General features: G+C 44.0%; 112 protein-coding genes, 1 pseudogene and 3 riboswitches (1 of these 116 running past the window's edge). Of the genes and pseudogenes, 64 read left to right on the forward strand and 49 right to left on the reverse strand.

What is annotated here, in order from left to right; translation table 11 throughout:
• Window positions 1-139 precede the first annotated feature (139 nt).
• The 4 genes from ACFQPF_RS08310 to ACFQPF_RS08325 all read right to left on the reverse strand — a co-directional run bounded on the left by ACFQPF_RS08310 (window position 140) and on the right by ACFQPF_RS08325 (window position 2891).
• Complete coding sequence (locus ACFQPF_RS08310; RefSeq protein ID WP_379748499.1) at window positions 140-901, reverse strand: hypothetical protein; 762 nt, start codon at window positions 899-901, stop codon at window positions 140-142.
• Window positions 901-1188 (reverse strand): hypothetical protein, encoded by a 288-nt coding sequence (locus tag ACFQPF_RS08315; protein WP_379748501.1) that lies wholly within the window; start codon window positions 1186-1188, stop codon window positions 901-903. The genes ACFQPF_RS08310 and ACFQPF_RS08315 overlap by 1 nt, the downstream gene beginning before the upstream one ends.
• Before the next feature lie 154 nt (window positions 1189-1342).
• Entirely contained in the window at window positions 1343-2098 is a 756-nt protein-coding gene (locus tag ACFQPF_RS08320) for an IucA/IucC family C-terminal-domain containing protein (protein ID WP_379748503.1), read from the reverse strand.
• Window positions 2070-2891: an ABC transporter ATP-binding protein gene (locus ACFQPF_RS08325; RefSeq protein WP_379748505.1), complete on the reverse strand. Its 822-nt coding sequence runs from the start codon at window positions 2889-2891 to the stop codon at window positions 2070-2072. Before ACFQPF_RS08325 ends, ACFQPF_RS08320 begins: the two co-directional genes overlap by 29 nt.
• A gap of 352 nt (window positions 2892-3243) precedes the next feature.
• On the opposite strand from ACFQPF_RS08325, the gene ACFQPF_RS08330 reads away from it, so the two are divergent.
• From ACFQPF_RS08330 to ACFQPF_RS08340, 3 genes are all read left to right on the forward strand, one after another.
• Window positions 3244-3618 carry a cupin domain-containing protein gene (locus ACFQPF_RS08330; RefSeq protein ID WP_379748507.1) on the forward strand — a complete coding sequence of 125 codons (375 nt, stop codon included), beginning with the start codon at window positions 3244-3246 and terminating at the stop codon, window positions 3616-3618.
• A gap of 132 nt (window positions 3619-3750) precedes the next feature.
• Window positions 3751-4683, forward strand: a complete 933-nt coding sequence (locus ACFQPF_RS08335) for a magnesium transporter CorA family protein (RefSeq protein ID WP_379748509.1) — start codon at window positions 3751-3753, stop codon at window positions 4681-4683.
• An 80-nt stretch (window positions 4684-4763) separates the two neighbouring features.
• Entirely contained in the window at window positions 4764-5084 is a 321-nt protein-coding gene (locus ACFQPF_RS08340; RefSeq protein ID WP_379748511.1) for a hypothetical protein, read from the forward strand.
• Between the two features lie 29 nt (window positions 5085-5113).
• Here ACFQPF_RS08340 and ACFQPF_RS08345 read toward each other — a convergent pair whose 3' ends face one another.
• Both ACFQPF_RS08345 and ACFQPF_RS08350 read right to left on the reverse strand, forming a co-directional pair.
• On the reverse strand, window positions 5114-5332 hold the full coding sequence (locus ACFQPF_RS08345) for a hypothetical protein (RefSeq protein WP_379748513.1): 219 nt from the start codon (window positions 5330-5332) through the stop codon (window positions 5114-5116).
• A 146-nt stretch (window positions 5333-5478) separates the two neighbouring features.
• The gene (locus ACFQPF_RS08350; RefSeq protein WP_379748825.1) at window positions 5479-6111 is read right to left on the reverse strand and encodes a deoxynucleoside kinase; all 633 of its coding nucleotides are present in this window, start codon (window positions 6109-6111) and stop codon (window positions 5479-5481) included.
• A 504-nt stretch (window positions 6112-6615) separates the two neighbouring features.
• Between ACFQPF_RS08350 and ACFQPF_RS08355 the strand changes: the two genes are divergently transcribed.
• A complete protein-coding gene (locus ACFQPF_RS08355) occupies window positions 6616-7854 on the forward strand; it encodes an MDR family MFS transporter (RefSeq protein WP_379748515.1) in 1239 nt (412 codons plus the stop codon).
• Window positions 7854-8231 carry a VOC family protein gene (locus ACFQPF_RS08360; protein WP_379748517.1) on the forward strand — a complete coding sequence of 126 codons (378 nt, stop codon included), beginning with the start codon at window positions 7854-7856 and terminating at the stop codon, window positions 8229-8231. Before ACFQPF_RS08355 ends, ACFQPF_RS08360 begins: the two co-directional genes overlap by 1 nt.
• A 28-nt stretch (window positions 8232-8259) precedes the next feature.
• Here ACFQPF_RS08360 and ACFQPF_RS08365 read toward each other — a convergent pair whose 3' ends face one another.
• Entirely contained in the window at window positions 8260-8601 is a 342-nt protein-coding gene (locus ACFQPF_RS08365) for a ribonuclease M5 (protein WP_379748519.1), read from the reverse strand.
• 120 nt (window positions 8602-8721) lie between these two features.
• Here ACFQPF_RS08365 and ACFQPF_RS08370 point away from each other — a divergent pair, with 120 nt between their 5' ends.
• The 3 genes from ACFQPF_RS08370 to ACFQPF_RS08380 all read left to right on the forward strand — a co-directional run bounded on the left by ACFQPF_RS08370 (window position 8722) and on the right by ACFQPF_RS08380 (window position 10972).
• Complete coding sequence (locus ACFQPF_RS08370; RefSeq protein WP_379748521.1) at window positions 8722-9834, forward strand: hypothetical protein; 1113 nt, start codon at window positions 8722-8724, stop codon at window positions 9832-9834.
• A gap of 341 nt (window positions 9835-10175) precedes the next feature.
• On the forward strand, window positions 10176-10574 hold the full coding sequence (locus ACFQPF_RS08375; RefSeq protein ID WP_379748523.1) for a transporter: 399 nt from the start codon (window positions 10176-10178) through the stop codon (window positions 10572-10574).
• A 269-nt stretch (window positions 10575-10843) separates the two neighbouring features.
• On the forward strand, window positions 10844-10972 hold the full coding sequence (locus ACFQPF_RS08380; protein WP_379748525.1) for a hypothetical protein: 129 nt from the start codon (window positions 10844-10846) through the stop codon (window positions 10970-10972).
• A gap of 149 nt (window positions 10973-11121) precedes the next feature.
• On the opposite strand, the gene cspD is transcribed toward ACFQPF_RS08380, so the two are convergent.
• The gene (gene cspD, locus ACFQPF_RS08385) at window positions 11122-11322 is read right to left on the reverse strand and encodes a cold-shock protein CspD (protein WP_094251125.1); all 201 of its coding nucleotides are present in this window, start codon (window positions 11320-11322) and stop codon (window positions 11122-11124) included.
• Window positions 11323-11507: 185 nt separating this feature from the next.
• Window positions 11508-11789: a late competence development ComFB family protein gene (locus ACFQPF_RS08390; RefSeq protein WP_379748527.1), complete on the reverse strand. Its 282-nt coding sequence runs from the start codon at window positions 11787-11789 to the stop codon at window positions 11508-11510.
• A gap of 179 nt (window positions 11790-11968) precedes the next feature.
• Here ACFQPF_RS08390 and ACFQPF_RS08395 point away from each other — a divergent pair, with 179 nt between their 5' ends.
• The 11 genes from ACFQPF_RS08395 (at window position 11969) to ACFQPF_RS08445 (ending at window position 22264) form a co-directional block, all read left to right on the forward strand.
• Complete coding sequence (locus ACFQPF_RS08395) at window positions 11969-12619, forward strand: GntR family transcriptional regulator (protein ID WP_379748529.1); 651 nt, start codon at window positions 11969-11971, stop codon at window positions 12617-12619.
• Window positions 12620-12664: 45 nt separating this feature from the next.
• A complete protein-coding gene (gene hpaI / locus ACFQPF_RS08400; RefSeq protein ID WP_379748531.1) occupies window positions 12665-13594 on the forward strand; it encodes a 2,4-dihydroxyhept-2-ene-1,7-dioic acid aldolase in 930 nt (309 codons plus the stop codon).
• A complete protein-coding gene (locus ACFQPF_RS08405) occupies window positions 13591-14385 on the forward strand; it encodes a fumarylacetoacetate hydrolase family protein (RefSeq protein ID WP_379748533.1) in 795 nt (264 codons plus the stop codon). Before hpaI ends, ACFQPF_RS08405 begins: the two co-directional genes overlap by 4 nt.
• Window positions 14366-15874: a 5-carboxymethyl-2-hydroxymuconate semialdehyde dehydrogenase gene (hpaE, locus tag ACFQPF_RS08410; protein ID WP_379748535.1), complete on the forward strand. Its 1509-nt coding sequence runs from the start codon at window positions 14366-14368 to the stop codon at window positions 15872-15874. The genes ACFQPF_RS08405 and hpaE overlap by 20 nt, the downstream gene beginning before the upstream one ends.
• A gap of 12 nt (window positions 15875-15886) precedes the next feature.
• Window positions 15887-17362, forward strand: a complete 1476-nt coding sequence (hpaB, locus tag ACFQPF_RS08415; protein WP_379748537.1) for a 4-hydroxyphenylacetate 3-monooxygenase, oxygenase component — start codon at window positions 15887-15889, stop codon at window positions 17360-17362.
• Window positions 17363-17374: 12 nt separating this feature from the next.
• Window positions 17375-18358, forward strand: coding sequence for a 3,4-dihydroxyphenylacetate 2,3-dioxygenase (gene hpaD / locus ACFQPF_RS08420; RefSeq protein ID WP_379748539.1), 984 nt, complete (start codon window positions 17375-17377; stop codon window positions 18356-18358).
• 397 nt (window positions 18359-18755) lie between these two features.
• On the forward strand, window positions 18756-19928 hold the full coding sequence (iadA, locus tag ACFQPF_RS08425; protein ID WP_379748541.1) for a beta-aspartyl-peptidase: 1173 nt from the start codon (window positions 18756-18758) through the stop codon (window positions 19926-19928).
• 77 nt (window positions 19929-20005) lie between these two features.
• Complete coding sequence (locus ACFQPF_RS08430) at window positions 20006-20461, forward strand: pyridoxamine 5'-phosphate oxidase family protein (RefSeq protein WP_379748543.1); 456 nt, start codon at window positions 20006-20008, stop codon at window positions 20459-20461.
• 187 nt (window positions 20462-20648) lie between these two features.
• A complete protein-coding gene (locus tag ACFQPF_RS08435; RefSeq protein ID WP_379748545.1) occupies window positions 20649-21026 on the forward strand; it encodes a hypothetical protein in 378 nt (125 codons plus the stop codon).
• Window positions 21027-21140: 114 nt separating this feature from the next.
• Window positions 21141-21743: a TVP38/TMEM64 family protein gene (locus tag ACFQPF_RS08440; RefSeq protein WP_379748547.1), complete on the forward strand. Its 603-nt coding sequence runs from the start codon at window positions 21141-21143 to the stop codon at window positions 21741-21743.
• 122 nt (window positions 21744-21865) lie between these two features.
• The gene (locus tag ACFQPF_RS08445) at window positions 21866-22264 is read left to right on the forward strand and encodes a DoxX family protein (protein WP_379748549.1); all 399 of its coding nucleotides are present in this window, start codon (window positions 21866-21868) and stop codon (window positions 22262-22264) included.
• A 112-nt stretch (window positions 22265-22376) separates the two neighbouring features.
• Here ACFQPF_RS08445 and ACFQPF_RS08450 read toward each other — a convergent pair whose 3' ends face one another.
• Complete coding sequence (locus ACFQPF_RS08450) at window positions 22377-23114, reverse strand: glycosyltransferase family 2 protein (protein ID WP_379748551.1); 738 nt, start codon at window positions 23112-23114, stop codon at window positions 22377-22379.
• A gap of 197 nt (window positions 23115-23311) precedes the next feature.
• Between ACFQPF_RS08450 and mgtE the strand changes: the two genes are divergently transcribed.
• Window positions 23312-24670: a magnesium transporter gene (mgtE, locus tag ACFQPF_RS08455; RefSeq protein WP_379748553.1), complete on the forward strand. Its 1359-nt coding sequence runs from the start codon at window positions 23312-23314 to the stop codon at window positions 24668-24670.
• A 49-nt stretch (window positions 24671-24719) separates the two neighbouring features.
• Here mgtE and ACFQPF_RS08460 read toward each other — a convergent pair whose 3' ends face one another.
• The 6 genes from ACFQPF_RS08460 to ACFQPF_RS08485 all read right to left on the reverse strand — a co-directional run bounded on the left by ACFQPF_RS08460 (window position 24720) and on the right by ACFQPF_RS08485 (window position 30133).
• Window positions 24720-25169: a hypothetical protein gene (locus tag ACFQPF_RS08460; RefSeq protein ID WP_379748555.1), complete on the reverse strand. Its 450-nt coding sequence runs from the start codon at window positions 25167-25169 to the stop codon at window positions 24720-24722.
• A 73-nt stretch (window positions 25170-25242) separates the two neighbouring features.
• Window positions 25243-26445, reverse strand: a complete 1203-nt coding sequence (locus ACFQPF_RS08465) for a glycosyltransferase family 4 protein (RefSeq protein WP_379748557.1) — start codon at window positions 26443-26445, stop codon at window positions 25243-25245.
• 30 nt (window positions 26446-26475) lie between these two features.
• Window positions 26476-27696: a glycosyltransferase family 4 protein gene (locus tag ACFQPF_RS08470; protein ID WP_379748559.1), complete on the reverse strand. Its 1221-nt coding sequence runs from the start codon at window positions 27694-27696 to the stop codon at window positions 26476-26478.
• A gap of 35 nt (window positions 27697-27731) precedes the next feature.
• Complete coding sequence (locus ACFQPF_RS08475) at window positions 27732-28658, reverse strand: NAD-dependent epimerase/dehydratase family protein (RefSeq protein ID WP_379748561.1); 927 nt, start codon at window positions 28656-28658, stop codon at window positions 27732-27734.
• A gap of 32 nt (window positions 28659-28690) precedes the next feature.
• Complete coding sequence (locus ACFQPF_RS08480) at window positions 28691-28885, reverse strand: hypothetical protein (RefSeq protein WP_379748563.1); 195 nt, start codon at window positions 28883-28885, stop codon at window positions 28691-28693.
• Window positions 28886-28903: 18 nt separating this feature from the next.
• On the reverse strand, window positions 28904-30133 hold the full coding sequence (locus ACFQPF_RS08485; protein WP_379748565.1) for a glycosyltransferase family 4 protein: 1230 nt from the start codon (window positions 30131-30133) through the stop codon (window positions 28904-28906).
• 187 nt (window positions 30134-30320) lie between these two features.
• Here ACFQPF_RS08485 and ACFQPF_RS08490 point away from each other — a divergent pair, with 187 nt between their 5' ends.
• The 4 genes from ACFQPF_RS08490 to ACFQPF_RS08505 all read left to right on the forward strand — a co-directional run bounded on the left by ACFQPF_RS08490 (window position 30321) and on the right by ACFQPF_RS08505 (window position 34390).
• The gene (locus ACFQPF_RS08490) at window positions 30321-30671 is read left to right on the forward strand and encodes a hypothetical protein (RefSeq protein ID WP_379748567.1); all 351 of its coding nucleotides are present in this window, start codon (window positions 30321-30323) and stop codon (window positions 30669-30671) included.
• Window positions 30672-30676: 5 nt separating this feature from the next.
• On the forward strand, window positions 30677-31633 hold the full coding sequence (locus tag ACFQPF_RS08495; protein ID WP_379748569.1) for a hypothetical protein: 957 nt from the start codon (window positions 30677-30679) through the stop codon (window positions 31631-31633).
• Between the two features lie 292 nt (window positions 31634-31925).
• Window positions 31926-33752, forward strand: a complete 1827-nt coding sequence (locus ACFQPF_RS08500; RefSeq protein WP_379748571.1) for a GAF domain-containing sensor histidine kinase — start codon at window positions 31926-31928, stop codon at window positions 33750-33752.
• Window positions 33749-34390 (forward strand): response regulator, encoded by a 642-nt coding sequence (locus ACFQPF_RS08505; protein ID WP_379748573.1) that lies wholly within the window; start codon window positions 33749-33751, stop codon window positions 34388-34390. Before ACFQPF_RS08500 ends, ACFQPF_RS08505 begins: the two co-directional genes overlap by 4 nt.
• A gap of 84 nt (window positions 34391-34474) precedes the next feature.
• On the opposite strand, the pseudogene ACFQPF_RS08510 reads toward ACFQPF_RS08505, so the two are convergent.
• Both ACFQPF_RS08510 and ACFQPF_RS08515 read right to left on the reverse strand, forming a co-directional pair.
• Window positions 34475-36082: pseudogene (locus ACFQPF_RS08510) on the reverse strand (MDR family MFS transporter).
• A 66-nt stretch (window positions 36083-36148) separates the two neighbouring features.
• Window positions 36149-36610, reverse strand: a complete 462-nt coding sequence (locus ACFQPF_RS08515; RefSeq protein WP_379748575.1) for a MarR family winged helix-turn-helix transcriptional regulator — start codon at window positions 36608-36610, stop codon at window positions 36149-36151.
• 214 nt (window positions 36611-36824) lie between these two features.
• Here ACFQPF_RS08515 and chrA point away from each other — a divergent pair, with 214 nt between their 5' ends.
• Window positions 36825-37982: a chromate efflux transporter gene (gene chrA / locus ACFQPF_RS08520; protein ID WP_379748577.1), complete on the forward strand. Its 1158-nt coding sequence runs from the start codon at window positions 36825-36827 to the stop codon at window positions 37980-37982.
• Between the two features lie 235 nt (window positions 37983-38217).
• The gene (locus ACFQPF_RS08525; protein ID WP_379748579.1) at window positions 38218-39348 is read left to right on the forward strand and encodes a peptidoglycan-binding protein; all 1131 of its coding nucleotides are present in this window, start codon (window positions 38218-38220) and stop codon (window positions 39346-39348) included.
• Here the strand turns inward: ACFQPF_RS08525 and ACFQPF_RS08530 are convergent.
• Window positions 39317-39679, reverse strand: coding sequence for a DUF2243 domain-containing protein (locus ACFQPF_RS08530; protein WP_379748581.1), 363 nt, complete (start codon window positions 39677-39679; stop codon window positions 39317-39319). The two genes, ACFQPF_RS08525 and ACFQPF_RS08530, sit on opposite strands and share 32 nt — an antisense overlap.
• Window positions 39680-39812: 133 nt before the next feature.
• Here ACFQPF_RS08530 and ACFQPF_RS08535 point away from each other — a divergent pair, with 133 nt between their 5' ends.
• The 8 genes from ACFQPF_RS08535 (at window position 39813) to ACFQPF_RS08570 (ending at window position 55310) form a co-directional block, all read left to right on the forward strand.
• A complete protein-coding gene (locus tag ACFQPF_RS08535; protein ID WP_379748583.1) occupies window positions 39813-40631 on the forward strand; it encodes an STAS domain-containing protein in 819 nt (272 codons plus the stop codon).
• 279 nt (window positions 40632-40910) lie between these two features.
• Window positions 40911-41276, forward strand: coding sequence for a YhjD family protein (locus ACFQPF_RS08540; protein ID WP_379748585.1), 366 nt, complete (start codon window positions 40911-40913; stop codon window positions 41274-41276).
• 106 nt (window positions 41277-41382) lie between these two features.
• Window positions 41383-42051 carry a serine/threonine protein kinase gene (locus ACFQPF_RS08545; protein ID WP_379748587.1) on the forward strand — a complete coding sequence of 223 codons (669 nt, stop codon included), beginning with the start codon at window positions 41383-41385 and terminating at the stop codon, window positions 42049-42051.
• Window positions 42052-42113: 62 nt separating this feature from the next.
• A riboswitch (cyclic di-GMP riboswitch) is annotated at window positions 42114-42201 on the forward strand.
• Between the two features lie 110 nt (window positions 42202-42311).
• Window positions 42312-43244, forward strand: a complete 933-nt coding sequence (locus ACFQPF_RS08550) for a GGDEF domain-containing protein (protein WP_379748589.1) — start codon at window positions 42312-42314, stop codon at window positions 43242-43244.
• A gap of 237 nt (window positions 43245-43481) precedes the next feature.
• A complete protein-coding gene (gene addB / locus ACFQPF_RS08555; RefSeq protein WP_379748591.1) occupies window positions 43482-46976 on the forward strand; it encodes a helicase-exonuclease AddAB subunit AddB in 3495 nt (1164 codons plus the stop codon).
• 5 nt (window positions 46977-46981) lie between these two features.
• Window positions 46982-50710 (forward strand): helicase-exonuclease AddAB subunit AddA, encoded by a 3729-nt coding sequence (gene addA / locus ACFQPF_RS08560; RefSeq protein ID WP_379748827.1) that lies wholly within the window; start codon window positions 46982-46984, stop codon window positions 50708-50710.
• A 14-nt stretch (window positions 50711-50724) separates the two neighbouring features.
• Window positions 50725-51906 carry an exonuclease SbcCD subunit D gene (locus ACFQPF_RS08565; protein ID WP_379748829.1) on the forward strand — a complete coding sequence of 394 codons (1182 nt, stop codon included), beginning with the start codon at window positions 50725-50727 and terminating at the stop codon, window positions 51904-51906.
• Entirely contained in the window at window positions 51903-55310 is a 3408-nt protein-coding gene (locus ACFQPF_RS08570; protein ID WP_379748593.1) for an SbcC/MukB-like Walker B domain-containing protein, read from the forward strand. Before ACFQPF_RS08565 ends, ACFQPF_RS08570 begins: the two co-directional genes overlap by 4 nt.
• Before the next feature lie 47 nt (window positions 55311-55357).
• On the opposite strand, the gene ACFQPF_RS08575 is transcribed toward ACFQPF_RS08570, so the two are convergent.
• The 3 genes from ACFQPF_RS08575 to ACFQPF_RS08585 are packed head-to-tail and all read right to left on the reverse strand — an operon-like array spanning window position 55358 to window position 59142.
• Complete coding sequence (locus ACFQPF_RS08575) at window positions 55358-56488, reverse strand: Ger(x)C family spore germination protein (RefSeq protein ID WP_379748595.1); 1131 nt, start codon at window positions 56486-56488, stop codon at window positions 55358-55360.
• The gene (locus ACFQPF_RS08580) at window positions 56481-57572 is read right to left on the reverse strand and encodes a GerAB/ArcD/ProY family transporter (protein ID WP_379748597.1); all 1092 of its coding nucleotides are present in this window, start codon (window positions 57570-57572) and stop codon (window positions 56481-56483) included. The genes ACFQPF_RS08575 and ACFQPF_RS08580 overlap by 8 nt, the downstream gene beginning before the upstream one ends.
• On the reverse strand, window positions 57565-59142 hold the full coding sequence (locus tag ACFQPF_RS08585; protein ID WP_379748599.1) for a spore germination protein: 1578 nt from the start codon (window positions 59140-59142) through the stop codon (window positions 57565-57567). The genes ACFQPF_RS08580 and ACFQPF_RS08585 overlap by 8 nt, the downstream gene beginning before the upstream one ends.
• Window positions 59143-59292: 150 nt before the next feature.
• Between ACFQPF_RS08585 and ACFQPF_RS08590 the strand changes: the two genes are divergently transcribed.
• Entirely contained in the window at window positions 59293-59961 is a 669-nt protein-coding gene (locus ACFQPF_RS08590; protein ID WP_379748601.1) for a hypothetical protein, read from the forward strand.
• A gap of 9 nt (window positions 59962-59970) precedes the next feature.
• A complete protein-coding gene (locus ACFQPF_RS08595; RefSeq protein ID WP_379748603.1) occupies window positions 59971-61098 on the forward strand; it encodes an efflux RND transporter periplasmic adaptor subunit in 1128 nt (375 codons plus the stop codon).
• A 38-nt stretch (window positions 61099-61136) separates the two neighbouring features.
• Here ACFQPF_RS08595 and ACFQPF_RS08600 read toward each other — a convergent pair whose 3' ends face one another.
• Window positions 61137-62894, reverse strand: coding sequence for a B12-binding domain-containing radical SAM protein (locus ACFQPF_RS08600; protein ID WP_379748605.1), 1758 nt, complete (start codon window positions 62892-62894; stop codon window positions 61137-61139).
• 160 nt (window positions 62895-63054) lie between these two features.
• Here ACFQPF_RS08600 and ACFQPF_RS08605 point away from each other — a divergent pair, with 160 nt between their 5' ends.
• The 3 genes from ACFQPF_RS08605 to ACFQPF_RS08615 are packed head-to-tail and all read left to right on the forward strand — an operon-like array spanning window position 63055 to window position 66217.
• A complete protein-coding gene (locus ACFQPF_RS08605) occupies window positions 63055-63954 on the forward strand; it encodes a fumarylacetoacetate hydrolase family protein (RefSeq protein ID WP_379748607.1) in 900 nt (299 codons plus the stop codon).
• A 28-nt stretch (window positions 63955-63982) separates the two neighbouring features.
• Window positions 63983-65407, forward strand: a complete 1425-nt coding sequence (locus ACFQPF_RS08610; RefSeq protein ID WP_379748610.1) for an NAD-dependent succinate-semialdehyde dehydrogenase — start codon at window positions 63983-63985, stop codon at window positions 65405-65407.
• Between the two features lie 21 nt (window positions 65408-65428).
• Window positions 65429-66217, forward strand: coding sequence for an SDR family oxidoreductase (locus ACFQPF_RS08615; protein ID WP_379748612.1), 789 nt, complete (start codon window positions 65429-65431; stop codon window positions 66215-66217).
• 49 nt (window positions 66218-66266) lie between these two features.
• On the opposite strand, the gene ACFQPF_RS08620 is transcribed toward ACFQPF_RS08615, so the two are convergent.
• Window positions 66267-67460 (reverse strand): ornithine--oxo-acid transaminase, encoded by a 1194-nt coding sequence (locus ACFQPF_RS08620; RefSeq protein ID WP_379748614.1) that lies wholly within the window; start codon window positions 67458-67460, stop codon window positions 66267-66269.
• Window positions 67461-67607: 147 nt separating this feature from the next.
• On the opposite strand from ACFQPF_RS08620, the gene ACFQPF_RS08625 reads away from it, so the two are divergent.
• On the forward strand, window positions 67608-67961 hold the full coding sequence (locus ACFQPF_RS08625) for a YisL family protein (RefSeq protein ID WP_379748616.1): 354 nt from the start codon (window positions 67608-67610) through the stop codon (window positions 67959-67961).
• A gap of 258 nt (window positions 67962-68219) precedes the next feature.
• Window positions 68220-70028 carry a putative bifunctional diguanylate cyclase/phosphodiesterase gene (locus ACFQPF_RS08630; RefSeq protein WP_379748618.1) on the forward strand — a complete coding sequence of 603 codons (1809 nt, stop codon included), beginning with the start codon at window positions 68220-68222 and terminating at the stop codon, window positions 70026-70028.
• Window positions 70029-70078: 50 nt separating this feature from the next.
• On the opposite strand, the gene ACFQPF_RS08635 is transcribed toward ACFQPF_RS08630, so the two are convergent.
• The gene (locus tag ACFQPF_RS08635) at window positions 70079-70327 is read right to left on the reverse strand and encodes a hypothetical protein (RefSeq protein WP_379748620.1); all 249 of its coding nucleotides are present in this window, start codon (window positions 70325-70327) and stop codon (window positions 70079-70081) included.
• A 128-nt stretch (window positions 70328-70455) separates the two neighbouring features.
• On the opposite strand from ACFQPF_RS08635, the gene ACFQPF_RS08640 reads away from it, so the two are divergent.
• A complete protein-coding gene (locus tag ACFQPF_RS08640) occupies window positions 70456-71079 on the forward strand; it encodes a LysE family transporter (protein WP_379748622.1) in 624 nt (207 codons plus the stop codon).
• On the opposite strand, the gene ACFQPF_RS08645 is transcribed toward ACFQPF_RS08640, so the two are convergent.
• From ACFQPF_RS08645 to ACFQPF_RS08675, 7 genes are all read right to left on the reverse strand, one after another.
• Window positions 71076-72419 carry an amino acid permease gene (locus ACFQPF_RS08645; protein WP_379748624.1) on the reverse strand — a complete coding sequence of 448 codons (1344 nt, stop codon included), beginning with the start codon at window positions 72417-72419 and terminating at the stop codon, window positions 71076-71078. The two genes, ACFQPF_RS08640 and ACFQPF_RS08645, sit on opposite strands and share 4 nt — an antisense overlap.
• A 470-nt stretch (window positions 72420-72889) precedes the next feature.
• The gene (locus tag ACFQPF_RS08650; protein WP_379748626.1) at window positions 72890-73921 is read right to left on the reverse strand and encodes an ABC transporter permease; all 1032 of its coding nucleotides are present in this window, start codon (window positions 73919-73921) and stop codon (window positions 72890-72892) included.
• A complete protein-coding gene (locus ACFQPF_RS08655; RefSeq protein ID WP_379748628.1) occupies window positions 73899-75404 on the reverse strand; it encodes a sugar ABC transporter ATP-binding protein in 1506 nt (501 codons plus the stop codon). Before ACFQPF_RS08655 ends, ACFQPF_RS08650 begins: the two co-directional genes overlap by 23 nt.
• A complete protein-coding gene (locus tag ACFQPF_RS08660; protein ID WP_379748630.1) occupies window positions 75401-76540 on the reverse strand; it encodes a sugar ABC transporter substrate-binding protein in 1140 nt (379 codons plus the stop codon). Before ACFQPF_RS08660 ends, ACFQPF_RS08655 begins: the two co-directional genes overlap by 4 nt.
• Window positions 76537-77598: an S-methyl-5-thioribose-1-phosphate isomerase gene (mtnA, locus tag ACFQPF_RS08665; protein ID WP_379748632.1), complete on the reverse strand. Its 1062-nt coding sequence runs from the start codon at window positions 77596-77598 to the stop codon at window positions 76537-76539. The genes ACFQPF_RS08660 and mtnA overlap by 4 nt, the downstream gene beginning before the upstream one ends.
• A 3-nt stretch (window positions 77599-77601) precedes the next feature.
• Window positions 77602-78804 (reverse strand): S-methyl-5-thioribose kinase, encoded by a 1203-nt coding sequence (gene mtnK, locus ACFQPF_RS08670; RefSeq protein WP_379748634.1) that lies wholly within the window; start codon window positions 78802-78804, stop codon window positions 77602-77604.
• 118 nt (window positions 78805-78922) lie between these two features.
• Window positions 78923-79080: riboswitch (SAM riboswitch) on the reverse strand.
• Between the two features lie 86 nt (window positions 79081-79166).
• Entirely contained in the window at window positions 79167-79946 is a 780-nt protein-coding gene (locus tag ACFQPF_RS08675) for a carbon-nitrogen family hydrolase (protein WP_379748636.1), read from the reverse strand.
• A gap of 255 nt (window positions 79947-80201) precedes the next feature.
• Here ACFQPF_RS08675 and ACFQPF_RS08680 point away from each other — a divergent pair, with 255 nt between their 5' ends.
• The 5 genes from ACFQPF_RS08680 (at window position 80202) to ACFQPF_RS08700 (ending at window position 84777) form a co-directional block, all read left to right on the forward strand.
• The gene (locus ACFQPF_RS08680; protein WP_379748638.1) at window positions 80202-81377 is read left to right on the forward strand and encodes a pyridoxal phosphate-dependent aminotransferase; all 1176 of its coding nucleotides are present in this window, start codon (window positions 80202-80204) and stop codon (window positions 81375-81377) included.
• A gap of 67 nt (window positions 81378-81444) precedes the next feature.
• Window positions 81445-81554: riboswitch (SAM riboswitch) on the forward strand.
• A gap of 117 nt (window positions 81555-81671) precedes the next feature.
• Complete coding sequence (locus ACFQPF_RS08685; RefSeq protein WP_379748640.1) at window positions 81672-82913, forward strand: 2,3-diketo-5-methylthiopentyl-1-phosphate enolase; 1242 nt, start codon at window positions 81672-81674, stop codon at window positions 82911-82913.
• Window positions 82910-83575 carry a 2-hydroxy-3-keto-5-methylthiopentenyl-1-phosphate phosphatase gene (locus ACFQPF_RS08690; RefSeq protein WP_379748642.1) on the forward strand — a complete coding sequence of 222 codons (666 nt, stop codon included), beginning with the start codon at window positions 82910-82912 and terminating at the stop codon, window positions 83573-83575. The genes ACFQPF_RS08685 and ACFQPF_RS08690 overlap by 4 nt, the downstream gene beginning before the upstream one ends.
• On the forward strand, window positions 83572-84228 hold the full coding sequence (locus ACFQPF_RS08695; RefSeq protein WP_379748644.1) for a methylthioribulose 1-phosphate dehydratase: 657 nt from the start codon (window positions 83572-83574) through the stop codon (window positions 84226-84228). The genes ACFQPF_RS08690 and ACFQPF_RS08695 overlap by 4 nt, the downstream gene beginning before the upstream one ends.
• Window positions 84229-84240: 12 nt before the next feature.
• On the forward strand, window positions 84241-84777 hold the full coding sequence (locus tag ACFQPF_RS08700; RefSeq protein ID WP_379748646.1) for a 1,2-dihydroxy-3-keto-5-methylthiopentene dioxygenase: 537 nt from the start codon (window positions 84241-84243) through the stop codon (window positions 84775-84777).
• A gap of 279 nt (window positions 84778-85056) precedes the next feature.
• Here the strand turns inward: ACFQPF_RS08700 and ACFQPF_RS08705 are convergent, their stop codons facing one another.
• Window positions 85057-86151, reverse strand: a complete 1095-nt coding sequence (locus tag ACFQPF_RS08705; RefSeq protein WP_379748648.1) for an AI-2E family transporter — start codon at window positions 86149-86151, stop codon at window positions 85057-85059.
• A 177-nt stretch (window positions 86152-86328) separates the two neighbouring features.
• Here ACFQPF_RS08705 and asnB point away from each other — a divergent pair, with 177 nt between their 5' ends.
• A complete protein-coding gene (gene asnB, locus ACFQPF_RS08710; protein ID WP_379748650.1) occupies window positions 86329-88176 on the forward strand; it encodes an asparagine synthase (glutamine-hydrolyzing) in 1848 nt (615 codons plus the stop codon).
• Window positions 88177-88244: 68 nt separating this feature from the next.
• Here the strand turns inward: asnB and ACFQPF_RS08715 are convergent, their stop codons facing one another.
• Window positions 88245-89597, reverse strand: coding sequence for an MATE family efflux transporter (locus tag ACFQPF_RS08715; protein WP_379748652.1), 1353 nt, complete (start codon window positions 89595-89597; stop codon window positions 88245-88247).
• 101 nt (window positions 89598-89698) lie between these two features.
• Complete coding sequence (locus ACFQPF_RS08720; protein ID WP_379748831.1) at window positions 89699-91447, reverse strand: alpha-glycosidase; 1749 nt, start codon at window positions 91445-91447, stop codon at window positions 89699-89701.
• Between the two features lie 495 nt (window positions 91448-91942).
• Here ACFQPF_RS08720 and ACFQPF_RS08725 point away from each other — a divergent pair, with 495 nt between their 5' ends.
• The 5 genes from ACFQPF_RS08725 to ACFQPF_RS08745 all read left to right on the forward strand — a co-directional run bounded on the left by ACFQPF_RS08725 (window position 91943) and on the right by ACFQPF_RS08745 (window position 98136).
• Window positions 91943-93193 (forward strand): extracellular solute-binding protein, encoded by a 1251-nt coding sequence (locus tag ACFQPF_RS08725; protein WP_379748654.1) that lies wholly within the window; start codon window positions 91943-91945, stop codon window positions 93191-93193.
• 146 nt (window positions 93194-93339) lie between these two features.
• A complete protein-coding gene (locus ACFQPF_RS08730) occupies window positions 93340-94602 on the forward strand; it encodes a carbohydrate ABC transporter permease (RefSeq protein WP_379748656.1) in 1263 nt (420 codons plus the stop codon).
• 1 nt (window position 94603) lies between these two features.
• A complete protein-coding gene (locus tag ACFQPF_RS08735) occupies window positions 94604-95440 on the forward strand; it encodes a sugar ABC transporter permease (protein ID WP_379748658.1) in 837 nt (278 codons plus the stop codon).
• Window positions 95440-96996: an alpha-amylase family glycosyl hydrolase gene (locus tag ACFQPF_RS08740; RefSeq protein WP_379748660.1), complete on the forward strand. Its 1557-nt coding sequence runs from the start codon at window positions 95440-95442 to the stop codon at window positions 96994-96996. The genes ACFQPF_RS08735 and ACFQPF_RS08740 overlap by 1 nt, the downstream gene beginning before the upstream one ends.
• 93 nt (window positions 96997-97089) lie before the next feature.
• Window positions 97090-98136, forward strand: coding sequence for a LacI family DNA-binding transcriptional regulator (locus tag ACFQPF_RS08745; RefSeq protein ID WP_379748662.1), 1047 nt, complete (start codon window positions 97090-97092; stop codon window positions 98134-98136).
• A gap of 79 nt (window positions 98137-98215) precedes the next feature.
• Here ACFQPF_RS08745 and ligD read toward each other — a convergent pair whose 3' ends face one another.
• The 4 genes from ligD to ACFQPF_RS08765 all read right to left on the reverse strand — a co-directional run bounded on the left by ligD (window position 98216) and on the right by ACFQPF_RS08765 (window position 101950).
• Complete coding sequence (gene ligD, locus ACFQPF_RS08750; protein ID WP_379748664.1) at window positions 98216-99142, reverse strand: non-homologous end-joining DNA ligase; 927 nt, start codon at window positions 99140-99142, stop codon at window positions 98216-98218.
• Window positions 99103-100008, reverse strand: a complete 906-nt coding sequence (locus ACFQPF_RS08755) for an ATP-dependent DNA ligase (protein WP_379748666.1) — start codon at window positions 100006-100008, stop codon at window positions 99103-99105. The genes ligD and ACFQPF_RS08755 overlap by 40 nt, the downstream gene beginning before the upstream one ends.
• 68 nt (window positions 100009-100076) lie before the next feature.
• Window positions 100077-100934 (reverse strand): non-homologous end joining protein Ku, encoded by an 858-nt coding sequence (ku, locus tag ACFQPF_RS08760; protein ID WP_379748668.1) that lies wholly within the window; start codon window positions 100932-100934, stop codon window positions 100077-100079.
• A 146-nt stretch (window positions 100935-101080) separates the two neighbouring features.
• Complete coding sequence (locus ACFQPF_RS08765) at window positions 101081-101950, reverse strand: SDR family oxidoreductase (protein ID WP_379748670.1); 870 nt, start codon at window positions 101948-101950, stop codon at window positions 101081-101083.
• A gap of 133 nt (window positions 101951-102083) precedes the next feature.
• Here ACFQPF_RS08765 and ACFQPF_RS08770 point away from each other — a divergent pair, with 133 nt between their 5' ends.
• Window positions 102084-103235 (forward strand): histidine kinase N-terminal domain-containing protein, encoded by a 1152-nt coding sequence (locus ACFQPF_RS08770; protein ID WP_379748673.1) that lies wholly within the window; start codon window positions 102084-102086, stop codon window positions 103233-103235.
• A gap of 195 nt (window positions 103236-103430) precedes the next feature.
• On the opposite strand, the gene ACFQPF_RS08775 is transcribed toward ACFQPF_RS08770, so the two are convergent.
• Together ACFQPF_RS08775 and ACFQPF_RS08780 are read right to left on the reverse strand one after the other, a co-directional pair.
• Entirely contained in the window at window positions 103431-103568 is a 138-nt protein-coding gene (locus tag ACFQPF_RS08775; protein ID WP_379748675.1) for a hypothetical protein, read from the reverse strand.
• Window positions 103569-103622: 54 nt separating this feature from the next.
• Entirely contained in the window at window positions 103623-104489 is an 867-nt protein-coding gene (locus ACFQPF_RS08780; protein ID WP_379748677.1) for a DegV family protein, read from the reverse strand.
• A 164-nt stretch (window positions 104490-104653) separates the two neighbouring features.
• On the opposite strand from ACFQPF_RS08780, the gene ACFQPF_RS08785 reads away from it, so the two are divergent.
• Entirely contained in the window at window positions 104654-105502 is an 849-nt protein-coding gene (locus ACFQPF_RS08785) for a YitT family protein (RefSeq protein WP_379748833.1), read from the forward strand.
• Window positions 105503-105547: 45 nt separating this feature from the next.
• On the opposite strand, the gene ACFQPF_RS08790 is transcribed toward ACFQPF_RS08785, so the two are convergent.
• Both ACFQPF_RS08790 and ACFQPF_RS08795 read right to left on the reverse strand, forming a co-directional pair.
• Window positions 105548-105805, reverse strand: coding sequence for a NifU N-terminal domain-containing protein (locus ACFQPF_RS08790; RefSeq protein ID WP_379748679.1), 258 nt, complete (start codon window positions 105803-105805; stop codon window positions 105548-105550).
• Between the two features lie 18 nt (window positions 105806-105823).
• Window positions 105824-106276 carry a GNAT family N-acetyltransferase gene (locus ACFQPF_RS08795; protein WP_379748681.1) on the reverse strand — a complete coding sequence of 151 codons (453 nt, stop codon included), beginning with the start codon at window positions 106274-106276 and terminating at the stop codon, window positions 105824-105826.
• Window positions 106277-106382: 106 nt separating this feature from the next.
• On the opposite strand from ACFQPF_RS08795, the gene ACFQPF_RS08800 reads away from it, so the two are divergent.
• The gene (locus tag ACFQPF_RS08800; protein WP_379748683.1) at window positions 106383-106949 is read left to right on the forward strand and encodes a GDSL-type esterase/lipase family protein; all 567 of its coding nucleotides are present in this window, start codon (window positions 106383-106385) and stop codon (window positions 106947-106949) included.
• 45 nt (window positions 106950-106994) lie between these two features.
• On the opposite strand, the gene ACFQPF_RS08805 is transcribed toward ACFQPF_RS08800, so the two are convergent.
• From ACFQPF_RS08805 to ACFQPF_RS08815, 3 genes are all read right to left on the reverse strand, one after another.
• Window positions 106995-107225, reverse strand: coding sequence for a DUF3813 domain-containing protein (locus ACFQPF_RS08805; protein ID WP_379748685.1), 231 nt, complete (start codon window positions 107223-107225; stop codon window positions 106995-106997).
• A gap of 1 nt (window position 107226) precedes the next feature.
• On the reverse strand, window positions 107227-107367 hold the full coding sequence (locus tag ACFQPF_RS08810; RefSeq protein ID WP_379748687.1) for a hypothetical protein: 141 nt from the start codon (window positions 107365-107367) through the stop codon (window positions 107227-107229).
• A gap of 104 nt (window positions 107368-107471) precedes the next feature.
• Complete coding sequence (locus ACFQPF_RS08815; protein WP_379748689.1) at window positions 107472-108281, reverse strand: Cof-type HAD-IIB family hydrolase; 810 nt, start codon at window positions 108279-108281, stop codon at window positions 107472-107474.
• Between the two features lie 119 nt (window positions 108282-108400).
• Here ACFQPF_RS08815 and ACFQPF_RS08820 point away from each other — a divergent pair, with 119 nt between their 5' ends.
• From ACFQPF_RS08820 to ACFQPF_RS08830, 3 genes are all read left to right on the forward strand, one after another.
• The gene (locus ACFQPF_RS08820) at window positions 108401-109162 is read left to right on the forward strand and encodes an alpha/beta fold hydrolase (protein ID WP_379748691.1); all 762 of its coding nucleotides are present in this window, start codon (window positions 108401-108403) and stop codon (window positions 109160-109162) included.
• A 74-nt stretch (window positions 109163-109236) separates the two neighbouring features.
• Entirely contained in the window at window positions 109237-109563 is a 327-nt protein-coding gene (locus ACFQPF_RS08825; protein WP_379748694.1) for a hypothetical protein, read from the forward strand.
• Window positions 109564-109780: 217 nt separating this feature from the next.
• A complete protein-coding gene (locus tag ACFQPF_RS08830; RefSeq protein ID WP_379748696.1) occupies window positions 109781-109960 on the forward strand; it encodes a YjzC family protein in 180 nt (59 codons plus the stop codon).
• 152 nt (window positions 109961-110112) lie between these two features.
• Here ACFQPF_RS08830 and ACFQPF_RS08835 read toward each other — a convergent pair whose 3' ends face one another.
• Together ACFQPF_RS08835 and ACFQPF_RS08840 are read right to left on the reverse strand one after the other, a co-directional pair.
• The gene (locus ACFQPF_RS08835) at window positions 110113-110295 is read right to left on the reverse strand and encodes a YjzD family protein (RefSeq protein WP_379748698.1); all 183 of its coding nucleotides are present in this window, start codon (window positions 110293-110295) and stop codon (window positions 110113-110115) included.
• 75 nt (window positions 110296-110370) lie between these two features.
• Window positions 110371-110835: a TspO/MBR family protein gene (locus ACFQPF_RS08840; RefSeq protein WP_379748700.1), complete on the reverse strand. Its 465-nt coding sequence runs from the start codon at window positions 110833-110835 to the stop codon at window positions 110371-110373.
• Between the two features lie 156 nt (window positions 110836-110991).
• On the opposite strand from ACFQPF_RS08840, the gene ACFQPF_RS08845 reads away from it, so the two are divergent.
• The 4 genes from ACFQPF_RS08845 (at window position 110992) to ACFQPF_RS08860 (ending at window position 114063) form a co-directional block, all read left to right on the forward strand.
• Window positions 110992-111732: an alpha/beta fold hydrolase gene (locus ACFQPF_RS08845; RefSeq protein WP_379748702.1), complete on the forward strand. Its 741-nt coding sequence runs from the start codon at window positions 110992-110994 to the stop codon at window positions 111730-111732.
• A gap of 90 nt (window positions 111733-111822) precedes the next feature.
• Complete coding sequence (locus tag ACFQPF_RS08850; RefSeq protein ID WP_379748835.1) at window positions 111823-112713, forward strand: NAD-dependent epimerase/dehydratase family protein; 891 nt, start codon at window positions 111823-111825, stop codon at window positions 112711-112713.
• 187 nt (window positions 112714-112900) lie between these two features.
• The gene (locus tag ACFQPF_RS08855) at window positions 112901-113863 is read left to right on the forward strand and encodes a BMP family ABC transporter substrate-binding protein (protein ID WP_379748704.1); all 963 of its coding nucleotides are present in this window, start codon (window positions 112901-112903) and stop codon (window positions 113861-113863) included.
• 14 nt (window positions 113864-113877) lie between these two features.
• Window positions 113878-114063: a ComZ family protein gene (locus tag ACFQPF_RS08860; RefSeq protein ID WP_379748706.1), complete on the forward strand. Its 186-nt coding sequence runs from the start codon at window positions 113878-113880 to the stop codon at window positions 114061-114063.
• A 32-nt stretch (window positions 114064-114095) separates the two neighbouring features.
• On the opposite strand, the gene ACFQPF_RS08865 is transcribed toward ACFQPF_RS08860, so the two are convergent.
• Entirely contained in the window at window positions 114096-114404 is a 309-nt protein-coding gene (locus ACFQPF_RS08865; protein WP_379748709.1) for a YppG family protein, read from the reverse strand.
• Window positions 114405-114629: 225 nt separating this feature from the next.
• Here ACFQPF_RS08865 and ACFQPF_RS08870 point away from each other — a divergent pair, with 225 nt between their 5' ends.
• Window positions 114630-115343: the 5' portion of a beta-ketoacyl-ACP synthase III gene (locus ACFQPF_RS08870; protein WP_379748711.1), read on the forward strand. Its footprint extends 219 nt past the window's final position; only the first 714 of its 933 coding nucleotides appear in the window; it begins with the start codon at window positions 114630-114632; its stop codon lies beyond the right edge, outside the window.

Below are 115343 nucleotides of genomic sequence, written 5' to 3' on the forward strand. Positions count from 1 at the left end.
TCGTTTGTTTTGGTCGTACTTAACAAATTCGAGTTTTTGGGGAGGTACTCCTTTTTTCGTGTTCTGAAAACCCTGGTACTCTAGGGTCGGGAATTATGAAATTCACTCAAGTAATAAAGAAAGAGGCACACCTTTTCCATTAAAGGGTTGCCTCTTTTTGATTTGTATTCAAGGGGATCCGTTGAAACAGCAGGGGGTTATAGCTTGCCGGTGTAAAGGCAGAACTAGACGATTTCCACAGATTTCCGAGTAATCGGGGCATCATCTGTTTGGAAGGCACTTCACCATAATGCAGCCAGTAAGTGTAATACAAAAGGTATAGCTTTCCGCTTACAGGGACTAAGATCGTATCGTAAAAAGATTTGTTTTCTGTGATGGAGGCAAAAGAATTAGATTCCCATCCTGGGACAAACCTCGCTCTTTTCCCATCATATGTTGTTTCAATAAAATGCAGCGCATGAGAAACTTGGGGATCATCTTCTCCGTCGCAATGTGCCAGTCTTGACTGACGGATGACCTCCCATTCTTCCAACGTATCGGCCAGTACCGTAACATGAGCGTAAGCTTTGTCGAAATAAGGCTGAGAAGGTTTGTATCCCTTTTCCTCTAAACGGTGCACTAGCTTTAACTCATTTTCTTTTTCCTCCTCATCCCAGTAGGGCGGTTTGAAAATCTGCCGCGCATACTTTACCTCCGTCAGCGACTTGCAGGCAAAAGCTGTGTAATAGTACCACTGTCCCATATCGTCCAAAAAGATAGAATCGTCTCCATCGCAATATTCAATAAAACAGTTCGACCGGTCAAACTCGTATAACGGCAGTTCTCTGGTTTCACTTCGATCGAGGTCGGATGGCTGCTGAACAGGAACGATCATATGCAAAAGAAAAGAGCTTTTTCCCATTAGGAATGCTCTCCTCTGCGCTTAAATAGCATCTTGGTGCCTTTGACAGCTTCTTTCACTTTAAGGAAACTGTTTTTTTTCTGACGGATATCCCAGCGAATGTACTCTTTTTTCTCGTTTAACAGTGTCTGCTGATTTTTTATATCATTCATTTGTGCCTGAATGCTGTCACTTGTGTGCTTCATGTGCTGCAATGTTTTCAATGATTCTTTAACAGGCTTCATGGTTCTCCACGCGATGAACCCAACAGCAGCAAGGGTCATAACAATTACGGCAGTGATAAACATGTTTCTGCACCTCCTAATGTAGTCAATATACCCTTGTCAAACAAGAAAAAAACAGAGATATGATTAAAATTTCATTTTCCATGGAACCCGCAGACTTCTGAAGGAAAATAAAAAAGCTTCCTTAACAGCAAGTCTTGCTGGTTAGAAGAAGCTTTTATTTATTGGGACATGTTTTGCAGCATGTGCCGCCCTCTGTTCTGTAATAGAGGCAGCATGTCTGCCTAATTTTATTCCCATTTAAGTCACCTGCTGTCCGCAGTCTCATGAAAGGATGTTTTCTTGTGCCAAAAAGGGATGGCGGTGAGTTCAGTGAGATAAATTGGTAATCTGATATAATTTGCTGCTTTATAGCAGCAGGGTGTTCTTCTGACAGCCATTTTTCATACAGCCATCGAATGTAGATCCAGCAGTTCTCCCAGAGCATGGCTTTTGATACCTTAGCTGTTGACGCAACGTGGTTAAGCATGACCGCGATGTTTTCCTTGAAAATCATTTCTAAAACAAAGGAACGCCAGTCTTCACGATTGCGGTCCAGTGCGATGCAGTCCGCGTTTGTCAATGTGAAGGAAGGAAGCCACATCTCTTTGGCTTCGTGGTCAACGAGCTGAACGTTAGAGATGGAGGTGTTGAATGATTTATTCAGCATCGTCATCGCATAAAGAGCGGCTGTCAAACTGCAGAATGCATAGCGCTTAAAGAATAGAGAGGCGCTGACTTTTCTGTGCTGTGAGCCAATCTTAGGTCCTATGTCGTCTAAAAAGGCAAGAAGCCGTTTGCCGTCTAACAAATCCTCCGCTGGAATAACGTGCTCTTCTGAAGAGGGGCGAAATGAAAAGCGATAATGACTGCTTATAAAATCTTGTTCATCCTTCGTCCAGCCTTTAGCCGAAGGAACGTTGAGGAATGCCATGTTGTATGAATCGCCCCTTTCCGTATGGTATACAAAGCGGTGTTCCGAATATAGGATCTCGGCTGATTTTGCAGCGCATGTGAAACACATCATTTACGAGCTCTTCGGTTACGATAATTTCGGGCGGCCCCTCATTATAAACAGAGCGGTCATTTACCGCGATGAGATGATGGGCATAACGGCACGCAAGGTTCAAATCATGCAGAACCATCACAATCGTCCGCTTCTCTTTTTGATTAAGCTCAAACAGTAGATCCAATATTTCTATTTGGTGTGATACATCAAGGTATGTAGTCGGCTCATCCAAAAGAATCGTTTCTGTTTCCTGTGCGAGCGTCATGGCGATCCATGCGCGCTGCCGCTGTCCGCCAGAAAGTGAGTCGACCGGAACATGTCGTTTATCAAGCAAATCCACAGATTCCAAGGCTCTATGCACAGCATCATCATCTTGTTCAGACCATTGCTTCAGCCAAGACAGATGAGGGAACCGGCCTTGTTTGACAAGCTGCAGGACCGTTAATCCTTCAGGGGCCGAGGGGCCTTGTGGAAGAATGGCTAATTGCCGAGCTACATTTTTAGTTGGCTGTTTTGCGATATCCTTACCGTTTAGTAGAACAGATCCTTTTTCTGGCTGAAGGAGACGAGCCATCGAGCGCAATAATGTCGATTTTCCGCAGCCATTACTGCCGATCAGAACGGTAATCTTACCTTTAGGTATTTCCAGATTCAGCTGGTCAATAATGGGCCCGTTTCCGTAGCTTAATGTCAGGCTTTTTGTTTCTAGGACCGTCATATGCTGATCTCTCCTCACGCAAGCTCGAAGCTTTATATCATCTATGGTTTATTGTTGGCATGACACTCTGATTGATATTCATTTTCAATTACCATTTTAGAAGAGAGAGAACGTATTGTCAATGAATTTGAAAATCATTATCATTTAAAATGTGTGTTGTTTTATCTTTTCAATGAGTGATGGGATTTATTTAGCTCGCCTTCTATACTAGATAGGTAACCGAAACAAATACTAAAACAATCCTTAACATTTCGTAGATAGTTAATGGCAGGCACTTGAGTGGTAACTGCGAATGTGTATAAAGAAAACACAAAAATTTCAAGAAGAAAAAAAGAGAACAAGTGGAGGAAATATGACAGTCATTAACAAAAAGAACGCTCCTCATTATCATTGGGGTGAGATATGCGAAGCATGGAAGCTTCTAAATGGTAAAAGCATGAGCATCATGCAGGAGAGAATGCCGCCCTGCTCTTCTGAAACAAGGCACTATCATGTTCATGCCTCCCAGTTTTTCTTTATGCTAGAAGGAGTGGCCGTGATGGAGGCGGATGGTGTGGATTATGTGCTGCAAAAGCATGAGGGGATTGAAATCTCATCTGGTGTGGCGCATTGTATTCGGAATATTTCTTCTGAAGATGCAGAATTCCTTGTGATCTCTCAGCCAGGCACAAAGGATGACCGGATTGTGTTAAAAAAGGTGAAAACCATCTCGGCCGTAACTCTTTAAACAATGAAATGGTTAAATGGTAAATGGGGTCCGGTACCATCTAGGCGTTATTTGCGCCATGGTCGGAAGTGTGATGAATGGTACCGGACCCTTGTTGGAAACACTATAGCCTAACAAAGGCGGTGTTGAAAATTGCTGAGAGACAATAACAGCGAGGACCAGATGAATGAGGGAAAATGGCAAGAGGGAAGCCGGAATGCAGGGGTTAAGGTTATCTTTTTCGAATCTCTTGAAGAAGCGGATGAGAGCCACATCTATGATTCGCTTCCATTGCATGAACTGGCACATGGACGAATGAAGAAGTTCTCCAAACGGCCTTCTCTCAGCGTTTACGATAATCATGTGGTTCTCTCAACGTTTCTTATAACTGAAAGCTTCAGCCTGCTAGCTGTTAATATCCTTGCATCTCCACAATGTGTTGTGTGTGTTTGTGAGCAGCCTCACGAGTTCAGGGAGAAGCTGGAAAGTGATTTCTCAATAAACCCGCACCACACGGGGAGTCCAGCTGCTGCGCTTTACCGCATACTTAACGAAGTGATCAGCTCATATCTGCATGCTATTGATCTGATTTCAGGCCAGCTGCTTAAAATTGAAAAAGAAGTTTTTATTAAACCGTTCAGCAATGACACAGGTCATCGTGTATTTCGATGGAAGGAAAAGCTGACGAATATTAGACAGATCGTGGAATCACAAGACGCCTTTTTAATGAAGCTTGCGCATAAGGATTTCATACTGGCAACCGATGACTCAAGCGTTTACTTTGAAGATTTAATGGAGACGTTTAAAAGGGTGCCTGATGCTCTTGATTCCTTTAAGGATAATCTGCAAGGTATTTTTGATTTGCAAATTTCCCTTAAGTCCGATCATATGAACAAGATTATGAAGACGCTGACTCTCGTGAGTGTCGTTTTTGTTCCGCTCACTTTTTTGGCAGGTCTTTACGGTATGAATTTTGAATACATGCCCGAGCTCCGCTGGCAGTATGGCTACTTTACTGTGCTTGGCCTGTGTGCCGTTCTCGCCGTCTCTATCCTCCTACTTTTCAAAAGAAAAGGCTGGTGGTAGACGTACATAATCTATTTTGGATTAGCCTATTCTAAGAAATGACGGGAAATGTAAATCAAAAGCTAAAGGTGGAAATGGTGATGGAAAAACAGCCATACTATGTAAATGTCGAAAGTGGAGAGATTCATTCAGATAAATCAGCAGCATCCTTTCAATTCGAAATAAGCGCGACCGCTGATGAAGTACGAAAACTGGCTAAAATGTTTGAAGAAGTGGATGTTGCTGCAACAGATACCTTCCTTCGATCCCACGTGCCTTATGTTCAGTATCACGATGATGAAGACAACGACAGGTATGACCATAAGCTCCGGGAAGTGTACCAAATGATTCATGACTTAGGGCAGCCTGTCACGCGGAGCCATATTGAAAGCATGAACATATTGGAGAACCGTGATAAGTAGCAAAAACGCCCCGTGCTTCGGGACGTTCTTCATGAAAGGATATCAGCTGCCAAGATCATGATCCAAACAATGACAGCGAAAAGTACCAGTGCTAGGAAGATGGGGTTCAGTACGACAGTATGGCGGCTGATTGCAGGGGCTATCTTGTTATCGGCAGGCTGCTTTTGTGTCTTGCCAAGCTGGTAAGTCCATATGAGTCCAACAGCTAAAATGATGGCTGCGAGGCCTAAGAGAATTAATGTAAGCATCTTACCACTCCTTAAACATCATTAGGGATTTATCCGCCAAAGCGGGCTGACATACTTAGTGTTCAGCGATTTCAACAAGAATATGCAGATCACACGCAGATCGTAAAAAAAAGAAAAAGAGCATATACGCTCTTTTTCTTCATTCATTAAACGGCTGTCATTTGCAGCTCGCGAAGCTTGTTTTGTACAAGTGTAAGAACAGCTGTTCGATCGTTTGCGTTATAAATGTCGTATTTGTTGCTTTCTAAAACGAGGACCGGCGTTTTATCATAGTCGCGGATCCATTCTTTGTACTTGTTGTGAAGCGTCTCGTAGTAGTTGAGCAGTTCTGGATGATTTTCAATTTGCTCGTATGAGCGGCCGCGCTGCTGGATGCGGCTAAGAACGGTGTCAAGATCGCTATCCAGATAAATGAGAAGGTCTGGGCGCTGTTTTGGCATTTTATCAATCTCATTCATCATCGTCTCTAGCAAATCAGCGTACGTTTCAAACTCTAAAGAAGTCATATTCTCAGCTTCATGGTTGAGCTTTGCAAAGATCAAATCCTCGTAAAGACTTCGGTCGAGCACATTGTCGTGATTTTGCCTTGCTTTTCGAATCGTTTTAAAGCGGGTGTTCAAGAAATAAATCTGAAGAGGGAACGCCCACCTTTTTGGATTTTCATAATAATCGGGTAAAATCGGGTTATCGACGACGCTTTCGTAAAACACTTCGCTGTCGAGCGCTTCGCTTATGATTTCGGCGTAAGTCGTCTTTCCCGTGCCGATCATGCCTGCCATTACTATCACGTAAATGTGCCTCCTGTGTATCTGTCAATATGGTGTATGTAAATATTCCGATTGCTACATATGGTATGCTTTAAGTTTCAGCACTTCTACAAATATACCATAACTAGTAAGATTCGTGGAAGGGCTGGATATAAAACTCATAAACTTCAGGCAAAAAGAAGAAAAGGCTGTGCCGGCGGGCACAGCCTTTTATCATCATTTACAATGAAAAAGGGGGTTGTTGATAGGGATGTCTATACTATATCAACAGCGATTCCTTTAGATTGGAATATGTGATTTTTTTGATACATTTATGACAAACACGTCATTTTGTGTTAAGGCTGCAAAACAAAAAGCCTCCGCTAATAAGGGAGGCTTTTTGCCAGGGGTAAGGGTACATTTAATTAGACGAGCCTTCTGGCACGAAAGTTTCAAGAAAAGAAGAATTTTTCAAAAAACGTATCTCGTTTATGATAAAGTAATGAGTTAGAAAGAAAGAATGGGGGCTTAAAGGGCATGCGGAACATGAGGGACTCGTTAAATCGCATTCATCCCATTGTTACGACAATCGTAGCCGGAACGTTGTTTACGAGGGCTGCTTTTTTTATGACAATGCCATTTTTGGCGATTTACTTATACGAAGTTATGGGAATAGCTCCAGGTATGATCGGACTTGTCATTGGGTTCAGTGCGTTGACAGGAACGTTCGGAGGCTTTTTTGGAGGATATCTGTCTGACAAGATCGGACGTTTTCCTGTGATGATCGGGGCGGTTCTTGTTTGGAGTGCTGTGTTCGCTGGCTTTGCTTTTGCGCAGGAATTATGGCATTTTTTCGTGCTCAACGCCTTGAATGGTTTGTGCCGTTCGTGGTTCGAGCCAATATCTCGAGCCCTCCTGGCAGATGTGACGACGAAGGAAAACAGGCAGTCTGTCTTTAGTGCTCGATATTTTGCCATCAATGTTGGTGCTGCTATAGGACCGGTTATCGGCACTTCCCTTGGAACGTCTTCATCGACGTCAGGCTTCCTTATTACATCGGCATTTTACGCGGCTTACGCATGTGCGGTGGTCCTTCTTATGCAAAGGTACAAGGAAGCAGGCCAGTCGCAGGCTGAACAGAAGTACTCTATACAAGACGCCTTCACTGTGCTGGCCGCAGACCGTGTTCTGCTTTTCTTTTTGCTAGGCAACATTGTGGTGATGATGGGGCAGGCACAAATGGATTCGACGCTGGCACAATACCTTGGCAGTGCACCAGCATTTAAGGACGGGGTGAAATTATTTTCATATCTTATCCTGGTGAATGCCATTACGGTACTGATTCTGCAATATCCTGTCACAAACTACATAAGGCGGTTTGATACGATGTATGCCTTAAGGATTGGAAGCTTTGCTTTCAGTCTGGCTTTGCTCGGGTTTGGCTTGTCCACGAAATGGTATGTTCTTGTGGCGAGTATGGTAGTTCTGACCGTAGGTGAGATCATCGTGTTTGTGATGAGTGACGTGCTCATCGACGATCTGGCCCCTGATCATATGAGGGGGACGTATTTCGGTGCCATGTCACTAAGATCGATTGGTTTCAGTGCTGGCCCGTGGATTGGCGGCTTGCTTCTGGAAGCCTATGGATTTACAAACGGACTTTATATATTTGGAACGCTGGCGCTTCTCTCTTTATCAGGGCTTCCTATGTTCCAAATCGGACAGCGTGTGATGAAACAAAATAAACAAATAGAAACTCAGCGAGGTGTAATGTGATGATTAAAGGAATAGAACATACAGGAATTATGGTCAGTGACTTGGAAAGCTCTCTTGAATTTTATTGTGGCATATTGGGGCTTGAGCTTATAGACCGTTATATGCATCCAAGTGCAGGGGTGGAACTCGCCTTTTTAGGCCTTGAAGGAAAGGTGCTCGTGGAATTAATCGGAGGGTATCCGCCAGAAGTGTATACAGAAGGGAAAGTTCACCATGTAGCGTTTTTGGTTGATCATATTGGTGAAAAGCTCGACACATTGCGGACGAAAGGTGTCAAACTAAAGGATGAGCAGCCAATCGAGCTGCCGACAGGATATTATTTCTTTTTCTATGGACCAGATGGAGAATATCTGGAGTTTTTCGAAAGAAAGCAATAAGGTACAGAATAAGGGAAACACTGCGGGCTTACATCGCGCCGGGCAGTGTTTCCCTTAAATATTGATCCGAGCAGTATTCCACGCCATAGCGGCATCTTGATTCTCGCGCATTTTTAGCCCGGGTCGGATCAATTTTGATTCTTGTGATGCAGGGGTACGTATCCATGATTTTCTTAGCGATTTTATCACCGGCTTCGTCAGGGTCGGTAAGAACAAACACTTCTTGGCAAATAAGAATGGCCTCTTCGATCGCACGGCGTTCTTTTTGGCGGAACGATACACCGTTTAGGATAACAAAGTGAGCATCAGGCACAACGTTCATGACTTTCTCGCAGTCACTCTTTCCTTCTACAATATATCCTTTCATCATTCCCTCCTCTAAAAAAGGATTCTTTAACACTGTATGGAAAAGGGAAGGAAAATAGTACAGGTTGTCAGCTGATAGGCGTATAGTAAGGTAACGGGTCTGGAAGGGGAGGAGGTCAAAGCTGTGGATTTTTTCATTCAGACGGTAAAAGCAATTGTTGTTCTGCTCCTGGCCATTCTTCTTATTTTTCTTTCTTTTTTGTTGCTTGACGGTAAACAGGGGCTCTTTGCAGCAGCACTCTTGCTGACGGCTATGTTTGGACTGCTGATATTCTTCATTCAGGTGTTCATAATTGATTCGAGCATAAGAAAGGATCCTTTACGCCTTCTATCGTGTATTTGCTGTTTACTTATTTCTGGAGCCGTGGTAACAGCTGTTGCTGTTACCAATGAATCGCTGTATACGGTGCTTCCTCATTCCAATCTGAAGCCTGTGGATAAGATCTATTTTTATAAAGAGGCGCTATTGTATAGAAGCGAAAGGAAACAGACGAGGTTAAAGTATCTTCAATCATTGAAAAGCTATAGAAGAGACGGCTTCACCCTTTATTACTCAGAAAAAGACGAGTCGCTCGCTAAGAAAATGGTTCATCACAGCCCTAAGGTGAAGAAAATAATGAATGCACTGACAGGAGGGTTTCTGCTAAAGCCCGTGAATGTCATCCTTTACAGCAACCCATTCATCTTCCAGGACCATGTACCGAAACACCGGTTCGATAGGCTGAAAGGCATGTACGTGCCCAGCGAAAATACGATTCATTTGTTTATTGGAGATCATGACCGGACGAACGAAGAGGCTCTCCTAAAAAGGTTTGCCCATGAATATGGCCATCATTTCATTGTTTCATTCCTTGAGTCTCACGGCTTAAATAACCGTCACCTTCCGAGATGGTTTGAAGAAGGAACAGCTGAATATGCTGCGGAAAAAAGTATTCGGCTGCGAACGCCATTTCGCCCACTAAACATTATTCCGTTCAAGCGGCTTCATACAAAGCAGCAATGGGAGGAGGCAAACCGAAAAAGCTCACCTCATCATCCATACAAGCAAAGCTTTCACGCTGTTGACGAGCTGATCCGGATAGCCGGACCTTCGGAAGTAGGCAAGTTAATGTTATTGAGTTCGGACGGTAACTTTTATGGATGGCTGGAGAAGATATCAGCCATGTCATTGGAGGAGTTTCAAGTCTCGTTCCTTGCGGAGGAAATGGAGATATATAAGGACCTAAGGAGAAATTAGTAAAAGCTGTCCAGAGGGGCTAGGCCCTCTGGAACAGCTTTATTTCACTTGGAAAATAAGGCAGCGTCAGCTTCTTTATCTTTTTCTTAGCTTTCTCAAAACGATAGGCAGAAGCCGCTTTTTCCCTTGCTGGACAGTGTAGGCTATCAGCATGCCTTTTAGGCCTTTTGATATTCGGCTCATTCATCCTCACACTCACTTTCACAGTCGGTTTCTTAGAATGTACCCTTAAACCGGGCGTCTCAACCGCTTTTTTCTGCAAAACTCCATACTTGTCTATACCAAACATAAGGCAGTGAATACGATGGAAAGGAACACAATTTTGATTGGAGATGACTCTATTGTCGCAAGATCGTATGTTTCCTTACTATCCGGGCTTTGGCGGAGGAGGACAAGGCGGGCAAGGAAGCCAGTTTCCATCGCCGCCATCTGGACCGCCAGGAGGCGGCGGAGGCGGAGGAATGGCACCATCAGGACCGCCGCCTTCATTTGTACCGCAGCAATCACAAGCCTTTTCGATGGGAAGCGGTGGAGGACCTGGTGTTTACGCGGTAGATCCAGGTGCTGTCCGTCCTTGCTTGTATCAGTTCGTTTATATCTGGCTTGATAATGGCCGCAGTTTTTGGGCGTGGCTGACCTTTGTCGGACGCCGCTCTGTAGCAGGCTTCCGCTGGACAGGGAGACGCTGGGTTTATTTTGGAGTAGATACAAACAGCATCAATTCATTTGTTTGTTATTAATACGCAGGAAAACCGTTCGTAATCCGGACGGTTTTTTATTTGTGTGCCAGGCATGGCACCTATCTAGGTTTTTGGGGTCCGGTACTCATCCCCTTTATTTGGCTTCATGCAGCTCAATAAGTCGGTATAGTACCGGACCCCAAAGGCTTTAAGGCTATCAGGCTATCAAATAGCAAAAATGATTTTTTTGGTCAGATGACATTTTTATGGTATTCAGCATATAATGTTTTCAAAAGGAAAAAAGTTTCCTTGAGGAAAGAAGGGCTTTTATGTGGCATAAAGAAAGTTCTTTGCTGAAGCTGGAGCATTACACACAATTGTTGTATAAGCTGAAGATTTTTTCAGAAGATGATAAGAATGAAATCATTTCAAAGATCAAGGCGTACCAAAAGGATTAGACACATAAGGAAACATGGCTGCTTAGAAGGATTTAACCCATTTATTCCTGAAATTTATGACAACGTTTACTTACTTCACAGATTAAAAGCTGAACATTTTTATAGCATTAAAAAAACCCGCCAGAAACCTGGCGGGTTTATATGTGTGATTACTTCTTAACTACGTTAGCTGCTTGTGGTCCACGAGCGCCTTCAACGATTTCGAATTCAACTTCTTGACCTTCTTCTAAAGACTTGAAGCCTTCAGATTGGATAGCTGAGAAGTGTACGAATACATCGTCTCCACCTTCAACTTCGATGAAACCGAAACCTTTTTCTGCGTTAAACCATTTTACCTTACCAGTTTGCATGTAAATGCCTCCTAAAACTTTGCACCAGTCGTGCGATATTACCATAAAACTCGTCAATCTTTTCAAAAGCGTAAACAAAGTCTAAATGGTTGAAATTACTATAACATAGGACATAATCGGAATCAAGTCTGCACAGTGCGATATGCTTCTCGCTGCGTAAAAAAAACCATCCAAAAGCCATGAGCTTATGAGGATGGTTTTATTTCGTGGGAAGGCCTGACAGCGACAACTCCGGTGGCTTTCACGATCTGATTTAGAATATTCACTCTCGATTGATCATCAAAATTTTCCGCTTTTACATACGCAAATCCATTTTCATTGGATATGTATCGAGGAGGGAGATTGTTTAACGTGATGGCATATACATCGGTTTTGCAAATCTCACATTTGCAAGGAAGCTGAAGCTGGCTCCAATAGTTGTTTAGTGCTTCTTCCACCAGTATTTCCATGGCATTTTTTACGTTCATGGTGAGTATTAGCCCCTTTAACCTAAAAATCTCATAATAACTTAAGGATAGCTTATTATTACTACATAAGTAAACTTAAAGTGCTAGATATAGATCATATTGCCTATTTTTTTAGATTATATATGATTTTTCAGAATTTTCTCTTGAAATCATATATGATTTGTATTTATCATAATAGTATGAAAACAAGCAAACAAAGCAAACAGCAGTACGCTTATCAGGTAATCAGGAGCCGGATCATTGACAGCCGCTATGAACCTGGCCACCGCATCATTATTGACCAGCTCGCAAGGGAATTAAATACAAGCCCCATACCGGTGAGGGAGGCGATCAGACAGCTGGAAGCAGATGGACTGATCACATTTAGACCTTACAGTGGAGCGGTGGTCACTCCATTTAATGAGAAAGCGTACAGAGAAACATTATCCGTTCTTGCCGTACTCGAGGGAATGGCCGCATCATTAGCCTCACAGAACATCACAGCGGAAACACTGGCTGAACTCACGCTGCTTAATTCTCGAATGTCAGATGCCTTATATGAATTGGATTTCCCTTTATTCTCCAGCTATAACCGTCAATTTCACAAGCTGACATACGAAAACTGCGGCAATGACTATTTGCTTCAGAGTATCGTGGAGACGTGGGAGAGATTGGACACTGTGAAGCAGAGAGGGATCATGATGAAACCGAGCCGCATGAAAAAGTCCATCGAGGAACATGATATGCTGATCCAGCTCTTAAGTGAAAAGGCGCCAAAACAAATCATCGAAGAATTTGCCCGAAAACACAAACTGAACACACTGCAGGCGTTTCTTGAAAAAAATCAATAAGTCAGCCTGCAGTTTTTTTATTCCAAAAAAAGGGAGAGAGTGCGGTTGAAAACGATTGAAGAAGTAAAAAGAGAGCTGCGAGGTTCCATCGCTCCGATCATCACACCATTTCAAGAAGATGAATCGGTTGATTACGAAACCTTATCGTCATTGATTAACTGGCATATCGAAAGCGGGAGCCATGGCATCTCCGTCACCGGTACGACTGGAGAACCAAGCTCACTCACACTCAGTGAACGGGAAAGAGTGATGGAGACAGCGATTCAGTCAGCTAAAGGCCGTGTGCCTGTAGTACCCGGAACAGGATCCACCAATCATCAAGAAACCCTTCACCTGACCAAACTCGCGCAGGAAATGGGAGCCGATGCCGCGATGGTCATCGTACCCTACTACAACAAGCCCTCACAGCATGCGCTATACAAGCATTTTAAAACGATTGCTGACAGCGTAGACATTCCTCTTATAGTCTATAACATACCAGGCCGGACAGCCGTTAACCTGGAAGTTTCCACACTCGCACGACTTAACGAAGACTGCCGAAATATCATCGGAGTAAAAGAATCGAACAAGGATTTTGAACATATAAACCGAGTGCTGCTGCACTGCGGACGCGATTTCCTATTGTATTCAGGAATTGAGCTCCTTTGCTATCCGATGCTAGCTATCGGAGGGGCAGGCTATATCAGCGCGACAGCGAACATTATGCCAGGCAAAGTGGCGGAAGTGTATAACGCATGGGAAGCAGGACGAGTCGATGATGCGCTAAAGCTGCATTATGATTTAATGCCGCTCAACGACGTATTGTTCAAAGATACGAATCCAGCCCCGCTGAAGGCAGCGCTGGGCATGATGGGCAAAATTACACCAAAGCTCAGACTGCCGATGGATCTGCCGTCAGATGCCCTTCAGCAAGAAATACGCTCAGTGTTAGCCAGCTACGATTTAGTAAAACAAAAGGAGAGTGAAGTAAAGTGAAAAAAGCACGGGTGATATTTGAAGGACGTGAACAGAACGGTATTGTGGAGGATGAAAGGATCACTTTCTCATCTGGTAAAAGTGTGAAAATAAGCGAGATTAAAACTTGGCTTACTCCGTTTCAGCCGAACAAGATGATCGGCCTCGCGCTAAACTATGCCGATCATGCAGATGAGCTAGGCTTGGAGAAACCGGCTGAGCCAGTATTGTTTATTAAGCCGAATTCTTCCCTTGTCGGCCACAAAGCACCTGTTTTTTATCCAGACGGAGCAACCTATATGCATTATGAAAACGAGCTGGCTGTTGTGATTGGAAAAGAAGGCAAAAAGATCAAGGCTGAAAATGCGATGGAATATGTAAGCGGTTACACGATAGCGAATGATGTTACCGTCCGTGATTTTGTTAACAACTTCTACCGTCCGCCCGTCCGCGCAAAAGGCCATGATACGTTCGGTCCGCTCGGTCCATTCTTCATAGACGCCTCTGACATCCCGGATGTAAACAATCTGGAGCTGCGTACGTATGTGAATGGTGAGCTTCGTCAGCAGGGGAACACGAAGGATTTAATGTACAGCATTGGTGAGATTATCGAGTTTGTTTCTTCATTCATGACGCTTGAGCCGAATGATGTCATTCTGACAGGCACGCCAAAAGGCATCTCGCACATATACCCTGGCGATACAGTCCGTCTTGAAATTGATTATATAGGGGCACTTGAAAACAAGATTGTCGATGGCCGCACACAGCCTGTCAGCACTGGGGGAAAAGAGAATGAAGCCAGCCTTTCCTGAACAAATCGCTTTATATATTAATGGAGAATTCGTATCGTCAGCAAATGGTGAGTCCTTTACGAACATCAACCCTTTTACAAATGAGACGATAAACACCGTTTCTGAAGGAACACAAGAAGATATCAGCCGTGCAGTAGCAGCAGCTAAGCAAGCTTTCAAAATATGGGGCAAAATGAAAGTCGAACAGAGAATGAAACACCTCTATAAAATTGCTGAGCTGATTGACCGTGACATCAAGGAAATTGCACTCCTCGAATCACTGGATACAGGGCTCCCAATCGCTCAGACAAAAAAGATGGTCGGGCGCGCTGCGGATAACTTCCGTTTTTATGCCGAGATGGTGAAGAACCGCATGGTGGGAGAAGCATATTGTGTCGACGACGAGTTCATGAACTATACGGTGCATAAGCCTGTTGGTGTCGCTGGGCTGATCACACCATGGAATGCGCCGTTCATGCTCGAAACATGGAAGGTGGCACCGGCGCTCGCGACCGGAAACACCGTTGTACTTAAGCCAGCCGAATGGTCGCCTCTTACGGCTAACAAACTAGCAGAGATCGTCCATGAAGCAGGACTTCCGGAAGGTGTGTTCAATGTTGTTCATGGATTTGGAGAGACCGCCGGAGCAGCCCTTGTTGCACACCCTGATGTTCAGCTCATCTCTTTTACCGGAGAAACGAAAACGGGCTCTGAAATTATGAAGAACGGCGCAGACGCGTTAAAGCGATTTTCAATGGAGCTTGGAGGAAAATCACCGATCATCGTATTTGAAGACTGTGATATAGAGAGGGCGCTTGATGCATGTGTCTGGGGGATCTTCTCGTTTAACGGCGAGCGCTGCACGGCGAATTCACGCTTATTCGTACAAAATTCCATACAAGATGAGTTTGTTGCGAGATTAAAAGAGCGAGTGGACAACATCATCGTCGGAGATCCAGCGCATGAGGATACAGAAGTTGGACCGCTCATTCATACAGAACACTATGAAAATGTGAAACGGTATTTGGAAATCGCAAAACGAGAGGGGGCGGAAATATATGGTGCTGATGTTCCTGCCAATCTTTCAAAAGGAAACTTCGTGCCGCCAACATTGCTGCTCGGTGTAACGAATGACATGACCGTTGCTCAGGAAGAAATCTTTGGACCTGTCTTGTCTGTCATCTCGTTTTCTTCTGAGGAAGAAGTCATTGAAATGGCTAATGATGTGAAATATGGCCTCGCCGGATATGTTTGGACGAATGACATGAAAAAAGGGCACCGTGTAGCCGGAGCAGTTGAAGCAGGCATGCTGTGGGTGAACTCTCAGAACGTGCGGGATTTGCGCATCCCGTTCGGCGGCAGCAAATCTTCTGGCATCGGACGCGAAGGCGGTCACTATGCTTTTGAATTTTACACCGAATTGAAAGTGATCCATGTGGCGCTCGGTGATCATCATATCCAGCAGTTCGGAAAGAAAAGGAAAACGGCGGAAGCGGAAGCGAAAAACTAAGGAGGGATTATTTTGCCTGCACGCACTGGGGAACAGTATGTACAAGGATTGAAATCGGCGAAAAACAACGTTTGGATTCACGGCGAGAAAGTGGAGGATGTCCCGAGCCACCCTGCTTTTAAAAATGTGGTCTCATCCATCGCCGGCCTGTATGACCTTCAGCATGAAAAGGCAGACAAGATGCTCTATACCTCTGAAAAAACAGGAGATAAAGTCGGTCTTTCCTTTATCGCTCCGAAAACCGTGGATGATCTGGTGCGCCGCCGTGAGATGATTTCAGAATGGGCCCGATTCACAGGGGGAATGATGGGCCGTACCCCGGACTATTTGAACACAAGCGTGATGGCTTTTGGTACAGCCGGAAGCTTTTTCGCGCAAAGTGATCCGATGTTCGCCGAAAACGCTCGCAATTACTATGATTACTGCCGCGAGAACGATGTGAGTCTCACGCACACCCTTATTCATCCACAGACGAACCGCGCGAAAAAGCAGTCTGAACAGAACGATCCCTACCTTAGTGCGCGAATCGTGGAAAAAAATAAGGACGGCATCATTGTGAAGGGGGCCCGTCTTCTTGCGACGCTTGGCGGCGTGACAGATGAAATCGTCGTCTTTCCGTCCACGCTTAACAAGGCGGCATCAGAGGATGATCCGTACGCCATGGCGTTCGCGTTGCCCAACAACACAGAAGGATTAAAGTTCCTTTGCCGGGAATCGTTCGACCAAGGTAAAAGCGAGTATGACCACCCGCTCAGTTCGCGGTTTGAAGAAAGCGATGCCATTGTGGTGTTTGACAATGTCCTCGTGCCTTGGGACCGCGTATTTGTCGGCGGCAGTTCAGACATCTGCAACCGGACGTATGTGGAAACAAACGCGATCGTGCATATGGCGCACCAGGTTATTGCCAAGAACACAGTCAAGACAGAATTTGTGCTTGGTGTCATCTTGAGCATGATGGATGCAATCGGAATCGACGTGTTCCCGCATGTGAAGGAGAAGGCATCTGAAGTGATGCTGATCTTGGAAACGATGCGTTCACACTTGTTCCGCGCCGAACAGAACGCAAGTGTTGATAAGTATGGTAACATGACCCCAGACTTTGTCCCGTTGAACGCGGCCCGCAACTGGTATCCGAAAATGTATCAGCGTATGGTTGAAATTGTTCGGATTCTCGGTGCGTCAGGCTTGATGGGAATTCCAACAGAAGCTGACTTTAACGCAGACGACATCGGTCCTCTCGTTCACCGTTATACTCAAGGAGCTAAAATAGACGGCTATGAGCGTGTACAGCTGTTCCGATTGGCTTGGGACATCTCTCTCAGCTCGTTCGGAGGAAGGCAGGCGCTGTATGAGTATTACTTCTTCGGAGACCCGGCGCGCATGTCCAATATCTATTTTGATTCGTTCAACAAAGATCCGTACAAAGAGATGGTACAAACATTTTTAAATCGGGTGAAAACCACAAACCCTAATCTTTCAGGAGTGTAAGGAGGAATCAGGATGGATTTCAATATTATCCGCGTGGCGCGTGTCACGATGAATGTAACTGACTTGCATGCCGCGAAAGATTTTTATGTGAACGCGCTAGGATTCATTGAGACAGAGAGCACCAGCGAGTATATGGCACTTCGAGGACTAGAGGAGCATGTGCATCACAGCCTGCTGTTAAGAAAAGCGGAAAAGCCAGGCGTGCACGCGCTCGGCTATAAGGTGTGGGATGAGAGTGAATTAGAAAAGCTTGAGCATTTTTTTCAAATCAAAGGTGCCCGCACACTTTGGCTTGAAAAAGGCACGCAGCCTGGAGTTGGGCGCGCACTGCGAGCGGTAGATGTTTCCGGGATACCGGTTGAGTTCTTTGCTGAAATGGACAGTGCAGAACGCTGCCTGCAAAAGTATGACCTATACCGAGGCGCACGGGTCCAGCGAATCGACCATGTGAATTGCATGGTGCCTGATGTGGAAGGCGCGGTTACATTTTATACCGAACAACTTGGTTTCAGGGTATCCGAATATACAGCGACAGAGGAAGACCGAACGTGGGCTGCATGGCTGCACCGCAAGCCGACTGTACATGACGTGGCATTCATGAACGGTGAAGGCCCGAGGCTGCACCATGTCGGATTCTGGCTGTCTGATCCGATGAGCCTTATCCATTGCTGTGACGTAATGGCGAGCATGGGATATGCGGATCATATCGAGCGGGGACCAGGACGCCACGGTTTATCGAACGCCTTTTTCCTTTACGTCCGTGATCCAGACGGGAACCGTATTGAGCTCTACAACGGAGACTACTTAACGAGCGATCCTGATTTTAAACCCGTCAAGTGGAGCATTAACGACCCGAGGCGCCAGACCTTTTGGGGCCACAAAGCGCCAGAAAGCTGGTTTAACGAAGCGGCAGCTTTCCTTGATATTGAAACAGGGATTGAAGTCGCACTGAAACAGCCGCTGCTCGCGCAAAGAAAGCCTGATTTTGTTACATGAATAGCAAAGAGCTCTGCAGATGCAGAGCTCTTTTGCTTTAAACAACGAGATTGATAGGGATTATAGGCAGAGTATGGCGAACATGTTCAATGAAGCTAACCTGAGGTCCGGTACCGAGATGATGACCTTCGTTATAATCGAGACCTTTATCGGTACCGGACCCCACTGAGGGCGACTGTGGGTCGCGGGGAAGCAAGAGATGGATTTGGTTTTATAGATAGGTTTTGGCTAATCTCGTTTTTTTTGTTGGTTTTGGTTCTTGGACGGAGTATGGCGAACAAGTTCAATGAGGCTAATCTGAGGTCCGGTACCTAGATGATGACCTTCGGTATAATGTTGAATCTTGCGACCACTCTATTTTTTCCATTACAATACAGAAAGAATAGGAGTGATTGTTTTGCTGACGTTGATTAAAAATGGAGAGGTTTATGCTCCTGAATATTTAGGTGTGAAGGATGTTCTTTTAATAGGAGATAAAATTGGTTCGATTCGAGAAAATATTCCAGTGCCAGAAGGGTTTGCTGAAATCAAGGTGCTGGATGCTTCGGGAATGCTTGTTGTGCCGGGGTTCATCGATGCTCATGTTCATATTACAGGAGGCGGGGGTGAAGGCGGGTTTAAGACACGTACGCCGGAACTGTATTTAACGGAAGCGACATTAGCGGGGGTCACTACACTGGTTGGTGTCATCGGAACAGATGGGACGGCGCGCACGATGACTAACCTTGTTGCTAAGGCAAAGGCGCTTAAGGAAGAGGGCATTTCGGTTTACTGCCATACAGGAAATTACCATGTGCCGGTCAAAACACTGACAGGAAGCGTGGAGAACGACATTATGATGATAGAGGAGATTATAGGTGTCGGAGAGATCGCTATAGCGGATCATCGGTCTTCTCAGCCGACGGCTCATGAGCTAGCGAGGCTTGCAGCGAGTGCCCGTGTGGCAGGGATGCTTGCTGGTAAAGGCGGTATTGTCAACATCCATCTCGGAGACAGCCAATCGATGCTTTCTTTAATAGAAGAAGTAGCAGAGACAACTGATCTTCCGCTGAGGCAATTTTATCCGACGCACATTAACCGTAACAGCTATGTATTTGAAGCTGGCATTGAATTTGCCAAGAGGGGTGGGTTTGTTGATTTTACAACGAGCACGACCGATCTGTTTTTAGAGGCAGGCGAGGTGAAATGCAGCAAGGGGCTGCGGCGTATGCTTGATGCTGGTGTGCCAGTTGAAAATATTACGTTTACCTCTGATGCGCAGGGAAGTTTGCCTGCTTTTGATCAAAACGGTGAATTTATCGGCTTGAAAATAGGGAAGGTTGCAACGCTTTTTAAAGAAGTGAAGGATGCTGTCCTGAATGAAGGCGTCAGTATACCAGATGCTCTTTCGGTAATCACCAAAAATCCGGCGCGTATTTTAAAACTGAAGCAAAAAGGAATGATATCGGTTGGAAAAGATGCGGATATCGTCATGTTAAAAAAAGAGACATTGGATATCCATTCTGTTATCGCACTCGGACAGCTGATGGTGCATGAAAGCAATCCAATTGTAAAAGGAACGTTTGAATAAGTGGTGCGAAAAAAAGGGTTATGCTCATTTTAATAGAAAAGATAAACAGGTTACTAAACAAAAAGGAGAGCATATGAATGGCCAAACAAGAAGTCCCCTCAACGTTAAAGCCTGAATTATACGAATATCTGCAAGGCGAGCAGCTGGTTCTTCTCGGTACGGTAGATGCAGAAAGCAAAGCGCCGAGCGTGAACGCTATTTCGTGGGTGAAAAGCTACAATGAAAGCAAGATTCGGTTTACGGTAACAAACAATTCAAGAATTGTGACAAACATCGAGGCGAATCAGGAAGTTGTTTTTACGGTCGTCGGACTAGGGACAGTCTATTCGATTAATGGAAAAGCCTCCATACTAGAACATGCCATGGAGGGTGTTCCTCTTAAACTTGCAAAAATTGAAGTGGATATCCATTCTGTGTTTGAGAGCATGTTTTGGGGTGCGAAAATTGTTCAGGAGCCGGCATTTGAAAAAACCTACAATGAAAAAAAAGCAAAAGAGCTTGATGTACAAGTGTACGCTGCGCTCATGAAGTAACAGGATCAAGACTGCTTAAAACGGCGGTCTTTTTTCATACTTAAAGATGGATAACTTTTTACCAGCGAAGGAATTCCGCGCAGTTAAAAAGTTTGGATAAAGTATAAGGGCAATTAAGGCTATCTTGAAGGAAGGCAAGGCGTCAGCCGAGTTTTCTATATATAATTGTAAGGAGGGGGAAGGGATAATGAGAGGACATGTCATGTCAGCTGGTGCTGTGTCCATCATCACCGGCATCTCGTTTGCAGCAAGAATGTACGGTCCGCAGGAAGATGGACTGCAAGGATGGGGATATGCAGCCATTTTCTGGGGCTCCGTACTTTTGTATACCGCGCTTCAGTCATTTAACATGCTACTGTTAAAGCTGGTTTCAGGGTTTGGTGTTTTTCTTCACGGTCCACCTTTTATTCTTTGGATACTTTTTCATGGCAGCACGCTTACGGATAGGCCTTCAGGCTTTCAGGCACACTGGGCTTTTTCTTTGCCTTATTTGTATATAATAGGGGTATGTTTATACGTAATCGCCGCACGAGTAAAGACTTTTGAAAAGTATAATAACAGCTGAACCTGTCAGCCTTTCATTATGATAAAATAGAAAACAATGAAATTTTAGACAGCGATTAATGATGGGTGTTGCTGGCTATCATGAACAGTAAGGACGTTAGAGGGAGATCCGGCAATGGAGTGGAAAAATTATAAGCACTATTTAACAGAAGAGAATATTTTAAAGCTATTGGATGATTATAAAGATCTTGGCTTTTTACCCGGTATCCTGCTGCCTATGCTGGAGTCGTTCATACCCGTGCTGCCACTGTTCGTTTTTGTAGCAGGAAATGCTGCGGCTTACGGCTTCTGGCTTGGATTCATCTATTCATGGATTGGTGTGTGTGCGGGTTCAGCCATCGTGTTTTCTGTTGTGAGGAAGTTTGGACAAAAACGTTTTCTTGTCTTCATAACCCGGCATGACAAAATCCGAAAGACGCTTCAATGGGTAGAAAAACACGGATTCGGCATGCTGTTTCTGCTATATTGCTTTCCGTTCACTCCGTCTGCTCTTATTAACGTCGTCGCGGGAGTGTCTCAAATCAGTCAAAAAACGTACTTTCTCGCTTTATTTTTAGGGAAGCTAGTCATGATCGCCATTGTTTCATTTATTGGATACGACTTTATGGATGTGATTAAAAGCCCGTTAAAGATGGGGCTTATCATGTTTGGCGTATTCGTTCTCTGGCTTGGCGGAAAAGTCGTCGAGTCACGGATGAAGCAGAGTCATCAAGCGTAGCGGAGAGCCGCTGCGTTTTTTTTTTGACTATAGCGTCTTTCTAAATAAAATTTATGGAGAGTAGCATATTGTTCATGTCACTTACATAAAGTGAGTGTACAACATGAAAGGGGGAGATAAAAATGGTATCTGCTGGCCTTTTAATCCTTCGACTCGTCATTGGACTTTCACTAGCAGCTCATGGCGCGCAAAAACTGTTTGGCTGGTTTGGCGGCTATGGTCTGAAAGGAACCGGTGGCTGGCTGGAGTCCATCGGTGTTAAACCTGGCTACAGTATGGCCCTTCTAGCAGGGCTTGCTGAAGTTTCAGGAGGGCTGCTATTTGCTTCTGGACTCTTCTTACCGGTGGCAGCTGGTCTGATTGCAGCAGTTATGCTCGTGGCGATCTGGAAGGTTCACTTTGCTAATGGGTACTGGGTCACACAAAACGGATATGAATACAATGTTGCCATTCTAGCAGTGGTGGCTGGAGTGGCATTGATTGGGGCAGGGGATTATACAATTGCTGAACTGTTTCGATAGATGAACGTTTCATAAATGATAAATCCTCCTGTTGTTTATGCAGCAGGAGGTTTTGTATGTAAGCAAAAAATCCGGTTGCCACTGTAAAAAACGAACACGATGAAAAAAGTGTCTATCGTTTAAAGGGGTTCCATGGCGGATTTTTTTCTTTTTCTTGTTTTATTAATTTTTCTAGATATCCGTCGTAGGTTGTGTTTAATAAGGTAATCTCTTTTGCGAGCTGGTTGTTGCGCTGCGGTGTCATTTGATGATGAACTCTATAGCTGACAAGCGGTTCATGAAGATAATGAAACTCGTATTGGTCAATAGCACGCAGCCAGAAATCGTAATCCTGTGTGCATTTTAGCGTTTCATTAAATAGACCTATCGTAGAGAATACATCCATATCCATCATGACGGTACACCCGTTGATAGGATTGTCTTTTTGCAAGTATTTTAAGAGTTCCATTTTAGTGTGGATGGCCTTACCTGCCATTTTAACCGATGTATTATTATATGCGTCCATTACGTAATAGTTGGTATAACTGATTTGAGCCTTTTCTTTTTCCATAAAACTAAGCTGCCGTTCCACTTTCTGATCAGAAAACAAATCATCAGAACTTAGCCAGGAGAAATAGTTGCCCGCAGCATTTTGAATGCCGAGATTCAGCGCACTCCCTGTTCCTCCGTTTTCTTTTTCATAATACTGGATCCGATCCTTATATGGAGTGACTTTTTCTGTATGCGTTGAGGAGCCATCGTTAATGACGATAATCTCAATATCCTTGTATGTTTGGTTCAATGCACTCTCAATCGCCTGATCAATAAAAGGACAATTGTAAAAAGGGATGATGATCGATACTTTTGGCATGCTGACACCTTCTTTGATCTATGGTGCAAAGGAGAAACTCTCCCTTTGTATACAATATGCATCTTGTCCCGAAATTGCATTACGCAAATTCATCATTTTTTCCCAAAGTCAGAAAATAGGGGAATAGTGCTGTTTCATGATAGCCAATACTGTTACTGTTGCTTATAATTAAGGCGGGACTGTGGAGGTGATGCAGTTTGTTTAAAGAAATGACAGAGAATCAAATATTGCTGTACGTGATTAAAAGCTTAAAAGAGCTTAAGAAAAAAGAATTTCAGCAGTTGATGGACGAACTGCAGCCATATGATATAGGAAACGTCTATAGAAATTTGCCTGAAAAGCACCGGCACAAATTTCTCATGTATTTAACGACTCAGCAGATCGCCTCACTCATCCAGGAGCTTGAAAGTGAGCTGCAGATTGATATTATTCACAAGCTTGGTATAGAGCGTTCCTCTAACATTATGAACCTAATGGAAAATGATGATCTGGCTGACTTGCTCAGTAATCTTGAGCTTGAACAGATCCAAGATTTCTTAAGCTCGATGAAAGCAGACGAATCGCGCACGGTCCAGTCGTTGATGAAGTATGATTCCGATACAGCAGGAGGAATCATGACGAACCGTTTCGTATGGATCCCAAAAGTATTCACAGTGCGTGACGCCGTTGATAAGCTGAAGACGTTCGCTGGATTTGCCGAGAATATTTATTATTTATACGTGATCGATGAAGATAAAAAACTGGTAGGTGTTGTATCATACCGAGACCTTTTGCTTGGAGACATCAACGACAAGATTGAAGACATCATGTATAACAGGGTCATCTCGGTACCGGCAGACCTTGATCAGGAAGAAGTGGCGAGGACGATTGAACGGTACGACTTTATTGCCGTGCCGGTCGTGGATGAGCAGAGCAGGCTGCTCGGCATTGTGACGGTCGATGATATCCTCGATGTTCTCATTGAAGAAGCCAATGAAGATATTGAGAAACTATCAGCATCTGGTAAATCCATTGATTTTCAGACAAGTGCGCTTGTTGCTTCCTATAGAAGACTGCCTTGGCTAATTTTGCTGCTGTTTATTGGAATCATGAGCGGAAGCATCATATCAGCATTCGAAGGAACGATTGAACGTGTTGTAGCACTCACATACTTTATGCCTATGATCGCAGGAATGACCGGGAATACGGGAACGCAGTCACTCGCCGTAGTGGTTCGGGGTCTGGTGTCTAATGACATTGACAGACCGGCGATAATGAGGCTGATTAGCCGTGAACTCGGCGTTGGCGTGATTATTGGAGCAACGTGCGGACTGCTTATTGCCATCGTGGCGTTTGTCTGGAAAGGCAGCTTCACACTAGGTCTTGTTGTCGGCAGCTCGCTATTTCTCACACTAATAATAGGAACTCTCGCGGGAACTCTCATACCATTGCTACTCTACCGATTGAAGGTTGACCCAGCTGTCGCATCTGGTCCGTTAATCACGACTATTAATGATATCTTTTCTCTGCTTGTTTATTTTGGTACAGCGTCAATGTTTATTCACAAACTTCTGTAGAAAAGGTCCGTTACACCTAAGTAACGGACCTTTTGTCATGTTGACATATCTATGGTGAAGTGAGTAATGCGCCTAAACTAATTGGTCCTTGTAAAGAAATCGTACTTGTCCCCAGAAGATTTTGAAACGCTGCTGTTAAGTAGAACGTTTCTTCAGCTGGAAATAAATTTGTAATGATTCTACTGTGTGTAAAACCTGTAGTCCGATTACCAATAATAGAACCTAAGTTTATTGTTAGCAGGATCGTATCCCTTGTCTCAAATAATACTGGACCTGTCGGACTTCCACGCCGAATTCGAATAATTAACTCTGAGAGGCCTGGCACAAGCAGAGATGCAGCCCATCCGATTGTACCAGTAAATTGAACACGGTCGCCTGGTATAAGATCCTTGAGTACAATGGAGGTCACGAAAAATTCGTCCCCTGGTGCAACAGTTATGGGAAGTGCAAAACTTCCTCTTGGTGCCTCATTAAATGTGTATGACTTTAACATTGCCATAATATTCACCTCCTAATTTAGTAGATGAATAATTGTTATAATTGGCTTGTACTATAGCCTTCATACTAAAATATTAGACAACCATTTTGTACATGGTAATGATTTTTTTTATCATCTTTTGAAAACACCAGGTATTTTCAGCTGATTTTTTTGCTTGGTTACCCAGGAAGGAGCGTAGGTTATCTTGTTCAAGGAGCTGTTGCATAGCATAAAACAATTCTTGGTGGCTTGCAGGATTCACAAGTAACCCGTTAATACCGTGCCTTACCATTTCTGGTAGTCCACCAGTCTTCGTAACGACTGATGAAAGACCGGCAAATTGAGCTTCCATCAATGAATATGGTTGATTATCCTGCAAACTCGGAAGAACGAAAATATCTGACTTCTTTAACAGTGAGAAAACATCGTTCCTCTTGCCGAAGAATTTTATTTGATCAAGTAAATCTAGCTCTCTTGCTTTAGAGATATACTCTTCTTTTCGTTCTCCATCACCAATCACCCAGCATTCCCAGTCACTTCTCGTTTTTTTAAGTTCAAACAATGCATGAATTAAATATGAAATCCCTTTGATAGCTGTAAGTCTTCCCGTGTAGATGATGATTTTTTTATCTGGATTTCGCTTTAGGGAAGAAACTTCTTCCTTAATATGAGAATCGATTCGTAGTCCGTATGGAATAGTAACCATTTTTTCGTGTGGAATGTTATATCTTTCTTTGAGTTGTTTTCTAAACCAAATGGAAGAGGTATGAATGAGGTTGCTTTCTTGTAGACCAGCAAACTCTAAAGCCATATTATACCGATAGATTGCCGTCTCTTCACATTCTTTTGAAGAGAGTTGAGAATTACCTTGTTTTAATAGATGCATAGAAGCAAGTGGGAGAGAGCCGTGAACACTTGTAATAAGTGGTGTGCTTGCCAATTTCACACGGCTCAGAGCATGGCCAGCAATTACATCTTGACAGTGAATCAAGTCGTATTGTGAGAGATCAAAGGCCGCCGCAGCAAGCTCAAGGCCATATCGCTGAATTTCATAATTTTCTGGTGGTAATTGATTTAAAGATTGAAGGAGCTGTTTTTTAACAAGAGGTAGCAACTCCACTGAACGAATTATCTTATTTTGACAATAAAGTGTATAACCTAAACCATCAGCAGTTCTTCCTAATATATCAACAGAGAACCCTTCTTGTATAAGTCCAGTTTTTAATTCGGAAATGAATGGCCAAAAGCCTCCTATTTCTTGAGGAATGGTAAAAAAAGTGGCAAGTAGAATCTTCAATACTCATCGTCCTCCATCATGAATACATTATTAAATAAGTTTCTGATACAATTTGAAAAGCTGCTTTGACATCGCTTGTATGTTCCACTGGGCATGAGCGTATTTAGAGGCATTCTTGCTTAGTTTACATAAAAGTGAATTATCCTGAAGAAGACGCATTATATTCATACTTAATTCCCTATAGTCGCCCGCTTTAAAGATAAGGCCGTTTTTTTCATGTTTTACCATTTCAGGCAATCCGGCAGAATCGGATACGATGACAGGTAGACCAGAATACTGTGCTTCAATGATAGAGAAGGGTTGATTGTCTTGAAGGCTTGGAAAGATAAACATGTCAGACAGCTTTAAATAAGGATAAACATTCGTTTGCTGCCCAAGAAAGCGGATTTTTCCGGTCAAACCCAGCTTTTTCACCTGACTTTCACAGGCAGAGCGCTGGTCTCCGTCACCGATAATCCAGCATTCCCAGTCATCCCTAATGTCTTTTACTTTAGCGAGTGCCAACATGAGTGAGTGGATGCCTTTTAAATAAACGAGTCTTCCTGTAAAGAGAAGCACTTTTTTTCCCTTTGGTTTCTCAGGTATACCGGCATTAGAAGTTTGGCTGGATAGGGAAAAATTCTGATAGTCAAAGCCATATGGGATGTAAGACAAAGAATTACTTTTGCCGTTTAGGTCATACATCACCTTTTTCATCAGCCATTGAGAAGAGGTATGGATCATATCACTGTTTTTGTAAGCTTCTTTTTCAATAGCCCTGTGGTAGTGATAGAGCAAGTTTTGCTTGATTTCATGTTCAAGTGCTTCTGGGTTGAAGGATTTGATATGATACAGGATTTCACCTGAAAGTGATCCATGAAGGCTTGTTAATAACGGCGTCTTTTTCGGCTTAACACGTGATAGTGCCCTAGATGCGATGGCATCCTGTGCATGTATGACGTCATATTTTTTTAACCCTGTATAAACAGCAGAAAGCTCAAAACAGTATTGCTCGAGCTCTGCTCTTGCTACGACAGGATGATTGATTAGAGAGGCACCTCTTTGGAACTGTGCATCAAGAAAAGGATAGAGACTTGTTTTCTTAATATGGTCAGTTGAATGATGTAAATAGTACATGGTGTGATCGGGGCTTGCAGAGAAAATGTCCGCATCGATATCGAACCTCTTTAGGCCTCTTTTTAACTCGTTGACAAACGTCCAGATCCCCCCCATATGAGGAAGCGGCCAATAGGTGGCAAGTAAGATCTTCAAAGTATCACCTTCTATTTAGGTGTAGTCAATTTTGGTCAGGTTCGGGTTTGGTAAAATGCAATAGTCTGAAGCAGCCCTTCATCCAGTGAGACGGTAGGTTCCCAGTTCAGCGCCACCTTTGCTTCTTTGTTGCAAAGTACGCTATGTGGGATGTCACCGTTTCGTGGCTTTTCATATAGAGGTTGAATCTGCTTTTTCATAAGTCTCTGCAGTTTGCCGAGAAGCTCACTGATGCTTGTTCCTACACTTGAACATATGTTGGCCGTTCCTGATTCGGGGGATAGAGCGGCAAGTACATTAGCCATTGCTACGTCTGCTACATAGACAAAGTCTCTTGTATACGTGCCATCACCATAAATAGTCGGGCTTTTATCTTGTAGAAGAGTGTTAATGAATATGGAAATGACGCCGCCCTCGCCATGACTGTTCTGTCTAGGTCCGTACACGTTGCCGAATCGAAGGACATGATAGTCTATATTGTAGAGTGTTTTCGCTGCAAACAAGTAGTTTTCAAAGACCATTTTAGAAATGCCGTATGGCGACATAGGGTTTAATGGGTGAACCGTTGTAACAGGAAGGAATTGGGGGTGGCCGTATACAGCGGCACTTGAGCTGAAAACAATCTTCTTTACTTGGTATTTCTTAGCCAGTTCAATGAGCTTCAGCGACCCCATGATATTAACATTCGCATCATGTATCGGATCGTGTACAGAATGGGAAACAGAGACTTGCGCGGCGAGGTGAATGACAACGTCAGGCCTGAAATGACTCATCGCTCGTTCAAATTCTTCACATAAAATGCTGCAATGATAAAAGACGACTTTCCCTTTGTGCGCTGCCAAGTAGTGGGGGGAACCTGCGCTCAAATCATCTGCTGCCGCTGTCTCAAAACCTTGCTGAACGAGCAGGTCAATGATGTGTGAGCCAATAAAGCCACAGCCGCCGGTTACTAGAATTTTCAAAGTCATGCCTCCAGTAAAATAAAAGTGAAAAATTAAAGTTTATATAAATCACTGCTCTTTTCTTCAGCAATAAACTTTGCAATGATGTCTAGCATTTTTTTGTCTGGAATTTTGTAATGATCAGGCAAATTCGCCTTAATTTTGCTCCAGATCTGGTGTTCAACATATACATTCGTTTCTATTGGATTATGAAACAATGAGTTGTACAAATCTCCGAGGACCTTCATTCTTTTTTCTCCTTTCATTCATTTATTCGCAATCAGCTTGTTGTATATTTTTAACAGTCTTTCAACCATTAGATCTACTGACCAATAGTGAAGTGCCCAATTTTTAGCAGCAGTAGAAACCCGTCTACGCATCTCATCATTTTCAACAAGTGTAAGCAAATGGCGAAATAATGGCTGTTTATCCCCAGCCTGTGCAACAAGTCCTGTCACACCATGCTGAACCATCTCGGGAAGTCCCCCTGCATTGGAGGTAACAATTGCTTTGCCAGCAAGCTGTGCTTCTATTAGAGAAAGCGGCATGTTATCCTGCAGGCTTGGAATGACAAAGATGTCGGCTAATTTCAACAATGCAGGAACATCATTTCGGCTGCCGAGGAATTTCACATGGCTGGTCAGGCCAAGCTGTTCGGATTTTTGAATAAGAAGGTCTTTCATTATGCCATCCCCGACAATCCAGCATTCCCAGTCACTGCGCCTGCTTTTCAACAGAGCTAAGGCTGGAAGAAGAAAGTGGACCCCTTTAATGTCTACTAATCTTCCTGTATAGATAATGACTTTCTTTCCAGCAGGTTTCTTAATTTCAGTAGGCATATCCATTTTCTTGAGAAACTCTTCAATATTGATGCCATATTGAAATTTCACCATGCGTGAGGGAGGCACCTTATAATCTGTTGCGAAAATATCATGTGTCCATTTGGATGAGGCATGAATCAGATCGGCAGAATGAGTCCCCATCTGATCCAGAGTATAATAATGCTTCCAATAAAGGGTTTTCTGAATTTCTTCAATCGTTGCCGCCGGGTTTAAATATTTGAAGTATTGAACGGTCTCTCTTGCAAGAACTCCGTGAATGCTTGCAAAAAGCGGAACATGAGCAGGCTTCACCCGGCTAAAGCTCCATGTGGAAATGACGTCTTGTGTGTGGATGATGTCGTATTGTGACAGCCCAAAGTAGCTTGCCGCCAGTTCCATGTAATACCGGTCGGTTTCAAGGTTGAAGGTTCTTTTATCCGAATGAAGGGCAGGCTCTCTTTGGGGATTCAACTGAGTATGAATAAATGGGACGAGTTCTTCTTTCTTCAAGACAAGGTTTTTATTGACGATATGATAAGCCAAGCCGTCTGGTGTGTTGCCGAATATATCCACTTCATGGCCGAGCTTCTCTAATGTTTCTTTAATTTGGCACATCAGCGGCCAAACACCGCCTAAATGAGGGATATACCAATAGGTGGCCAGCAATATTTTCAAGTCATCACCTTATTTCTTATGAAGTGGGCAAATCAGGATTGAAGCACTGTACTTTACTATATTCTCCTTGCTGTTACATGTTTGGGTTTTCCGCGAATTCATTAAAAAAACGCCGTAACCGTTCATTCGAATGTCACGTTTGAGAAAAGCACATATATTGAAGTAATGAAAGACGTGAGGTGAAGAGATGGCCATATACTATTTAGGCCCGGTTCAAAACTTTTGGCAGCATCGAGGAGATGGAAATACTGCTGCACTCGAACTGAAGATAAAGAATACAACGAATAAAGATATTACTGTACTCGTGGAAGGCAGCGGGAAAACGAAAAATGATGCCTACCGCTTGTTTCGCTATTTAAATAGCATTTCAGCCAAAGGTGAACTAGTACTTACAGATTTGATGGTTAATGGCGAGAGCTTTTCTCTCCAAATATCCTCGACGACTATTGAACCAACAGAATTGGAGTTTGATATTATCGGTAAGTTAAATGGATCCGCTATATCTCAATATAAAGATGCAATAAAATTTTTGGAGTGATGGCAATGAAGTTGATCTTAACAGGAGGAAAAGAACGAGAGGGTCTTCAAAGTGAAGTGACTCAATATGAACAAGGAGTCATTCTTACATTCGATACCACCACGATAAGCTCTGTTAAAAATGTAGAGTACACATCACTTCAGGGGACGTGTCCTCATTACAATCCTTCTATTCTTTTTAAAGCGGGAACCATTAAGGGTGAAAAGCTTTATCTTTGTACCCAAACAGAGGTGTTGATCTATTCACTGCCGGGCTTTCAGCAGCTGAAGCACTTATCGCTTAAATGCTTTAATGATCTCCATCATGTAACGCCAACTGATGCAGGAACACTCCTTGTTGCCAATACAGGATTGGATATGGTGATGGAGCTGACCGAGAACGGAGAAATTTTAAAAGAGTGGGATGTGCTCGGGGAAAGCACGTGGCAGAAGTATTCAACAAGAGAGGATTACAGGCTGATACGTTCAACGAAGCCTCATCGGTCTCATCCAAATTACGTATTTACGATCGGCAATCATTATTGGGTGACCCGCTGTCATCAACAGGATGCTGTTTGCCTGACACATCCTGGCTGGAAGATGCCTGTAGATGGTTCGTATATCCATGATGGTGTCATTCATAAAGGAAGCATTTACTTCACACGTGTTGACGGATATATTGTTAGACTGAACCTTCAAAATTTAGCGAGGCGCCAAATGTTTGATTTAAATGAGATATCGGGTGCTGAAATACCGCTAGGCTGGTGCCGAGGCATTAAAGCAGTGGGTGACAATAAAGTAGTTGTCGGATTCTCTCGCCTGCGACCAACCACAAAGATTAACCCGGATGGCACAAAAACAAGCATTGGAAATTTCGGGGTTAAGCCGACACATATCGCTTGCTTCGATCTTGTAAAGAAAGAAAAGCTTTGGGAATACAACATGGAAGAGCATGGCATGAACGCTATTTATTCCATTCTGTGAGAGGGAAAAGAAAGAATGGAATGGCCGATACATCCGGGAGAGTAGTCGTTTAGTTGTACAAAAATATATGCCATTGGAGCAATAGCAGAAATGAAGGCTGCTCTGAGATAATACATGTAAATCAGGATTGGTCAGCGGCATATGCCATTCGGCCATTCCTGTTTTTTTATGAGCTGGATGTCGCTGTGTTCATTACAATATCCAAACCGCCCCTTAATGAAGGCGTCCTAACGGAACAGTAACCTATGATATAATCAATTTACGGAAAATTGTAAATAAAGGGAGGGCTGTTATGCTGAAAAGTGACCAGGCGGCAACTGGAGTCATTTATGGTACATCTGTGCTTGGTGTGTTGTTATGGATTTTCTCCGCCTTCCATTTGAAGGTAATGGATGATCCGCTTGTGTTCATCATTCTGCTGCTTTTTCTTTTTTTGACAGAATACTATCCCATTCCAGTCTGGAAAGGGCTGACGACCTTAAGCTTTCCTTTGATCTATACGATGGAGCTCTTATATGGCTTTGAAACAGCGGTTTTTGTTTTCAACGTGGTTGTATTTGCGGTTCTCGCTTTGAACCGCAGACCGATGCGCGTGCTGTTATTTAATCCTTCTCAGCTGGCGATTAGTTTTATTCTTGCCGTTGTATTCGCCGATTTCTTGCTGAGGATGATAGGGGTGAATGCAGCAGAGTCTGCATTCTGGCATGGAGAGATTCGGATGATAGCCGTAACGATCCTGTATTACACACTTAACAATTTGCTCGTGGATCTAGTGCTTCTGCTGAGGCCACAAGCATACCGTTTCAAACATTTCCTGCAAAAGTTTTTATCGGAAACGTCTGTAGCTGCATTTTCTATTTTCTACATGTCGGTCATGATACTCCTTGGTACACAGAACAGAGGTGTAATCGATGTATTTTCTTATTTGTTCTTTTTCTCGCCGCTTGTGGCAATCGCCCTGATCTCTTCATTCATTTTAAGGCTTCAAAAAGAACGTAATCGCCTGAAATCCTTGTTTTCCATTAGCACACAGCTGAACGAGCATTTGCCTGCTAAGGACTGGATTCATAAAATGGAAAGCTCATTAACGCAATTTCTTGGAACGGATGCAGCTGTCCTTTTCTTATATGATGGAGAAAAATGGAGCATCGCGCTGCAAAACGGTGAGTATCATAAACAAGCGAAAATAGATGAAAGAACGGCTGAAGGATTTGCTCTCATGGACAAGCTTATCCAATATGATAAAAAGAACCTGGAAAATGAGTGGGTTTATTCGTTCTTTACACCATCCATAAAAGCGGCAGCTGCAGCACCGCTGATTGTCGAGGGAGAAGTCCTCGGTGTCCTATTAACAGGAAAAACCCGTTCCGGCAGCTTCTCTCAGGACGATATTCAATCGGTCGCGACTCTCGCAAGCCAGCTGGCGGTTGTGAATAAAACGAAGATGCTGATTAATGAAAGAGAGCGCCGAGTGCTGCTCGAAGAACGCAATCGTATTGCGAGGGAAATACATGATGGGATTGCTCAAACGCTTGCTGGCTCAGTCATGCAGATGGAGACGGCGAACAGACTTTTCACTGCTAAACCTGAGAAAGCCCAACTGCTTATTAAGTCAAGTACGGACAAGCTGCGTGGAAGTTTGAAGGAACTGCGTGACTCCATTTATGCTCTCAGACCTTATCCTACTGAAAGGGTAGGGCTGCATCAGGCGATACAGGGCCGTATCGATTCAGCTCATCAAGAATTTGGGCTTTCTGTTGATCTTCATGTAAAAGGGAAAGCGAAAGAGTTGAGCTATATGGTGGAAAAGGTCATTTTTGATATTTTCAATGAAAGCCTGCAAAATATTGTGAAACATGCCTCTGCAAAGAATATCGACATTTTACTCAGCTATAACGAAGAAACTGTTGTTTTAAAAATTAAAGATGACGGTAATGGTTTTTCCCTATTTGAAGCGATACGAAAGGCACAAAGAGAGCCGCATTATGGTCTGCTTAACATGAATGAATTGGCTGATAGTCTTGGTGCTGCGCTGAATATCCAGTCAAGTCCCGGAAAAGGAACAGAAATCAAGCTGCAGATCCCTAATCTTGAGCCTAAGGAGGCTATCTTACTATGATATCCATTATGATTGTTGATGACCATGCCATATTGCGTGACGGACTCAAGACAATATTTGCTTTGGAAGAAGATATGACGGTTGCTGGCGAGGCCATTTCTGCTGAAGATGCCATCGTCCAAATGCCGGCCGTTGCACCAGATGTTGTGATTATGGATATTAACTTGCCAGGCATGAACGGTGTAGAAGCAGCAGAAGTGCTGAAGCGTAAATACCCAAGTACGAAAGTCTTAGTGCTCACAATGTATAATCATGATGAATACTTGCTGGCTGCTTTGAAGGCTGGAGCAGATGGATATTTGCTGAAAGATGCGCCGTCAGAGCAAGTGGTGGATGCCGTTAAAGCTGTATACAAGGGAGAATCGATCCTTACACCGAGCATGACGAAGAAGCTTGTGAATCTGCACCTTCAGTCTTCGAAAGTGAAAAGAGAAGAAAACGACCTGACGGACAGAGAACAGGAAGTGCTGATCGGCCTGGTGGAAGGACTCAGCAACAAAGAAATCGCGGAAAAGCTTTTTATCAGCGATAAAACGGTCAAAATCCACGTCAGTAAAATTTTCAAGAAACTGAATGTAAAAAGCCGTTCTCAAGCAGTCATTTATGCGGTGCAGAATCAATTGGTCCCTATGTCTTAAGATGACAGCTGCAGAACCAATAAAAAACCGTCATCCACTTGAAAGCTTTCACTCAGGATGACGGTTTTATTTTTTAAATGGTTGTTAGTTCTCGGCAGCAGCCTGCTCATTGCTATCAGAGGAAACCGGTTCTTTATTGGATTTTCTTAATGGAATTTCTTCTAAGAAAAACAACGTGAGAATCCAGGCGAACCCGATAACGAATGCTCCAGTCAAGAACACACCGCTTAAAGCGTAGCTTAATGACTCCCGAAGCAGCGTAACAAGAGTCTCAAACAAACCGTCCATTTGAGGAGGGAGCGTCGCTTTGATCGCCAGAAGGGCTTCGTGGTTAAGAAGCATCTGCGGATCGGACAATTTGTCACTAAGAGCCTGCATTCCGCCTGCATCACTGCCTGCGAGCTTAGCGGTTTCTTTTTTCATATAATCATTCATCATCGCATTCATAATGCTGCCCATCACGGCAACACCTATGGTACCGCCAAGCTGCCTGAACAGCTGAACAGATGAGGTCGCGGTGCCAAGCAGACGGTGTTCGACCGCGTTTTGCACGGTAAGCGTAAATATTGGAAAACTTATTCCAAGACCTGCTCCAACGAGGATCATATTGATAACCGCTGTTAGATTTGTAGTTTCTGTATCCATTTTATACATGCTGAACATTCCTGCGACCATGATGAGCAAGCCGAGAAGCGCCAGTTTTTTGTATTTTCCAGTTTTCGTGATAATCTGTCCGCTGATGGCACTTCCTGCTACCATGCTGAGCGTCATCGGCATCATGACGAAGCCAGATTTTGTTGCAGATGTGCCCATTACACCTTGAATAAAGAAGGGCATATACATGATAGAGCCAAACATGCCAGCTCCGAGGAAGAAGCCGATGATATTGGAAACCGTAAAAATTTTCGTCTTGAACATTTCAAGAGGAAGAACAGGACTCGCTGCTTTTTTCTCTACAGAAATAAAAATGAAGAGAGCGATAAGTGAGATGGAAAAAAGGCCGATAATTTCTGGTGAAATCCAGTCGTATTCCTTGCCCGCCCAAGTAAAAGAAAGCAGGAGAGGAATCATGGTTAACGTGATGAACAACGAACCGAGATAGTCAACAGTTTCCTTTCCTTGTCTTTCTGCAGAAGGAAACAAGAAAAATATCATCAAAAAAGCGACTACGCCAAAAGGAAGGAAGATCCAGAACACCCAATGCCAGTCGAAATGGTCGACGACGTATCCGCCGAGTGTCGGGCCAAACACGCTCGCAAGGCCGAACACACTGCTTAACAGCCCCTGCCATTTTCCTCTTTCTCTAGGCGGGAATTAGTCGCCTACAGCGGTAAAAGAAGTGGACATGATCATGCCGCCTCCTAAACCCTGAATCGCACGGTACAAAATAAGCTGTATGATGCTCTCAGAAATTCCGCATAAGAAAGAGCCCATACTGAAAACACCAATGCCGATTAAAATGAACGGCTTTCTGCCATACGTGTCGGAAAGCCGGCCGACGAGCACGGCAGTAATACTCGACGATAGCATGAAAATTGTGAACACCCAGCTGAAATACTCGATGCCGCCAAGATCGGAGATGATCGTGGGCAATGCTGTTCCAACGATGGTTTGGTTCAATGCGGCAAACAGTAAAGCTGCCATAATTGAAATCATAATGATGATTTTTCTTCGCTGATCGATATGTTCCATAATAACCTCCATTCACAAAATAAATAATTAACAAGGTGAAGTATATGCGCAAAAAATGAACTGCCGTTACAGCAGCTTGTTAAAGAGGGAAATCATCGTTTTCATTTCTTCAGATGTTAAGCGGTTAAATTTGTCTACTAGATAATCATGCTTGATGTTTTCCATCTTTCGTGCAATGTCTTTTCCCTCCATTGTTATTTCCAAGAACACAATGCGTCTGTCTTCTTCAGAACGAGTTCGGACAATCAGCCCTTTTTTTACAAGGCGGTCAGTGACAGCTGTAATGTGGCTTGATGACACTTTCACTTCACTGGCAATTTCCGAGGCCATTAATGGGCTGTTATCATAGAGAGCTTTTAGCACCGCAAACTCGTTGCCGGGCATGTAATCGGAAAATAGGTCATTGATTTCTTTGCGAAACGTACGGAATACGGTCCGAAAGCTGTGCTCTAGTTCGTTGCTTAGTTCGTTGCGGTTTATATTTGTCATAAATATCGTAACATCCTCGTCCTTTGTTGTATTCTTCATTATATGATAATCTTTTTATGAAAAAAAGAAATTTGATTCGAGGGTATGAAATGGAATGAAAAATTCAACGTTGTTTTTTATGCTGCTTGGCGGCGGATTCTTGATCGGAATCCTTTATTGGGTGTATGTGCTCGCAACTAAAGCACAGCCTGGTTTTTAAAAAAATCTCTTCAAGTAAAAGTACCTATCAAATTTAAAGAAGAGGGTTTAGGTGATGATGAGAACGTATTGGGAAATTTTCTTGACGGCTTTGAAGCTGGGATTGACTTCTTTTGGGGGGCCTGCAGCCCATCTTGGTTATTTTCGTGAAGAGTATGTACATAAAAAGAAGTGGCTTGATGACCGTTCGTATGCAGACTTAATCGCATTGTGCCAGTTTCTTCCCGGTCCGGCGAGCAGCCAGGCGGGCATTGCCATCGGGTCCATAAAGGGCGGGAAGTTTGGGGGCTTTCTCGCTTGGCTTGGATTTACAGCTCCTTCAGTCATGGTGCTGGCCCTATTTTCGTTTGTTATAAACACAACAGACATCGACCTAGAGGGTTTCATTCATGCTCTTAAGCTCGTGGCAGTCGCTGTTGTAGCCATAGCCGTATGGGGGATGGCGAAGTCTCTTGCTGATACAAAGGTGAAAGCAGGGATCGCTATCTTTTCTTGTGCGGCTGTCGCACTTGTTCCTTCTGCCATGATTCAGCTCGCAGTCATAGCGTTATCTGGTGCGGTTGGGTTATTTTTGTTCAAGGACCACGAAAAACGGGCTGTAGCAAAAAACAGCACACTGACGGGTCAATCCGGTTTTCTTTGGCTGCTTCTGTTCTTTTTGCTGTTAGGAATATTTCCATTATGGAATCATCTGTCTGGTTCCGTAGAAGCGGCAATGGCTGATGTGTTTTATCGTGCAGGGTCTCTTGTTTTTGGCGGAGGACATGTTGTTCTTCCTATTTTAGAAAAAGAAGTGGTCCCTGCAGGCTGGGTAACGAGCGGACAATTTTATGCAGGGTATGGAGCTGCACAGGCTGTTCCAGGTCCGCTTTTCACATTTGCTGCTTATCTTGGGGCTGCTGCTTCTGGAATTAATGGAGTCCTGATCGCAACGGCTGCTATCTTTTTGCCATCGTTTCTCTTAATTTACGGGACACTGCCATACTGGGAGAGATTAAGGGGGAACAAGGCGTTTCAATCTGTTTTGACAGGTGTGAATGCGTCTGTGACTGGCATTTTGCTCGCAGCGCTCTATAACCCGCTCTGGACGAGCACAGTGAAATCAACCCTTGATTTTTCGCTTGCGCTCATCCTTTTCTTGCTGCTGGCGATCTGGAAGCTTCCTTCTTGGCTCGTTGTTCTTGCTGCTGGAGCAGCAGGCTTATATTTCTAAATCGCTGAAAATTCCGCTGCCCATACGTGGGCAGCGGGATTTTTTTTATTAAAGAAAGTATAAGGTCAACTATGGCCGGCTTAAAGGCTTAGCGTCAGTCAATTTTTCTTTATGCAACGGATTTTGGCCTCTTTTTTTCTCCATGCAGCCTATTTACTAGAGAAGAGAGACAAGTGTACAGGCAGTGCTTGTCTTTTTTTCATATACTGCAGTAAACCACTTGGAGGTGTTGATATTGGGATTGAAATATCCAATTACAAACATGTACATTGACTCTAAATGGAGCCAGAGACCTGGAGGAAATCGTATCCCGCGCTATAGCGTGGCGCATGATACTGGGAATCCGGGCTCTACTGCCAGGCAGAATTACCGATACTTTAACAGCCAGAATTTAAGTGCATCCGCACATGTATTTATCGATGACAAAGAGATACTGGTCATCATCCCATTGAATGAAAAAGCGTTTCATGTCAGACAGAATGTTTCTGACGGGAACGACTGGGCGATAGGAGTGGAGCTTTGCTGGGGAGGCGCTATACAGTTTGAAGAAGCGTATAAGCGTTATGTCTGGTTCTTTGCTTATATGTGCCGGCAATATAACTGGAATCCTGATCTGCAGATTAAGGGGCACTTTCAGCTAGATCCGTCAAGGCGCACCGATCCTGTTAATGCATTAAAACGCTATGGCAAGACTTATGCTGGATTTATCGCAGATGTTAAGAAAGAGCTCAGTACTGTCAGCCGTGAAGAGAAACCGATGACGATCGTATCTGAAGGAGATAAAGGGCTCAACGTCAGGAAGCTGCAGCAAGACTTGGCTGTTCTTGGTTTTTATAAAGGAACGATCGACGGTCTGTTTGGGCCGCAGACGGAAAATGCCGTTAAGACGTTTCAGCGCTCTGTTAGGCTGACGGTAGACGGAAAAGCCGGACCGCAGACAATCGGCGCCATTCAGAAGGCGATCGAAGCTGCAAAGAAGGAAACCATTTTGAAGAATGGAAGTCAGGGTGAAGAAGTAAGAGATTTGCAAAACAAGCTTAACGCTCTTGGATACAAAGCAGGAACAGCGGACGGAATATTTGGGGATAATACCGAAAACGCTGTGCGTGCATTTCAGGAGAAGAGAGGAATATCGGCTGACGGAATTGCCGGAGCTGAAACGAAAAAAGAAATTCAAAGAGCACTTGATGAAAAGGCGCAAAGAGCACGTAAGCCGACTCCGAGAGGATCTGTTCCGCCCTCAGACTTTGTTTATAGAGTGCAGCTCGGCTCTTTTGCATCAGAAGGAAACGCGAACACGCTTGCAGAGAAAGCGAAGAAGGCGGGTTTCGATGTTATCGTTTTGAGCGAGAGAAAGGAAGACTGAGTTTTTTCTCTGAATATAAACTGAACACGATGAAAATAATTCCAACACCTACAAAAATGGGCTCAAGTACATTTGCTTCGGGCCCTTTTGTTATGCGGTGCAGCTGGAAGATCCAATGAAACAAAACGGTGTCTAAGCTCAGAAAGAAACCGATTGCCCCTACGAAACCGTTAAAAAAAGAACGCGTGAACGCTTTGTAAATGGCGAAAAGCATGGTGATTAATAATACAACACCAAATATAACAGCGCCGATGCGCTCTTCTTGTGATTGTGCCTCAAAACCAAAGGCGAGGACAGGATCGCTAAATAAGACGGCAGTATAAGCTTCCATGGTGAATTCATCCATTTCTTTTCCAAGTGATCGATACTAGTTCATTTTACAACATTAGGTTTAGAAAGTGTTAGAAGAGGGAAAAAGTATTTCGGAAATCATAGGTTTACTTCTAAACAATTCGGGGGTCAATATGAAAACACAAGATACACTAGGAAATCTGCTTATTCAAAATAAAAGACATTTAGCACACCGAATAGACGAACTGCGAATGAACAATGGGGAGACTCACCATCAGGTTACAGAAGAAGTGATTGCCTTAAGATCTGAGCTTTTTCACTTTTTTGGTGAAGCTCTTCACTCGGATGAGTCGTCCTCTTCTGATAAGTTTAAAGAGTGGGGAATTAAAAGCGGAGAGCTTGCTGTAAAATATGACCTTCCGCTTGATCAGGCTCTGGAGAGCACACGCTATTATCGTGTCGTTTTGTGGGAATTTATAAAAAAACAAGCTGAAAATCTCAGACTTGATGCAGCGGGAGTCATTAAATTAGCCTCGATTATTGATCCGCTACTTGACCAGACCGTCCATTCCTTCAGCGTGGCTTATGTGGAGTACAATAATCACATCCTCAGCCTTGCGCGTGAGGCAATAGAAGAGCTTTCGGTTCCGGTTGTGCGTCTGACGAGCTCACTGGCCATTCTTCCGCTTGTTGGTACGATTGATACGTACCGCTCCAAGCTCATAATGGACACAGCCCTTCAGAAATGCATGGAATATCAAGTGGAACGGCTGTTCATAGACTTATCAGGAGTACCCGTCATTGATACGATGGTGGCACATAACTTGTTTCAAGTGATTAATTCTTTAAAACTGCTCGGTGTGGAGGTAACATTGAGCGGAATGAGACCAGAGCTTTCCCAGACCGTTGTTTCTCTTGGCATCAGCTTTGACGGATTATCAATCGTTGGAAGCCTTTATCAAGAGCTTGAAAAATTCGGGATTTCCCAATAGCACGAGCGTAAAGAATGCCTTCATACTGCAGGCATTTTTTTCTTGTTGGTGTGCCCGGCATGGGTACAGGCTATAGGGTGTGAGTCCCGANTTTATTTATCAAAGGAAGGAAGCTTTACTCAAAGAAAGGTGACTCCTCTGTCATTTAACGAACATGTATTTTGGGCCTACTGCTTTCAACGCAGGCAGGTGCGGACTTTTTCCATTAAGAATGTCCTCTCCGCCTCTTGTAAACTTCCACCTTCATAAGCGAAAAATGGATATACGGAGGGAATCGCCGTGCTTTATGGATCAGAAGAAGACCGGGGATTAATTGAGCGGTTTATTATGTATCCGATGCTGCTCACCATATTTGACCGAGATTTAAGGATCATTCAAGCAGTTCCGCTGAAACTGAAGCGGCCATACATCTTGCTCATTGAAAAAATAATGGATGATATCAGCATGGAGCTGCATGAAACGAGAAAACAGATGCTATCAAGGAAAATAAAAGTCATGGACGGAAAACGTCTTGATGACCTTACGGAGTATGAAATTTTTATTAGAGGCTATCGGGAAGTAATGAGGTTTCCAAACGTACACTTGCGAAACAAAGCAGAAACCCTTATTGAGCATTTCTTATTGAAGAAATATCCCTCTACTTAACGATTTGCTTAGGGTGAGAAAAATAATTGGCGACTTTTTGGCTTGACCGTGTATACACTAAGAAAGAAATGGTCTAACAACGGAAAGTGAAAGTCGAGGTCGGATTATGATAGAGAAGCTGCAGGAATTTATTAAGCTTGCAGAAGCACTAGATAAAGAGGCTGTGATTGTCAGTGATGATGAGTTTGATCCAGTCAAAACGATAACGTATCCAAAGCCGTGGATTGTGCTGGGGTGCGGAAATTATGCTGCGGTTTTTGCTCATCCGGATCATATGGATTATGTGGTAAAGATATACGGAAGGGCGAAAGAAGGCATAAAGGACGAGATAGAGGTATACAGCCGCCTAGGCCGACATCGCGGGTATTCCCAATGCTATTATTATGGGGAACGATTTTTAGTGTTAAAGCGAATTTTTGGGACGACTTTATTTGATTGTGTTCATAAAGGGATGAAAATTGAGCCAACGATCATTGATGAGATTGATGCAGCGCTCGATTATGCACGCCAGCGTGGATTGTATCCACACGATGTTCATGGAAAGAACGTCATGATTTCCAATGGACATGGTGTGATCGTCGATGTCTCGGACTTTTTAGTGAAGGAAGACTGTGGAAAATGGAAGGATTTAAAAGCCGCGTATCACAAGTTGTATAGGCATACCCTATACCGTTTTCCTATAAAAATCCCATATAATGTATTAAATGTGGTGAGAATCGGGTACAGGTGGTATAGAAAAATAAGTAAAATTGGTAAAAAAGGTACAAAGAACTAGATAAAAAGTTGGAAATATCCTCCTGTATAGGATATAATCACTATAAATTAATATTATACCTTTGTTTTTCAAGGCAAACCATTTGAAAGAATGGGACGCAAAGCCACGGGTCTAATGCTGAACAACAGCGAAGGCAGCCGGGTTGCCAAAGGGGACGATCGGCTGCATGCTAGAGCTGCTTCCTTTTTGGGGAGCAGTTTTTTTGTGCTGTTTCAGCACGGATACATGTTTGATCAAACAAAGAGATTTGAGGGATTTACATGGCCAGAGAAAAGTATTGGCAAGAGTTGCGGAAAAAGCTGTATACAAAACATGTGGACGCCATCCCTACCATGATCGATCATCATTTGGGCGAACTAAAAACGGCAAAATATTTTAATTTATTTCTCACATCATCACTCACACCGTATGAACATACGGTACAAAAAATGCTTCATGCGAATTGTCGAGGCGTGTTTCTGCCTGAGCGGCGATATAAAGGATTTTTAAAAAAATCAGAGGAAAGTGCCTTTCAATCTGGTATCCAGTTTGTGAAGCATCAGAAAATTCCATACCGTTCATTAGGGTGCTTTACCAAAAGTATTCGAAACGCCGTCCTGCTGGAAGTGAAGAAGGTGCTGTCGGATGAAGAGATGGAAGTCCAGCTCCATGTATTGGAGCGTTGGAACGAGATCAGCCACCATTCTTTAACCGGTTTCTTAAGCGGCTTTTGTTCACAGCAATTCATGGATTTAAAAGAAATCAGCATTCGTGATCCGTTGACTAACTTATATAACCGGCGCTATTTCTATGATTGCCTGGATGATCGGATTAATGAGTCCGCGTGCATGGAACAGCCTCTGACGCTCCTCATGCTCGATGTGAATAATTTTAAATATGTAAACGATGAATTCGGCCATAATAAAGGGGACGAGCTCCTGTGCCATATTGCATGGCTGGCCCAAGAGCAGTCTCTTGATTACGGCTTCCGATTCGGCGGCGACGAGTTTGTCTTCCTGCTTCCAGGAGCAACCGAGCAGGAAGCCTATGAAACAGCTGTCAAGATTGAAAAAAGGTTAAGTAATTGGAAGAAATACGTTTCACTTGCATACGGGGCCATAGAACTTAAGCCAGATGCAGGAGAACGAATCGATGACTACCTTCATTTGGCGGACAAAAGAATGTATGACAGTAAAAAAAGTATAAAAAGATAGAAAAAAATACGTTGTGATAAAGTGTGAAAGCTATCAACGAATGCTATGTTTTTGCAAGGCAATCCTTCATCTTCTCCAAAATGATTTGTACGTTTACTAGAGGTCGCATCTGCTTATTGATGCGGCCTCTTTTAATTTCGTCACTTTCCATTTTTTCCATTCGAACGCATGTTTTGTTCAGAGTAGGAGTATGCGATAATGTAGAGATAAGAAATGGGCGAAAGGATTGTGAGATAAATGAGTTTGCGATTTATGCTGGGACGTTCAGGAACGGGCAAATCAGAGCGGATGATGAATGAAATCATTGAACGCTTAACAGAAGATCCAGCAGGGGAACCGATTATCTATTTAGTGCCTGATCAGATGACGTTTCAATCAGAGTATAAGCTATCCTCTGCACCTGGTATGAACGGAATGATAAGGGCACAAGTCTTCAGCTTCTCCCGTCTGGCATGGAAGGTTCTTGGCGACATGGGCGGCATGACTCGAACGCATATTACCAGTACAGGTATTCATATGATGCTGCGCAAAATCATTGAACATCGCCGTGAAGAGTTAAGGATCTTTAAGAAGTCCTCTGATCAGACAGGGTTTTATGAGTTGCTTGAACTGATGATGACAGAGTTGAAACGTTATTGCATCACTCCTGATGAAGTGAATGGTCATGCTTCTTCGCTTCAGTATTTTGCAGGGAAAGAAAGCACAAAGAATGTACTTCAAGACAAGCTTTCTGACCTTGGACTTATTTACAATGAACTGGAAAACGCTCTTGCGGCAAATTATGTTGACTCAGAAGATTATCTCCGTCTACTTGTTGAAAAGATCCCTCATTCACCCTACATACGAGAGTGCGAGATTTATATTGACGGCTTCCACTCCTTTACTCCGCAAGAAAAAGAAGTGCTTGCGATGCTGATGAAATACGCCAAAAAAGTAACGGTTGCATTGACTGGTGACGTGGAGAGCCATCATGCTGCACCTCATGAACTGGATCTATTCCATATGACATCTTCAACGTTTATCCAGTTAGTCAATATGGCGAAGGAAAATGGTGTCAAAATAGAAGAAAATGTTCTTCTTGCCACTCCTGAAAGATTTAAGTCACCTGCTTTGCTTCATTTAGAGCGCCACTTTGATACCCGCCCTGAAGTTAAATCAATGGATACAGAGGGTTTAAAGCTTTATTCCGCTGTTTCATTGCGGGCAGAGGCAGAAGGAGCAGCTCGAGAAATATTGCGGCTTGTTCGTGATGAAATGTACAGGTTTCGTGATATTTCCATCTCCGTGCGGAACTCTGCTTCTTATCAATCGGTTATTGAAACGGTATTTGAAGAATATGAGATCCCTGTCTTTGTCGATCAGAAAAAGTCGATGCTGCACCATCCTCTAGTGGAGCTGATTCGTTCGGTGCTGGATATCATCAGCAAGAACTGGCGATATGAAGCGGTTTTTCGTGCGGTGAAAACAGATCTTCTTTATCCAGGTGACCGTACAAGAACGGTTAAAGAGCTGAGAAAAGGAATGGATCAGCTGGAAAACTATTGTCTGGCACTCGGCATTCAAGGGAGCCGCTGGACAGATCCTAAACCTTGGAAGTATGTGCGAATCCGCGGCCTTGAAGAAGGAGAAGCAGCAAGGACAGATTCTGACCAGCAAAAGGAAAACGAGCTGAACGAGCTAAGAGAAATCATTGTTGCACCTATTAAACGATTGTCACGTGATTTTAAAACAGGAAAAACGGTCCGAGATTATTGCGCAGCCCTTTTTTATTTTCTGGAAAGAATGGAAATTCCCGCTAAGCTTGACGCGTTGCGCCTGAAAGCGGAGGAAAACGACAGGCTGAAGGAAGCGCGTGAGCATGGACAAGTATGGAATGCTGTGCTGAACCTGCTCGATGAAATGGTGGAAATGACAGGGGATGAAGAAATTCCTCTATCCTTGTGGACAAAAATGCTAGATACAGGTCTAGAGAGCATGAAGTTCTCACTCGTTCCGCCAGCGCTTGATCAAGTGCTCGTCGGAACGGTGGACCGCTCGCGATTTACAGATGTAAAAGTGCATTTCCTGCTGGGTGTAAATGAAGGAGTGCTGCCTGCACGTCCGAAAGAAGGCGGCCTTTTGTCAGAGAGTGACAGGGAAATGCTCGAGCAGAACGGATTGGAGCTGGCACCTTCAAGCAGAAGGCAGCTGCTTGATGAACAGTTTCTTATTTACTTATCGCTCACGAACGCATCTGACAAGCTGTATGTATCCTATCCTCTGGCTGATGAAGAAGGAAAGACACTGCAGCCGTCTATGGTGATAGCCAGATTGCACACTCTTTTCCCTGAAATGAAAGAAAGGCTTTGGAACAATGAGCCGGAGTGGGAGGATGACCTTGAATTTATTCAGCATCCGAGAAAAGCGGTCGCCTATTTGAACGGAAAATTGCGTGAATGGAAACGGGGCTATGGCATGGCGGATGTCTGGTGGTCTGTCTATAACTGGAGTCTTGAGAATAAAGACATCAGGCATTTTGCTTCTACCGTAATGTCGGGACTTTTCTTTAAAAATCAAGAAGAACGGCTTGAACGTTCAATTGCCGAAGAATTATATGGTTCAACCATATCTGCGAGTATTTCAAGAATGGAAATGTTCTCTTCGTGTCCGTTTTCTCAGTTTGCTTCATACGGACTCAAGCTGAAGGAACGGGAAATTTACCGGCTGGAGGCCCCGGATATTGGACAGCTCTTCCATGCGGCGCTTAAGAATATGAACGATTTTTTAGACAGCCGCGGAATGAAGTGGCAGGATCTTTCACAGAATGAAGCTTTTCGTATTGCGGGAGACATGGTGGAGCTGCTCGCGCCTAAACTTCAGCATGAAATACTGCTGAGCTCCAACAGGCTGCTCTATATTAAACGCAAGCTAAAGGATGTTGTTGGAAAAGCCACTTTTATTTTAAGTGAGCATGCCAGAGCGAGCGGCTTTGCCCCGGCAGGACTGGAGCTTGGATTCGGCCGAGGCGGTGAGCTGCCACCGCTGGTGTATGATCTGCCAAACGGAACGAAAATGGAGATCATCGGACGAATTGACAGAGTGGATACAGCGAAATCGAACAGCGGCCTTATGCTGCGTGTTATTGATTATAAATCCAGCTCAACGGGACTTAATTTAAGCGAGGTCTATTATGGCATTGCCCTGCAGATGCTCACGTATTTAGATGTGGCGGTGACACATTCAAGCAGATGGCTTGGAGAGGAAGCTGTTCCGGCAGGCGTGCTGTATTTCCATGTTCACAATCCACTGTTGGCTAACAAAAAATTGATGACATTAGAAGAAATTCAGAAGGAAGCATACAGAAAGTTCAAGATGAAGGGGCTAGTGCTCGCAGAAGAGGAGGCGATCGGCCTCATGGATCATACGATGGATAAGAAATCGGATATTATCCCTGTTGAACTGACACAAAAAGGATTTCATAAGAGAAGCTCTATCGCGACTAAAGAGCAGTTTCATCAATTACGTGGGTTTGTGAAAAAGACGGTTCAGCAAATCGGCACCGAAATTTCAGAAGGGCATATTGCTATCTCTCCTTATGATTTAAAGAACAAGAAGCCTTGCACGTTCTGCTCGTATAAATCGGTCTGCCAGTTTGATGAGTCGTTTGAGGACAATTCATACCGGCAATTGAAAAACGAAAAAGATGACATTATTTTAGAAAGAATTTGTGAAGAAGGAGGAGAGGCGAATTGAAAACGATGACGCCAAAGCCTGAGGGAGTGCTGTGGACCGACGACCAGTGGAAGGCCATTACGGCCAGAGGAGAGAATATCCTTGTGGCTGCTGCGGCTGGGTCAGGCAAAACGGCTGTCCTTGTAGAGCGGATCATTTCCATGATTAAAGACAAGCATGCGGATGTTGACAGGCTGCTGATCGTAACGTTCACGAACGCTGCAGCTGCGGAGATGAGAAAAAGGATCGGCGAAGCACTGGATGAGGAGCTGAAAAGTCACCCTTCATCCTTGCATTTAAGACGCCAGCTTAATCTTTTAAATAAAGCCTCCATTTCAACGCTCCACTCCTTTTGTATCGAAGTGCTGAGAAAGTATTATTTTATGACAGATCTGGATCCTGGCTTTAAAATTGCGGACGAAACCGAGGCAGAGCTTTTGCGTCAGGAAGTCATGGACGACTTGTTTGAAGAAGAATACAGCAAAGGGGAGGAGCATTCGTTTTATACGCTTGTTGACGCGTACAGCTCTGACCGCAACGATCTCGAACTTCAGAAGCTTGTGCTCTCTTTGTATGATTTTTCCCGGAGTCATCCCGATCCGGAAGGCTGGCTTCAAAATATGGCTGCTTTATATGAAACGAATGGGAATGATATCGAAAATCTTCCATGGACGATGGAATTGCTTGATGACATGGCCAGGCAGCTTACGGGATTAAAGATGTATGCGGAAAAAGCGCTTGAAGCGGCGCTGTCGCCTTCAGGGCCGGGGCATTATGTTCCGGCGCTTGAAGGAGATGTGTCTGAAATGGAAAAGCTGCTGGCCGCTTCAAAAACGTGGAACGGGCTGTACGCGGCATTTCAAAAACTCGAATTTGATAAGCTGAAGACAGTTCGGGGATTTGACGGTGACACGGCACTGAAGGACAAAGTGAAGAATATGCGTGACTCTGTGAAAAAGAGAGTGACTAAGATAAAGGAAGATTATTTTGAACGTCATCCTGATTCGTATGTGTTGCATTTAGAGGAAATGGCCCCTGTTGTTAAGGAACTCGCCTCTTTAGTCATCATGTTCGGCGATAGGTACAGTGCTGCGAAGAAAGAGAAAGGTCTCGCTGACTTTGGCGATCTGGAACATTATTGCCTGCAAGTCCTGTCAGCACCCGGCTCAGTAATGGACAAGCCTGTCCCGTCGGATGCCGCGCGGGAATACAGGGACCGGTTCATTGAAGTGCTCGTGGATGAGTATCAGGACACGAATTTTGTTCAAGAATCCATCATCCGCCTTGTTTGCAAGGATGGGGAAGAAGGCAACCTGTTCATGGTTGGTGACGTTAAGCAGTCGATCTACCGTTTTCGTCTTGCGGAGCCGATGCTGTTTTTGTCTAAGTACCGATCCTTCACTTCAGCTGGGGGGAGCGGGCTGAAGATTGACTTGTCCCAGAATTTCAGAAGCCGTGAAGACGTTCTTTACGTCTCCAACTTCATCTTTAAGCAAATTATGGACCGCCGGGTCGGTGAGATTGATTATGATCAAGATGCCGAACTAAAGCATGGTGCCACCTACTATCCTGATGCGGAAGAAAGAGAAACGGAACTCCTCATCATTGATAAAAGCCAGCCTGTACAGAGTGAGGACGGCGAAGAAGGCGAAAGCGAAAAGAGCGAAATGGAGACGGTGCTGCTTGAAGCTAGAGTGATGGCAGAAAAAATCAAGAAGCTTGTCGGGACCGACGGAAATAAGCCCTTTATGGTGTATGACAAACAGACGAAAAATATGAGGCCAATCCGATATAAGGATATCGTTATCCTGCTGCGCGCTACACAGACATGGGCCCCAGCGATTCTGGAAGAATTCAAGCAGCAAGGCATTCCGGGTTACGCAGAGCTTTCTTCGGGGTACTTTCATGCTGTTGAGATTCGTGTCATGATGTCACTTTTACAAGTCATTGACAATCCGCTGCAGGACATCCCGTTTGCTGCTGTTCTTCGTTCCCCGATTGTCGGCCTTTCGGGAGAAGAACTGGCATTAATCCGACTTGCGCAAAAATCAGGCTCTTATTATGAAGCGGCGGAACGTGCTGCTGAGGATGGACGAGAAGAATGGCGCGGTAAGCTGAAGGCATTTCTTGACGCACTTGAGCGCTGGAGAATGCGGGCACGAGGCGGGTCTCTTTCCGATTTAATTTGGAATGTATACAGCGAGACAGGATACTATGACTTTGCTGGAGGTATGCCCGGAGGAAAGCAGCGCCAGGCGAACCTAAGAGCACTGCATGACCGGGCAAAAGCCTACGAATCTACTTCGTTCAGGGGGCTTTTCCGCTTCTTGCGTTTTATTGATAGAATGCAGGACCGCGGAAAAGATTTAGGAGCGGCAAGGGCGCTTGGTGAACAGGAGGACGTTGTGCGTATCATGACCATTCATAAAAGCAAGGGTCTTGAATTTCCTGTCGTCTTTGTAGCAGGGCTGAACAAGCAGTTTAACATGATGGATTTAAAAGAGAACGTGCTTCTTCATAAAGAACTAGGGCTTGGCACACGCTATATTAACCCTAAATACAGAGTCACGTATCCAACTTTGCCAAAGCTGGCCATCGCCCAGCGTAAAAGGATGGAATTGATCGCTGAAGAGATGCGGGTGCTCTACGTGGCCATGACACGGGCAAAAGAGAAGCTGTATTTGCTTGGAACGGTCAACGATGCTGCCAAATCTGCTGAGAGCTGGGAGGATGCATTGTTTGAGGAGAGCTGGATGCTGCCAGATTATATACGCGCACAGGCGAAAAGCTACTTGGACTGGATTGGGCCGAGCGTGCTGAGGCATAAAAACAGCGTGCCACTAAGAGATTATCTCCGTTCATCATCTGCAGGAAAGGGCGAAGTGTACATTCATGAAACAAACTGGAAGGTAAGCATCCTTCAGGCTCAAGAGTATGAAGAGATGGAGGTACAGCCTGAACAAGAAGCTGAACTTCTTACTCTAGTAAAGTCAAGGCAGCCCGTTCCAGTTGTGGCAGACGAGGAACCAACAGTGCTTGACAGGCTAAAGTGGCGTTATAAGCACTCAGCATCCAGCACGACGAGGTCAAAGCAGTCCGTAACAGAGATCAAGAAACAGCATCAAACAATAGATGAATACAGCAGCCGGGACCTCGTCGCGGCAGCACGTCAGCCGATGCATGAACGTCCATCTTTCTTAAGCGGCCAATCCATGAATGCTGCGGAAACCGGCACAGCGATGCACCTTGTGATGCAGCATCTCGCTTTAGATGCGGTGGAAAGCGAAGATGAAATTAGGGAACAGATCGCTAGAATGGAAGAGAACGAGATCCTGACGACTGCACAAGCAGAAAGCATTAATTTGACTGCTATCATATCGTTTTTTCAGTCGCCGGTCGGTTACATCGTGAAAAAATCAGACAGCACAAAAAGGGAAATTCCCTTCAATATGGCGGTTCCAATAAGAGAAGTAAATCCTCATTTTAAAGGTGATGAAAACGAGAAAGTGCTGGTCCAAGGGGTAATTGACTGCCTCGTACAAGATAAAGAAGGCTATATACTCATCGACTATAAAACGGATGGCATCACCAATCGCTTCTCGGGTGGATTCGCTGAAGCAGAAGGTGTTCTGAGGGAACGCTACAGCGTTCAGATCGCCCTTTATGTAAAAGCGATCGAAACAATACTCAAGCAGCCTGTTAAAGAGTCTTATCTGTACTTTTTCGACGGCGGCCATACGCTGAAGATGAAATAAAGAGGAGGGTAATGATGAGAATCCTGCATACTGCTGACTGGCATCTTGGCCGGACATTAGAAGGAAGAAGCCGTTTGGAAGAGCAAGCCGCATTTTTGGAGGAAATCGTCAAAATTGCAGATGATGAAAAAGCGGATGTAATCTTGATGGCAGGCGACGTATTTGACACGGTCAACCCGCCGGCTGTGGCGGAGACGCTTTTTTATGAAGCCGCAGCCCGGCTATCTGATAAAGGAAATCGTCACTTTATTGCTGTTTCAGGCAATCATGATCATCCAGACCGGCTGTGCGCATCAATTCCTCTGGCTAAGGAATTGGGGATTACACTAATTGGCAGTCCTGAAAAGCATCTTTACTCTCTGTTCTCAAAAAGAACGGGAGAGATAGCGGAAATTTGTGCCCTTCCTTATCCTTCTGAATCGAGGCTTAAGCAAGTGCTCGCACACACGCAGGAGGAAGAAGGATTAAGAGATGGATACGACGCGTGGGTGCGTGCTTATTTTGATAAAATCACGTCATCATTCAACCCGAAACACGTTAACTTAGCAATGAGTCATATCTATGTTGCCGGAGGAAACGACAGCGACTCCGAGCGCCCGATCCATATCGGCGGTGCATACACGATTGCCGCTTCGGCTCTTCCAGCATCATCGCAATATACTGCACTCGGCCATCTTCACCGGCCGCAAAACGTAAAGCGGGCGGCGTCGCCGGCAAGGTATTCGGGTTCTCCGATCAGCTATAGCTTTTCGGAAGCCGGGCAATCGAAGTCGGTGACGATGGTTGACGTAGCACCACGACAAGATGCCATTATCAGTGAAATTCCTCTGTCTTCTGGAAGACCGCTTCTTTCATGGGAAGCGAAAGGCGGACTGCAGGAAGTGTATCAATATCTAGATGAAGGTCTGTACAGTCAGGCTTGGATTGATCTTTCTATCCATCTGACCGATGCGATCGCGGTAGAAGAAATTCAGCGGCTCCGAAAACGCCACGGAGGCATCATTCATATCAAACCGGTGTACCCGCTCGAACAACATGAAAAAGAACGCTCTGTAACAGTGTCCAAGCTTCCGCCTGATCAATTGTTCAAAGCATTTTACGAAAAACAGACGGGCGGCGCGACACCGGGAGATGAACTGGTCACATTATTTCTTGAGCTGCTGAACGAAGAGAAAAAGGATGAGGTGAACGCATGAAACCGATATCGCTTACGGTAGCTGGTCTGCAAAGCTTTCGTGAAAAACAGACGATTCCTTTTGGTGAACTTTGCAGCGGAGGCGTGTTCGGCATCTTCGGCCCAACTGGCAGCGGTAAATCGACTATTTTAGATGCTATAACCCTTGCTCTTTACGGAAAAGTCGAACGAGCAAATGGCGGAACACATGGCATTATGAATAACAACGAAGATAAGCTGTCTGTCTCTTTTTCGTTTGCTCTTAACAGCAGTGAAGGGATAAAAGAATATTGTGTAGAACGTTCGTATAAAAGAACAGGTGAGCATACATTACGAACGGCATCATGCCGGTTGACGGAAATGGTGAATAACGAGCCAATCGTACACGCCGACAAAGAACGAGATGTGACACAGTACATTCAGCAAATTCTTGGCCTCACAATCGAAGACTTTACAAGAGCTGTCGTTTTGCCTCAAGGAAAATTTGCGGAGTTTCTCTCTTTAAAAGGCGCTGAAAGAAGGCAGATGCTGCAGCGTCTTTTTCAGCTTGAAAAGTATGGAGATGCGCTGAACGCGAAACTGAAAAAGCGCTTTGACGAAGAAAAGTCAAAGGTGAACGAAATCATCGCAGAGCAGAACGGCCTTGGAGATGCATCAGCAGAAGCTTTCGAGGCCGCTGAACGAGCGCTTAAAGAATGTGAACTTCAGCTTATAGTTCATAAAAAAAGACAAAGTGATGCCGAACAGCAGGCAGAAAAAGCAAGACGCCTGAAAGAAGCGCAAGATAAACAAGCAAAGCTTCTAGTACAAAGAGAAAAACTAGTGGATCGTCAAAGCGAAATAGACATACTGAAGAATAATCTTGAGAAAGCTGTTCAAGCAGAAAGAATACTTCCTTATTATGAAGAATGGAAAACGAAAACCGAAGAAAAAACATTTTATGAAAAAAAAGTGATCGAACTGAGTGTTGAAGCAGAGAGACTGCGAAACGATCTTTACAAAGCGGAGAAGGAAGCTGAAGCTTTACAAAATGAGCAAGAAATGAAAGTACCTTTCTTGACTGAACGAATATCGTTTATGAAAGAAGCGGCTAAAAAACAAACGCAGCTGCGTGAAAGACAGAAGGAGCAAAAAGCATCATCACAAACGCTAGAAGTATTGACCAGCGAGATGGAAGCTCTTTCTCTAGAATGTAAGAAAGAAGTAGATTTGCTTGAAAAAGGAGAGCAAAAGAAAAAGCAGCTGCTTACACTTCAATCCGACAATACGGTTGCTTCCGAAGAACGGCGGCAGCTTGCTGAAGCGGCAGCTATTAAGTCGTCTTACAACCAAGCTGTACAGTATGCAGACAGCTTGCGTGCTGAACTTGATAAGCTAAAAAGTGAGCGAGCTGCTGCAGCTGGCCATTATTCTTTGCTCTCTGAAAAGAAAAAGGACAGTGAGCATATTGTTTCTGAACAGATGAATCAGCTGCAAATTGTCTTTGACCGGGTATGCGAAGCCAAAAGAGCTAACGAAAAGGTAAGGAAGCTATTCTTGTCTGAACGAAAGGCATATCGAGAAAATGTGGAAAAAAACAGGCGGGAAGAACTGGCACTTGAACTCGCCCGCTCCTTAAAGGATGGAGAGCCTTGTGCAGTTTGCGGTTCTTCTCATCATCCATTTCCTTTTAAGGATGCCGAGGAAAAACAAACATTTATAGATTTTGATGAAGAACGCTTGGATGAATCGATAAGAACGCTTGAATCTCAAGCAGAGAAAGCTGGCGAGCGCCTTGAGAACATCGCAGCCAAGATCATGGAACGTCATTCATCATCACGTTCTTTCGTGGATGAATCAGCAGCTTCGGTTTCAGGGAGTTCTGCTGTCAATCAGACAGGTGATGTAGGCAGAGGCACTTTGGAAGATCAGTTACATGAAGCTTGGCAAAACATGAAAAAGATCGTTCAAGACATCATTGAATTAGATGAAAAAGCGAACAAGTTTTATAGCAGTAACGAGAACTTAATGAAGAAGCTGAATGAAGCCGAATTACAAATGAAGATGCTTGAAAAGCTTTTTGAACCGCTCCAAGTTAAGCTGAATGAGGCTGTTCACTCATGTGAAGAAGCGAAAAACCGTTTTGACAAGCTTTTTTCCTTCACACTAGATGACGTAGATTCTTTAACAGAGGAACTTCAAAATAAAGACAGAGTTCGTGAAGAGGCGGAAAAGCGATTAACCATCGCGGAAACATTTTTAGGAGAAAAAATGGCCAATCTCGCGGCGAAACATGCTCAGCAGAATGACTTGGATAAAAAGCTCACGCTAGAGTCAGTGCGGAATGAATCAATTAAAAAAGAGGCAGAAGCTCTTGCAGAAGAGATTAAAGCCGTTACAGGCAATCATGATCCTGAGGAATTGCTTCAACGCTCACAGCAAGAACTCGAGCAGTTGAACCGTAAAGTGAAAGACTCGACCGTTCAGCTGCGTAAGATGCAAGAAGCCTACTCATTGTGTGACAAAGAACATCATTCTTACACCGAGTCGTTAAAAACGCTTGAAAAGGGAGAAATGAAGGCAGAAAAAATCGTGACGGAAAAACTGTCAGATTCTATATTTGATTCTGCAGAACAAATGGCAGAGGCAGCCGTTTCTTTCGATGTGCAGTCAAGCTGGAAAGAAATGATCGTTTCTTTTGAGGATGAGTGGAAAGCACTTCAAGACCGTATTTTAATCATTGAACAGTCTCTTCATGGCGAGCAGCTGTCGAATGAAGAGTATTTGGAAATAATACATGACCTTGAAACCGTGAAAAAGGAAGTGGAAGAAGCCAGCCAGCGTTTAGGAGAGGCTCGCAGCACGTATACTCAGCTTTCAAAAAACTACCAGCGTTTTGCAGAGCTTGAAACGAAAAGGAAAAAGAGTGAAGCGTTATGTGAGAATTACAGCAAGCTTCAAGCTGTATTTAGAGGAAACACGTTTGTTGAGTTTGCTGCTGAAGAACAGCTTCATCAAATTACGAAAGATGCATCGGAGCGTCTTGCTAAGCTGACGCGGGGGCGCTATGCGATTGAAGTCGATTCAACGAACGGTTTTGTGATGAGAGATGATGCTAACGGCGGCATTAAAAGACCGGTTTCGTCGCTTTCCGGTGGAGAAACATTCTTGACATCACTTGCACTTGCGCTGTCACTTTCCGCCCAAATACAGCTGCGCGGGAAATACCCGCTCGAGTTCTTCTTTTTGGATGAAGGGTTTGGAACGCTGGACCAAGAGCTGCTCGACACGGTGATTACTGCGCTTGAAAAGCTGCAGTTTAACTCATTTTCGATTGGAGTCATCTCGCACGTTCCGGAACTTCAAGCAAGGCTGTCAAAGAAAATAATTGTCAAACCGTCCGACTTAGCAGGGAACGGCACGACGGTCGCGCTTTTGACTGAATAACGAGAAATAAGGCCGCTCATAAATGGCTGAGCGGCCTTATTTAGTGCTTATTCAATAATCCCAAATCCAACGACTTTCACATTAACTTTAGAATGGAAATCAACCGTTTTAAAGTAATTTTTTTGATCTATTTTTCTCCACGCATCATTATGAAATGCGATCAGCTGCCGTCCGACACCGAACGTATCACTGTTGTAAGACTGCAGCTTTTTTATGATTCCGTGAGCCTCTTTTGTCAGTTCTTTGCTTAACTGCTGTTCGACCATCTTTACACCTTCTGCATCCGTTTTATGTTTCATTGGAATCTCCCCGATAGAAACGGCAAGGTTTAGTGTAAGATCAGCTCTGATATCACCTTTTTGGTTAACAGAGACATTAAATTTACGTTTAGATTTTTTTATACGGAAGGTTACATATTTCGTTGGACCGCTCTCGTTAATATCTGGCAGCTTTCTTGTTGCAGAAGTGGACTTGTTGCTTTCCTGTGCGTTTAGAAAATTAAATAAAATCGATTTAGGACCTAATATTGTACCGGCCATAACATGCTCTTTAAAAACGGCAACACCAATCACTTCTACCTCTTTTTTGTCAGGCTGCAAGTATGGAAGAGCAAAGTCCTGACCGGGGTCAAACATGACAGGACAGATGGTCTGGATATTGACATCTGGCAAAAAAGACGTTTCCTCTGCACTTTCAACGAGGTCATACAAATACTCTCCTAAATTTCCTGTAGCGACATTTGGCTCCTGAAACCGTGTATTTATGATGTCAGACGCTTTTTTGCTAGATATAGCAAGCTTCGCGTTTAGTGCAGACTTAGGATCGCGGTAAAAGACATCTAGAATGTTATATATATCCTTTTGGGCAGCCTCCTTGCCTAGAACAATAATTAAATTTTTAGATGAGTCGACCCGTTCTGCGATTCGCCGGTCAAGATAGATACGAGTTTGTCTCGCTGTATGGCCGACGGCACTGAACACTTGCGACCGTTCTTGTCCTTCATCCTTGGCACCCGGCTGAACTTGCGGGATGGCAGCGGTAGTGCGGACTTTGCCGTCTTTCGTATAGTCAAACCCGCCAGCTTTGATTAATTTGATCTGATTCAGTTGAACTTGATCCCAGCAGCCTGTCAAGAACAGGGAAAAAACAAGAGGAAGGTATAGCCACTTTTTATTCATGCGTCACACTCCCTGCCTTTTTCTTTGTGAAAATCGCGATCAGAAGCAAAAGCGCGATAACAGGAATGTTGAAGATGATGCCAGACAAACTGATCCACTTGCCCCACTGTTTAATCTGCAGATCAGATCCTGGCAGTGTGGCAATAAAAATGCATGCTGGAATGGTATACAGCAGTACTTTTTTATGATGCTTTAATTTCAGGACGGTCTGTATTCCTTTCGCTGCAATAAACGAATAGCTCATAAATGATGTCGCTACAGATACGAGCCATAATGAAGCAAACACAAGATCTGTCCGCTCGATTACTTTAAAAGAAAAAGCTTTTAGCATGTACAACACAGGTTCTGGAACGATAATGATTTCTTCCGGATTAAAATAAATAAATGTGGTGAATGTAGCGTATGTGTAGAACAATGTAACGCCTAGCGCAGCAAGAGACACCGCTTTTAATTTTTTTTCGGCTTTCCCTGACGTGTATGCCCAAAAGACTAAAGCAGAATCAAAGCCGAGCAAAGCAACCGTCGCGTCTTGCGTACCGAGCAGGACATTTTTCATTCCACTTGCGCCGATCGGCAAAATATATAAAAGATGAACATCTGTATACGCATAAGCAATTAAAAAAAAGAGAACGATCAGCAGCGGTGTGACGATGATGAAGAATCGCGCGATGATTCGAGGTGAGCTGATGATCAAATACCAACTTGTCAAAGCCAGACTGCTCATCAGCACCCATTTTGGCGTTTCAGGGAATATCCATCTTCCAGTAATCTGATAAAAAAACATGAGTATCAATACAGACACAAAGATAAAATGAATGGAATACAAGCAATTAAGAACGTTGCCAGCGGACGGTCCAATGAGCTGCGGAATGACTTCAAACAGTGTCTTTCCTGGAAAACGTTTCATTAACGTCCACATCATTAAAATAACGAATTGCACGAATATACCCGCGATCATGATCGACATCCAGCCATCTGTTTTGGCTTTTAAAAACATGGTGAAAGGAAGAGACAGGATGCCGACGCCGATTTGAGTCTGTAATACAACAAAAAACATTTGGCGAGGTGTGATGCTGTTATTCATTATTTTCCTGTTCCTCCCATCTTCTTGAACGGTTTTCTTGTTTTAATTTTTGAGGCTTCGCATCAAGCGGGCGTTGATTCAGTTTCCAAAAAGGCAGACGAATGAGCGCATCCCGCATGTTTTGTGTGCGCAATGGAGCTAAAGGGGAAAAGAATGGCACGCCGAACGATGTTAGCTTTGTTAAATGCATGAACAGCAGCATAAAACCGATTACGATACCGATAAAACCGAGTGTGCCTGCAAGCACCATTAACGGAAAGCGAATGATGCGCACTGCCTCGCTCATCTCGTTAGAAGGAACGATATAAGCTGATATGGCGGTGATGGCAACAACAATAATCATCATATTGGATACGAGTCCGGCACTGACAACAGCATCACCGATAACGAGACCGCCGACAATGGCGATGGTTTGTCCGATGGGAGAAGGCAGCCGAATGGAAGCCTCACGAATAAGCTCAATCGTCAGCTCCATGATCATCGCCTCGATTAGTGGCGGATAAGGAATGTTTTCTAGCGAGCTTTTAATTGCCAAAACAAGTCCCGATGGAATGACTTCAAAATGAAATGAGACGACTGCGATGTATAGGGCAGGAAAGCCGAGTGCTGTAAAAAAGCTGAAGATTCGGATGAAGCGGAAAAACGAGCCAAGCATCCACCGGGTATTATAATCATCCGAGGATTGATAGAACGAAAAGAAGTTTGCTGGCATGATTGATGCCATTGGAGATTGGGCGGTCAGCACCACAACGCGGCCTTCCATCAAATTTCCAGCCGCACGGTCAGGTCTTTCTGTATCCAGTATTTGCGGAAACGGACTGAAAGGATGGTCTTCAATGCTTTCTATAATGTTCCCAGGTGTTAAAACAGAATCTGAATCGATGCAAGATATTCTATTCTCTACTTTTTTTACGATTTCTTTGTTTGCGATTCCGTCTACATAAAGAATGGCACCCTTTGATTGTGTTTCTTTTCCTGCCGTAAAATATTTCACGACAAGCTTTGGATTCTTGATCCGTTTTCTAATAATGGCGATATTTGTCGTTAAGTCTTCAATAAAGCCGTCATGTGAACCGCGGATGACCCGTTCGTTTGAAGGTTCTGTGATATCGCGCTTATATCCTGCGGCTGTTGCTGCGGCATAATAGACATCATATCCTTCTATAAAAATGAGCGTCTTTCCATCTAGCAGCAGCTCAGACGATTTGTTGATGTCCTCTTCTAATGTCGTTTCTGCTTGAATGACAGTATGAAGCGATTCAGGTGTGACCGTTTCTCCTAATTCAAACAAAGGGTTGATGACTTCGTCTTGAACAAGCTTCACATCCGCACTTGTTTCCAGGTTTACGAACAAAATCTTTCGGTTCCAATGATCGAAGGAGATGTATTTAAAGTTCAAATCACTGCTTTTATTAAAAATAAAAGAAAGATGAACTTCATATTCTTCTAGGGTCAAATGACGCGCGGAGGATGTTTCATTTTGAACAGCATTAATCTTCTCTTTTCTGTCAGTCAAGGGTACTGACTGTTCCTCGCTAAGAAGCGGTTTTGGTTTTTTAAACTGTGTCAACAGAATCACCTCGTATCCCGTATTTTTTTCCAATGAGGCTGTTAATATTCAAGCACCTTCAATACCGTATTTTTTCTGTGCGACAATTTTTGTCATTTTGAAAACGAGGTGTGATAGTATTAAAGAGAGAATTGCCTGAGGGGGATACAAATGGAACAGATTCGTTTCTTTCCTGCATTAATGCGTCCCGGAACGTATTTCGGCCGCTATAAAGAAACAGAAGAAAAGAATGGCTTATGGTGGAGGATATTGGTTTTGCTATGTGCGAGTGGATTGATTCATGCGCTTGTTTACTACTCCACCTTTGACGTACAAAAAAAGCTGAATTTCGTTAAAGCAGCACGCTTGAAAAGTGCTGAGGAAGACGTTATTGCTTATTTGCTCAGTCTTGCCGGCGGGGTATGGGGCATTGTTCTTCCAGTCATAACTGTTGTGTGTGTAAGTGCTGTTTTCTACCCGTTTTTTAGAGATATAGGAATAAAGCGGTTGTTTTTTATTTTTTCTATCCTTTACACCATCGTTCTTCTTAATGATTTGATCGAGCTCCCATTTCAGTTGATCACAGGCGAAGAGAACGCGGCATCACCTGCAGGACTTGGCTTCATTGGAGTCGCGCTGTTTAAAGATGGCTTTTTAGCACGCTTGTTTGATTTTATCAACATTTTTTACGTGTGGGGATTTGCAGCTGTATACGGTGCTTTAAGGCAGTACAGCTATAAAAAAAGGCACTACATCCTTTCAGTAACGGCACTATTGTTCGTGCTGTGGGCATTACTTGTGTCACTGCTAGAGGCTGTCAAAGCCGGGCAGCTATTTTAGGAGGGTCTTATGAAAAAACGACTTATTCTGTGGAGTGCTGCAGGAACGTGTTTGGCCGTTCTCCTTGCTGCTAATACATATATTTTTGCGGAAAGTGAATCGTCTCCCGTACAGGAAATAAGACTGCAAACGGTAAAGGTAACAGAAAAGCCTCTTACGGAGGTCCATCATTTTGATGGAATAGCCGTAGCGGACGAAATAATCGATGTGTATCCACTATTTGATAAAGAGGCTTCAGAATGGCTCGTAAAGAAGGGAGACGCGGTTACAGAAGGCGATCCCCTTGTACTCTATTCAGATCCTGAGCTTGAAAGCCGGTTGAAAGAAGCGGAGGATGCGTTAAGCGAGGAAGAAGTGAAAGCCGATTATTATGGTGCACTCAAATCAAAGCTAGAGAGCAAAATTTCCAACCTTGACGAAGAAAAGGACAAAGTGCTGATAGAAGAAATCTCGGCACAGCTATCAGATGCTGAACTTGCGGAAAACATTTCTCTTTCTAGAGAGACTTCGCTTGGCAGCACGGTTTCGAATCTACAGGAGAAGATTCAGAACCTTTCTGTCGTCAGTCCAATTTCTGGTACTGTTCAGCTTGTAGAGCAGCATTCTGATCTGTCTAAGCCGATCATCAGAATCCACAGCTCCGGCAGTTTGCTCGTGAAAGTCAGTCTGTCTCCAACGGAAGCAGCCTTTATCAATGAAGGAGATGAAGTTACATGGCAGCTGTCAAACACAAATCGAGAAAAGGCTACCGTACTAAGGAAGCAGATGGGTGGAACAAACGAAATAATCGATGTTTATATGCAGGCTGAAAACGCAACGTTGACAGAGGGTGAGCCTGTTAGAGTGTTTGTTAATGAGACGATTAAAAAGAAAACAGCTTTCTTGCCAACATCAGCTGTAATCACGATTGATCAAAAAAAGTATGTGTACACCTTAGTGGATGGCTTCTTACAGAAACGAGAAGTATTAACAGGCGTCGTTTCTGGCCGTATGGTTGAAATCGTAAAAGGTGCGGCCAAGGGAGAATGGGCGGCAGTTAAGCCATCAGAGGCGTATTACCACAATCAGCGGGCGTATAACCTGACCGTAGAGACAGGGAAAGTGAACGAAAACGTGAAAGAAAAGAATAAGAAATAAAGAAAAGGGATGCCCCCAGCATAGTGGAGGCATCCTTCTTAATTTTTTGGCTGAACGCTGTTTACTGTCACCGCATCTCGCGGGATAAAAGTGATTTCTGGCTCTCTTGTTTTAGGATTGTAAAAGGCAAACAAGTAATGTGGTGTGTTCGAAAGAGTATCATGTTTGGTTAATAACTCAATGTCCAGTTGGATCTCACTCAAGAAGCCGTGCTTATATAAATCTTTTTCTGTTAATCCGCTATCAGGCTGTTCCGTTACATAGCGGAAGATGCGGCCGGTTTCCTCTTTGGAAAGGGCAGCAGGCCACCACGCTTTTCGCGGTTTGTATTTTTGATGCAGCAGGTAATCATATTTCATAAGAGCTTCAGCAGTTTGAAGGTGTTCTAGGTGATGCTCGCTTAAAAAGCTGTAAAGGCGAGTAAATAAATCTTCCAGCTGGTGGCCGATACGCGACCAGCCTTTTTCTTCCCAATACGCACCAAATTGCTGGAAAAAGTCAAAAGCCGAACCGCTATAAGCGCTTGCGATCAAATATTTAACGGTATGATCCATGCGGTGGCTGTTCCAATATTTTTCGAGCACGTCTTCCACTTGCTTAATGCGGATAATGTCTTGAAAGCTAAGAACATTATTGCCGAGAATTTCGTAAGGAGAGTGGTCCATATACACGTAATCATGCTGTTCCGCTGTCAGCCTGAGACCGGTTCCGCGCAGCATCTTTAAGAAGCCTAGCTGTACTTCTTCTACACCGAAGGCGAAGACGTCGTTAAACGTTTTACGGAAGGACGAGTAATCCTCCTCAGGCAGACCGGCGATCAAATCGAGATGCTGCGCAATCTTGCCGCCATCTCGGACCATCGTGACCGTTCTGGTGAGCTTCTCAAAATTCTGCCTTCTCTGAACGAGCAGGTTAACAGCGTCATTTGTGGATTGCACACCAATTTCAAAACGGAACAAGCCTTTTGGAGCATGTTCGTTAATATACTCAATCACTTCAGGGCGCATAATATCTGCCGTAATCTCGAACTGAAACACGACACCCGGTCTGGCGTTCTGAATCAGGAAAGAGAACATGTCAAGAGCATAATCACGCCGGATGTTAAAGGTCCGGTCTACAAACTTAATCGTTTTTGCGCCGTTATCCATCAGAAAAAGCAAGTCCTCTTTCACTTGAGTGACATCAAAGTACCGGACCCCTACTTCAATGGATGATAAGCAGAAGGCGCATGAATAAGGACACCCGCGGCTTGTCTCGAAATAGGTGACCCTCTTGGATAGCTCGGATAGATCTTCTTCAAACCGGAACGGTGATGACACGTTCTTTAAATCAAGCTTTTCGCGAGGCGGGTTGATGACTGCTTTCCCTTCCTTTCTCCAAGCAAGACCGGCAACCTTTTTTAAAGGAGTACCGTCTCTTATCGTCTCTAGAAGGTGCTTGAACGTTTCCTCCCCTTCGTTAACAACGATATAATCAGCATCTGTAACGCGGTCAAGCCAATACGTCACATCATAGGAAACTTCTGGGCCTCCAAGGACAATCGTCAGCTCAGGGCGAATTTTCTTCAGCATTTCAATAACTTTGATCGTTTCTTCAATGTTCCAAATGTAACAGCTAAAGCCGATCACATCAGGCTGTTTGCTGTAGAGATCTGTAACAATGTTGATGGTTGGATCTTTAATGGTATATTCGGCAATCTCCATCATAAACTCTGGCTCGCTATACGCCTTTAAGCAGCGAAGAGCGAGTGATGTATGAATGTATTTCGCGTTAAGTGTTGCAACAACCGTTTTCATTTAATAACCCTCTTGTTTTTAGCGCCAGATGGCACATAGTAGTAGACAAGCTATTTTACCATATAACTGCTGCAGGCTAAAAGGTCGGCCACATTCCTTTACGTTCTCATACAAGTAACGGTATGATGAAAACAAAATGTAACCGATTACAGGAGGCGCAATGAAATTAATCAGCGGAGTCTATGATGGGAGAAGCTTTATAGGTGAATGGAACGACAACGGAAGCATATTTAATTTGACGAAAGCCGCTGAGCGATCTGGAAAGACGTTTGCACGGTCGCTGTTAGAAGGCATACAGCAAGGATCTCGATTTATGGCGGATATTTATGAATTAAAGGATGAAGTGGAAGATGAGGAGGGTCTCTCACTTAATATAAAGCCGGAGGATCCTTTGTTTGCTTGGAATGCACCGATTGAACGCCCGTTGAAAAACATTTTTTGTGTGGGAAAAAACTACCGTGATCATGCGATCGAAATGGGAGGTGCAGCTGACATACCGGAAGACATTATCGTATTCTCCAAAGCGCCAACAGCGGTCATCGCGCATGAAGCTCTCATCCCGCTGCACGAATCCATCACCTCAGAGCTTGATTATGAAGGAGAGCTTGCGGTCATTATCGGTAAAACGGGTACATCGATACAAGAGTGCCAGGCACATGACTATATCTTTGGCTACACGATCCTCAATGATGTGACAGCAAGAGATCTGCAGCAAAAACACAAGCAGTTTCTGATCGGCAAAAGCCTGGATGGGACCTGCCCGATGGGGCCCTTTATTACACTAAAAGAAGCGGTTCAGGACCATAGCCGCTTAAGCATTGAAACAAAGGTGAACGGTGAGGTGCGCCAAAGCGGTACTACCGGAGATTTTATTTTTCCAATCGAGAGAATCATTGCTGAGCTTTCAAAAGGGATGACACTTGAAGCAGGTGATATTATTGCGACAGGAACACCTGCTGGGGTTGGGAAAGGAATGAAGCCTCCTGTCTTTTTGAAAACAGGGGATGTTGTTGAGATTACAATAGAAGGAATCGGCACCCTTCGCAATGAAGTAAAGTAAATAGCGACAGTAAAGGAGGAGCTTACACGTGGACAAATTTTTGTTTATAAACGGCGAGTGGACAGGCAAAGGGTTAGAGCGGATCGAGGTATTTAATCCGGCCGATGGAAGTGTGGTCGGTTCGGTTGCAGCTGGCGGCAAGGAAGAAACACAGGAAGCGATTTCAGCCGCTTCACGTGCGTTTTCATCCTGGTCACGATTATCGGCATACGACCGGGCAGATTATTTGATGAAGCTGCATGATTTGATGATAGAGGAAAAAGAAGAGCTTGCTGAGATCATGACAAAGGAGATGGGCAAGCCGCTGAAGGAATCATTGGGAGAGGTCGTATATGCGGCTTCTTTCTTAAAATGGTTCGCTGAAGAAGGAAAACGCATTTATGGACGAACCATTCCTTCGTATGCCGAAAATAAGAGAATGCAAGTATTGAAGCAGCCGATCGGTGTTGTGGCAGCGATTACGCCCTGGAACTTTCCTGCCGCGATGATCACCCGCAAACTGGGTCCAGCACTCGCAGCAGGGTGCACGTTTATCGTTAAGCCTCCTAAGGAAACACCGCTTTCTGCAATAAAACTGGTGGAACTGAGCGAGAAAGCAGGGTTCCCAAAAGGTGTCATCAATCTGATTACAGGATCTTCTTCCGTCATTGGCGGTGAGCTGATGAGCAGCCGTGAAGTAAGCAAAATGACGTTCACCGGATCGACCGAGATCGGAAAGAAACTGATCGAGCAGAGCGCAGCTACGGTCAAAAATGTTTCTATGGAGCTCGGCGGACATGCTCCTGCGATTGTCTTGGATGATGCGGACTTGAAAAAAGCGGCAGCTGGTGTGGCGGCATCCAAGTTCCGCAACGCCGGCCAGACATGCATCTGCATTAACCGAGTGTATGTTCACGAGAAGATTTACGAGGAGTTCATTGAACTGCTAGCTGCAGAGGTCAAAAAACTTAAAGTCGGAAACGGGCTGGAAGAGGGCACCGACATCGGTCCGATCATCAATAAAGAAGGCTTTGATAAAATAAAGCAGCATGTGGAAGACGCTGTTCAAAAAGGCGCAGTATGTGTCGCAGGCGGCAATGGCACGCAGCAGGATGGCGGCTGTTTCTTTGAGCCGACCGTACTGAAAGATGTGAATCATAGCATGCTGATTATGAACGAGGAAACATTCGGTCCCGTCGTGCCCGTGCAAAAAATAGCATCAGATGAAGAAGGGGTGCGACTGGCGAACGACAGCCTGTTCGGACTTGCCGCATACGTGTATACAGAAAGCATGTCACGCGGTACTAGAGTGGTAGAAGGGCTGCAATATGGAATCATCGGCTGGAACGATGGTGTTCCGTCAGCAGCACAGGCGCCGTTCGGCGGAATGAAGGAAAGCGGCATCGGCCGTGAAGGCGGGATAGAAGGCCTGGAGGCGTACTTAGAAACAAAATATGTGAGTATTGAACTTTAATAGAAGAGAGGCTGTGCCGAAATGGATCTTGGATTAAAAGGTAAATCCGTTCTTGTTATCGCATCAAGCAAGGGGCTGGGCAGAGCGTGTGCTTCTATGTATGCAGCAGAAGGCGCGCACGTCATGCTGACAGGCAGAGAAGAGGAAACACTGAAAAAAACGGCTGCTGACATACACGCTGCAACAGGGCGGGAAGTATTGTACACCGTTTGTGACATTACAAAAAAAGAGGATATCGCCAATGCGGTGATGGAAACGGTAGAAGCATACGGTACGGTGGATGTTCTCGTTAACAACGCAGGAGGGCCTCCAGCTGGGACTTTCGACGCCTTTTCAGATGAAGACTGGATATATGGCTTTGAGCTGACATTGCTCAGCCTGATCAGAGCGGTCCGCGAGGTGCTGCCGCACATGAGGAAGTCAGGCGGAGGAAGAATCGTCAACATTGCTTCTTCATCTTTTAAACAGCCGATTGACGGCTTGATTTTGTCCAATACTTACAGGACGGCCATCATGGGGCTGTCGAAAAGCTTGTCGCAGGAACTTGGAAGTGATGACATCTTGATCAATACCGTCGGCCCTGGCCGAATTGGAACGGATCGTATAAAAGAACTGGACAGCTTTTTAGCTGACAAAAAAGGGGTGGCGAGTGAAGAAGTCCAAATGGAATTTCAATCACAAATCCCGCTGGGCCGCTATGGCACCCCGGAGGAATTCGCACGAACCATCCTTTACCTAGGTTCACCTGCCAACACGTATGTGACAGGGCAGGCGATTCTCGTGGACGGCGGTTTTGTAAAAGCGATGTAGTATAGAAAAAACTTCTGAAAAGCAGATGCTCTTCAGAAGTTTTTTTCTCTTATACGCTTAATACCTTTTTAATGCGTTCAATAGCCCAGTTCAGATCTTCCTCTGAGATGATCAACGGCGGTGCGAAGCGAATGACGTTCTCGTGTGTTTCCTTGCAGAGAAGGCCTTCTTCTTTTAGTTTTTCGCAAAAGGCGCGAGCTGGCTGGTTCAGCTCCACGCCGATGAACAGCCCTTTTCCGCGAACTTCTGTGATCATTGGATTGTTGATGGACTTCAATTCTTTAAGGAAATACTCACCAAGCTTAAGTGAGCGGCCGGCTAGATCCTCTTCTACGAGAACATCAACGGATGCAACGGAAACCGCACAAGCAAGGGGATTTCCGCCGAAAGTTGAACCATGTGAACCAGGGTTGAAGACACCTAGCACGTCCCGGTTAGCTGCCACACATGAGATCGGCATAACGCCTCCTCCTAACGCTTTTCCGAGGATGTACATATCAGGAACGACATCTTCCCAGTCGCACGCGAACATTTTTCCAGAACGGCCGAGGCCTGATTGAATTTCATCTGCAACAAAAAGAACATTGTTTTCACGGCAAAGAGCAAGAGCATCTTTCAAGAAGCCTTCAGCTGGAATGATGATGCCTGCTTCACCTTGAATGGGTTCAAGGATAAAAGCTGCAGTGTTTGGCGTGATCGCTTCTTTCAAAGCATCCAGGTCACCGTAAGGGATGAGCTTGATGCCGGGCAGCATCGGCCCGAATCCGCGCTGATAATCCGCGTCGCTGGACATGGAAACCGCCGTCATCGTACGACCATGGAAATTTCCTTCACAGCAGATGATTTCTGCCTGATTTTCAGCGACTCCCTTTACGTCGTATGCCCAGCGGCGTACGGCCTTAACGGCTGTTTCCACGGCCTCAGCGCCCGTGTTCATTGGAAGAACCATATCTTTTTTCGTAAGGGCAGATACCTTTTCGTAAAAGTCGCCGAGCTGGTCATTATGAAAAGCACGTGACGTTAACGTTACTTTGTCTGCCTGGTCTTTTAGCGCGGCAATAATTTTAGGATGGCGGTGCCCTTGGTTTACTGCCGAATAGGCGCTGAGCATGTCCATAAAGCGGTTTCCTTCAGGGTCTGTGACCCACACGCCGTCTGCCTGAGAGATAACGATCGGCAGCGGATGGTAATTCTGCGCTCCGAATTGTTCTGTCTTTGTAATTACCTGTTCTGTATTTTTCATATGAACACCTCTAGTCTTTTGAATATCTTCCGTCCTTATTATAGCAATGAAAAGGCTTTCTTGACAGCGTTTGTGCGGGAGGCTTGTCTACGGAACGGTGTTTCATGGTATAGTGTTATGGAGGATTATACATAGGAGGCAATAATTATGACGCATGCTCACGTAACTTCATGGTTTCTCGCTGTCGTACTCTTTGTAATCGCTTATATGCTATACAAAAAAGGCGACCAAAAAAAATCTAAAATTTTTCACATGATCGCGCGTTTGATGTATCTTCTGATCATCGCAACGGGCGGTAAAATGCTTTTTGATTACTTAACAGACCCGACAATCGTAAACAGAGGACCCCTTATCATCAAAATGATTTTAGGTCTTTCAGTGATCGGTTTAATGGAGATCATCCTTGTTCAGAAAAAACGCGGTGTAACAAAGCTTCGCAACTGGGCGTTTTTCTGGATTACGTTTTTGCTTACCTTGTATTACGGGTGGAATGTATTGTAGGTCTGAACACAAAAAAGCTGCAGGTCGTCTATAGACGGCCTGCAGCTTTTTTGTGCAGTTAGGAAAGCAGAACTTTTTTCAAACATGGTCAATCGACGTGTCAAAACGTAAAGGTCTCTAATAGAAGTTCACGATGGCGAACACGAGCAGAATAGAAGTTATTCCGAATAATTCTTCTTAAATGTTAAGTGTTTATGCCGATAAAATAGTGATGCTAATCAGCATGATGACTAATAAAGAGTTAGAGAGGTGTTTTCTTTGAGGACACTGGCAAGCACTGCTAATGAAACAGAGACACATGAAACAAAGGTGCAATCAGAGCTTGAACAGTTGCTGGCTCTTTCACATTTGATTAAAGCGAGCACGGAGAAGATGGAAGTTCTCAACGCCAATCTTCTGGAAACCGAGCAGCGTTATCAATCGCTGTTTGAACACAATCCCGATGTTGTGTACTCCATGGATTTAGAAGGAATGATAACGAGTGCGAATCCTTCGTTGACGAAAATGCTTGGATACAGCCAAGATGAGGTGCTCGGAACGAACGCAGCAGGTTTTGTGCCAGCGGAGGATCAAGCAAGGATCATTTCTAAATTTCAAGCAGCTGTTAATGAGCAGCCTCAGTCTTACACAACGAAAATTTGCCATAAGAATGGGGAATATTTGTTGTTCAGCGTTACGAATATTCCCATCATCATTAACGATGAAGTGACCGGTGTATATGGCATCGGAAAGAACATCACGTGGCAGAAAAAAGCGGAAGAGACCATTGCGAGGCTCGCCTACCATGATCCTATGACTGGACTGCCTAACCGCGTATTGCTGGAGGAGCGACTTGCCGAACTTGTTCAGCAGAGAATGGAGTCCAAGAAGCCGTTCGCAGTATTATTTATTGACATCGACCAGTTCGCGATCATCAATGAGAGCTTTGGCCATCAGGCAGGGGATCAAGTGCTTCAGCATGCGGCAGCTCAGATGAAATCGGCTGCTAAAGATAAAGGAATGCTGAGCCGTTTTTCTGGTGATGAATTTATTGTCCTTGTGCAAGAATTTAAATGTATGGAAGAAGTGAACGAAACGGTTCAGGACATTCAGCAGGCAATCGCTTTGCCCTATTCATTGGGCGAACAGGAGTATATGGTGACGGCGACAGTTGGAGTGAGCGTTTTTCCTCAGGATGGCACAACATCAGAGAGCTTGATCAAGAAAGCGGGGATCGCATTACATCGTGCTAAGAAGAAGGGGAGAAGCGGAACCGCCTTTTTTAACGGAGAAATGAACCAGTTCCAATTAGAAAGGCTGCAGCTGGAGAACTATTTGCGCCATGCTCTGGAAAAGAATGAAATGATGCTCTATTACCAGCCTCAATATTGTTTGAAAGAGAGTTCCATTTCGGGGTTTGAGGCGCTGATCCGTTGGAATCATCCTGTGTTAGGCATCATTTCTCCTAGAGATTTTATTCCTCTTGCAGAAGAGATGGGCATCATAAGTGACATCGGACGCTTCGTAATGCTGGAGGCATGCAAGCAGTTGAAAATTTGGCATGAAGAGGGGAACCAACGGCTTTCTGTTTCCGTTAATGTATCAGGAAGACAGCTACAAAGCCTTGATTTTATTTTTGAAGTCAAAGAAATATTAGAGAGCACAGGGATCGATCCGACATTTCTGCATCTAGAACTGACAGAGACGATTATGATCGAGAACGTACAGCATAGCTTGAACATCATGAAAGAGCTAAAGGCTCTTGGCATCAAATTATCTATTGATGATTTTGGTACAGGGTATAGTGCACTCAGCTATATTAAGGATTTGCCTATTGATATTCTGAAAATCGACCAGACGTTCATTCAGAACCTTTTGAATGATGGCTATAACAAAACGGATATTGCCATCGTGAAGGCGATTATTACAATGTGCCAGGTATTAATGGTTGATGTTGTAGCTGAAGGTGTTGAAACGGCGGAGCAGATGGCTTTGTTAAAACAGTTTGGGTGTCAGCACATACAAGGATATTATATAAGCAAACCCGTCGATCGTGAGGCAGCAAGAAAGTTGCTTCAAAAAAGATGAGGCTAGTCAAAAAAAACGGACAAGAAGCATATCGCTCTTGCCCGTTTTATTTATTGTCGGTCCTCGATGGCCGCTTGTGTTTCTTTTAAGTGCTTCATATATTCCTTCGCCCGGTGAAGACTCTTCTTCTCTTCTTCAGTAGTACCATCTCCTGCCTTATGAAGCATGTCCTCCGCAGTAAGCATCATATTTTTAGCATTCTGATAGGCAGATGAGGAAGAATTGGCTTGTGCTTCTATTATTGCAGCATCTGCCTGGCGCACCGACAATAGTGCTTCATGAATCATGTTCTCATTCACGTGAACCGCTCCTTTTTACGTCAGTTTTTGCACATGAGAGGGCAATTATGCACGGTTCTTATTGAACAAAAATCAGAATAAACTTAGACATGCATCTGGATTGTCCACTTTTGAACGGGAGGTTATTTATGCTTGTCTTCTTCAAATACATTTTGCTCGGAATATCTTTGGCTGCCCCGATCGGCCCTGTGAACGCTGCACAGATGGACAGAGGAATTAAACATGGTTTCTTCAACGCCTGGATGATTGGACTTGGTGCGACATTTGCGGACGGGCTGTATATGCTGCTTGTGTACCTAGGGCTTGTACAATATATTAATACGCCGTTTATCAAAGCGTTTCTTTGGTTATTTGGGTGCTTTATTCTTTTATATACAGGAATTGAAAGTTTGAACATGAAGCAAAATGATATGAAAAAGCAGACATCCTACACGGAAAAAGGAGGAAGGAGCTTCACTGCTGGCTTTCTCATGTCACTTACGAACCCTCTCACCATTTTGTTTTGGATCGGCATATACGGCTCTATTCTTGCTGAAACGGCTTCACGCTATAGCATGGAAAAGCTGCTTCTTTACAGCGGAGCCATTTTCATCGGAATATTGTTTTGGGATTTCACGATGGCGGTCGTGTCCAGCAGCTTCCGTAAATTTCTTGACGATAGAATATTGGTCGCAATCTCGAGAATATCCGGGTTATGTCTGGTTGCTTTTGGTCTTTACTTTGGTTATGAAGCGTATTTATTTCTTTTTTAGGAAACCGAACTCTCGTTTTTCCAAACACGTTTCATTTTTAACAACACGAGCACAATGACACATAAAAAGCCTAAGCTGACAAAAAATCCTGTGCGGCTTGTTTTCTCCAAGCACGTGCCGCTGATTGCTGCGAAAATGAGCAAAAACCCGGCGATGTTTTTTCCTTTTTCAAAAAGTGTTAATTCAATCAATTTATAAGAAGACAAAAGGATAAATGCCCAGTTATAAAGAAGCATCAGACCAGCACCGGTTGTTAAATATTCATATACCTTGCCGGGCATGGCCAAAGATAGAATGATCGAGAAGCTGATTCCGCCTATGGTAACGAGAAGTGACGGCCAAGGTATGTTCTTGATTTTCTTTCCTTTTTCAAAAATTTCGGGAGCGTTTCCTCCTTCTGCTAACGTGACAAGCAGGGAAGTAACAGCAAATAATGAAGCAGTCATCGTTGAGAAACCAGCAATAAGCAATGCTCCGTTAAAAATATGAGGAAAAAAAGGAAGATCAAAGTTTTGCAGCGCCAATACAAAAGGGCTTTCTTTGTCATTGAACACCGTCCAAGAAACCATTGTAACAGCAAGGCCGATCGAAACGGTGTAAATGATAGCCAGAACAAGGAGCATGATGCGACCGGCTTTGAGAGAATCCTCTTTATCTTTTAGCTTAATCGCCATAAGTCCCATAATTTCAATGCCTCCAAAAGCATAAAAGGCAAACAGCAAGGAACTCCACCAGCCAGAAAACCCATTGACAAAAAAGTCAGGAACCGAACTTGGAATTTTGGGTTTGAATCCATCTCCGTGGAGAACACCGGAGAAGGCGAGGATGGCGATGATGATGAACATAAAAATGGCTGCAACCTTGATAATGGCCAATATGTTTTCAACCCGTTCAAATCCTTTTGTGCCAATCACTATGACAGCAAGCCCGCACAGTGCGTAACCTGCAGCGAATATCCAAAGCGGAACGTGCGGAAACCAAAATTGAGAAAAGATGGATAGTGCCGTTAATTGGCTGCCGACAATCAGTGTTTCTGATGTCCAATAAACCCATCCGCAGCTGAATCCTGCCCAACGGCCGTACGCTTTTTCAGAGTATGCACAAAACGAGCCCTTTTGCGGATCGGCAGAAGACATTTTTGCAAGCGCGCTGTAAACAATATATGTACATACTGCTGCTAGCAGATACGACAAAAGTACAGAAGGGCCGGTCGTTTTAATCGCGATGCCAGATCCTAAAAAATAGCCCGTTCCAATAATGCAGCCTACCCCAATGAGAGAGAGCTGCCACCATTTTAATTCGCCTTTCGGTGCAGTTGTGCTGCAGCCGCCTTTCTTCATTACAATCCCACCTTTCCCATTCTTCTATAGGATTGAATAGTGAGAGGGAAGATATTCAGCCAGTTATTTACTTTTACAGAAAATGAGAAAAAGCATCCGTTTGGATGCTTTTCTGTATTAAACCTTATTGAGTAACAGAGAAGTGTTGAAGTGTACTTTTATATCGAAAAACTGTTTATAGAAATCTAAGAAGTGGTTAATCTCCGTTACAGGCGCATGCTTATCCAGAGGGGTGAGCCCTTCCGTCGCAAGCGCCTTTGGAAGGTCTCACCTCCTCACTCCCACTCGCAGGATAAGGAAGGCGGCGCAGCAAGACATCAAACGCAAGAAAATGTGAGTTTCACTTTCGAGGAGTCGGCGCATTTCACTGCGATCAACTTATCAATGAAGGATTCAAAGTTGATTAAGATATTACGGTTAGTCGTACCTGCTTTTGTAATCATCTTAAATTAAATAGAAACCAAAATACGCTAATTCTTTTTGGCGTAGTACATGAACGCGAGGGCGCCGATTAGGATGGATCCTTTGACGATGTCTTGAGCATAGTAAGGGACGTTCAGCATAGTGAGTCCGTTTAAGAGGACTCCGATGAGCACGGCGCCGAAGAAGGTGCCGATGACGTTTGGTTTGTTGGCTCCAAAGACAGAGAAGCCGATAAATGCGGCTGCTACACCATCCATTAAAAGCGGAGCGCCTGCTGATACTTGTCCAGTTCCGATTCTTGATGCAAGCACGATGCCTGCAAGCGAAGCGAATAAGGAGGAAAGCAGGTAAGCATACATTTTATACCGATTGACAGGCACGCCAGAGAGGCGGGCTGCCTCGAAGTTTCCGCCTGTCACGTAAAGAAGGCGGCCAGGGCGTGTATAATTCAAGAAAATATGAACGATCACGACGGCAGCGATCATGATGATGACCGGCATGGGAATAGACAGTACCTCACCTTGACCGATGAACAAAAAGGATGGAAGAAAAACACCAGGTGCTGTTCCGCCATCAGCAAGCGGCATGTTGTTGTAAATGGAAAATCCTTTTGTAAACGTTAAATGCAGCCCATTGACGATATACATAACAGCAAGAGTAGCAAGCATATCAGGCAGCCTGACTTTTACGGCCAAGAATGAATTGAGCAAACCAACACAAAGTCCGACAGCTATCGGAACAAGGATAGCGATGAGTGTTTCCTGTCTGTAAAGGACGAGAACTGCAGCACTTGTGACGGTCGCAAGGCTTGCTGTTGAACCGACAGACAGATCAAAACCTCCTACGATGAGAGAGATGGTAACGCCGATCGCAAGCAGTGTAATGATAGAAATGCTTCGCAAAATATCGGCGAAGTTTTTATAAGAAAGAAACTGGTCGTTTAAAATGCTGAAGACGATAACCGTCAGCACGATAACGATAAGCGTACCGTATTTGAATAAAAACGGATAAAGTTTACTTGCCAGGTGCTGGCGGTTTAGTGCGGGTTGCTGCTGATCATGAAGTATGGGCTGTGACATGTTGACCTCCTGTTGCGGCATGCATGATATGCTCGTATGTCGCTTCTTCTCTTGAAAATTGGGCAGTGATTTCACCGTTATACATGACGAGGATCTTGTCGGCAACGGCAAACAGCTCATTCAATTCACTCGTAAAATACAAAATGCCCTTTCCCTGAGAAGCCAGCGTTTGAATGAGAGAAAAAACATCTTCTTTTGCGCGGATGTCGATTCCTTTCGTTGGTTCATCAAAAATAAAAATATCCCCTCCGTGCATCAGCCACTTTCCGATCGCCGCTTTTTGCTGATTTCCTCCGCTTAAAAGGCCGGCAGTCACAGCTGGGCTTTCCGCTTTAATTCCGAGTTTTTGAATCCACTCTGCAGCCGCGTTATCAATAGTAGAAGAAGAGAGAAAACCTTTTGACGTATATTTTGCCAGAGATGGCAGCGCAAGATTGTCACTGAGTGAAAAGGAAGTGAGAATACCTTCTTTTCTTCTTTCTTCAGGAATGAATGCCAATCCGTTTAATACCGCATCTTGAGGAGAAGACCATGTTTTGTCCTTTCCTCTAATCGTCAGCGGACTAGGCGATAGATCTGCACCGAATAACGCTCTTGCCGTTTCCGTTTTTCCAGCACCGACAAGGCCTGCGATGCCGATCACCTCACCTTCTTGAAGCGTAAAGGAAATAGTCTTGCCTGATTTCGGGATATAGAATGATCGGGCATCTAGCAGAACGTTTTTTGTACGGTGTGAAGTGAATTCTTTTTCTTTTTCTAACAGCGAGCCGATCATGTGATGCACGATTTCATCAGCAGTTGTCTGTTTCGTCTCAGCTGAAAACACATCGAGTCCGTCTTTTAATACGGTGACTCTGTCTGTTGTGCTGAAAATTTCAGGAAGGCGATGTGAGATAAAAACAAAGCCTATCCCTTTCTTTTTCAGGTTTTGTATAACCGAAAACAGCCTCTCCGTTTCCTTTTCACTAAGTGCTGCTGTCGGTTCATCAAGGATGATAAATGTGGCATTTTTTGATAAAGCACGTGCAAGCAGGATAAGCTGCTTCTCAGCGATGGTGCAATCTGATAAAAGCTTATCCTCACTTATGTTGAGCCCGACAAGTGCAAGGTTTTCTCTAGCTTTTTTTCGGGTACTTTTCCAGTTTATAAAGGAAGGACCTGATAACAGGTCCTCCATCGTCACGTTCTCGGTTACGCTTAAAGAGGGGATAAGAGCGGTATCTGGTTCTTGTACAACCATTTCAATACCATGTTTCATCGCCTCCCGGGGCGATGAGATAGAAACTTCCTGTCCGTTGATCGTGATATATCCGCTGTCTTTTGAATAGTCGCCAGAGAGAATTTTCATTAAAGTACTTTTTCCTGCACCGTTTGCACCTAATAAAGCGTGAATTTCACCTGCATGAAGTGAGAAGCTGACACCCTTTAACACCGTCTGGCGGCCGAACGACTTGCGGATATCTTTTAATATCAGTGCGTTCATTTTTTCTGTTCCTTGCTCAATGTTTCCATCCAAGCGGAAATAGCGGCGTCTGACTTGCCCCAGCCCTCAACGTACTTGCCGATATCGTTCATGCTCACTTTTTGTTCAGGAAGAGCGCTCTTTTGCACAAGATGAGGCTGAACACTGTATATTTGCGGTGTTTCCTCACCGGCAACCTTTTGATATAAGAAACGAACTTGCAGTTTGGCTACATCAGCAGGGTCTGTTGCAGCAGTAGCTGTCCACGGACTGTTCTTTTCTTGAATAAGCTGAAGATCTTCATCGCTCAAATCGATGCCGTATACTTTGATCTCATCTCTGCCGGCCTGTTTAATCGCCCTGGCAGCTCCTTTTGCGAATTCATCCCACGGTGCAAACACAGCATCGATGTCGCCTTTGTTCGGGTATTTCTGAAGCAGCGCTTCCATCTGGGATTGTGTATCAAGAGCTGTATTTTGGCTGGCATTTCCGAAGCGTGCGACTTCCTTTATGTTCGGATAGCGCTTTTTGAACGCTTCATAGATGACGTTTCGGCGTTCCATCGGTGTGAATCCGCCGACCCATACATACACGATTTCACCTTTTCCGTTTAAGTCTTGTGCGAGGGTGCGCAGCGAGTTCCACGCAAGACTGTAATCGTCCTGGTCGATCACGGTTACACCAGGAATGTTCAAGTCGCTGTCAAAAGCGACGACCGGAATTCCAGCTTCGACGGCTTTTTTGACGCTTGGCGCGAGTGCATCGGCACGTCCGTGGTCAAGCAGGATGCCGTCAACTTTTTGACTGACCGCATTTTCCACATAAGACGCCATTTTGGATAAATCATTATCCGCATTATAAATCTGGACATCCCCGCCAAATTCGTTTACTTGTTCTTTTAAGCCTTGCGCATATTGAGAGGAGAACGTTCCGATCGATAGCTGAACGATCGCAGCGATCTTCAGAGGTTTTTTAACAGCATCAGGTATTTCTTTTGACGTTTCTGATCCTGCAGCAGCGTTTGCCGGCTGTGATGGTTTTTCTTGTTTATTCTGTGTAGCTGGCGGTTTGCTTACCGCATCTTGTTCACTTGAACAGCCGGCAAGAAGAAGGCTGAAGGCAAGCAGTGCTGATGCTGCGGGTTTCCATTGTTTCATGATGATTGATCCTCCTGAAATAGCTTAGGCAGCTTATTTTTATAATCTCCTGTTACAATGCCTTTTTCGGTGACGATTGCTGAAATGTATTGAGCGGGTGTAACGTCAAACGCAGGATTAAATACTTTAATCCCTTCAGGTGCGATTCGTTTGCCAGCTAAATGTGTGACTTCCTTTGCAGGACGTTCCTCGATCGGGATGTCATCGCCTGACTTTGTTTCGAGGTCGACCGTTGATAGAGGAGAGGCAACGTAAAAGGGGATGCCAAGCGCTTTTGCCTGAAGTGCCAGCCCGAATGTTCCAATCTTATTTGCTGTATCACCGTTAGCGGCGACACGGTCGCAGCCGACGATCACAGCAGCGATGTTTTTTGTTTTCAGAGTGTGAGCAGCCATGTTATCGGTGATAAGGGTCACATCGATTCCATTTGCTTGAAGCTCCCAGGCTGTCAATCTGGAGCCTTGCAGCACCGGGCGCGTCTCGTTTGCATATACCGAAAGATTCCATCCTTTTTCTTTGGCAATATAAAAGGGAGCAAGTGCTGTTCCATAACGGGCGGTCGCTATGCCTCCTGCATTGCAGATCGTCATGAGCGCGTCGCCGTTCTTTAAAAGAGAGAGGGCATGCTCGCCGATTTTGCGGCACGTTTCTTCATCTTCTTTTTGAATTAAAAGAGCTTCTAATTCAATCAGAGACACAGCTTGCGCGACGCTTTCTGCTTTTGCCGCCGCTTCTGTGATACGGCGTATCGCCCAAAACAGATTGACAGCAGTCGGACGGGAAGTGGCAAGATAGTCATGCTGTTTCTGCAAAGCAGCAAGAAACGCAGGCAAATCCTCGCCTTTATACTGCTTAGTCCAAATTACGAGGCCGAATGCAGCGGCGATTCCAATTGCCGGTGCACCACGCACGTTAAGTTTAGAAATCGCATCCCAAACGTGTTCAATTTTTGTAACGTTTAAGTAAACCGTATGTTCGGGAAGCTGCTGCTGGTCCAATATAAGCAAATGGTCGCCTCTGTACCGGACTGATGAAATTTCGGTTTGTGTAAAACTCATGATTTATGCTCCTCTTATGATGGATGTGAATTGCTCGATAGACGAAATGGATTTTCTAGACTTGATCAACGATGTGCCAAGATGCAGCGCTTTCTTTTTGAGGAAGAGCTGTACATCCTCGCACGGGATGCTGTCTAAGTCAGCAACGTGCGCAAGTCCGATTGTACGGCGGATGATCTCACATCCTGCAAACCCAACACTGTCAATGAAGGTTTTTTCCAGAACATTTTGTAACACACCCGGAGTACGAGCGAAAACTTCTTTGCTCTCCTCATGAACAAGTCTTGTAAACTCGTTTTGAAAAACAGTCCATGTCTCTTGAATGACAGTCAATAACGTTTCCTGAGTCTCTTTGCGGTTGAACGGTTCTGAAGAATGGTGATGCTGAGATAAATAATTTAAAGCGATATTGGCAAAAAATTGGCCAAGGTCAAAACCTATCGGACCGTAAAAAGCGAACTCAGGATCAATGACTTTTGTTGATTTTTCCGTGACGAAAATACTGCCTGTGTGAAGGTCTCCGTGAAGCAGCACTTCCGCTTGAGTAAGGAACTGATACTTCAATGTTGCCGCTTCTTTTTTCAGCAGTTCATCATTCCAAATTTTTTCAACATCAGGTTTTAATGCAGAGGAAAACTCGTTTGTGTCGTGATCGAAGAAAGGATCTGTAAAGACGAGATCTTCCGTGATTTTACAGAGCTCTGGATTGCTGAAGTGCTGCACGAGCTTTTTCTTCTCGAACGGATGCAAATAAAAATCACTTGTATAAAAAGCTGTTCTTGCCGTGAACTGTCCAATGTGAGCTGCTAGTTTGCTGAAAGCAGTGCCTTCTATCAAGCTCTTTCTTAAAATAGAGTGATCTGACAAATCTTCCATTATCGTGACAGCGAGAGTGCTGTCACTGTAGAGTACTTTTGGTACTAGATCTGGAACATATTTTGCCGCAAGGATGAGTGCTTCGCTTTCGATTCTCGCTCTATCCAATGTCAGCGGCCAGCTTTCACCAACCACTTTCGCGTAAGGCAGAGCTTGCTTCACAATAATAGATTCAGTGCTGCTTTGAACCCGAAAGACGAGGTTCAAGTTGCCATCGCCTATTTCAGAAACAGCAAGATCATGGCCGTCTATTAATTTCAGCTTTCTTACTAAAGCAGCCGCATCTTCGTTAGTCAGCGGCTTATATGTGTTCTCTGTGAGTACTGTCATTGTTATTCCCCCTAAAAACCTTTTGTGATTATTAATGATTCTCGTTAAATTTACAAACATGACCAAAATAAAAGAGCCTCTTTCATAAGAAAGAGGCTCGGAATATTTGTTTCCGTGCCTCTTATCTCGCAAACGGATTGTTTGCTGGAATTAGCACCGTGCCATGCGCAAGCTTTACTTGCGGCCCCATGTGAATGGAGCCCCATTTTACAATGGTATTACGGTCGGTTGCTGGGCTTCATCGGGCCAATTCCCTCCACCTGCTCTTGATAAGAGACGTGCTATTTGATTACTTGTCACACTAGACTGACAATTCATAATTGTTATACTAAAACATGTAATAACAATTTGTCAACAAAAGTTTAATACAAATTTTCTCGTCGGTCTTCAAAAATAGGAATACGAGATCTTACCTCATCTGAGAGAGCAGGATCGATGTCGGCTGACAGCAAGGTTTCGTCATGAGAGCCTGCTTCTGCCACAATTTCACCCCAAGGATCGATAATGAGAGATTGTCCGGCAAACGTATTAGCAGGGTCTTTTCCTATACGGTTGCATGCAACAATGTAGCATTGGTTTTCAATGGCACGCGCCGTCAGCAAAGTGCGCCAGTGTTTGTCACGCTGAATTGGCCATTGAGCGGGAACAAACACAATCTTTGCGCCTTCAAGCACAATTTTTCTAACCCACTCCGGAAACCTTATATCGTAGCAGATCAATCCTGCGCACTGAACATCATCTATTGCAAAATGTGCGGTTTCACTTCCTGCAGTAATAAACTTTTCTTCGTTCATGAGCCGGATTAAATGTGCTTTGCTGTATTGTCCGTTCAAGGTACCATCACGGTCAAACACAAGCATGGTGTTGGAAACTTTCCCGTCTTTTTCATAAGCGATGGAACCTCCAACGATGTGGACGTGATGCTTTTTAGCAAGACCGCTTAAAAAAGAAATCGCGTTACGGCCTTCTGTATCTGCAATCTCTCCAAGTCTTTCAAGGTCATAAGCTGTATCCCACAGCTCCGGCAGCACGATGACTTCTGCTCCATCTTCAGCAGCTTGAGTGATCCATCGTAAGGCTTTCTTTCTGTTTTCTTCTGGATTTCCATAGATCACATCAAATTGCGCGCACGTAATTTTCAATTGTTTGCCCTCCGAAAATTTCTTTGACAGAATTAAACATAGCGTATAACATTACTCATTAGAATTTCAAGAACAATCAGAAAAGAATGAGTTGTCAGTTCGTGTAGCACTTAAGAAAGTATAACTTTTTAACCGTGAAGGAATTCATCGCAGTCAAAAAGTTAACGAGCAAAGTATAAGGTCAACTAAGGCTGACGAAAAGGCTCTGCGTCAGCCGAGTTTTCTTTAATAAAGAACAGACAGGAAGTGAACGTGTTGAAAAGGTTTGAGCAGGCAAAAGTAATGGAGAAACTGCCTGAGCAGTTTTTCGCGAAGCTTGTAAAAAAGGTGGGCAGTCATGTAGCGAAAGGGCATGACATTATCAATTTAGGGCAGGGTAATCCTGATCTTCCGACTCCGCCTCATATCGTAAAAGCAATGAAAGAAGCGGCGGGTAACCCGCAATTTCATAAATATTCTCCGTTTCGCGGCTATGATTTTTTAAAAAAAGCAGCTTGTGAGTTTTATGAGCGAGAATATGGTGTAGTACTGGATGCTGATAAAGAAGTGGCGATTTTGTTTGGAGGAAAAGCGGGTCTTGTTGAGATTTCGCAATGTTTTCTTGATGCTGGAGATACTGCGCTCGTACCGGATCCGGGCTATCCAGACTATTTGTCAGGTCTTGCGATGGCGGGAGCTGATACCCATTTTATGCCGCTAATAGAGGAAAATCACTTTCTTCCGGATTATGCGGCAGTCCCAGAAAGTGTGTTAGAAAATGCGAAGCTATTATTCTTGAACTATCCTAACAATCCGACAGCGGGAACGGCGACTGTTGAATTTTTTGATGAAACAGTCGAGCTCGCGAAAAAGCATGATATTCTGGTCGTGCATGATTTTGCTTATGGCGCTATTGGTTTTGACGGTGAGAAGCCTCCTAGTTTCCTCCAGTCTAAAGGGGCAAAGGACGTTGGCGTCGAAATTTATACGCTTTCGAAAACGTATAACATGGCGGGCTGGAGAGTTGGTTTTGCTGTCGGCAATGAGCAGGTGATCGAAAGCTTGAACTTGATGCAAGATCATTACTACGTGAGCTTGTTCGGGGCGGTACAGTCAGCAGCTGCAGCCGCTTTGACGGGGCCGCAGGATTGTGTGTCTGAGCTTGCTGCCACATATGAAAGCAGACGCAATGCTTTCATCGGCCGTCTGCAAGAAAACGGCTGGGATGTGCGTGCACCTAAAGGGTCTTTCTTTTGCTGGCTGAAAGTGCCGGAAGGGTATACATCAGAAACGTTCTCTGACCTGCTGCTCGATGAAGCTCATGTTGTCGTCGCACCAGGAGTGGGATTTGGTAAAGAAGGAGACCGGTATGTACGGGCCGGGCTGTTAACTTCTGAAGAACGGCTAATCGAAGCGGCTGACCGCATCACAAAATTAAATTTTGAAAAGTAGTTGACAGGCGATAAAACCCCTGTCATAATCACAATTAAATTAATATATTCAAACAATTTTGTATTTTCTCTTATCAAGAGCAGGTGGAGGGACTAGCCCTATGAAACCCGGCAACCATTTACCATTTCGGTGAAAACGGTGCTAAATCTTGCAGCTGTATCAGCTGGCAGATAAGAGGAAGCGGAACCGTGTTTACATGCGCGCCCCTTCCTCGTGAAGGGGCTTTTTATTTATTAAATTGACTAAATGGATTCAGGCAGCCAAGTGATTTGCATAAAAAGGAGTGACCCGGCGATGGGAAAAGTAACAGCAACATATCTTGTGCACGAAAAAAAAAGCGATCTTGAAAAGAAAGCAGAAGGCATTGCTCTCGGGCTGACTGTCGGATCTTGGACGGATCTTCCTCAGCTTGAAAAGGAGCAGCTGCAAAAGCATAAAGGGATAGTGGAACAAGTCACCGTTCTCGAAGAAGATGAAAAGGCCAATGAATACTTGGGAGGGTCTAGGAAAAGAGGTTTAATAAAAATTTCTTACCCATCAGCTAATTTTTCGCCAGATCTGCCGGCTATCTTAACGACCGTATTCGGCAAACTGTCACTGGACGGCGAGATCAAGCTTGTTGATCTTGAACTGGACACAGCGCTTGCTTCTCATTTTCCTGGTCCGAAATACGGAATAACAGGCATCAGGAGGCAGCTTGGTGTAAATGAGAGGCCGCTTGTGATGAGCATATTTAAAGGGGTGCTCGGAAAAGATATCTCATTCTTTAAAGAGCAGCTTCGTGAGCAGGCGCTTGGCGGGGTGGATCTTGTCAAGGATGACGAAATTTTATTTGATAATCCGCTCACACCATTTGAGGAGAGAATCAAGGCTGCTAGACAGGTTTTAAAAGAAACGGAAAGCATCACAGGTGAAAAAACACTATATGCAGTGAACGTCACGGGAAAAACTCGGAACTTGCGGGATAAAGCCAGAAAAGCGGTAGAACTCGGCGCGAATGCCCTGTTGTTTAACGTGCTATCCTATGGGCCCGATGTACTGCAAGAGCTTGCGGAAGATAAAGAAATTACTGTGCCCATCATGGCTCACCCTGCATTGGCAGGAGCGTCTGGTTCATCTTCACTTTATGGCATACGGTATTCTGTTTTACTTGGAAAACTGCTTCGTTTAGCGGGGGCTGATCTTGTCCTGTTTCCATCACCATACGGCACTGTCGCACTGAAACATGAAGAAGCGATTGGCATTGCTAAGGCGCTGACTGAACAGAGCGGTTCGCAGAAAAAAGTCTTCCCTGTACCATCAGCAGGCATCCATCCCGGTCTTGTTCCGCAATTGTTCACTGATTTCGGCTTAGACAGTGTGATCAATGCCGGAGGAGGGGTACATGGACATCCTGACGGAGCAGCAGGCGGGGCGAAAGCGTTCAGGCAAGCTGTAGATGCGGCGGTAGCAGGCATTTCTTTAGAAGAAGCAGCTAAAGCAAATCGCGAGCTGCGGATTGCTCTTGAGCTCTGGGGCGGGGTGGCAGCAAAGTGACGTTAAAGAGTGTGATTTTCTGCGATTTTGATGGAACCATCACAGAAAAGGATAACATCGTCAGCATTATGAAGGAATACGGCGCACCTGGCTGGGAAGAGATCGTGAATGACATATTAGGAAAGAGAATGAGCATACAAGAGGGTGTAGGCAGGATGTTTGCTTCTATCCCTTCTACAAAGAGAGAAGAGATTACATCATTCGTGTTATCTCAATCAAAACAGCGAGAAGGCTTTGAGGACTTACTCGCCTATGCTGAAAAAGAAGGAATGGACTTTTATGTGGTGAGCGGAGGAATTGATTTCTTTGTTCACCCATACTTGGAGAGCCACTTGAGTCAGGATAAGATCTATTGCAACGGCAGCGATTTCTCAGGACAAACGATTTCAATAACGTGGCCGAACAGCTGTGATAAATGGTGCAGCAACGATTGCGGATGCTGTAAACCGAGCATCCTTCGCAAATGGGATAGCAGCAAATATCGGAGAATTGTGATTGGAGATTCCATCACAGACCTTGAAGCAGCCAAACATGCCGATGACGTGTTCGCTCGGGACTTTTTAATCGAGAAATGCACGGAATTGAACATACCGTTTACGCCATTTGAAACGTTTCATGATATTATATCCGATCTTGAAAAGAAGAAGGAGGGTGTGCAATGACAAGAGAGCTGCGCTGGACAGAGCTGGCTGATGTAAAGGATGAGCTGGCAGCCAGAGACTGGTTCCCAGGTACGAGCGGAAATTTATCTATTAAAATAACGGATGAGCCGGTAACCTTTCTTGTGTCAGCTAGCGGAAAAGACAAAAGGAAAAGGACGGATGAAGACTTCTTGCTTGTGGACAGACACGGCATTCCAGCAGAAGAAACGCATCTAAAGCCCTCGGCTGAAACAGGCATTCATGCCCAAGTGTACAAATTGACTGATGCAGGCTGCTGCCTGCATGTCCACACGATCGACAATAATATTATTTCTGAGATGTATGCTTCTGAAGGGAGCATCACATTCAGAGGTCAGGAATTGATCAAAGCATTCGGCATTTGGGAAGAGGATGGCGAGATCACGGTTCCGATTGTGGAAAATTATGCTGATCTTGAGCAGCTGGCAAAGGCGACTGCTTCTGCCATCAACCCGGATACAAGAGCAGTACTCATTCGCAATCATGGAATCACGGTGTGGGGAAGAGATGCGTTTGAAGCGAAAAAGCATCTGGAGGCCTTTGAGTTTTTGTTTACTTATCATATTAAATTAAAATCTCTCAATCTGTTTCACGGCGTTAAGCGCTATACCGCTAAAAAAATCATAAATTTTTAGGAGGAAAAGAAAATGGCACAATTACGATTTCATGATAACGGAGAAAGAATAGAGAATCAAAGTGAAGTAGAATCTTATCTTCAAAGCCAGGAAGTCATCTATGAGAAGTGGGATATTGAAAAGCTTCCTTCTCACTTAAGAGAAAACTTTTCATTAAGTGACGAAGATAAAGAAGAAGTGATTGCAGCATTCCGAACGGAGATCGATGAACTGTCCGCACGCAGGGGTTATGTGACAGAAGACGTGATTTCTTTGTCTGATGCTACGCCGAACCTTGATGAACTATTGAAGAACTTCCTTTCTGAGCATCACCATAGCGATGATGAAGTGAGGTTCATCGTTTCAGGACACGGTATTTTTGCGATTGAAGGACCGAACGGGCGCTTCTTCGATGTTGAACTCGAGCCTGGCGACTTGATCTCCGTTCCTGAAAACTACCGTCATTACTTTACATTGCAGGAAGACCGTAAAGTCGTGGCTGTGCGCATCTTCAAATCAAAAGAAGGCTGGGTGCCGATCTACGAAAAGGAAGCATTGCCAGCAGAATAATAGGTAAAGAAAACTAGGCTGACGCCATGTTTTTCAGTCAGCCTTAGTTGCTCTTATACTATGTTCATTAACTTTTAGCTGCGTGGAGTAATCATCTTGCAAAAAAGTTATAATATCCTATAGGTAAAGAAAACTAGGCTGATGCCATGTTTTTCAGTCAGCCTTAGTTGCTCTTATACTATGTTCATTAACTTTTAGCTGCGTCGAGTAATCATCTTGCAAAAAAGTTATGCTTTCCAATAGTGTAAACAAAAAACCGGCCTAGGCCGGTTTTTTATGTTACTCGTAGTTTTGCAGGTTGCGCAGCTTAAACAGTCTGTACGTATGAAGGACAATCACTTTCAAAACAGCGAACACCGGTACAGCAAGTATCAAGCCGAGCAGTCCCCCGAGGCTTCCTGCTACTAACAATAAAGAGATAATCGTGAGAGGGTGGATGTCGAGCGTCCGTCCCATCACTTGAGGTGAAATCAGGTTGCCTTCAATCTGCTGGGCGATGACCATCACGATCAGTACTTTAACGACCATGGCAGGTGAATCGGTAACGGCAACGATGATGGCTGGAACCACCCCGATAATAGGACCGAGGAACGGAATGACGTTCGTCAGCATCGCGGCGAGAGCCAGCAGAAGAGAGTATTCAATCCCGATGATTAAGTAGCCTGCGTAAAGCATGAGACCGACGACGACACTGACTAGTATTTGGCCTTGAATGTAGCCGCTTAGTGCTTGGTCCATATCACTTAAAATTTTCTGTCCGTTTTCCCGCTGCTTGATGGGAAGAAGAGATAGAACCTGGCGAGGCGCTTTTTCTCCTTCTTTCAGCATGTAATAAAGAATGAACGGAACTGTGACAAAAACAACGACGATATTCGTGACGATTGAAATAAAGTTGGCGATGTTGGTACCAATGGTAGACACACTGTCAGATAAATAGGCAGTAACTTTATCTGAAAGCTCTTTCGGGTTGAACTGTTCGCTTTCCTGAAAGCGGTCCACCCACTCATGGTTCTGCAATTCGACAATGTTGTTTCTCACAGAATTAATTAAACCCGGCATATTCTCAACTAGGCTGCTTACCTGGCGCTGAAGGACAGGACCGATCGAGTAAATAAGAAGGGTAACGAGTCCAACTGCCGCACCGTATATAAGCAAAATCGATAAAATTTTCGGCACGCTGCGCTTATGTAAAAAGTTCACAACAGGACGGAAAAGATAATACAGCACACCGGCAAGAAGAAATGGCGCAAACAAGGTTTGCACTAGAACGACGAGAGGACGGAAGATAAAGTCAATTTTCGTGCCGACCCAGATCAGCAGAAAAATGAGCAGCAGAGCATATCCGGCTCTGAACAATTTTGACTGTGGCATCATACACCTGCTTTCGTTAGTACGTATAATGGAATATTATTTCTCATTATTTCGATTATACATTGCTCTTTCCCTGCCCACAAATCTGTAGATGCAAAATCGGGTCACCTGTACATGCGGCACTGCATATTCTGTTTATTGGGCAGATGTGATCAAATGCAGGAAGAAAGGGTGACAGCTATGTGCGGGATAACAGGCTGGGCGGACTGGAAACATCATGTGGCCGGTGAAAAAAAAGTGCTTCTTAAAATGGCCAATACACTGTCTAAGAGAGGACCGGATGCACTGAACGCATGGAGCGATGTTCACGTAGGGTTCGGTCATGCGAGGCTTGCAGTAGTCGATATTGAAGGCGGCGTGCAGCCGATGACCAGGCTCAAAAACGGGATAGCCTTTACGATCTGCTATAACGGGGAACTTTATAATACAGAAGACATCAGAAAAGAGCTGCTTTCCCGAGGGTATAGCTTTACAGGGCATTCGGATACAGAGGTGCTGCTGACAGCGTATATCGAATGGAAAGAAAGCTGTCTGGAAAAGCTGAACGGCATCTTTGCTTTTGCCATTTATGATGCAGAACGGGAAACGGTCTTTTTGGCACGTGACCGTCTTGGTGTGAAACCGCTATTCTACCGTGAAAGCGGGAGCTCCCTATTGTTTGGTTCAGAAATAAAAGCCATTCTTGCACATCCAGATGTCAAGGCAGAGATCGGTAGAGAAGGCCTGCAGGAAGTGTTCGGACTTGGACCGTCGCGAACACCAGGTGTCGGGGTGTATAAAGGAATCAGCGAGCTGAGGCCGGCCCATGCCGCTGCCTTCTCTAAAAGCGGCTTGAAAAAATGGCGTTACTGGAATGTAGAAAGCAAGCCTCATGAACACGACCTTCAAGAAACGATTGAAAATGTGCGGAGTCTTGTGGTGGATGCGGTAGAGCGCCAGCTGATCGCCGATGTTCCAGTGTGTACCTTTCTTTCTGGCGGGGTAGATTCATCAGCGATCAGTGCCATTGCCGCCAAGCATTTTCAAAGTGAAAACAAAGGGGAGCTGCATACCTTTTCGATCGATTATGCAGAAAACGATAAATATTTTAAAGCAAGCGATTTTCAGCCAAACAGTGACGGCCCGTGGATAGAAAAGATGGTTCAGTCGACAGGCTCGGTCCATCATTTTTGTGTGATCGATAACGAGCTGTTAATCAACCATTTGCGTGAAGCGGTCACGGTAAGAGATCTGCCGGGTATGGCTGATGTGGATTCCTCACTATTATGGTTTTGCCGTCATATTAAAAAACAGTCGACTGTAGCATTATCTGGAGAATGCGCAGACGAAATATTCGGAGGCTACCCTTGGTTTCATAAAGAAGAATTGATGAACCGACAAATGTTCCCGTGGATGAGATCGACTGAGGAAAGACGTTCCTTGCTTACAGCAGACTATGAATCTAGGCTTAATCTTGCTGACTATGTTTATTCTCGTTACGAAGAAACCGTGAACGAAACACCAAGGCTTGATGGAGAAACCTCTTTAGAAGCGAGGCGTCGTGAAATCTTTTATCTAAACATGATCTGGTTCATGACTACCCTTCTCGACAGAAAGGACCGGATGAGCATGGGGGCAAGTCTTGAAGTACGTGTTCCATTTGCTGACCACCGGATCGTGGAATATGCATGGAATATCCCGTGGGAAATGAAAATGCTCGGCGGAAGAGAAAAAGGCATTTTAAGAAAAGCGATGACAGGCCTGCTTCCTGATGATGTGCTGTACCGCAAAAAAAGCCCCTATCCGAAGACGCATCATCCGGTTTATACGCAAGGTGTCAGAGACTGGCTTCAATCCATCGCTGATAAAAAGAATTCACCGTTGTTTGAAGTGCTTGACCGCAGCAAAGTTCAGAAGATCATCGACACGAACGGCGATGCCTTCAAGACGCCATGGTTCGGTCAGCTAATGACAGGCCCTCAGCTGATGGCACACCTTGCCCAGATCGACAGCTGGCTCTCAGACTATAACATTAATATCACGGAATAGAACAAAGGGTAAAAGATGAAAAGGATCCACACCTTGTTGAAGGAGTGGATCCTTTTATGTGTAAACTTTCAGGCAGCCATTCGATTTTCCTGCCAGCCGCGCTGCTTCCAGCGGCGCAGCATGAGAAGGCCGCGCAGCCATTCATCCGCGATAAAGGCGATGAAGATGCCGATTAGGCCAAAGCCCATGGAAATGCCCAGTATATAGGATAAAGGAACGCTCATCCCCCACATGGAGAGAACACCCATATATACAGGGAATTTCGCATCACCTGCGGCGCGAAGAGAGGAGATCACGACTAAATTAAACGATCGTCCTGGCTCTAGCACGACAGTCAATGCCAGCAGAACAGCGCCAACACTTAATATAGCAGGATTGTTTGTGAATATAGATAGAAGCGGCTTGGCTGAAAATGCGACGATTATGGACATCCCGAATGTAATAAACATAGAGTACTTCAAGCTTCTAAGGCATGTCTCGTATGCTTCATCAAGTTTTTTCGCTCCGATCATTTGACCGACGATAATCTGAGTGCCTTGACCGATTGATACAGAAAACAAAAAGATAAACATCATGATGTTAAAGGCATAAACCTTCGCTGTCAGAGCTTGTGTACCGATCATAGTGATGAAAATAGTGATCACCATCTGTGAAGTGCTGTACGAAAGATGCTCACCAGCAGCGGGCAGGCCGATTCGCAGAACATTTTTTAAATGCTTAATGGGAACACTAGCAGCGCGGCGCAAATCCAGACTGATATTCGTTCTTTTCTTTAATAAGACCAATAAAATGGCCAATCCTGCCATACGGCTCACAGAGGTGGATATCGCCACTCCTTCCACACCGAGCACAGGGATGCCAAACGGGCCGAAAATGAACAAATAGTTTCCGATAACATTCAGTACATTCATCCCGATCGTGACATTCATCGCATCTTTCGTAAAGCCATAGCTTCTAAGAGATGCTCCGATCGTCATGATCACCGCTTGTATAAATGAAAAGCCGCCAACGATATATAAATAGCTCTTTGCTTCACTCATCAGCTCTGGGGGAGTTTGTACCCAAGTGAGGAAAACACCGCCAAAAAGGTAAAGAGAAGCGCTTAACAGTGCACCAAACACGAGGTTTGCAGCAAGTGAAACGATGATGGTTTCTTCGGCGCTTTTAAAATTTTTTGCCCCGACGGCCTGAGCGATCACGACACTCGTTCCTGTCGCGATAAAACCGAACATGACGATGACGATGGAAAGAATCTGATTGGTCAATCCGACGGCTGCAACCGAATGGTCGGAGTATTGACTAAGCATCAGTGTGTCAGCATTGCCCATAAGCATATGAAGAAGAAATTCAATAAAAATCGGCCATGTGATGGCAAACAATGATAGTTTCTCTGCAGCAGTCGTTGCCTTTTTATTGACCATAAGGTGCCTCCTAAAAATATAAAAATCAGCATTCTCCCATTCTATGCTTTTCACCCTCAAAATAAAAGAAAAAGCTGGCAATAAAGCCAGCTTGAATATAACTACTTCACTTCATAAACTGCGAATCCATAAGAAGGGAGGATGAAGTGCAACGTTCCGGTAACAGCTTCTTCTTGTTCCCAGAGATTAGTTGCTGTTTTTTCAGCATCAATTGAATACGATAATTCAGCTGGATGATCGTCAGCATTGACGGCAATCACAACGGAGCTTCCTTCACACGTCTTTTCAAAAATCAGTGTTTTGCCTTCTGCTTGAATGAAGCGGAGTTTAGAGCCATTGCCAAAGCCGGCAACTTGTTTTCGAAGGCTTATTAATTTCTGCACAGTATGGAACATATCGAGGTCCTGTTTTAATTTGTCCCATTCCATGCATTTGCGGCAGCCAGGATCGCGTCCGCCTGTCATCGCGATTTCGTCTCCGTAGTAAATGCATGGTGTTCCGCTGTAGCTCATCATGAGCACGTATAACAGTTTCACCTTTTCCTTATTTCCGCTGCATAGTGTCAGAACTCGCTGTGTGTCATGTGAACCAAGAAGGTTAAAGGCAGCTTCACTCACGTTTTCAGGATACATATGAGTGACGTTCATGATTTTATCAGCGAATCCCACCGCATCAATCTTTTCAGATGCCACGAAATCTAGAGCAGCATTAGTAAACGGATAGTTCATCACAGCATCAAACTGATCACCGGCAAGCCAAGGCATCGAATCGTGCCAGATCTCGCCGAGAATATACGCGTCAGGCTTCACGGACTTTACCGCCTTCCTGAAGTCGCGCCAGAATGAATGGTCCACCTCATTCGCCACATCAAGCCTCCAGCCGTCTATATCGAATTCTTCCACCCAATACCGGGCTACGTCCAATAAATAACGGCGGACTTCCGGATTTTCCGTGTTGAGCTTCGGCATAGATTTTTCAAATGCAAACGTATCATAATTTGGACGAGGCTCCGTCTGGATAGGAAATTCCCGCAGGTGGAACCAGTCTTTATAGCGAGAATGTTCTTCGTTCGCCAGTACATCCTGAAACGGTTCGAAATAAAAGCCGCTATGGTTGAAAACGGCATCGAGCATCACTTTGATGCCGTTTTCATGGCATATCTTCACAAGCTTGCGGAATGTCTCTTTGTCACCGAACTGTGGATCAATCTCCATATAATCAATCGTGTCGTATTTATGGTTGGATTTCGCTTTAAAAATTGGAGTAAAATAAATCCCTCCAATACCGAGTTCCTTTAAATAAGAAATGTTCTGAATCACACCCTCGAAATCGCCGCCGAAGAAGTTGTTGATCTCGGGCTCTGTGCTGCCCCATGGCAGTGAGCCTGGGGGGTCATTGCTCGAATCGCCATTGGCAAACCGTTCAGGAAAAATCTGATACCACACTGTATCTTTCACCCAGGATGGAGCGCGGAACACGTCTGCCGCGTTCAAGAAGGGAAAGCAGAAATAATAAGCGGTATCGTCAACTGGTGCCTCATCAAATAATCCACGCTCTGTATAAACCTTCTTTTCTGTACGAGAATGAAGCTCAAACCCGTAGCGGAGACGGCGGAAATCAGGTTCAATGGAAGCAAAATAATAATCAAACCATTCATCAGAACCGCTGAAGGTCATAGCCATCTTATCGGTTTGCCAGCCATTCTCCGTCCAGTGATAAGGGTCTCCGTATAGAAGAGAAACGTGGTCCATATCTCCTTTTTTTGTACGCAGTCTGATATGAAGTGTTTTTTCATCATACGCATAAGCAAAATTGTTCTTCGGTCTGTGATAGAGTGCCTCTACATTCATCATCGTCTTCCTCTCCTTTTAAATAATTTTCCTTTTTCTAATGTAGTAGCTGCATTTAGAATGGTAACAAGTGGTTGCTCTCCGATACAGTTGATGCACGGTTTCTGCCCATAAAAAGCAATAAACTCACAAAACGGACGTTTCAAACGAAAGCAGTATTTCAGCAAAATGATTCTTAAAATGGAGCAATAAAACAAAAAAGGCACAACCCTGCTTTTTAAGCGCAGAGGTTGTACCTGATAAGCACATTGCCTTCAAATTTGTATAGTTTATTTTTATGACAAACGAATGGAGTTGTCAACTAACATTATTTGAAAGCGTATGCAATTTTTCGAAAAAAAAGAGTTGTAAAAAAAAAAACACTATGTATAATGAAAAGTAAGCGGTTCATGCAATCGTTTTCACAACTAACGGAAGAGAGACTTTCCTCTTTTTTTGTCACATTGTGCAAACGGTTGTATAACGTATAAACAATCTTTCATAGGGGGATCAACCATGAAAAAGTTACTAGCATGGCCTTTAACTTTTGCATTGGCGGCAGGCTCACTAGCAGCATGCGGACCAAAAGAAGAAGAGGGCGGAAAAGAAGCCGGAAAAGAAGCTCACAAGCCAAAGCAGCTGACGATCTGGGAAGATAAAGAAAAAGGGATCGGAACACAAGACGCGATCAAAAAGTTCGAAGAGAAATACGGCATTAAAGTGAAGCTTGAAGAAAAGCCGATGCTTGATCAGCAGGAAAAGCTTCGTCTTGACGGACGCTCTGGCAAAGGCCCAGACATTATCACAACTCCGCATGACCGTGTAGGACCACTTGCACTTGAAGGGCTAATCGCTCCGATCAAAGTGTCAGATGAGACAAAGAAAATTTACACAGAGTCTGCGATCAACGCTCTTACTTACGAAGGAAATCTTTACGGACTTCCTAAATCGACTGAAACACCAGTATTTGTTTATAACAAAGCGTTCATGGACAAAGCTCCTGAAACATTGGACGAGCTAAAAGGCGACAAGTTCGGAGCAGAGTATTCTTACTTAGCTAACTGGACAGATTTCTATTTCGCACACGGCGTTCTTTCGGGAATGGGCGGATACGTATTTAAAGATGACAATGGAACTCTAGATCCTGCTGATGTTGGCCTCGCTAACGACGGCGGAGTTGAAGGGTTAGACTATATTACTTCTTGGTACAAAGAAGGATTGTTTCCTAAAGGAATCATCGGTAAAGACGCTGGACAGACAATCGATGGATTGTTCACTGGCAAGAAGGTTGCTGCTGTTATGAACGGTCCTTGGTCTTTCCAGCCTTATAAAGATGCAGGAATCGACATCGGTGTTGCTCCAATGCCTAAGCTTCCAAACGGTGAGTATGTAAAAACGTTCATCGGAGTAAAAGGATACTTTGTAAGTTCATATTCTAAAAATCAAGAATGGGCAACAAAGCTAGTTGAGTTCATCACGAACGAAGAAAACTCTAAAGTTCGTTTCGAAAAGACTGCTGAAATCCCGCCAGTTGTTAAGCTAATGGAAGATCCAATCATCGCTGACAACGAAGCAGCGAAAGCAGTTGCTGTTCAATCTGAGCGCGGTGTGCCAATGCCGAACATTCCAGAGATGGCTGAAGTTTGGACGCCTGCAGCTAATGCTCTTCAACTTTCAGCAACTGGAAAGTCAGATGCAAAGAAAGCACTTGAAGGTGCAGTAAAGCAGATCAACCAGAATATTGAAACCAATCACAAGAAAAAATAATTTTCCATCTATATGAAAAGGAAAGCGGTACCCAAGTATAGGGTACTGCTTTCTATCCCTTTACGTACGTGCTGGAAAGGATTTGAACTGGATCCTCGATCCTTTCGAACACATACGGCAGGGGGAAAGAAAGGAGACAGCCCTTCGTGACTTATCAGAAGAAAGCGGCGCTATTGTCCATCATTCCAGGATTAGGCCAGCTGTTCAACAAACAATGGTTAAAAGGTTCCCTTTTTCTATTGCTGGCAGCTTCCTATTTCATCGTATTCTTTGAAACACTTAACATGGGTATGTGGGGGCTTTTCACACTAGGTGAAGTGCAATTCCGCGACCATTCCGTATTTTTGCTCGTTGAAGGAATCATTGCTTTGATCATTATTGCAATCGGTCTGGCGTTTTACGCGTTTAACTTATATGATGCTTCTCAAAACGGAAAAAAGCGCGACAATGGCATCGCACTGAATACATTGAGCGAACAATATTTAACAGTAGTCGATAAAGGCTTCCCCTATTTAATGGTAGGACCAGGTTTCTTCCTGCTGATCTTTGTTGTTATTTTCCCGATCTTGTTCATGATCCTGCTCGCGTTCACAAACTACGACCTTTACCACTCACCGCCGGCAAAGCTCGTTGAATGGGTGGGCATTCAAAACTTTATTGAGATCTTTTCTCTTGATTTATGGCGTGAAACGTTTATCTCTGTATTTGCCTGGACGATTATCTGGACGTTTTCAGCGACGACGCTGCAAGTGGCGATCGGTATTTTCCTTGCAGTCGTTGTGAACCAGAAAGACTTGAAATTTAAAGGCCTTATCCGCACATTATTAATTCTTCCTTGGGCAGTGCCAGCATTCGTATCCATCCTTATTTTCAGCGGATTGTTTAACGAATCATTCGGAGCAATTAATAATCAAATTTTAAACTCACTTGGAATCGATTCCATAGAATGGATGACCGATCCTTTTTATTCGAAGATCGCGTTGATATTCATTCAATCTTGGCTTGGATTCCCGTTCGTTATGGCGATGACAACAGGGGTATTGCAGTCCATTCCTGAAGAACTTTATGAAGCGGCTACAGTGGACGGAGCTTCTGCCTTTGATAAATTCAAAAGCATCACCCTGCCGATGATTCTGTTTGCAACGGCTCCTATTCTGATCACTCAGTACACGTTTAACTTTAACAACTTTAATGTTATTTACTTGTTCAATGCAGGAGGACCTCCAGTAGCAGGCCAAAATGCAGGCGGAACAGATATCTTAATCTCTTGGATCTATACGCTGACAATGACATCTTCGCAATATTCGAAAGCGGCAGCGATTACTGTACTGCTCTCCATTATCATTGTCACGGTAGCTCTTTATAATTTCAGAAAGACAAAATCTTTCAAGGATGAGGGGACGATTTAACATGAGCATAAAAACGGCAAAATACATCCGTCTAACCTTGTCTTATATTATTCTATTGGCAGCCGTTATTGTTGTCGTCTATCCGGTATTATGGGTAATCGGCTCGTCGTTCAACCCAGGGAACAGCTTGATGAGTTCTACAATCATTCCGGAAAATGCAACACTTGCACACTATAAAAACCTGTTCGAGAACACGGACTACCTTACTTGGTATTGGAACACTCTAAAGGTTTGTTTCTTTACGATGGTACTTGCGGTTATCTTTATCGGCTTGACGGCGTATGCGTTCTCCCGTTATCAGTTCATCGGACGCAAAAACGGCCTTCTGCTTTTCCTTGTACTTCAAATGGTTCCGCAGTTCGTCGCGATTCTCGCAATCTTTATTCTGGCTGACCAAGTGAAGCTCCTTGATACTCACTTTGGGCTTGTTCTTGTCTATGTCGGAGGATTGATTCCTATGAACACATGGCTGGCGAAAGGCTATTATGATACGATTCCAAAAGAGCTAGACGAGTCCGCTCGCATGGACGGCGCAGGGCATTTCAGGATCTTCTTCCAGATTATCCTGCCGCTTTCAAAACCGATTCTGGCAGTCGTTGCTTTGTTCAGCTTCATCTCGCCATTTGCAGACTTTATCCTGGCATCTGTACTTCTCCGATCACCGGAAAAGTTCACGCTTGCCATCGGACTGTATAACATGATCTCAGATGAATTCGGCAACAGCTTTACAACGTTTGCCGCAGGATCAGTGCTTATCGCTGTACCAATCGGCATTCTCTTCTTATCACTGCAGCGGTTCTTTGTATCTGGATTGACGGCTGGAGGAACGAAGGGGTAATGAAGGTCAAAGGAAAAACGCTGGCGGGCAGCCGGTTCATCATCATCCTGCTGCTCCCGTTTCTCCTTTTTTTCTTTGCGGAAATGAAGGCGCTTGCAGAGGGAAAGGATAGAAGCTGGCAGGACGAATCAATTTATTTTATTATGATTGACCGGTTTCATAATGGAGACCTTTCCAATGATTATGAAGTAAATACTGAAGACCCTTATGCTTATCATGGCGGGGATATTAAAGGCATCACGAAAAAATTGGATTATATAAAAAAACTTGGCTCCACAGTCATTTGGCTGACTCCTGTCGTAAAAAACGAGGAGAAGGGTTATCACGGCTATTGGACGGAGGATTTTTATAAGGTTGAAGAGCATTTTGGCAATTTGGATGATATGAAGGAACTCGTATCAGAAGCACATAAACGAGATATGAAAGTCATTCTTGATTTAGTCGTTAATCATACAGGCTATAAGACTCGATGGCTGACACAAACTGACAAAAAGGATTGGTTTCACGAGCAGCAGGAAATATATGATTATCAAGATCAAGAACAGGTTGAAAATGGATGGCTGTCCGGTCTTCCGGACTTCAATCATGAAAATCCGGAAGTCAGGGAGTATCTCCTTGATGTGGCCGTCTACTGGATCAAAGAAACAGACATTGATGGATACCGTCTTGATACGGTCAAGCATGTACCGAAAACATTTTGGACCGACTTCGCTAAGGCCGTAAGAGAAGCAAAGTCTGATTTTTACCTTTTAGGTGAAGTTTGGCATGACAACCCCGAATATATCGCAGGATACAGCGAAGCAGGCATCGGATCGTTTGTAGATTACCCTTTATATAATGAAATGACGCTTGCTTTCAGTGAGAGCGGGCAGCCTCTTTCTGAACTGGCTTCCGTCTGGGACCGCAACAAATATTATTACAGCAAGCCCTATGAAATGGGGAATTTCCTTGATAACCATGATAACATCCGGTTTACGAGGCAGGCCATTCTCAACAATGAGGATCCAAAGAAAAGGCTGCGTCTGGCCTTGACCTATCTTTATACAGCCCCTGGCATACCCATTTTATATCAAGGAACAGAGCATAGTATGGATGGCGGAGAAGATCCGGATAATCGGCATATGATGACGTTTCCTAAAGATGATGACATGGAAGCGTTCACGAGGGAAATCGCAAAGTTGAGACAAGAAAGCCTTGCTTTAAGGCGAGGCAGCTATCAAATGGTTTATGAAGACGGTCCGATTGCTGTTTTCAAGAGGGAATATAAGGAAGAGATCGTTTACATCGCTTATAACAACAGCGAAAAAAAATCAGAAATCTCTTTTCATGACAAGCACCTGAATGAAAAGTATGATCTTGCTCCAATGCTTGATTTTCCGGAAAGCATGGAAGCAAAAGTTGAAGGAAAGACTGGAAAAGTAGAGCTAGCTGCGGAAACAGCGCAATTATATCGCGTTCAAAAAAAATCAGAAGCAAACAAAGTATGGTGGGGAATAGCTGCTGCACTAGCTGCTTTATTAGTGTGTGCCTATGCTGCAAAAAGGAAAAATTCGTAAGTTCAGCTTGTTTGCAAGCGTTTCATCCATTACAATGAATGAGGCAATTAGAAGGAAACGCTTTCTTTTTATTAGGGAAAGGAGGGGAACTGCATGGCAGTGACAATAAAAGACGTGGCACGATTGGCCGATGTAGCGCCTTCTACAGTATCCAGAGTGATCGCCAATAATCCGCGGATCTCTGAAAAAACAAAACGCAAGGTTAAAGAAGCCATGGAATATCTTGGCTACCATCCTAACTTCAACGCGCGGAGCCTGGCTAACCGTTCTACACAGGCCATTGGACTGGTTATGCCAAGCTCTGCTGATCATGCTTTTCAAAACCCGTTTTTCCCTGAAGTGATAAGAGGCATCTCAACAAAGGCGCACGAAAAAGAGTATGCTCTGTACATGTCCACAGGAAAAACAGAGGATGAAATTTTTGATGGTGTCGTTCAGATGGTGCAGGGCAGGAGGGTGGACGGCATCATCCTGCTCTACTCAAGGGTGGATGACCGGATCATGACGTATCTGCAACAACAACAGTTTCCGTTTACCGTGATTGGGAAACCGTTTAAAAACGCTGATTGCATCACGCATATCGATAACGATAATTACAAAGCATCGCAGGAATTGACTGAGTACTTGATCTCTCTAGGACATGAGCGGATCGGCTTTGTTGGAGGAAACCTAAATCTTGTCGTCACGATCGACAGGCTTCTCGGATACGAAAAAGCAATCCGTGATGCAGCTTTGGATTATAAGGACCATTACATTGTTCATGAACAATTTCTAAAAGAGGGGGGACAGGAGGCAGTGAAAGAGCTGTTCTCCCTGCCTGATCCTCCTACCGCATTAGTCGTGATGGATGACTTAATGACCTTCGGTGTGATCAGTACACTGAAGGAACTGGGGTTATCCGTGCCAGATGACATTTCGGTTGCAAGCTTTAATAATGTGATGATTTCAGAGCTCTCCACACCGCCGCTCACTTCAGTCGATATTAATATCTTTCAGCTTGGTTATGAAGCGGCTGTCGGTCTCTTGGACTGCATACAGACGTGCAAGCTAGGGAAAAGGGTAGTCGTCCCTCATAAGCTGATCATCCGTCAGTCATGCAAGCCGAAGCTTGAAGGCTTAGAGACGAAAGAAACCGTGTAAGCTGGTCACTGTTCATTCATTAAAAGTATTCCACTCAGAAATACTCTGAAGTAGGAGTGCTTTTTTTTATTCTAGGAAATCACTGCAAATGGCGTCTCTCTTTCAATACGTGTAGGACATGCTGGAATGGCTGTGTTGTTTTGGTTTCCCAAAATGATGAGAATGGATCTCCTTTGCTCTTAATTCGTGTCTTTAAGCTGTCTACTGTGAAAAGTTCTGGACGAAGGCTGCTGTTGACTTCGTGCCAATATACTGGAGTGGCGACAAGTGCGTCACTGTTCCCCCTTGCCGAATATGGAGCGATAATTGTCTTGCCTTCTGCATGCTGGATAAAGTCGATATAGCATTTTTGGCCCCTCTTTTTCTTAAGACGTTCTGTCGTGAAATAATCGGGTTCTTTGTTGATTAAATAGTCAGCAAGAAAGCTTGTGAACATTCTTGCTTCAACAAAGGTAAATGAGTGATCGGGAATTGGAATATATACTTGCATCCCTTTATTTCCGCTTGTTTTAACGTAAGGAACGAGCCGGAGTGAATCACAGACTTCTTTGATAATGAGAGACGCTTCGACGGCAAGGCCGAAATCAGATCGTGAAGGCGGATCGAGGTCCATTACGATTTCGGAAGGAAAAGAAGTACGTGTTCTTCGGAAGGGAATATGCATTTCCAGTGCAAGCTGGTTTCCAAGCCACAAAAGTGTTTCTAAATTGGAGCAGATGCAATAATGAATATCCTCTTCTAAGAACGTCTCGACAAAGGTAGGAGCATATTCCGGACAATTCTTCTGATAAAAACGTTCACCCTGAACTCCGTGAGGATAACGTATGACGGTTAATGTACGCTCCTTTAGAAATGGAAGAATATACGGTGCAATAAAGCTCAAATAGTGGAGGTACTCTAGCTTCGCAATACCCTTTTCAGGCCAAACCGGCTTGTCTGGACTCGTAATGACAATATCAGATGCATTTACTGTGATGGTGTACTGTTCTTTTTGACGTTTTCCCACGTACAGTCCTCCCAGTGCATGTTTAACAAAAAGCGTGAAAAACGGGGCTGCCTCAGCTGTTCTTTATACAACTCTAAATATTCTAGCTCTACGCACAAAAAAGGCGGAATATAAAAAACAGTGCCTTCCTGGTGTGAAGTGTTGTTTTTAACGATTTGGATAAGAGCTTCTCTTTCTTCACTTTCGAGTCCATGTGAAAACAATCCCGCAGATGTCAGTTTTTCGTGTGAATCAATGGCAGCCACATGAAAAAAACCGTTGCTTTGATCATACGCTGTCAAAATGAAGGCCCCTTTTTTTATGTTCTTCCACTTTAGCCACTGTTTGGTTCGCGTACCTGCGCTCCAAGTGCTTCGAATTTGCTTCGCTACAATTCCTTCTCCGTCAGATTCAGTTACAAGAGAGCGAATAAAGCTAAGATCAGTCTGTACTTGAATTTTATTCAAAGGTCTTAATGGGATTATGGTATCCTCCACATCACCGTATGAAAGCAGGGAAGAGAGAATTTCTTTTCTGCTTTCCAAGGGCAGTTTCGTCATCCATTCACTGTTCTTCATAAGACAGTCGAACGCTAGAAATGTGGCGGGTGCTTGTTTAGATTTTTTTTCAACTTGTTCGATATTCTTTAATCTGCCGCGTAATTGAATCGCTTCGAAATCGGCCTTTTTATCATTGCGTAAAATACAGAGCTCCCCATCTAACACGAACGGAAGAAAAGGTGTCCAAACGGTCAATAATGCTGTTATGTGATGCTTAACTTCCGGAAAAGAATTCCCAAGTTCTTGACCGTTACGGCTTTTCATTCTCACCTCTTCTTTGCTGCAATAAAGAAGGCAGCGATAGCCGTCATACTTGATTTCGTACAACCACTCCACCCCCTCAGGAAGGGAATGGACAAGTGAGGGCAGCATGGGCTTTAACCGGCCGCTCACCATCAACTGGACGCTTTCTTTTTAGAAGCTGACTTTTTCTTTTTAGGTTCTTTTTTCTGGTCTGAGGGCTCTGCCTGTTTTTTTAAAGGTATTGTTTTGGAAGCGTCAATGGAGGCTTGCAGGGCTTCCATCAAGTCAACGACATTTGTCTTTTCTTTCTCGCGTGCCACTTTAATCTCGTCACCGGAGATTTTGCTGTGAATCAGGTCCATTAATGATGTGCGATATTCATCATGATACTTTTCAGGCTCAAAAGGAGAAGTGAGCTGTTCGACAAGCTGTTTGGCCATTTCTACTTCCTTTTCATTTAGGTCGATCTCTTCGTTCAAGCCTGGTACATGGTCTATATTCCTTACTTCATCAGGGTAGAAGATGGTTTCAAGAACTAGGCCTTTCTCATATACTCTCACTGCAGCAAGATGCTCTTTAGAGCGCAGAGTGAATTTCGCAAGACCAATTTTTCCAGTGTCCTGCATCGCTTTCTTTAAAAGAGCAAACGATTTAGCACCGTTTTCTCCAGGACCGACGAAATAAGAGCGGTTAAAGTAAATAGGGTCAATTTCTTCCAAACTGACAAAATCAATGATCTCAATCGCTTTCCCTTTTAAAGAGGCAAGCTCATCCAGTTCGTTTTTTTCAACGATCACAAATTTGCCGGGTTCATATTCATATCCTTTTACGATGTCGTCCTGTTCGACTTCCTTTTCGCAAACAGGACACATCTTCTCATAAGAAATCGGGTTGTGGCATGTTTCATGAAGATAGCGCATTTTAATATCCTTGCTCTCTGTAGCGGCAAACAGCTTGACTGGTATATTCACGAGTCCGAAGCTAATAGCCCCTTTCCACATAGTATGCATGTTGTTCTCCCTTTCATTTGCAGTGTCTTGGTGTTAGTGTTTGATATCTTAAGAATTCTCTTCATGTAGTTATTTCCAAATAAAAAAACCTTACCGATAGTGGCGAAAAGTGCCATATTCGATAAGGCTTACAGTCATAGGGAGGATTATCCGTTCACTACGGTTCCGCCGTTAATATGGATTATCTGGCCTGACACATACGATGAATCTTCTGAAGCTAAGTAGACATAAGCCGGGGCTAGCTCTTCAGGCTGCCCAGCTCTTTTCATAGGGGTGTTCTGACCGAATTTCTCCACTTTTTCTTCACTGAACGTGGAAGGGATGAGCGGAGTCCAAATCGGTCCAGGTGCTACGCCGTTCACACGGATCCCTTTTTTGACAAGTGAATTGGAAAGCGCGCGTGTGAAGGAGACGATTGCACCTTTTGTTGCAGAATAATCAATTAGTTCAGGATGTCCCTGATACGCTGTGATAGATGCGGTGTTAATGATGGCACTGCCTTCCTTCAAGAAGGGGAGTGCCGCTTTTGTTAAATAGAACATAGAAAAGATATTCGTCCGGAAGGTTTTCTCGAGCTGATCGGCTGTTATCTGTTCGATGCCTTCTTGGGGATGCTGCTCTGCGGCATTATTTACGAGGATATCCAGTCCGCCGAGTGATTCGGTTGTTTGCTTCACGACTTTTTGGCAGAAACTATCGTCACCAATGTCTCCGGCAAAAAGGAGACACTTTCGCCCTTCTTGTTCGACCTGCTGTTTCGTTTCCTCGGCATCGCTCTCTTCGTCAAGATAGACAATTGCCACATCGCAGCCTTCTTTCGCAAAAGCGATCGCTACCGCTTTTCCAATGCCGCTGTCTCCTCCGGTAATGAGGGCTGTTTTATTTTCCAGTTTACCGCTTCCTTTATAAGACTTGCGTTCGGTTTTCGGCAATGGGTTCATTTCTGATTCGATTCCAGGCTGATGGTCCTGATGCTGAGGGGGAAGGGTTTGTTTTTTATTTTCATGATTTGTCATTACGATCTCCTCCTTACAAGTATGTTTTACCCTTCCCTTGAAACAGCCGTTTAAACATTAAAATGTTGTAGTCTGCAGCACGTTGCTACATAATAAGGCTATAAAGATATTGGACGTGAAAGGTTGGTTCTGCATGAACGGCCATAAAGAACAGGAACAAATTCTTAACTCAGAGAGTATTATTGTATTCTTAAACGAAAACCATGAGCAGGTCGTAAATAAATGGCTCAGCTCTGCCTTACTCTCGCCACATGATCCTTTTTATAAAGAGATTGAGCAAAATGGCAGAAGTACACTGCTTGCATTGCAGCGATATTTGAGAAGCACGGAAATGACCATGATGGATCAGCTCACGAAAAAGATTGCGCAGGAGCGTATTGAAGCTGAAGCGAATATTGGAGACTTTGTCTATAACATCAATACAGGAAGAAAAATTGTGACAGAGCTTGTTTTCTGTTCCTTGCTGACAGAAAACGAAAAAGGGAAAGGCATCATGGCGATCAATGATTTTTTCGATCAGCTGCTCTATCTGGCTGTAAAAGAATTTTCGCGTCTTAAGGATGAAATCATTAAAAGCAAGAACCAGTTCATTCAGGAGATGCATCATGATAGACTGACTATGCTCGGACAGATAGCCGCAAGTTTTGCACATGAGTTTCGCAATCCATTAACCTCGATTAAAGGGTTCATGTATTTACTTCAAAAGGAAACGCCTCATCAGGAAAAAACGAAGCATTACTTTGATATCATTCAAAACGAAATGGAAAGCCTGGAAGATAAAGTTACTCAATTTTTATATTTATCCAAAATGAAAAACTTAGAAGACAGGATAAAACCATTCCACCTATCACAAACGGTCCATGACATGGTTGATTTTATGTATCCACGGTTTACAGAATCAAATATTGTACACAACATTATGATCACGCCGGGTATATGGGTGGAAGGGGAGCCTTCTCAAATTAAGCAGGTCCTTTTGAATATTCTGAATAATGCCGTTGAAGAGCTTTGTCAGATGGAAGGTGAACGGAGAATAGATGTTCATGTTACAAAGGGTAAAGAGCAATGTGAAGTGAGGATATCCAATAACGGAGAACCGATTCCAGCTTATCTGCTTGAAAATATTTTTGAACCATTTGTCACTACGAAATCGCTCGGAACAGGGCTAGGACTGTCCGTTTGCAAGCAAATCGTCGAAAAGCACAGTGGTACAATCACCGTTCAATCACATTCTCAAGAAACAGCGTTTTATATAAAGCTGCCGTTATATGAAAAAAAAGTATAAATGCCTTGAGGTTAGTACTCGATACGGAAGAAAGTTGACGACTATAGGACGAGTGGCTAAGGCTGACGCGAAAGACACCGCGCCAGCCTTTTTTTCTTTGTAGGACATTACGCTTCACCCTCTACCTATGAGGAATAATGAAGCTTAACCACTTCTTGAATTCTAAAAGTAACACTGTTTACGAAATCAGCCTTTTTATTGATGGTCAGCTTTCTTAGAGTAGGAATGTTTGCCAGACGCTTTGTTTTGCTCATATGCTTCGTTCTTAAGCTGGTTTTCTGCCTGGTTATCGAAACGCTTTTTATCATTGTCACTCGTTCTTTTTGCAGTCAAAGAAAAAAACCTCCTTTAAACAGTAGATTCTGCGCAAAAGGAGATTTTATACGTTTAGCTGGTACGGACTGGCTTTTCTAAAAAGAACAGGGCAACGGTCCCTGGGCCGGCATGTGCTCCAATAGCCCCGCCGATCATATTGATGATAATTTCATTTGTATGAAATTCTTTAATGATCATTTCTTTTAGTACGTTCGCGGATTCAATATCATCACCATGACTGATCGCGAGGGTCATGTTTGATGTATCTCCCGTTCTTTCCTTCATCAGTTCAAGCATCCGTGCAAAAGCTTTTTTTCTTCCCCTCACTTTTTCAAGCGGAAATAACTTACCATCTTCCATGTGAAGGACAGGCTTAATTTTCAGCAGTGAACCCATGAATGCGGCTGTTTTACTGACACGGCCGCCGCGGAATAAATATTCCAGGTCATCTACGGTGAAAATATGCTGTAAGTTCTCCCTGAACGTTGAGAGCATAGAAAGAATATTTTCGAAGCATTCTCCTTTTTCAGCAAGCAACGCGGCTTCGTACACCATTAAGCCATACCCTAAGGAAGCCCCAAGGCTGTCAAATACGGCGACAGATGAGTCAGGAAATTCTTCTGAAACTTCATTCTTCATTAAAACGGCTGTCTGGAAGGTGCCGCTTAATCCGGAAGAGAGGGTAATATAAATAACAGGAATGTTTTGTTTCGCGTATGTAGTCAATGTTTCTTTAATGGTCAGAGGTGACACCTGAGCTGTCTTAGTAGCTGAACCATTTCTCATCTTGCTGTAAAGCTGGAGCGGTTCAATTGTCTTCCTGTCTAAATAATCCTCTCCGTCAGCCTGAACAATCAAGGGCATCATCTCAATTTGGAGGTTATCTAGAATTTGTTTCGGGAGATCACATCCGCTGTCTGCAATAATTTTCACTTTCATCGTTTCACCTGCTTATTTAGTAGTTCCTGATTATCAGTTTACCTTTCATTTCCTGTTATTTCAATTCTCATTATTTTATTTCCAGCTGTGCCCATTGACGAAAGAAGATGAAATTTGTTAAAAAAGATTGTTGAAGTAATGAAGGGAGGGCGCTCTGTTTGAATATAAACGCCAGTTATAATGAAATAAAAAAAGTAATCATCATTTTGTTTGGAGCGGTATTGAATGCTTTTTCACTTAACTTTTTTCTCATCCCAGCCAATGTGTATTCTGGCGGTTTCACCGGTATAGCACAGCTTTCTTCCTCTATGCTGCAGTATACGCCATTTCCAGTTTCAACAGGGATCCTTCTTTTCCTGCTGAATATTCCGGTGGCGGTCGTAGGCTGGATGAAAGTGGGGAAATCATTTACCGTTTACAGCTTTTTCAGCGTAGCGATGATGACCGTATTCCTTGAACTGATTCCTATACACCGCATTTCTTCAGATATATTGTTAAACGCAGTATTTGGCGGCGTCATACAAGCCATAGGGGTGGGACTTACGTTAAAATACGGAGCCTCAACAGGAGGGCTTGATATCATCGCATTGGTGCTTTCTAAGCTCCGCAACGGACCGGTCGGCACGTATTTTTTTGTTCTCAATGCCATCATCATCATGACGGCTGGCTTTTTGTTCGGATGGGAAAAAGCGCTCTACACGCTTGTTGCGCTATATGCGTCTTCGCGAGTGATCGATTCCATCCACACTCGCCATGAAAAGCTGACAGCGATGATCGTCACAAAAAAAGGAAGACACTTAAAAGAAGCCATCCATTCAAAAATGCTGAGAGGCATCACCATCCTGCCTGCAAAAGGTGCTTTTTCTAACGAAGAGAAAGAGCTTCTATACATTGTCATCACACGATATGAATTGTACGAGCTTGAAAAAATTATAAAAGAAACAGATCCTGACGCGTTTACGAACATTGTCAGCACCACTAGCATCGTGGGCTTATTCCGTAACGATGATTGAAAAAACAGCCACCCGCATCTAGTTCCATGAGCGGGTGGCTGTTTTTTATTTTACATGCAGATCTAAAGCTTTTTCGATCTCTGGCAGCAAATTATTCCAGTCACTGTCTGCCGTTTTGTTGACCGTAATAAAGTCTTCAAAGCCAAAGATGGATTCTACTCCATCAATGCTAAGCAGGTCCTTGGCTAGCTCAGAATCTGGCTCATCGCCAGCTCGTGCGGATAACCTTCCTTCAAGAAATTTGCTTTCTCCGCCAAATTTAATCGCATTCGGATTAGGGGTTTGCTGAATTGAGAATTCCACTGCGACACCTCCACATTTTTAAAAGTTAAAGTTATAACGCTTTGACACAATATCATGAAATCCAAGTGAGTTGTACAAGTGTTTCGTAACAGAATTGTTGACGCCTGTTTCAAGCTCAATGGATTTAATGCCTTCTTTTTCTGCCCAATAAATCAATTTAAGCAGCAATTTCTTTGCGATTCCTTTATTTCTGGACGATTCTTGTACGTACAGTTCGTTCAGCCATATGTATGTACCGCCGATCTGCAAGCTGACGCCCATATTATAAAAAGCGAAGCCGATGATCTCGTCTCCGTCTTCTGCAGCAATGATGCCAGATTGCGCAGGGTTCTCTAACGATAGCTTAATCGTTTGGATGGTGCGCGTTAAATACTTGTCTACATCATTCAGCGTGCGCTGCTGCAAAAAGAGACGGGCGATCTTTTCAATAAGAATGTCGTCCGCATCAGGACTTACGAAATAAATGTTCATATTTTCCCCCTTTAAGGACACGTTCACTCTACATTCGATTATATCAAAATTTGCTAGGCTTTACGCTATAATGAAAAAAACAAAATAAGAGAGGGAGGGATCGAAGTTGGAAAAAACACTGATATGCTTTGGAGACAGCCTAACAGCGGATGACTACAGTCCCGATGGAAGCTTGCGGCTTACCCCCAGACTGCAGCAAGAATTAAACGGGTGGAATGTCTTAAATGCAGGAGTTCCGGGTGAAACAACAGCTGCAGCGATAAAGAGGCTAGAGGATGAAGTATTGAACAGAAATCCTGACTGTGTAACGATATTGTTCGGTGCCAACGATGCAAGTGATCATCGGTTTGTCTCTTTAGAACAATACGAAATGAATTTATCGGTCATGATCGAAAAAATAGGAGCTGAAAAGGTGATCTTAATCAGCCCTTCTCCTGTTAATGAATCGCTTCAAAAGGCAAGGCGAAACGCCGTATTGCTTCAGTATCGAAACAAAACGATTGATCTTGCACAGAAATTCGATACAGGGCATTTTGATTTATGGAGCGTGATGAATGCAGCCGATTATAAAAATCTTCTGGAAGAGGACGGGCTTCATTTTAACGAACGTGCATATGAATGGTTTGCCCATCAGTTTCTCGTTTATTTTAAGGTTTGGCAGCGGAACATATAAAGGCTTCTGGCTGCTACCTTATAGCGGCCAGAAGCCTGATTACTGCTATTTCAGTTCGCCGTTCTGATCAAGCTCCTGCTGCAGCTCTGCAAGCTGAGCGCGTTCTGCATCGCTTGAATTCGCCATTGCAGAGGAAATAGCGTTCTGTGCAACAGCCTCATCATGTGCACTCAAGTGCTGTGGAGTGCTGTTATCATGCTGCATGCTGTGGCTGTTCATCTTCTCGACCACATTATTTACCGCTTCTCTTGCTTTTTGAAATAAACGGTTGCCCATTTTATATTCCTCCTAAGGAGCGATTTTCTTGCTCTTGCTGTTTTCTTTCCTTGTTCTCTGTGTTCATTGACACATGGTTGTCCGCTGCAGCTTTGTCTGCACCTTGTTGTACAGCGCGCTTCGACCGGCTTTTTTTGCTCATTGCCTTCCCTCCCTTATAGGAGATAACTGTAGTTTCCGTTTCAAAAGGAGACTGTATGCGAAGTAAAAAACTCCAGTTTCACCAAGTGAAACTAGAGCTTCTGCTTAAAGATTGAGTACGTCTTTTAAATATAAGGCAATGCCATCTCTTTCGTTCGTTTCTGTTACTGCGTTAGACAGCTGCTTTAATTCAGGTATAGCGTTGCCCATGGCCACCCCATGTCCGGCATATTCAATCATTTCCAGATCATTGTCTTCGTCCCCAAAAGCGATGACTCGGTCACGGGGCACGTTATAATAATCCGCGACCTTCTTTAAGCCGACAGCTTTATTCATGCCGGTTCTCACAATTTCAATGATGTTCCATGGAGCTGCCCATATGCGGTGGTCAATGACTTCCGCATGCATCTTCTCGAGGTGGTCTCTTAGCTCTCCAATATGATGATCTTCAGGATGAATGAGGAGGGCAGTCGGGTCTTCATTTAAGATATGATGAAGATTTCCTGTCTGAGGCGGATTTTGATCCATGATAAAGGTGCTTACAATGACCTCATCATGATCCTTTAAGTACACGTCATCAATCACTTCAGCCATAATATTTTTTACGTTGAATTCTTCGCACGTTCGAATGATCCTCTTAGCGGTCTCAAGCTCCAATGGAGAATGGTGGATGCCGAAAGAAACATCGTGAGGGTGATGGACGAAAGCGCCGTTAAAATTTACAATCGGAGATCTTAGCCCAAGTTCTTTATAATACATCGAGCTCGACCGGTATGGTCTTCCGGTTGAAATGCACACATGGTGGCCTTGCTGCATGGCAAGGAAAAGCAACTCTTTTGTTTTTCGTGAAATGGTTTTGTTATCTTTTAAAAGCGTACCGTCTAAATCCAGAGCGATCAAATAGGGTTTCTTCACAGAATCAGTCCTTACATAGCAGATAGTTAAAGTGTAATGTTTTGCATAAACCTTGTCTATTGAAAGAGAGAAGCTTCGTAAAAACATGGTATCATAATTGTAAAAAAGGAGTGGGGAAAGTGGTACACATCACTAAGGAAAAGATTGACCATGTGCCGTTTTTAATGGCTGAGCTCTCAGAATTGAGAAATGAACCAGCTCCATTGTTTTTGTTTCTACATGGATACACGAGTGCAAAGGAACATAATCTCCATTTCGCTTATGCACTTGCTGAAAAAGGTTTCCGAGTTCTTCTTCCAGATGCACCGCTGCATGGTGAGAGAGAGCCTGAAGATGTTTCCAAAAGGGATATGAAGTTCTGGGATATCGTCTTGCAGGCAGTTCAAGAAAGCAATGCAATTGTGGATCATTTCAATGAAAAAAAATTAACGATCCCCGGGAAAATTGGATTAGGCGGCACGTCGATGGGTGCCATTACCATGTATGCGGTCCTGTCACAAAATGCTGAAATTTCAGCTGGCATTTCCTTAATGGGGACGCCAGCGCTCGAAACGTTCGCCAAATGGCAAGTCGAACAGCTGAAAAACCGCGGCTGGACGATTCCATTTACAGAACAGCTTCTACAGGATGTGTACCTCACCCTTCGTTCTTTAGATGTGACAGCGGATATCGGTAAACTAAATAACCGACCTCTGTTTATCTGGCACAGTAAATGTGATGCGATCATTCCGTTTGAACAGTCTTATTCCTTCTACAATATGCTCCGTGCAGAAGGGTATGAAGGAAGAACAGAATTTATGGAAGATTCCGCGTCTGGCCATAAAGTATCGAGAGAAGCCTTCCTTCGTTCGGTTGAATGGATTCAGGAAATCATCTCCTAGTGCAGTCAAAAGAAAGGGACATCTTTCACTTTTACTCCTGATGAATAACATATTGGAAAAGGAGGGGTGTCACGTTGGAATACTATGGGTCAGGTCCGCAAGATCAATTTTATGAAGAACAATACAACTACAATTACCATCCTAATCATATTAAACAGCTCGTCAAACTCTGTAAAAAGCACCGCAATCAGCATGTTTCCATTCTTTTGATGAATGGAAAGACATATGATGGATTTCTGGAGTTCTCAGATGAGCAAAATGCTTATGTTGCACTCCCGTTAAGTGCTCCTGAAGAACAGGTGAATTCCCGCAGTCAGGATGGCATGACAGGTTATACCTTAGAAAGGTACAGAGTAGCCCTTGCCTCCATCGCCGTTATCTCACCTTATATGTATTATTAAGCAGCCGAAGAATTGCCGGCTGTTTTTTTTAGTTCGCAAAGAAACTTCAGCAGTTCAATGCTTCTCATAGTCGTTCAGTCATTAGCAACAATCTTTGCAAAAAGAGCCTTTTAGTTTAAGGATATAGTGCAACTAGGGCTGGCCTAAGGGCTTGAGGTCCGCTGAGTTTTCTTTTGCGAAATGGGGAAATCTAATCAAAGAAAGGGGGGCAGCAATAATGGGACAAAGACATCAATTTACTCATGGTCAGAAAGCGCCTAACAACGGGATATATGTGGAAGTTGGAGAAACAGGAAGCAATGTGAATGACCCAAAGCAAATTCATTTACACGCGGGTGACACATTTCCGGAGACAACTAACCATAACCGTGTTTGGACATATAAAAGAAAACCTTAAATGCTGATACAGATTGTTCATGAGGTTTGCAGGCGTGTGCTTTACCAGAGAAGTATCAGGCTGCTGCACGGAACACAATGAGGACGGCAGATTAATGGTTAAACAAAAAAAGCCCTTGATACCAAAAGGTGTCAGGGGCTCTTCCTGTGTCGTTATTCAGCTGCTTCTTCATGAGAAGGGAGCACAGCTCCGATAATGGAAATAATCACTGTAAATACTACGCCAAAAATTGCAGCCTTGACGGCATCATATTCTCCGCCTTGCATGGAGCTTAGCACGTAAAAAATCATGTTGCTCAGTAGTAGAGACCAAAATAGTGTCCAAATATAGCGCATTCCAAATCACCTCTTTATGTAAACGAATTCTTTTCCACTTGTAATCTTATCAAATGTTGAGGCAATAGAAAAGAGTCAGTTCATATAAAAGATAGACCAGGCAAGAAATGTGGCGAAACAGCTCCACAAAAAGTAGGGGATATATAGGTAAGAAGCCCACTTATCCAGCGGCCGCAGCGCATAAATGATCCAAAGGCAGGTGAACGCCACGAGCAGAGTATCAATAAACGCTAAAAACAGCTGCTTTAAATCAAACTGAATGAAACTAAACGCCTGGTTGAACACATAATTGGCGGTCAAGAGTGAGACGACGGTGAAACTGAGCCTGCTTAAGCCAATTTTCACATATAGCCTTGTAATACTGGCAGCAATCAATGCGAATAAGCAAGCCCATATGATTCCTATTGTTTGCCCGGATGGCGTCCAAGACGGTTTGTTTAATGCGTCATACCATTCTCTGTCTACAGGAAATAAGAATCCTGAAATCGAGAACATAGCATACACTGCTAGAAACACGGCTGCAGCTTTTATACCTTTCATTTGAATCCCTCCCTTTCTTTTCATCATTACCCTTCCGACTCTTTCTATATGCACCCTAAAAATAAAAGCCGCAAAATCAACCCGCCACTTTTGTATGCTCTCTTTTCTTCTAGCTGCATACATTACATAAGAACATCTTTTGGCGAGGGGAAACTATTGGGGATCACTAAACGATATTTCCAAATGGATAATCAATGGAATGTCATACATCTTCCTGAACGTCCAAGCGGATTTGCGCTGTTCATTTTAGGAGACACCAATCATTATGTTGAAAAAGGGCAGTGTTTATGGACTCAGAGTGAGGAACGCAAAGCTTTCTTGAACTATTTAATCAATAAAGGGTATACCGTATTCTACTCGAATCATTATGGCAGGCATTGGGGCTCTCCTAAAGCTATTGCATTAGCCAAACGCTTTCATCATTATATGTTAAAGCAGGAGATCGTTAACCCGCGGATTCATCTGTTAGGAGAGGGGATGGGGGGCTTGATCGCGCTTTCTCTCATGGAAGAGATGGAGAAATGGGTCAGAAGCTGTATCCTGTTTAATCCGTGTCTGCAGCTTAAAGCCCATTTCGAGAGAGAAAAGGAGAACAGGCTTTTTTTTAAGAGGATGGTAAAAGAACTATCAGCTTCTTATTCCATCGATCCCCTTCAAGTCGAGCAAATGCTTGGTAAGCTTAAGCCGGCTTGTTCTTTTCATTCACAGGTTCCGGTGAAAATATGGCACGCCGCATCGGGCAGTCCATTTTCATTCCATGATTATAGCAGAGTATTTGAAAGATGCCGACATGAACAAAATGTTCCAATCGAATTAACGTTTCATCTGCCACAGCAAATAAAAGAGGATTTCTCAAGTATCGGCCAGTTTCTAAAGCTGCATGAAGCGATTTTATGAAGAAAGAATGCAAAAAAATAGGCTAAATGTCTGCCTCTGTCAATAAGATAATAAAGGAGATGGAGAACGGAGGCGGGACGTTTGAGAAAAGTGGTAGTGACTGGAGCTGCTGGATTTATTGGATTTCATTTGTGCAGCAGGCTGCTCGATGAGGAAGTAGAAGTAGTCGGTGTTGACCGAAATGACGCCTATGACAGGATCGATAGGATAGGAAGACATGCTAACTTTTCGTTTATTAATGAAAATATTGCAGAATGTGCGTTTGATAAAGCGGTGAAAGGCTGTGACACATTATTTCATCTGGCATGCCAAGTAAAGCCTTCTGATCCTTGGAGAGAAATGGAGAAAACAGCGGAAAGCCATCTCCAAACCTTGAAAAAGGTGCTAGAAGCGATCAAAGGACGAAAAGTAAAGCTGATCTATGCCTCCTCGTATGATGTATATGGCAAGCGCCAAGGAGAAGTGCATGAGAACTCTCCGCGAAATCCGGAGAATCTCTTCGGATTGATCAAGCTGACTGAAGAAAACATGATAATGGAACTTTCCAAGAAATATAAAATACCATACATCATTTTAAGGCTGCCTACCGTTTATGGCCCAGGGCAGCATGAGGAAAGCACGTATCATATGGCGATCGAGGCAAGGCTTAGAGGCAAACCTCCTGTCTTAATAAAAGACAGTGTTACAGAAGATGCCCTTTATATCGATGATGCTGTGGAATCGCTATGGCTCGCGGCTAATTCAAATAAACAGAAAGAAATCTATAATATTTACAGCGGTCAAAGAGACGCATGGAAAAAAGGCTTGCAGTTATTGAAAATAAAATCGACAGCCTTGCCAAAAGAAAAAAGAAACATGATTATTAAAGGCGATAAAGCACAGGAAGAGCTGGGATTTAAGGCATCTGTCCCATTGCGTGAAGGCTTAAAGAAACAGATGAACCACATTCTTTCCAACCTTAAGAAAAAGGACAAAAGGTGAATTTTAGTTTCTCCTTTGTCCTTTTTTCATTATACTGGGTAGTGGTTGAACTTTGCTGAACCACACATGGCCGAGAGGAAATAGATTCACCTCATGAAGCACCTGAAAAGATGATGGCTGTCATTTATCTTTCACTGAAGCCAATGATGGAAAACAGACGAAAATGAAGCAAGGAGTGCGGAAGAAAATGAGAGGATTCATAGCTGTGCTGTGTACGGCGTTATTGCTCCTAACTGGCTGCAGCAGCCACTATACTGATGGAAAACTGAAAAATGCAGGAATCTTAATTGAAGACACGATTGCCGATCAAGGCTGGGGGACGAAGGGCTATAAAGGCTTGCTCGCCATTCAAGAAGAATTTGAGAATGACGTTTATTATGAAGAGAACATTAAAAGCAGGGAACAGGCGATAAAGGCTGTAGAAGAATTTAAAAAAAACGGGGTAAATCTTATATTCGGCCATGGAAAGGTTTTTGCTGAATACTTTCAAGCTCTATCAAAGGACTATCCAGCTATTCATTTTGTCAGTTTCAACGGCAGTGCAGAAGGCAAGAACGAGACCAGTCTTACCTTTTCATCGTATGCCATGGGTTTCTTCGCTGGTATGGTTGCTGCTGAGGTGTCGAAGACTCATCAGGCTGCTGTGATCGGTGCGATGAAATGGCAGCCAGAATTACAGGGATTTAAAGATGGGGCCAACTATGCAAATGATGAGACAATGGTACATACGAACTTTGTGAACAGCTGGAGCGATAAAGAAAAAGCGCTGATAATGTTTGACGAAATGCTCGAGAAAAACGCGGATGTTTTTTATCCAGCAGGTGATGGATTTGCCATTCCGATTATAGAGAAGGCCAAGGAAAAAGAGCGCTTCGCTATAGGGTATGTTTCAGATCATTCTGATATTGGAAAAGCAGCTGTCTTGACAAGCACCGTTCAGCATGTAGACAAGCTATATTTGCTTGCTGCAAAAAGATTTAACGACGGCAAGCTGAAAAGCGGAAATTTATCCTTTGATTTTAAAGATGAAGTTGTCGCACTAGGCAAGTTCAGCCCTGTTGTAAACAAGAAATTTGAAAAGAAGATGAGGTCTCATATTGACAAGTACAAGAAAACAGGTAAACTTCCAAATGGAGAACAGCCAAAATAAGAGGAGGACGAAAAATGGACGCCGATAAAAACATGAAATTTATGCAGATTGCGATGAAGCATCTACCTGAAGGAAAAGCGCTGCTTGAGCAAAAAGGGATAGAACTGGGTCTTGAAGACATTCAGCCTATGCTCAGCCTGCTGATCAGTGTAATGGATGAAGCCTATGAACTAGGAAAAAAGGAAGCACTATGCTCTTAACAATAAAAAGCCAATCCGCTTAGGATGGCTTTTTATTTTTTCTTGAATACGCTGAATAAAGGGGAGATCTGCTGTGCAACTTTCACTGTCTGGTCGATAACCGAAAAAATTTTATTATAATCAAGCGTACCTTCCTTCGTCCGGAAAGAATGCATGAACGGCCTAGGAAATGCTCCAGGCATAGGAGGCTGAAACGGAGCCTGCCTCATATTATGCATGGGTGGCCATTGATGCATTGGCGGCATGCTGCCATTGCGGTGATACATAGCATCTGGCTGCTGCTGAACGCTTTGCTGCGGCAACGGAGGGTACATCGTAGGTCTTTGATGCGGAAAGTGCATGGTATCCACTCCTAACTCGTTTTTTCAATTCAGCAATATGTTTTCCCTGCATCATATGTCCTGTCTTTAAAAATTGTGCATCTTTTGTGCTGTGCTAGTAGACAAAAACAGCGCATTGTCATAAAATTAGTACCAGGTCATAATATTTGATAATAATACGGAGCAATATCTTAACACGTTGGAAATGCCAAACAAAAGACAATCTCTTTATAAAGGGGTAATCACATGAATGTAGGAATTATTGGCATGGGGAGCTGCATTCCTGAAAAAGTGCTGACGAACGAAGATTTAGAAAAAATGGTGGATACGAGTGATGAATGGATCAGGACGCGAACAGGCATTAAAGAGAGGCGCATAGCGGAGGAAAGCATGAACACGTCTCACATGGCCGCAATTGCTGCCAAGCAGGCACTTGAGAATGCCAAAATGACAGGGGAAGAAATTGACTGCATCATCGTGGCCACTGTGACGCCTGATAATCCGTTTCCTTCAGTCGGCTGTCTTATACAAGAGAGGATAGGAGCACACTCCGCTGTAGCGATGGATGTGAGCGCCGCTTGCGCTGGATTTATGTATGCAATGGTTATCGGAAAACAGTTTATTGAAACAGGAACTTATAAAAATGTGCTTGTTGTAGGAGCAGAAAAGCTGTCCCGCATCACAGACTGGGATGACAGGAACACTGCTGTGCTGTTTGGCGACGGAGCAGGTGCTGCCATCCTTTCAGAGGTTTCTGAAGGCAGGGGGATTCTGTCATTTGAACTCGGATCTGACGGAAGAGGAGCGAAGCACTTATATCAAGAAAAGAATATCGTCATGAACGGACGTGAGGTTTTCAAGTTTGCCGTTAGACAAATGGGTGAGTCATGCTTGAATGTAGTGGGAAAAGCAGGGTTGACTAAAGATGATGTAGACTTTCTTGTACCGCACCAAGCGAAT

The sequence above is a fragment of the Fictibacillus iocasae genome, from assembly GCF_042665465.1.
GTDB classification, from domain to species: Bacteria; Bacillota; Bacilli; order Bacillales; family Fictibacillaceae; genus Fictibacillus; species Fictibacillus iocasae.

Excerpts from the sequence above, each read along its gene's own strand:
- ACFQPF_RS08695 (WP_379748644.1), top strand. The coding sequence starts at position 83,572 with ATGACAAGAGAGCTGCGCTGGACAGAGCTGGCTGATGTAAAGGATGAG.
- ACFQPF_RS08740 (WP_379748660.1), top strand. The coding sequence starts at position 95,440 with ATGAAGGTCAAAGGAAAAACGCTGGCGGGCAGCCGGTTCATCATCATC.
- ACFQPF_RS08570 (WP_379748593.1), top strand. The coding sequence starts at position 51,903 with ATGAAACCGATATCGCTTACGGTAGCTGGTCTGCAAAGCTTTCGTGAA.
- ACFQPF_RS08395 (WP_379748529.1), top strand. The coding sequence starts at position 11,969 with ATGAAAACAAGCAAACAAAGCAAACAGCAGTACGCTTATCAGGTAATC.
- ACFQPF_RS08350 (WP_379748825.1), bottom strand. The coding sequence starts at position 6,111 with ATGGCAGGCATGATCGGCACGGGAAAGACGACTTACGCCGAAATCATA.
- ACFQPF_RS08345 (WP_379748513.1), bottom strand. The coding sequence starts at position 5,332 with ATGCTTACATTAATTCTCTTAGGCCTCGCAGCCATCATTTTAGCTGTT.
- ACFQPF_RS08545 (WP_379748587.1), top strand. The coding sequence starts at position 41,383 with ATGATAGAGAAGCTGCAGGAATTTATTAAGCTTGCAGAAGCACTAGAT.
- ACFQPF_RS08830 (WP_379748696.1), top strand. The coding sequence starts at position 109,781 with ATGGGACAAAGACATCAATTTACTCATGGTCAGAAAGCGCCTAACAAC.
- ACFQPF_RS08720 (WP_379748831.1), bottom strand. The coding sequence starts at position 91,447 with ATGAATGTAGAGGCACTCTATCACAGACCGAAGAACAATTTTGCTTAT.
- ACFQPF_RS08430 (WP_379748543.1), top strand. The coding sequence starts at position 20,006 with ATGGCCAAACAAGAAGTCCCCTCAACGTTAAAGCCTGAATTATACGAA.
- ACFQPF_RS08500 (WP_379748571.1), top strand. The coding sequence starts at position 31,926 with ATGCTGAAAAGTGACCAGGCGGCAACTGGAGTCATTTATGGTACATCT.
- ACFQPF_RS08550 (WP_379748589.1), top strand. The coding sequence starts at position 42,312 with ATGGCCAGAGAAAAGTATTGGCAAGAGTTGCGGAAAAAGCTGTATACA.
- ACFQPF_RS08660 (WP_379748630.1), bottom strand. The coding sequence starts at position 76,540 with ATGAAACAATGGAAACCCGCAGCATCAGCACTGCTTGCCTTCAGCCTT.
- ACFQPF_RS08605 (WP_379748607.1), top strand. The coding sequence starts at position 63,055 with ATGAAATTAATCAGCGGAGTCTATGATGGGAGAAGCTTTATAGGTGAA.
- ACFQPF_RS08590 (WP_379748601.1), top strand. The coding sequence starts at position 59,293 with ATGGAACAGATTCGTTTCTTTCCTGCATTAATGCGTCCCGGAACGTAT.
- ACFQPF_RS08640 (WP_379748622.1), top strand. The coding sequence starts at position 70,456 with ATGCTTGTCTTCTTCAAATACATTTTGCTCGGAATATCTTTGGCTGCC.
- ACFQPF_RS08315 (WP_379748501.1), bottom strand. The coding sequence starts at position 1,188 with ATGTTTATCACTGCCGTAATTGTTATGACCCTTGCTGCTGTTGGGTTC.
- ACFQPF_RS08810 (WP_379748687.1), bottom strand. The coding sequence starts at position 107,367 with ATGAGCAAAAAAAGCCGGTCGAAGCGCGCTGTACAACAAGGTGCAGAC.
- ACFQPF_RS08600 (WP_379748605.1), bottom strand. The coding sequence starts at position 62,894 with ATGAAAACGGTTGTTGCAACACTTAACGCGAAATACATTCATACATCA.
- ACFQPF_RS08795 (WP_379748681.1), bottom strand. The coding sequence starts at position 106,276 with ATGAACATTTATTTCGTAAGTCCTGATGCGGACGACATTCTTATTGAA.
- ACFQPF_RS08700 (WP_379748646.1), top strand. The coding sequence starts at position 84,241 with ATGGCACAATTACGATTTCATGATAACGGAGAAAGAATAGAGAATCAA.
- ACFQPF_RS08705 (WP_379748648.1), bottom strand. The coding sequence starts at position 86,151 with ATGATGCCACAGTCAAAATTGTTCAGAGCCGGATATGCTCTGCTGCTC.
- ACFQPF_RS08330 (WP_379748507.1), top strand. The coding sequence starts at position 3,244 with ATGACAGTCATTAACAAAAAGAACGCTCCTCATTATCATTGGGGTGAG.
- mtnA (WP_379748632.1), bottom strand. The coding sequence starts at position 77,598 with ATGAGTTTTACACAAACCGAAATTTCATCAGTCCGGTACAGAGGCGAC.
- ACFQPF_RS08565 (WP_379748829.1), top strand. The coding sequence starts at position 50,725 with ATGAGAATCCTGCATACTGCTGACTGGCATCTTGGCCGGACATTAGAA.
- ACFQPF_RS08580 (WP_379748597.1), bottom strand. The coding sequence starts at position 57,572 with ATGAATAACAGCATCACACCTCGCCAAATGTTTTTTGTTGTATTACAG.
- ACFQPF_RS08310 (WP_379748499.1), bottom strand. The coding sequence starts at position 901 with ATGGGAAAAAGCTCTTTTCTTTTGCATATGATCGTTCCTGTTCAGCAG.
- ACFQPF_RS08450 (WP_379748551.1), bottom strand. The coding sequence starts at position 23,114 with ATGCCAAAAGTATCGATCATCATCCCTTTTTACAATTGTCCTTTTATT.
- hpaD (WP_379748539.1), top strand. The coding sequence starts at position 17,375 with ATGGATTTCAATATTATCCGCGTGGCGCGTGTCACGATGAATGTAACT.
- ACFQPF_RS08715 (WP_379748652.1), bottom strand. The coding sequence starts at position 89,597 with ATGGTCAATAAAAAGGCAACGACTGCTGCAGAGAAACTATCATTGTTT.
- ACFQPF_RS08655 (WP_379748628.1), bottom strand. The coding sequence starts at position 75,404 with ATGAACGCACTGATATTAAAAGATATCCGCAAGTCGTTCGGCCGCCAG.
- ACFQPF_RS08355 (WP_379748515.1), top strand. The coding sequence starts at position 6,616 with ATGCGGAACATGAGGGACTCGTTAAATCGCATTCATCCCATTGTTACG.
- ACFQPF_RS08835 (WP_379748698.1), bottom strand. The coding sequence starts at position 110,295 with ATGCGCTATATTTGGACACTATTTTGGTCTCTACTACTGAGCAACATG.
- ACFQPF_RS08615 (WP_379748612.1), top strand. The coding sequence starts at position 65,429 with ATGGATCTTGGATTAAAAGGTAAATCCGTTCTTGTTATCGCATCAAGC.
- ACFQPF_RS08745 (WP_379748662.1), top strand. The coding sequence starts at position 97,090 with ATGGCAGTGACAATAAAAGACGTGGCACGATTGGCCGATGTAGCGCCT.
- ACFQPF_RS08380 (WP_379748525.1), top strand. The coding sequence starts at position 10,844 with ATGTGGCATAAAGAAAGTTCTTTGCTGAAGCTGGAGCATTACACACAA.
- mtnK (WP_379748634.1), bottom strand. The coding sequence starts at position 78,804 with ATGACAGTACTCACAGAGAACACATATAAGCCGCTGACTAACGAAGAT.
- ACFQPF_RS08805 (WP_379748685.1), bottom strand. The coding sequence starts at position 107,225 with ATGGGCAACCGTTTATTTCAAAAAGCAAGAGAAGCGGTAAATAATGTG.
- ACFQPF_RS08645 (WP_379748624.1), bottom strand. The coding sequence starts at position 72,419 with ATGAAGAAAGGCGGCTGCAGCACAACTGCACCGAAAGGCGAATTAAAA.
- ACFQPF_RS08530 (WP_379748581.1), bottom strand. The coding sequence starts at position 39,679 with ATGGAAGCTTATACTGCCGTCTTATTTAGCGATCCTGTCCTCGCCTTT.
- ACFQPF_RS08855 (WP_379748704.1), top strand. The coding sequence starts at position 112,901 with ATGAGAGGATTCATAGCTGTGCTGTGTACGGCGTTATTGCTCCTAACT.
- ACFQPF_RS08765 (WP_379748670.1), bottom strand. The coding sequence starts at position 101,950 with ATGACAAATCATGAAAATAAAAAACAAACCCTTCCCCCTCAGCATCAG.
- ACFQPF_RS08860 (WP_379748706.1), top strand. The coding sequence starts at position 113,878 with ATGGACGCCGATAAAAACATGAAATTTATGCAGATTGCGATGAAGCAT.
- ACFQPF_RS08325 (WP_379748505.1), bottom strand. The coding sequence starts at position 2,891 with ATGACGGTCCTAGAAACAAAAAGCCTGACATTAAGCTACGGAAACGGG.
- ACFQPF_RS08575 (WP_379748595.1), bottom strand. The coding sequence starts at position 56,488 with ATGAATAAAAAGTGGCTATACCTTCCTCTTGTTTTTTCCCTGTTCTTG.
- ACFQPF_RS08340 (WP_379748511.1), top strand. The coding sequence starts at position 4,764 with ATGGAAAAACAGCCATACTATGTAAATGTCGAAAGTGGAGAGATTCAT.
- cspD (WP_094251125.1), bottom strand. The coding sequence starts at position 11,322 with ATGCAAACTGGTAAGGTAAAATGGTTTAACGCAGAAAAAGGTTTCGGT.
- ACFQPF_RS08780 (WP_379748677.1), bottom strand. The coding sequence starts at position 104,489 with ATGAAAGTGAAAATTATTGCAGACAGCGGATGTGATCTCCCGAAACAA.
- ACFQPF_RS08770 (WP_379748673.1), top strand. The coding sequence starts at position 102,084 with ATGAACGGCCATAAAGAACAGGAACAAATTCTTAACTCAGAGAGTATT.
- ACFQPF_RS08625 (WP_379748616.1), top strand. The coding sequence starts at position 67,608 with ATGACGCATGCTCACGTAACTTCATGGTTTCTCGCTGTCGTACTCTTT.
- ACFQPF_RS08490 (WP_379748567.1), top strand. The coding sequence starts at position 30,321 with ATGGCCATATACTATTTAGGCCCGGTTCAAAACTTTTGGCAGCATCGA.
- ACFQPF_RS08840 (WP_379748700.1), bottom strand. The coding sequence starts at position 110,835 with ATGAAAGGTATAAAAGCTGCAGCCGTGTTTCTAGCAGTGTATGCTATG.
- ACFQPF_RS08390 (WP_379748527.1), bottom strand. The coding sequence starts at position 11,789 with ATGAACGTAAAAAATGCCATGGAAATACTGGTGGAAGAAGCACTAAAC.
- ACFQPF_RS08685 (WP_379748640.1), top strand. The coding sequence starts at position 81,672 with ATGGGAAAAGTAACAGCAACATATCTTGTGCACGAAAAAAAAAGCGAT.
- addA (WP_379748827.1), top strand. The coding sequence starts at position 46,982 with ATGACGCCAAAGCCTGAGGGAGTGCTGTGGACCGACGACCAGTGGAAG.
- hpaE (WP_379748535.1), top strand. The coding sequence starts at position 14,366 with ATGAAGCCAGCCTTTCCTGAACAAATCGCTTTATATATTAATGGAGAA.
- ACFQPF_RS08320 (WP_379748503.1), bottom strand. The coding sequence starts at position 2,098 with ATGGCATTCCTCAACGTTCCTTCGGCTAAAGGCTGGACGAAGGATGAA.
- addB (WP_379748591.1), top strand. The coding sequence starts at position 43,482 with ATGAGTTTGCGATTTATGCTGGGACGTTCAGGAACGGGCAAATCAGAG.
- ku (WP_379748668.1), bottom strand. The coding sequence starts at position 100,934 with ATGCATACTATGTGGAAAGGGGCTATTAGCTTCGGACTCGTGAATATA.
- ACFQPF_RS08495 (WP_379748569.1), top strand. The coding sequence starts at position 30,677 with ATGAAGTTGATCTTAACAGGAGGAAAAGAACGAGAGGGTCTTCAAAGT.
- ACFQPF_RS08620 (WP_379748614.1), bottom strand. The coding sequence starts at position 67,460 with ATGAAAAATACAGAACAGGTAATTACAAAGACAGAACAATTCGGAGCG.
- ACFQPF_RS08360 (WP_379748517.1), top strand. The coding sequence starts at position 7,854 with ATGATTAAAGGAATAGAACATACAGGAATTATGGTCAGTGACTTGGAA.
- ACFQPF_RS08505 (WP_379748573.1), top strand. The coding sequence starts at position 33,749 with ATGATATCCATTATGATTGTTGATGACCATGCCATATTGCGTGACGGA.
- ACFQPF_RS08440 (WP_379748547.1), top strand. The coding sequence starts at position 21,141 with ATGGAGTGGAAAAATTATAAGCACTATTTAACAGAAGAGAATATTTTA.
- ACFQPF_RS08365 (WP_379748519.1), bottom strand. The coding sequence starts at position 8,601 with ATGATGAAAGGATATATTGTAGAAGGAAAGAGTGACTGCGAGAAAGTC.
- ACFQPF_RS08480 (WP_379748563.1), bottom strand. The coding sequence starts at position 28,885 with ATGAAGGTCCTCGGAGATTTGTACAACTCATTGTTTCATAATCCAATA.
- ACFQPF_RS08535 (WP_379748583.1), top strand. The coding sequence starts at position 39,813 with ATGAAAACACAAGATACACTAGGAAATCTGCTTATTCAAAATAAAAGA.
- chrA (WP_379748577.1), top strand. The coding sequence starts at position 36,825 with ATGATGAGAACGTATTGGGAAATTTTCTTGACGGCTTTGAAGCTGGGA.
- ACFQPF_RS08650 (WP_379748626.1), bottom strand. The coding sequence starts at position 73,921 with ATGTCACAGCCCATACTTCATGATCAGCAGCAACCCGCACTAAACCGC.
- ACFQPF_RS08865 (WP_379748709.1), bottom strand. The coding sequence starts at position 114,404 with ATGCACTTTCCGCATCAAAGACCTACGATGTACCCTCCGTTGCCGCAG.
- ACFQPF_RS08725 (WP_379748654.1), top strand. The coding sequence starts at position 91,943 with ATGAAAAAGTTACTAGCATGGCCTTTAACTTTTGCATTGGCGGCAGGC.
- ACFQPF_RS08445 (WP_379748549.1), top strand. The coding sequence starts at position 21,866 with ATGGTATCTGCTGGCCTTTTAATCCTTCGACTCGTCATTGGACTTTCA.
- ACFQPF_RS08435 (WP_379748545.1), top strand. The coding sequence starts at position 20,649 with ATGAGAGGACATGTCATGTCAGCTGGTGCTGTGTCCATCATCACCGGC.
- ACFQPF_RS08595 (WP_379748603.1), top strand. The coding sequence starts at position 59,971 with ATGAAAAAACGACTTATTCTGTGGAGTGCTGCAGGAACGTGTTTGGCC.
- ACFQPF_RS08515 (WP_379748575.1), bottom strand. The coding sequence starts at position 36,610 with ATGAAGAATACAACAAAGGACGAGGATGTTACGATATTTATGACAAAT.
- ACFQPF_RS08735 (WP_379748658.1), top strand. The coding sequence starts at position 94,604 with ATGAGCATAAAAACGGCAAAATACATCCGTCTAACCTTGTCTTATATT.
- ACFQPF_RS08460 (WP_379748555.1), bottom strand. The coding sequence starts at position 25,169 with ATGGCAATGTTAAAGTCATACACATTTAATGAGGCACCAAGAGGAAGT.
- asnB (WP_379748650.1), top strand. The coding sequence starts at position 86,329 with ATGTGCGGGATAACAGGCTGGGCGGACTGGAAACATCATGTGGCCGGT.